Genomic DNA, 115343 nt, shown 5'->3' with positions numbered 1-115343 from the left:
GCGCCGCCCATGGATGCGGCGAATGCGGTCATCTATGAACAGCGCCAAGCGCGGCAGCACCATTCCATAAAACACCAGAACGTCAAACCGGTCTTCCACGATGCGGGCAAGCGGCCGCGTGATGCCAAGGTAATTGTGCAGCAAGGTGGCAACCCGAAACCGCAGGCCGGTGACATAGGTCTGACGCGCCGCCGTCCGGTAGCCGGCACGTCCGCCTGTCCGCGTTGCCTCGATGATCCTGTCCGCGCCGATCACAAGACGTTCGGCCAGATCGGCGGAAATCACCTGATTGCGATATTCATCAAGGACGGTATCGCGCTCATGCGCGGCAAGGGCCACAAGGCCCAGCGTGACGCGGTCCCTGTCCTGAAGCTGTTCCGTGGCGTCGGTCTTCGAGACGGCGTCATCGACACGCTCGGCAAACTGCTTGGCTTCGTCGCGCACAATCTCGCGCGTCAGGCCAAGATCGCGCGCGGTCTCGGCAACGCGCTCGCGCACACTCTGCAACGCCACGGCAATCACCTGATTGGAGAGCGCGACATCCAGCGGGCTCAGTTGGTCAAGCCGCAGCTTCCTGATGATCCAGCGCAGCGTCGTGCCCTGCACGATCAGGGTGAAAAGGGTAAAGCCGGTGGCAATCAGCCCGACCTGATGTTTGACATCGGGCGGCACGAACCGGTTCTCGGTCACCGCCAGCGCCAGCGCCAGGGTGACGGCACCACGCAGACCGCCCCACAGGATCGCCACGCTGTAGGGGCGCTCCATCTGCGGAGAAAGCCTGAAATGGGTGAGGACCGGCAATACGCCGAAGAGGATGAGCGCGCGGGCGGCAAGCGCCGCGACAACCACGATCCCGATCAGCAGAACGTCATAAAGAACGAATTCCGACAGCAGCTTCGGGATCAGGATGGCCGCCAGAATGAAGATCAGTGACCCGGCCCAGTGAGCAATCAGATCCCATGTGGCGCGCATCTGCAGGTTCAGCGCCGGTGTGAAACGGGCCGTCATATGCAGGTTGATGGTCAGGCCTGCCGCGACCACGGCAATCACGCCCGACGCAGACAGCTGCTCGGCCAGCAGGAAGGTGAGCGGCGGAACCGCCATTGATACAGACAGCTGCCCGCGCGGAAAATCCGGCATGCGGGCGATCACCTCAACCCCGATCCGGCCGAAGGCAATGCCGATCAGGCCGCCCACCCCGGCAATCCACGGAAAGGTCAGCAGTGTGGGGCCGATTTCAGGATTGGCGACATTGACGGTCACAAAGCCCAGAAACAGTGAAAACAGGGCGATGGCCGCCGCGTCATTGAGCAGGCTTTCGCCTTCGACAATCCGTGCCAGCCGCTGGGGCGACGGCGTCGCCTTGAAAATCGAGACGACGGCGGAGGGATCGGTGGTCGAAACGATCGCGCCGATCAGCAGGCAGCCGGCAAGCGGCAGGCCGGCCACCGGATAAAGTGCAAAGCCGACGGCGAGCATTGCCACAAACACCGCAAAGACGGCCAGCACCAGGATCGGCACCCAGTCATCGAGCATGCGCCTGATGTCGATATTGAGCGCCACCTGAAACACCAGCAGCGGCAGAAACACATTCAGAAAGAAACTCGCCCGGATCGGGAGGTTGAGGATGCCGAGCGCCAGCGGGTTGAGCGCATTGGTCAGGTTCGTCTGCCAGAAGAAGGTGGCGGCGACGCCGATGCCGATGCCCATACCGGCAAGGATCACCGAATAAGGCAGCCGCAGACGCGCGGCCAGCGGTTCGCTCAAACCAATGACCGCGAAGATGCCTGCTGCTATGGCGACAAGTATCGCGAGATCCACCCCGCACTCCCTTTCCCGAACGCACGACCCGACCGAAGTCACGGCCTTACCGAAGCCATGAACGATTTCAGCTTCTTCCTTAGCCGAAATCAGGCGTGCGAGTCAGCAATCGCCGCATGTTTTTGACATGCGGATTGAAGGAAGCTGCGGAAATTCAGAACAGGAAAGAAAACCCAATCGCCGGAAGAGCGATCAACAGGACGATAAAGACCGCGGCCCAGAATCCGTAGCGATTGGCCGGTCTGGTCGGCATTGTACAGGCTGTACAAAATGCCTGACCGAAACGAAGGTGGTGTCCGCAAAACTTGCAATGGAAAAGCCGCATTTCGCTGCGTCCTTCTGTAAGGCATCAACGTCAATGACCACAACGGCCAGACAAAAGGGCTTGGCTTCAGGCGCTTTTCGCTTCTTCTGGACGAGGTCGCGTCATGCATACTGACGCAATGCAGCATAAAAATGCCGATCAAATATTAGCATAAACTCATCTAAACAGAATTTATCGCATAATTTTGACATTTGACAAGACGGCGTTTTGCACTGCAGCGCAAACACCGCGGTATATTTGATCGAAAAAAGCCCGTCCTACCCAACGGGCCGCGGCCTATCCGTTGCGGATGGCGTGGTGATATTTGCGGTAGATTTCGTGCAGATCGACGCTCGGTTCGGGCGTTTCGATCCGCATATCGACAAGGGCCTGATGGATGATGTTGGCCGCAGCCAGATTGCGAAACCATTTCCGGTTTGCCGGCAGCACATACCAGGGGGCGTATTCGGTCGAGCACTTCGACAACATGTCTTCATAGGCGGCGATATATTCATCCCAGCGTTCGCGTTCGGAATAATCCGAACCGGAAATCTTCCACTGACGCTCCTTGTCTTCCAGACGCTTTTCGAAGCGGTCCAGCTGTTCGTCCCTGGAAATATAGAGGAAGAACTTGACGATACTCACGCCGTTTTCGCTGAGGAATTCCTCGAAATGATTGATCTGGCGATAGCGTTTCGACCAGTCATGTTCCGGCACAAGATTGTGGACGCGCGCCACCAGAACGTCTTCATAATGCGAGCGGTTGAAAACCCCGACCTGCCCCATGGCCGGCGTGCGCTGATGCACGCGCCACAGGAAATCATGTGCCTTTTCGATTTCCGTCGGCTGCTTGAAGCTTGCAACATAGGTGCCCTGCGGGTTCATCGCCCGGATCACATGCCAGCACACACCGTCCTTGCCGGCGGCATCAATGCCCTGCAGCACGATCAGAAGGGCATGTTTCTTCTCGGCGTAAAGCTTCTCCTGCAACGGCGTGATCTCATCAAGAACCTCAGCCAGCGCGTCCTTGCCGGCCGCCTTGTTCCTGATATCGCCGTGAAAGGACGGGTCGATATCCGCCAGCTTGACGGAACTTCCCGGTTTGATCATCAGCTTTTCGCCAAAATCCATCAGCACACCTCCCTTGCATTCCCTGTCAAGTCTAGCGGAACAACCGTTTATTGACCACGTCGATGGACATTGCCCGCCGGGCACTGCGGTTTTCGAGCACATGGTCAATGCCGATCCTGACGAGCCCGATAATGAACAGCCAGACAATCAGGTAAACCCACACGAGGCCGATAAGTTTCCAGGGAATTTGCGGAACGAGAATGCCGAAGCCGCACATCAGCACCGCCACAAGCTGGGTCGCAACAATGGCGATGACCAGCGGCTTTGCCGGATAGGGCCGCTTCATGAACCAGTTTTCCTTGCGGCTGACCAGCATCAGAAGGTGCCCGCCGGCCACCAGTTGCAGGAACATCATCGATTGCAGATGCGACTGGTCCGTCAGACCAAGCCCCAGCCAGCGGGCCGGTTCCGACAGCACCTCCATGCCCATCAGCAGCAGACCGAATGACTGGACGATGGACGCAAAGCCGAGAACCGCGGAAACGGTCAGCAGATGCGGCATGCGCCATCGGATCGGCTGATCGGACACGCTGGTGTTGTCATAGGCCACCGTCATGATCGGAATATCGTCCAGCAGCGACATCAGCACGATCATGATCGGCGTCAGCGGCTGAACGCCGAGGAAGATGGTCGAGAGCACCACGAGAAACATGATGTCCATGGTCAGCGCCACCCGATAGATCGTGTAGCTGGTGATCCGCCCGAAAATCCGCCGGGCCTCGTCGACGGCGTTCTGGATCACCGAAAGGCCGGGCGCCGTCAGGATCAGCGCCGCTGCACTGCGGGCGGCATCGGTCGCACCGGAAACCGCAATGCCGCAATCGGCCTGTTTCAGCGCCGGCGCATCATTGACGCCGTCACCGGTCATGGCCACCAGATGGCCGTTTTTCTGGAACGTCTTGACGATGGCATATTTATGCTCGGGAAACACGCGGGCAAAACCATCCGCCGTCAATATCCGGTTGGCGATAGAACCGGGCACATTGTCCGGGTCCATGTCTTTCGGAAACACTTCCGCTGCCGGCAATATATTGGTGCCGAGGCCGAGCTGACGCGCGGTTTCCTTTGCAATCGCGGTATCGTCGCCGGTGATCATCTTCACCTCGACGCCCTTGGCCCGGACATTCTCGATCGTCTGTTTCGAATCGTCGCGCGGCGGATCGAACATCGGCAGGATGCCGAGAAGTTTCCAGCTTGCACCGCCATCATCGGACCGGGCAACGGCCAGCGCACGATAGCCCTTCGCGCCCAGTTCAGCGACATGCGCATCGACCTCATCGGCCACCGCCTGCTCCGCCCCGGCCAGCAGGACGATGGCATGCGGCGCGCCCTTCGATGTCAGGAAGGCCGCGCCGTCCGGCCCCGTCACCGCCGCTTCGGTCCGTTTGGACACCGGATCGAACGGCGTGAACTTGCCGATCGCGTATTGATCAAGAACCGACCTGTCGGCAAGCGCACCGATTACCGCACCATCGATCGCATCGCCATCCTCGGCGCGCGACGCCAGAGCGCCTGCCAGCACGATGCCCGCCGCATCGGCACCGCCAACGGGGATCGGATCGCCAAGGGTCAGGATATTCTTTGTCAGCGTACCGGTCTTGTCGGAGCACAGGATGTCCGCACCCGCCATTTCGTCAATGGATGAGAGGCGCGAAACGATCGCCTTCTCCTTCGAAAGCGCCAGCGCGCCAAGCGCCATGGTGATGGAAAAAACCGCCGGCATCGCTACCGGAATGGAGGCAACCAGCAGCACCAGCACGAATTGCAGAATGCCGAGCGCATCGGAAAGCCCCCAGGCGTCGGTCTGGACGATATCGACATAGACCTGAACGGCAACCATGATCAGCGCCAGCACCACGGCGACCACGATCAGGAAATTGCCGATCTGGAACATCGCCTTTTGCGCCTGGCTGACGGCCCCTGCCCCGGCCACCAGCTTGGCGGTGCGGCCGAAGAAGGTTTCCGATCCGGTGGCGGTGACGACAGCGGCCATTTCGCCCTGTTTCACCACGCTGCCCGAATAGGCGATATCGCCGACCGTCTTGTTGACCGGCAGCGACTCACCCGTCAATGCAGCCTGATCGATCGAGGCGTATTCCCCCGATACCAGACGGACATCGGCCGGCACGATGCCGCCGAGCCTGATCTTGATGATATCACCCGGCACCAGGGTGGACGCATCGATGACCGAAAACTTGCCGTCCCGAAGCGCCGTTGCCTGCGGCGCGAGCGAGTTCTTCAGCGCTGCCAGCGCACTCGTCGCCTTGCTGTCCTGATAGAATTCGAGACCGGCATTGAAGACCAGCAGACCGAAAATGATGAAGAAATCGCCCCAATCTCCCAGGATCAGCGAAACCAAGGCGGCGGCTTCGATCATGAACGCGATCGGCCCGACGAAATGCCCGGCGATTTGTTTGAAAAGACTGACCTTTTCTTCCGGCAGCGCATTCGGGCCAAATTTCGCGAGCCGCTCTTTCGCCTCAGCCGCGGCAAGTCCCTTTTCCGGGTCGACGCCAAGCTTTTCGAGAACCGCGTCGACAGGCATGGTCTCCAGATCACTGGACGCTGCATTTTCCGCCATCATCATTCTCCAGCATAATGGCGTACCGCGTCAGGCATCCTGCCGCGATGCGCAAACTTGCCTCCAAAAGCCGCTCTTTCTCATCGAAAAATAACGGCCTGCCACCTAGAGTGGAAGCAGAATGAGGCGGTTTTGGCAATACCGGAGAATGGATTCCCCGCTGCGGGGACACTATAGCGCAGTTATGAAGACACGATCTTGACACCCGTCAGACGTCGCCGACGCAGGTCTGGAAAGCGGCAGCCCAAAACGGGCATGTCTTATCTCAGCGAACCTGATCGAGCAGGCGCTTGCATTCGAGAAGGTCGTAGAGCACCTCCTGCAGCAAGGCATCGTCGGAGCGGGTAATGCCGGAGGCGGGATCAACGTCGCCCTCTTCATCCTTCTTCCGGCGAAAGAACCCGGTACCGCCTGACTTTTTCGGGCGACCGACGACCTGATCGTCGTCGAAGATGGAAGGCTGATCCTCGTCCACCCTGCGTTCGGGCTGGGGGGCCAGGGCCTCGACAAGCTCGGCATCGCCATTGCCGATAGCGGTGACGAAACGGTTGCCGTTGCTTTTCAGAAGCTTCTGCACGCCCTTGATGGTGTAGCCGTGATCATAGAGGAGATGACGGATGCCCTTCAGAAGCTCGATGTCTTCCGGGCGATAATAGCGACGGCCGCCGCCCCGCTTCATCGGCTTGACCTGCGTGAAGCGCGTTTCCCAGAAGCGCAGCACGTGCTGCGGCAGTTCCAGTTCTTCCGCCACTTCCGAAATGGTGCGAAACGCCTCGGGAGACTTGTCCATGATGTTCAAACGTCCTCGCCAACCACAGTGATCGAATCAAGCGTATTTCAACCCGATCACCGTCGAAAGACAAGATGCCGCGTCAAACACCCCCAGAGCAGATGCTCAGGACGCAGTCTTCTGGGCCGCTTTTTCCGCGCGCTGCTTGCGATTGAGATGCGCCTTCAGAATTTTCTGCTTCAGCACATTCGAGGCCTTGAAGGTCATGACCCGGCGCGGGGAGATCGGAACCTCCTCACCGGTTTTCGGATTTCGACCGATGCGTTCATTCTTGTCGCGCACCTGAAATGTCGCGAACGAGGAGAGCTTGACCGTTTCCCCTTTCACGATTGCATCACAGATTTCATCGATCACAGTTTCGACCAGTTCCGCCGATTCCGTACGAGACAGTCCCACTTTACGGAACACCGACTCGGCCAGATCCGCACGCGTCACAGTTTTGCCAGGCATTACCGCATCCCAAGCTTGTCTAATTTCCCCTTGGCCAAGACACTATTGCCGTGTGGCAAAACGGTCAAGCGCATCAAGGAACTCAATTCCGTCCCAGACAGAGATTACCAACGCAAAAGCACAGCACCCCAGGTAAATCCGCCGCCCATGGCCTCGAGCATCACCATGTCGCCGCGCTGGATCCGACCATCGCCGGCTGCCGTCGCCAGTGCCAGCGGGATCGAGGCCGCCGATGTGTTGGCGTGCTGATCCACGGTCACAACCACCTTGTCCATCGGAATGCCGAGCTTTTTGGCCGAGCCTTCGATGATCCGGCGGTTGGCCTGATGCGGCACCAGCCAGTCCAGCTGATCGATATCGATCTTCGCTTCTGCGAAAGCCGCCTCGATCACATCGGTGATCATGCCCACGGCATGTTTGAAAACCTCGCGGCCCTCCATGCGCAGATGGCCGATATCGCCGGTGGTCGAAACCCCGCCATCGACATAAAGCTTCTTGCAATGGGCGCCATCGGAGCGAAGGCTGGCGGCGATAATCCCGCGTTCTCCGGCAGCGCTGTCTTCCTGCGCCTCGAGAATGACCGCGCCGGCGCCATCGCCGAACAGCACGCAGGTTGTCCGGTCAGTCCAGTCCAGAAGGCGCGAGAATGTTTCGGCGCCGATCACCAGCACACGCCGCGCCCGTCCGGCACGGATGTAATTGTCCGCCGTCGTCAATGCATAGACGAAGCCCGAGCACACCGCCTGCATGTCGAAGGCAAAACCGTGCTGCATGCCGAGACGGCTCTGGATATTCACCGCTGTTGCCGGAAAGGTGTTGTCGGGCGTCGAGGTCGCCACCACGATCAGGTCGATATCGTCCGGCGTCAGGCCGGCATTGTCGAGAGCCCTGCGCGCGGCCTGTTCGCCGAGCGAGGCCGTGGTTTCATCCGGACCTGCAATGTAGCGCTGGCGAATGCCGGTGCGCTGTTGAATCCAGCTGTCGGATGTATCCACCAGCTGCCGCAGTTCTTCATTGGTCACCACACGCTTTGGCAGCGCAGCCCCGAAACCGCAAACGACAGAACGGATCATATTGTTATTCCTTGTTGGCGGGCATAGCGGCGGAAAACCGTCTGCCCATCCGCGTCAAGCCGCTTCCGGCCCCATGGGTGATTCATTACGCGCATGATACTCACTCAGATCATGCTGGATCTTTGCCTGAAGCCCGTTATGCACCATGTCGTAAGCCACCTCGATGGCCGAGGCATAGCCTTCGGCATCGGTGCTGCCGTGACTCTTGATGACAATACCGTTGAGCCCGAGAAAGACGCCGCCATTGACCTTTCGCGGATCAAGCTTCTCACGCAGCATGTGAAACGCGCCGCGGGCAAAAAGATAGCCGATCCGTGACATCAATGTGCGCGACATGGCCGAACGTAGATATTGCGCGATCTGCCGGGCCGTGCCCTCCGCCGTCTTCAGGGCGATATTGCCGGTAAAGCCTTCGACCACGAACACGTCGACCGTGCCGCGGCCAAGATCGTCGCCTTCCACAAAGCCGGCATAATCGAGATTGTCGATATCGGCTTCACGCAGAAACTTTCCGGCTTCCTTGACCTGCTCGACGCCCTTCACCTCCTCGACACCGACATTCAGCAGGCCGATGGTCGGCTTTTTCAGTTCGAAAAGCGCGCGCGCCATCGCCCCGCCCATGAGCGCGAAATCGAGAAGCTGCTTGGCATCGGCGCCGATGGTGGCGCCGATATCGAGAACAATGCTTTCGCCCTTCAGCGTCGGCCAGATGCCGGCGATCGCCGGACGGTCGATATCCGGCATGGTTTTCAGACAGAACATCGCCATGGCCATCAGCGCACCGGTATTGCCGGCCGAAACCGCCACATCGGATTCCTTGTCCTTGACCGCCTCGATTGCCTTCCACATGCTGGAAACATTGCGGCCGCGCCGCAGCGCCTGGCTCGGTTTTTCGTCCATACCGACGGCGATCTCGCAGTCGACCACACGCGCCTGATCCCTGAGTTTGGGATAGGACGCAAGAAGCGGTTCAATAACGGACGACTTGCCATAAAGTATGTAGCTGATGTCGGGGTGCCGCGTCAGCGCCTGGGCAGCGCCAGCAACGGCAACTTCCGGACCGACATCTCCGCCCATGGCATCAATGGAAATTCTAATCAAACGTTCGAGATCCCTGTTTGCACGCATCCGGAGAAGCCGGGCCAAAATACCGTTTTTGCTGCGGGAGACAACTACCGCCGTGTAAAAACCGCAATTTACGTGCGTTTTGCCGAAAGCCCTATCCGCGACGCCGCAACGGGCGGTGCCGAAAGGACCATAACCCCCTCGCCTTTTACGGCTATTGCGATCCTCCGCCCTTCCAGTCCTTCAATGCCGCAAACGGCGATTCCCTGTCTGCAACCGCGTCTTCACCGTCATCTTCATCAATCACGTCGGACGGCAGTTCGGCATCCGGCTTGCGCGGATAGGGATCGATCGCAAGGCCAAGCATCTCGATCACCACGGCGGCAAGGTCGATATCGCTGCCGGTAAACGGTTCGGGATCATCCGGCCCTTCGGGATCGACGAGCAATTCGCCTTCCGCATTGATCTTGCGTTTGAACTGCCGCGAGTTTTCCGGAAGATAGGTCGCATCGACCGGCTCGGAGAAATCGGTCTCGATCGGCTCCAGCGTCACCACGCAGGACTGCACGACATGCGCCCGGACCTCGCCCCGAACCCTTACGCCTTCGCGCCGCCAAGGCGTGATCCTGAGATCGGCCGAAAGGCTGGTCACCGCATCGACATTCAGAAAACCGGCAAGCCGCTCCAGTTCGTCACCTTCCACATCGATACGCATTTCGAACGGCACGGCGGCCGCCCGCGCGACCGTGAAGGGGCGCGAAAACGGCAGCGTTATCTCGTTCGCATTCTTGTCAGACACGTCCTGTCTCCATGCTTTCGGGCACGAGGAAGCTTACCATCCCCGTTTCCACGACAATTTCATCGGTTTGCTCCAGATGATCGGCATTTTCCAGCATCCAGCGGGCAAGCTCGGCCATTTCGGTAGTCTCGCCGTCGTCGGAATGAATATTGTGAGCCAGCGCGATGGCAAGCTGTTCCAGATCACGGTCCTGAAGACAGCGCATATAACGCTCCAGGCGGCCGTAGAACATGCCGGCCAGCTTTTTCATTCGCTTGGGCACCGAATTATCGCCGACGCCCAGTTCACGGATTGAATAGTCGATATCCATGAAAAACGCATCCACAACCTCCTGGGCCATCTGCTTTCCGCTTTCCGATGATTTCGAGGTCCGTCCGAGAAACAGGATCATCACCACGGAAAGCATCTCGAAACGGCCCATCACGGTATCGGGCACGCCATAATCGGTGAAAAAGCAGGGCTGCCGCGCCGTCGCCGTGATCACGCCATATTGGCGCTGCACGATTTGTTTGTTGCTACGGTTCTTGCCGAAAATCCTGAGGATCATCCCACTCTCTTCAATCCGCTATAACGCCTGGCCGCAATCCGCCCGCCACAATTGCATCCGGGCAAAAGCTGGTTTATCCATTTGAGTTGGAAAACGCGAGGCTTCGAGGTATTCCGGCGACAGGCGGTCTGTGCTTCCAAAACGAACCATGGTCAATGGTAGTTTGCGCGCCGCCCGCCCGCAACCGGGAAATCGTTGTCCAGGCCGGCCTTCGCTGAAGGTGGCGTTTGCAAATTGAAACGAAGACAGCCGCAAGGTGTTTATCTGCGGCCCAGAAAAAGCTTTGCCAGGGAGTGTACGTTTGAAGACGCGCCGACAGTATTTTGATTTCAGACCGGTTCGACCGGCTGCCGCGGGTGCATTGTTTGCCGTCGCGCTTCTGACCGCAGGTTGCTCGACGAGCGACATTATCGGCTCCAAGGACGTGTTTTATCAGGGCTATGTCATCGACGAAGAGCGATTGCAGCTGGTCAAGGAAGGTTCCAGCCGCGAACAGGTCGTCCTGACGCTGGGCGAACCGTCGACAACGGCAACCTTCGATAACGAGGTGTTCTTCTACATTTCGCAGAGGAAGGAACGACGCTTCGAATTCCAGAAGCCGCGCCTCGTTGGTCAGGAAATCCTCGCCATCTATTTCAACAATAATGGCCGCGTGGACAGGATCGCCCGCTACACACTGCAGGATGGCCGCGTCGTCGACATGGTTTCCGATACCACGCCGACCGGCGGCAAGGACATCACCTTCATCCAGCAGATCCTGCAGGGTTCCGGCTCCAGCGCCGCCCGCGACTTCTTCGGTACCAATAATAACGGCGCCATTCAGTAAAGAGCGCACCGAAGAACCAAATGCAAAGACCCCGCTGTCGACAGCGGGGTCTTCTTTTTTGGAGGCTCCGGCGGAGAGGTCCCCGCCGGAAAAGGTCTTTCGATCAGGCCAGAACCGCCAGCAGCAGCAATGCCACGATATTGGTGATCTTGATTGCCGGGTTCACGGCAGGACCGGCCGTATCCTTGTAGGGATCGCCGACCGTATCGCCGGTGACGGAGGCCTTGTGGGCATCCGAGCCCTTTTCGTGGGTCGCGCCGTCAGCATCGACGAAACCGTCCTCGAAGCTCTTCTTGGCGTTGTCCCAGGCGCCGCCGCCGGAGGTCATCGAGATGGCGACGAACAGGCCGTTGACGATCACGCCGAGAAGCGAAGCGCCGAGTGCGGCAAAGGCCGAGGCTTTCGAGCCGGACATCAGCCAGACACCGAAGAACACGACCAGCGGGGCCAGAACCGGCAGCAGCGACGGGATGATCATCTCGCGGATCGCGGCCTTGGTCAGCATGTCGACCGCACGGCCGTAATCCGGCTTTTCCGTGCCGCCCATGATGCCGGGCTTTTCCTTGAACTGCCGGCGCACTTCGCTGACAACGGCGCTGGCCGCCCGGCCAACCGCCGTCATGGCGATGCCGCCGAACAGGTAGGGGATCAGCCCACCGAAGATCAGACCGGCCACCACGTAGGGGTTCGATAGCGAGAACGAGATATCGCCCATATTCGCATAGAAGGGATATTGATCGCCATTAGCCGCGAAATAGGAGAGGTCGTTCGAATAGGCCGCAAACAGCACCAGCGCACCGAGACCGGCCGAACCGATGGCATAGCCCTTGGTGACGGCCTTGGTGGTGTTGCCGACGGCATCCAGCGCGTCGGTGGATTTGCGCACGTCCGGATCAAGACCTGCCATTTCGGCAATGCCGCCGGCATTGTCGGTGACCGGACCGAAGGCATCGAGTGCTACGATCATACCGGCAAGGCCGAGCATGGCGGTAACCGCGATACCCGTGCCGAACAGGCCGGCAAGCTGGTAGGTGGAGATGATGCCGCCGCAGATCACGATTGCCGGAAGGGCCGTCGCCTCAAGCGAAACGGCAAGGCCCTGAATGACATTGGTGCCGTGGCCGGAGACCGATGCCTGGGCAATCGAAACCACCGGACGTTTGCCGGTTCCGGTATAATATTCGGTGATGACCACGATCAGCGCGGTGACGATCAGGCCGACAATGCCGCAGATGAACAGCGCCCAGCCGGTGATTTCGCGACCGGCAACCTCGCCGAGACTACCGAAGCCGACCGTCGCCCAGGTGGCGATGCCGAGGCCCACGATCGACAGAATACCGGTCACGATCAGACCGCGATAAAGCGCGCCCATGATCGAACCGTTGGTGCCGAGCTTGACGAAGAAGGTGCCGACGATCGAGGTCAGGATGCAGACCGCGCAAATGGCGAGCGGCAGCAGCATGACATCCGCAAGAATGGCGGTTCCACCGAAGAAGATGGCGCCGAGCACCATGGTGGCCACGACCGAAACCGCATAGGTCTCGAACAGGTCGGCCGCCATGCCGGCGCAGTCACCGACATTGTCGCCAACATTGTCTGCAATCGTTGCCGGGTTGCGCGGATCGTCTTCCGGGATCCCCGCTTCGACCTTGCCGACAAGGTCGCCACCGACGTCTGCCCCCTTGGTGAAGATGCCGCCTCCGAGACGCGCGAACACCGAAATCAGCGAAGCGCCGAAGCCGAGTGCGACCAGCGAGTCGATGACTTCGCGGTCGGCCGGAGCATGGCCCATCACAGCGGTGAGGACGTAGTAGTAGACCGAGACGCCGAGAAGCGCGAGACCAGCGACCAGCATGCCCGTGATCGCGCCGGATTTGAACGCGATATCAAGGCCCGCCGGCAGGCTGTAGGAGGCCGCCTGCGCGGTGCGGACATTGGCGCGCACCGAAACATGCATGCCGATGAAGCCCGCCGCCCCCGACAGCACCGCCCCGATGACGAAGCCGATTGCCGCACTCAGGGAGAGCAGCAGCCAGGCCAGAATGAAGACGACCACGCCCACGATCGCAATCGTTGTATACTGGCGCGTCAGATAGGCCTGCGCCCCTTCTCGAATGAAGCCCGCGATTTCCTTCATGCGCGGGGTTCCCTGATCGGCGACCATCACCGAGCGCGTCGCCCAAAGGGCGTACACAATCGACAACAGGCCGCAGACAATCACGGCAAGCAGTATCGTCATTTCTCGCTTTCCTTCCCTCTACGGCTGGAACCGGAGCAGTGTTCTTCGCACCCGTCCGGCTCAGCCGAAATTGCTCATCGGGGGCATTGCAAGCTGTCGGAAAACCATCTCATGACAGCAAAACAAACCGCACCGTTTCAAACCACCAAGCGCCTCATTCCCTCCACACGCTCCGCGGAAATCCGAGAGTGCTGTGGAGCGAACGAAGCGTCAAGGGCTTCGGGGACACATTAGAACGCTGCTAAGGAGAGAGACTTTGCGATAACGCAAAGAAAACGAAGAAATCAAACGATTTAAAAACCGCAGGAAATGGGCATTGTCCCGGCCTGAGCCGAATGCCCGCCGGGCAGGCAGTCGGCAGGAGGATCAGGCCTGTCCGGGCTGACCGCGCTCCCGCCGGGCGATACGATCAAGCACGGCATTGACCAGCTTGCCCTCGTCGCCCTCGAAGAAAGCCGTGGCGATCTCGACATATTCCGTCACGATGACGGCTGTCGGAACATCCGGTTTGCTCATGATCTCGAACACGCCGGCACGCAGAATGGCCCGCAGGGTGGAATCAAGACGCGACAGCGTCCAGCCTTCGGAGATCGAATCCGAGATCTTGGGATCGAGCGTCTTCTGATCGCGAACGACACCGGTGACAATCGAGCGGAACCAGGCGGGATCAGCCTTCAGATAGACGTCACCATCGATTTCCTTGCCGAGACGGTAGACCTCATACTCTGCAAGCACATCGGCAAGCGCCGTGCCTGCCAGATCCATCTGATAGAGCGCCTGAACGGCGGCAAGGCGCGCTGCACCCCGCTGGTTTGCGGTCTTTTCGGTCGTCATGGGTCTCCTCGCATTCCGAAAGGATGCGGTCATTTTCAAGGGCCGCGCAACATCGCCAGCCTGTCATTACGAGCGGCTTAACCACGCCTGCGGGTCAGTTGCAAGTGTTTTGCTGTTTCAGATCGGCTGCGACGGGCAGAATTGCACTGCGCTCAAAGCTCACCCGTCTCCGAATCACGCGCAAGTTTGGCCGAAAACTCGGCGATGATTTCCTCGAAATCTTCCGTTGTCGAGAAATCGCGATAGACCGAGGCAAAGCGCACGAAGGCGACATCGTCGAGGTTCTTCAGCGCCTCAAGCACCAGAAGCCCGATTTCTTCCGACTGGATTTCAGGCTCACCCGCACTTTCCAGCCGCCGGACAATGCCGGAGACGGCGCGTTCGATACGCTCGCGCTCGACCGGGCGTTTCCTGAGCGCGATCTCGAAGGACCGCACCAGCTTGTCGCGGTCGAAGGGCACCTTGCGGCCGTTCTTCTTGACCACGACGAGCTCGCGCAGCTGCACGCGCTCGAACGTGGTGAAGCGCCCGCCGCAATCGGGACAGACGCGCCTGCGGCGGATGGACGTATTGTCCTCCGCCGGGCGCGAATCCTTGACCTGGGTGTCAGGCGAATTGCAGAACGGGCAGCGCATCAGCCCATATAGCCATACATCGGGAAACGGTCGGTCAAAGCGACGACCTTTTCACGCACGGCCTTTTCAACCGCCGCATTGCCCTCGTCGGAATTGGATTCCTTGAGCCCATCCAGCACCTCGACGATCAGCTTGCCGATCTCGCCGAATTCGGCTTCGGTGAAGCCGCGGGTGGTGCCGGCCGGCGCGCCGAGACGAACGCCGGAGGTGACGAAGGGCTTTTCCGGATCGAAGGGAATGCCGTTCTTGTTGCAGGTGATATAGGCGCGGCCAAGGGCAGCCTCTGCACGCTTGCCGGTGGCATTCTTCGGCCTGAGATCGACCAGCATGGAGTGGTTGTCGGTGCCGCCGGAAACGACGTCGAGACCGCCTTCCATCAGCGAGCCGGCCAGCGCACGGGCATTCTTGACCACCTGTTCGGCATAGGCCTTGAATTCCGGCTGCAGCGCTTCGCCGAACGCCACGGCCTTGGCGGCGATCACATGCATCAGCGGACCGCCCTGAAGGCCGGGGAACACGGCGGAATTGATCTTCTTGGCGATGTCGGGATCGTTGGTCAGCACCATGCCGCCGCGCGGGCCGCGCAGTGACTTGTGGGTGGTCGTGGTCACGACATGGGCATGCGGGCACGGCGAAGGATGCGCGCCACCGGCGACGAGCCCGGCAATATGGGCCATATCGACCATCAGGTAGGCGCCGACCGAATCAGCAATCTCGCGGAAACGCTTCCAGTCCCACACGCGCGAATAGGCCGTGCCGCCGGCAATGATCAGCTTCGGACGGTGCTCTTCGGCCTTTTTGGCAACCTCGTCCATATTGATGAGGTTGTCCTCGCGGGAAACGCCGTAGGAAACGACATCAAACCATTTGCCCGACATGTTGACCGGCGAGCCATGGGTCAGGTGGCCACCCGAATTAAGGTCGAGACCCATGAAGGTATCGCCCGGCTGCAGAAGCGCGAGGAACACGGCCTGGTTCATCTGCGAGCCGGAATTCGGCTGCACATTGGCGAACTCGACGCCGAACAGCTTCTTGGCGCGCTCGATCGCCAGTTCCTCGGCGATGTCGACAAACTGGCAGCCGCCGTAATAGCGCTTGCCCGGATAGCCCTCGGCATATTTGTTGGTCATGATGGAGCCCTGCGCCTCAAGCACAGCGCGCGAGACGATATTTTCCGAAGCGATCAGCTCGATCTCGTGGCGCTGGCGGCCCAGCTCCTTGCCGATCGCGTCGAAGATCTCCGGATCGGTGTCGGCAAGCGTGCGGTTGAAGAAGTTTTCTGTAAACACAGTCTGGCTTGTCATCGCGGGTTCCTCAATTGTGGCGGGCGGAAGCGTTCTAGCGTCCGCTGCATGATCGTGCAATAGACGAAAACCGCCGGCGAACATGGTCCGCCGGCGGCATTTTCAATCATGATTACGAAGGCCTTGCCTATTCGATGCCACTGGTCGTCTGCAGGGCAAGCTCGGGTGCGCCGTCGAGATTGTAGATATCGTCGCGGAACTGCACCACGCCGTCCTTGGCAGACCATGCGGTGATGTAGACGAAATGGTTCGGCACCGGATCGGCAAGGTTGACCGGCGTCGAGATGCCGGCGCGAATTGTTTCCTCGATCTTCTGACGGTTCCAGCCGGGCGTGTTCTTCAGCAGCCAGACATCGAGATCGCGCACGTTTTCGATCCGCACACAGCCGGATGATTCGAAACGCACGATCTCATTGAAGAGCGACTGGCTCGGCGTGTCGTGCATATAGACGGCATACTTGTTGTGGAAGTTGATCTTGGTCGAGGCCATCGCGCTGTTGGGACCGGGATCCTGACGGAAGGTCAGGTTCGGCGCCTTTTCGGCGTTCCAGTCGATGGTCATCGGATCGACTTCATTGCCCTTGTTGTCGTAGAGCCGGATCTTGTTATCCACCAGATAGTTCGGATCCTCGCGCATCAGCGGCATGATATCCTTCTGGATGATCGAGCGCGGCACGGTCCACGGCGGATTGAAGATGATCTCGAAGATTTTCGAGTTCAGCAACGGCGTCTGGCGCGACGGCCGGCCGACAATGGCGACGTTGCGCAGCGCAACCGCATTGTTTTCCACCGCCTCGGCATAGGCTGCCGGAATATTGACCAGCACATAGCGCTCACCGAGATCCGAGCCGGTGTCTTCCACACGGGTCAGGTTGGTTTCAAGCTGCGCCAGCCGCACCCGGGCGCTGACATTGAGCGCCTTCAGCGTGTATTCATCGATATAGCCGGTTTCGGCCAGGCCGTGGCGCGCCTGGAAACGGCGAACCGCCCCCTGCACATAGGAATCATAGGAATCGGAAATGCCGGCCGAAGACGGCAGGTCGCCGGAGACGATCAGCCGCTGACGCAGTTGCTGTACGGAGGGATCGTAGACGCCGAACTGCAACGGCACATTCGGGTGCACCTGCGGCCAGCCGCCGCTGGTGACGATGCGCTGGTATTCGGCGATCGCCTGCATCAGGTTGGACGGCGCGTTCGGACCAAGGATCGGCTGGTTGGAGCTGACGCTGGCCTGGGCGCGCGATGTCACCGCGTCGAACTGGTCGTCCCAGGTGCCGCGTCCGGGCGTATTGATCAGCGCGTCGACCGCGGACTGGGCCGAGGCCAGATGCGGCATCGCCAGCACACCGGCGGCACCGGCGATAAAACGGCGGCGCGACACAGTTTTGGAATGCGCTTTCGGGTTCAGGTCTTTTGTCATCAAATCCAAATCTCGTTCAGTCCCTCGGGCGCTCAAAGCGCGCCCCGCTCTCCATCGAAGGCGTTTGCATATCAATATGGCTAATTATTGTCGGCTTTCAAACCCTCGGACAGCCAATGGTTATCCAACACCTAGCGCCGACGAATGAAGGTAAGGTAAACCCAGAAGGATACGTAGAGACCGATCAACAGAATGTGAAGCGCGGACACCCCCGCAGCCTCGCCGAATATGTGCGGATAGGTGCTGTGCGCGCCGATCTGCACGACGGCGCCAAGCACCCAGAGCACAAAGCCCCAGCCGACACCGAACCAGAGCCCGGCCGCGGCAACCGGATAAAGCACCGAAAGCATGGCCTCGACAACGCGGACATCGGCATGAACCAGGTCGAACCGCCCGGCGCCGCCTTCGGTGATGCCGATCAGCGCCGCCCAGCTCGAAAGCGCCAGCACGATCAGAAACACGGCAACGCACCGCTTGAAGACGAGAAAAGCGGTCTGCGAAAAACTGGGTCTGGGCGTAACGCTCGGCTCTGAAGACATGATCGCCTTATACGCGGCAATTGCCGGCTGACAACCCCCGGACGATATCGACGATGTGACAAATTGGATTGTTTTGCCGGTGCGGGCGCCATGCTACAAGCCTGACAAACAGCAAAGACGACAGAGAAAGCCGGAGGCACAGGATGAACGACGCCAGCGACAAAACCCACCTCGTTGACCGGATCACCGGCCACCGCCGCATGCGCCGCAACCGCAAGGCCGACTGGACCCGCAGGATGGTCCGCGAAAACAGCCTGACCGTCGATGACCTGATCTGGCCGGTTTTCGTCATTCCGGGCGAAAATGTCGAGGAACCGATCCCTGCCATGCCCGGTGTCTCTCGCATGAGCGTCGACCGGCTGGCGGAAGCCGCCAAAAAGGCCGCGGATCTCGGCATTCCGGCGATTGCCACCTTCCCCAATGTCGAGATGGAAAAACGCGACATGACCGGCTCGGAGATCCTGAAGCCGGACAATCTCCTCAATCAGGCAACCCGCGCCGTCAAGAAGGCAGCCCCCGGTATCGGCGTCATTACCGATGTCGCCCTCGATCCGTTCACCAGCCATGGTCATGACGGTATTCTCGTCGGCGACGAGATCGTCAACGACGAAACGGTCGATCACGTCTGCGAGGCGGCGGTGTGTCAGGCCGAAGCCGGGTCAGACATCATCGCGCCGTCTGAAATGATGGACGGCCGCATCGGCGCAATCCGCGAACGGCTCGACGCCGCGGGATTTCAGGACGTCGGCATCATGTCCTACGCGACCAAGTTCTCGTCGGGCTTTTACGGCCCCTACCGCGAGGCGATCTCGACCAAGGGACTGCTGAAGGGCGACAAGGCGACCTACTACATCGACACTGCCAACGGCACGGAAGCCCTGCGTGACGCCGCGCTCGACGTCGAGGAAGGCGCCGACATGCTGATGGTCAAACCCGGCCTGCCCTATCTCGATATCTGCTGGCGGATGAAGGAAGCCTTCGGCCTGCCGGTGTTCGCTTACCAGGTCTCCGGCGAATATGCGATGATCCGCATGGCCGCCGAACGCGGCGCCATCGACGGCGAGCGGGTGATGATGGAAACGCTGCTGTCGTTCAAACGTGCCGGCTGCGACGGCATTCTCACCTATTTCGCCATGGAAGTGGCGGAAAAGCTGGCAAAATCGTGATCGCGACATTGCGGTAACGTTGCAATCGACAGCCGCTGTCCCACATTGGGGTCTGGAGAGGCAGCGCAACGGCGCTGCCCGATGAAACGAGCGAGCCGAACCGATGAGCATTGAACGAGACATGCCTTATGCCGCGCCGAATGCCGGCAGCCCTGCCTATTCCGGTGTGCTGTCGCGCCGGGTTCTGGCGTTTCTGGTCGATTACCTCATCATCGCCATCCTGTGGGTGCCGGCAGCGGTTGTGCTGTTCTTCGTCGGCATTGCAACGCTGGGTCTCGCCTTCCTGCTCTATCCGGCGCTCTATTTCATCGTTGCCGTGTGCTATTTCGGCATGACCATGGGCGGCCCGGCCCAGGCCTCTCCCGGCATGCGGACAATGGGGCTGAAGGTGGTGCGCACCGATGGCCTGCGGATGGATTTTCTGACCGCCGCCGTGCATCTGGCGCTGTTCTGGCTGTTCAACTCCGTCCTGACGCCGCTGGTTCTGCTGGTCGGCATTTTTACCGACCGCAAGCGCCTGCTGCATGATTTCCTGATCGGCGCCGTTGTCGTGCGTGAAGAAACGATCTGAAACAGGAACAGTGTTGCAACAAGATCGCCGCCAGCACGGTTGACCTTTTGTTCGATTGCGCCATGCTAGGGACAGGAACCCGAAGCATGTTGTGCTGGCCATGAATACGCAAGCCACTCAGTCGCCACAGTTTTATCTGACCGCTCCGGCGCAGTGCCCCTATCTGGAGGCCGAGCGCGAGCGCAAGGTATTTACCCATCTCGTCGGCCCGCGCGCCAACGAGATGAACGACCTTCTGACGCAAGGCGGATTCCGGCGTTCTCAGAACATCGCCTACCGCCCGGCCTGTGAAAACTGCCGCGCCTGCGTCTCCGTCAGGATCGTGGCCGAGGAATTTGAAAAGCCGCGTTCCTTGCGACGCATCCTCACCCGCAACGGCGATCTCGTGTCGAGCGAGCGGCAGGCCATTGCCACAGCCGAACAATACGACCTGTTTCGCACCTATCTCGACAGCCGCCATCAGCGCGGCGGCATGGCCGACATGACCATCGACGATTATGCGGTGATGGTGGAGGAGACCCATGTGGAAACCCGGATTTTCGAATATCGGGCGTCGACCGGCCGTGCGGACGAGGAAGGCGAACTGGTTGCCGTCGCTCTGTCCGATGTTCTCTCCGACGGGCTTTCGATGGTCTATTCCTTCTTCAACCCGGCCTATGTGAAGCGCTCGCTCGGCAGTTACATGATCATCGACCATGTGACCCGGGCGCAAAGGTTTGGCCTTCCCTATGTCTATCTCGGCTACTGGGTCAAAGGCTCGCAGAAGATGGACTACAAGAAGCGCTTTCAGCCGCAGGAACACCTGACGGCCCGCGGGTGGGAACCCGCCGAGGCGGAAGAGCCTGTGGAATAGCGCGTCCGCCGGCGCCATTTTTACCATCAGCATCGTTTTTGCACCGTAGCGTCTGGAACCCATGGTCGCATTCGCCTAACGTCATCCCGTCAGCAATTGCGTTGAAACATCGCGCCAGCAGGAGAGACAGAGGGACCATGCTGAAGGAATTCAGGGATTTCATCGCCAGGGGCAATGTCGTGGACATGGCCGTCGGCATCATCGTGGGCGCGGCATTCACCGCCATCGTCCGTTCGCTGGTCGCCGATATCATCGACCCGATCATCGGCCTGATCGTCGGCGGCATCGATTTTTCGGACATGTATTTCGTGATGGAAGGCACGGTGCCTGCCGGCGCGAGCCTTGCCGACGCGCGCGATTCAAGCGCGGCGATTTTCGCCTATGGCGCGTTCATCACCTCCGTCATCAATTTCATGATCATCGCCTTCGTGGTCTTTATGCTGGTCAAGACCATCAACCGGGTGCGTGCAGCCGCTGAACGCAAGGCCAAGAAGCAGGAAGAGATCAAGGCGGCAGAAGCCCCGCCGCCCGGACCAAGCGAGCTGGATGTCCTCCTCGAAATCCGCGATGCGCTGAAGAAGCAGCAATAGCCGCGCAACCGCAAGAAAGCCGGGGCCCGCGCATCCTTCATCGCGGCCCCGCCCCGTCACCGAAACGCGGACGCCGTCAATACCGAAGACGCCGGACGTGCCTCACATTCTGCCTTGCAGGGCCGCAGGCGATGTCCGCCGTCCGCTTTCGATGAGCGCGCGGGTATAGTCGTGATCGGGGTTCAAAAACAGCTTCTCTGTTTCCCCCTGCTCGACAACCCTGCCCCGCTGCATCACAAGCGTCCTGTTGCAGACCTGCCGGATAACGGCGAGGTCATGGGAGATGAAGACATAGGTCAGGTCCAGTTCGTCGCGCAGCGACCGCAGGAATGCGAGCACCTGTGCCTGCACCGAAACATCGAGCGCCGATGTCGGCTCGTCGAGCACCAGCAGTTTCGGATTGAGCGCCACCGCCCGGGCAATACAGACACGCTGTTTCTGCCCGCCGGAAAGCTCATGCGGATAGCGGTATTTGAACAGTTTCGGCAATTGCACGATATCGAGAAGCGTTTCCACCAAATCGGCAGTCTATGCCCGAAATGACTTAAACCATTCCGACTGATCGTTGGAATTCACATCCGATACGGTTTCTAATTTCCACCATCCCCTTGCGATGTTCGCTGGAAGCAGAGACCGATCATGACATCTCCCTCAATATCAGCCCTCGTATCGATATCGGAAAAATCCGCCCCGGCCGTTTCCACCGACGGGTCGCTGATCGCCTTTCTCTCCAATGAAACCGGCATTGCCCAAATCTGGCTGATGCCGGTCGAAAACGGGCGCCCTACCGGACCGGCGCGGCGGGCGACCGACCTGGACGAGCGGGTCGTCTCGATGGCATTTTCGCCCAAGGGCCGGGACCTGCTTTTCGTGACCGATTGCGGCATGGACGAACGCTTTCGGCTGTTTCTGCTGAAAAATGCCGAAGGAGAGCCCATTCCATTGACCCATGCGCCGGGCCGCGTCCACGCATGGGGCTGCTGGTCGCCCGATGGCGCCTCGATTGCCTATGGCTGCAACGGGCGGGACGCGGCGAAAATGGATATCCACGTCATGGATATCGCCACCGGCAAAAGCCGCATCGTCATGGAAAACCACGGCTATGCGGAACCGGTTGCCTTCAACCCGGACGGCAAACGCCTGCTCGTCAACGATTCCCGCCGGTCGATGAGCGATCAGGATCTGGTCTGGGTCGATCTTGCAAACCTTTCCGTGACACCTGCCCTGCCGCATGCAGGTCGCGCCCGCTATCTCTATGTCAAATTCCTCGATGAGGACGCACAAAGGGCGGTGATCCTGACGGATCAGGACAATGACTTTCTCCGCCCCTGCATCGCCGATTTCCGGACGGCGGCATTATCTCCCATTTTCGCGCCGGACGGCGTTGATGTCGATGTTGCCGCACTTTCTTCTGACAAGACGAAATTGGCCTGCACCGTCAACCATGAGGGCATTGACAGCATCGAGGTCGTCGCTCTCGCAGATGGTTCAATACGCCACTTCGGCGCGCCCGGCATGGGACAGATCGGGGGCCTGAAATTCACCGAAAATGATACGGCGCTCCTGTTTTCGCTGGCAGGCCCCGCCTTCCCGTCGGATAACTGGCGTCTGGCGCTGGAAAACGGGCAGTTTACCCGGATAGCCGAACCGTACGGCGCACCCGGCGAGTATGATTTTACAGAACCGGTTGTCGAACGCCTTGCCAGTTTCGATGGGTTGTCAGTCCCCTATTTCCTCTACACGCCGGACCAGACGCCGCCGGCCAGCGGATGGCCGATTTTGTTCATGGTCCATGGCGGCCCGGAAAACCAGTGGAAGGCACAGTTCCGGGCGGACCTGCAATATTATCTGAAACAGGGGATCATGGTGATAGCGCCGAATGTGCGCGGTTCCACCGGCTATGGCCGCCGCTACCACCAGATGGACGACCGCGAAAAGCGTATGGACAGCGTGCGCGATCTTCTGGCGCTGCGCGATGCCATTGCCGCCCGCCCGGATGTGGATGCGTCGCGCATCGGCGTCATGGGCCAGAGCTATGGCGGCTTCATGGTGCTGGCCGCCATGACCGAAGCGCCGCAGGCCTGGCGCTGCGGGATCGATTTTTACGGCATCTCCAATTTCACCACCTTGATGATGACCACCGGTCCGTGGCGGATGCAGCTGCGCGCGGCGGAATATGGCGACCCGGTCGAGGATGCCGCCCTGCTGGCCGATATCTCTCCGATGACGCGGATTGAGCGGATCAACGCGCCTCTTTTGCTGGTCCACGCAAACTGCGATCCGCGCGTTCCGATCGAACAGAGCGAACAGGTCTATTCCGCGCTCAAGGGACACGACCGGCCGGTGGAATATCTACGCATCGACCACGAAGGCCACGGATTTTCCCGTACGGCCAACCGGATACAGGTTTTCTCCGCCGTTTCCGCCTTTCTTCAAAAACATCTCATCACCTGACCCGCAATCATGCTTCCAAAGGAGCGCTCCATGAAGTTCATGAAAACATCCCTTTTATGCCTGACGGCCCTGACCCTGCCCGCCGCGATGACGCCGGCGCTGGCGGCAACCCCGCAGGATGCACTGGTCATGGCCTACAACATCGATGCTATTTCAAGCTTCGATCCGGCCCAGATCGCGGAAGTCGTCACCGATGAGATCGTGATGAACACCTGTGACGCGCTGGTGAACTACGACCCCGAAGACGAGGCCAGCTTCGTTCCCGCACTTGCCGAAAGCTGGGATGTTTCCGACGATGGCCTGCAGATCACCTTTCACCTGAAGGACGATATCGTCTTTCCCGACGGAACGCCCGGAACGGCCGATGACCTGCTGTGGTCGATGAAACGCGTCGTCAATCTCGGTTTCGGAAACTCCGCATCCCTGACGGAATACGGTTTCACCAAGGAAACGATTGACGATCTCATCACCGCGCCGGACGAGAGCACGATCGTGATGAAGCTCGACAAGCCCTACCCGCTCAATCTGGTTCTTGCCTCCGTCGCGGCCAACCGCGTTTCCGTCATGCTCAACCGCGCCGAAGTCGAGGCCAACGAGAAGGATGGCGACCTCGGCAATGCCTATCTTCAGGACAGGACGGCCTGCGTCGGCCCCTATCATCTGGCGCGGTGGAACCCGGGCGAGGCCGTTATTCTGGAAGCAAACGAAAACTACAACGGACCGAAGCCCAATCTCAGCCGCGTCATGATCCGCCATGTTGTCGAAACCGGCACGCAGCGCCTGCTGCTGGAAAAGGGCGATATCGACATCGCCCGCAATCTGGCGCCCGAGGATCTTGCCGAACTGCCGGACGCCGACGGTGTCGAAGTTGTCCGCACGCTGATCCCCTCGATGTTCTATATGGGCATGAACACCCAGGAAGAGCCGTTTGACGATCCGAAGGTGCGTCTGGCCATGCGCTACCTGATCGACTATCAGGGCCTGTCGAAAACCGTCATTGACGGCGTTGGCGTCGCCCGCGCATCATTTGTGCCGCTCGGCTCCTTCGGCGCTCTCGACGAAGCGGCGGGCGAGCCCTTTTCGCTCGATATCGACAAGGCGAAGGCACTTCTGGCCGAAGCCGGTTATCCCGATGGTTTCGAGGTCACGCTTCTCGTCGGCTCGCATCCCTATGGCACGCCGATTGCCCAGCAGATTCAGCAGGCCGCCAGCCAGGCCGGCATCACCTTCAATATCGAGCGCATGTCCAATGCCCAGCTCTATTCCCGAAACCGTGGCCGGGACTTTCAGGCTGCCCTGCTCGGTTTCAAGACCAATGTTCCCGATGCCAACGGCATGGCATCGCGTTTCGTCTACAACCCCGACAACAGTTTTGATGCCAAGCTGACCCAGTATCCGGCATGGCGCTCCGGCTACTTCGACGAGGAGATGAACGCCCGCGTTCAGGCCGCCCTTTTCGAGAAAGACCCGCAAAAGCGCGCAGAGATGTATCACGCGCTTCAGGAAGACATCATGCAGCAGGGGCCGATGGCCTATGTCATGCAGACCATGAATAGCGCGGCCAAGCGCGAAACGCTGCATGACTGGACGTGGAACGGCTTCCGTATCTACTACGGCAAGGCCACGAAATAAGTGCTTCCCTCTCTTTCCCGGCGTTCAGGCGCCGGGAACTCCATGAAACAATTCAGAAAGGTAGACAAGGTGGGCAGCATCAATGCCAATCCCGCAGCGCATTGGGACCGTTATGAAACGCCGGCAACGGCGGGATGGAATGTGAAGGCCGTCGCAGCGCTCGAAGCCGTCATCGGCGGCCAGAACACCGATTGCGTGCTGATCGCCCAGGGCGGCCGGATCGCCTTCACCCATGGCGATATCGAACACAAATATCTGTGCCATTCAATGCGCAAGAGCTTTCTTGCGGCACTGATCGGAGAGGATGTCGAAGCCGGACGTATCGACCTGTCGGCAACGCTGGAACGGCTCGGCATCGACGATCTCGATCCCCTGAGCCCGGTTGAGCGCAACGCCACGGTCTATGACCTCCTGACAGCGCGTTCGGGCATTTACCATCCGGCCGGCTATGAAACCGAATGGATGAAGATGATCAAAGAAAAGCGCCATTCCCACGCGCCCGGCACGTTCTGGTGCTACAACAACTGGGACTTCAATGCCCTCGGCTCCATCTTCGTCCAGCAGACCGGCCTCAGCGTTGCCGAAGCCTTTGCGCAGCGCATCGCAGCGCCGCTGGGCATGGAGGACTTTTCGCTCGATGGCGACAGGCCGGACGCGTGGACGGAGGCGTTCGAGGTCTCGCGCCACGGGGCCTATCCGTTCCGCCTTTCCAGTCGCGACCTTGCGCGGTTCGGCCAGCTTTTCCTTCAGAACGGGTCATGGTCGGGGAAAATGGTTCTGCCCGATGGCTGGGCCGAGGAAAACGTCATGCCCTATTCCCACGCCGGCGCAAGAGGCGCTTACGGTTATTGCTGGTGGCTCGAGCGCGACGGCGTTTTCGCCCCCGGTGTCCGCACGCCTACAGGCTCTTACGCTGCTCAGGGTGCCGGCGGGCATTATTGCATGGTGGTGCCGGCGCTGGACATGGTCATCATTCACCGCGTCGATACCGACAGAAAGGGACGCGCGATTTCCAAGCATGAATTCGGCCGTTTTCTCAAGGCTGTGCTGGTGGCTGCAGCGGGCTGACCTTTTTGGCCCCCCAGAAAAACGATAAAATCCGGCGGCGGGAACCACCCTGCCGCCGGATTGCTGATAGGGGCAGCGGTTTCAGCTATTCCACAGCCCTGCCGTGCCAAGGATTGCCGCCAGCCCGGCCGTCAGGCCCCGGACCGAGTTTTCCGGCTCGACGTCGATCCATTCTTCGAGGGAATGTGCCCGGCCGCCATCGCCGCCGGTACCCACGCAGACGGCGGGAATGCCGAGGCTCATGGCGATATTGGCATCGGTCGAGCTGAATTCCGGTTCCGCCTTGAAGCCGAAGGCCTGAAGAGCGGCCGTTGTCGCCGTCACGATCCGGCTGTCTTCAGCCGTACGCCCGGCGGGGCGGTTGCCGATCAGCTCGGCTTTTGCCGCGATGACGCCCGACTCGGTATTGCCGCGTTGGTTTTCCGCTGCGACGGCTTCTGCGATCAGCCAGTGCAGGGTCGCATCAAGGTCTTCCAGCGCGCCGGCGTCTTCGGAGCGCAGGTCGACTTCAAGCCAGACTGCGTTGGGAATGGCGTTGATCGAGGTTCCTCCGCCGAGAACCGAAGCGCAATAGGTGGTGCGCGGATTTTCGGGAACCTCCGTCTGTGACAGGCCAGTCACCACATGCGCCAGCGCATGAGCCGGATTGACCGTGCCGAACGCCGCCAGCGAATGGCCGCCTGGCCCGGTGAAGCTGATATGATAGCGGCGGGAGCCGACAGCGCCGGTCACAAGACGATCGAGGCTGATGCCGTCCATGGTGAAAAACGCGGTGATCCGGTCGCGATAGGCGTTTTCCGTAAACAGGTGGCGGACACCGCGCAGGTCGCCCTTGCCTTCCTCGCCGACATCGCCGACGAACAGAAGATCGCTTTCCGTTTCGATGTTTGCGGCATCGAGCGCACGGATGAAGGCAAGCAGCACGGCCAGCCCGCGCGTGTCGTCGCCGACGCCCGGCGCAAACAGTTTCGTGCCCTCGCGCCGCACGGTGCAATCGGTGCCTTCCGGGAAAACCGTATCGAGATGTGCGGCCACGACCGTCAGTCCGCCATTGCCGCGCCCGCGCCTGAGGCCGGTGACATTGCCGATCCCGTCGCGGCCGACATCTTCCAGCCCAAGCGCATTGAACATCGCCTCGTAAGCTAAAGCACGCTTCTCCTCGCCAAAGGGCGGCGAAGGGATTTCCGTCAGCGTTATGATGTCGTCGACGAAACGGTCATGATCCGCCTTCAGCACGGCTGCAGCGGCCTTGAATTGTTGCGACGCGAGAATGGTTTCGATTTCTGTCATGGGTTTACGGTTCCTTTGCCCTGCAAAGGGCATTTCTGCTGGAATACAGGCATTCGGGCACCTGTCGTTGGAGGTGAGACAAGGACTTTGCGGCGGCATTCGCCGGCGAACGCCTCGAAAGATTGCGCAAAAAAAATGCAACGCAAAAAGTTGACGTAAAATTGATCAAAAACTTGACTCGCGCGGTCTTCGGCAGTCTGATCGAAAGCCGATATTCAACCGTCCTGGATGCCGGTCATGGAACTGAGACTTCTGGAAGATTTTGTCTGCCTGAGCGAAGTCAGCAATTTTTCGCGCGCCGCCGAGCTGCGCCATGTCACGCAATCGACCCTGTCGAAGCGGATCAGGATGCTGGAACACTGGGTCGGCGCGGCGCTGGTCGACCGGTCGAGCTATCCGGTTTCGCTGACCGCGGAAGGCCGGATCATGCTGCCGCAGGCGCGTGAACTGGTGCGGCAGATCAACGGGCTGCGGGCTGGAATTCGCAGTTCCGGCCTCGACCGGGATGAAAAGATTCGCGTCCTCGCCATGCATACGCTGCGTGTGACCTGTATTCCGATCTGGCACAAGGCGGTGGAAACGCGCATCGGTTCGTTTGAGGAATATCCCTGCCCGGCCAATACCGCCTACAGCGAAACCGTGCGCCAGTTTCGCAATGATGAAAGCGACTTTCTGCTGACCTATGTTCACCCTTCGGTCAGCATGGGCTTTGAGGCCTCCGAACTGGAGTCGATCACGCTCGGGCGTGAACGCATTCTGCCGGTCAGCGCGCCTGATTCCGACGGGAAACCGCTGCATTCGCTCGAAACCGACGGCATTATCCGCTATCTGAGCTACGGAACGCAGAGTTTCTTCGGTCAGGTTCTCGCCCCGGTCCTGCGCGAACATCCCCTGCCGCTCAATGTCGTCGCGGTCAATGCCATGAGCGTCGGTTTGCACTCGCTGGCGCTGGTGGGCACGGGCGTTGCCTGGATCCCGGAAAGCCTTGCGCATCGCGATCTCGAGGAAGGACGTCTGGTGGTTGCCGGAAAGGACAACTGGACGATCTTCGCCGATATTTCCCTCTACCGGAAAACGTCTGCGAAACACCGGCCTCTTGCCGAAAAGGTCTGGCAGGCGACGCAGGAAGAGGCGCGTTCCGTGGTGACGCCCTTCCCGCAGCGTTATGCCCAGTCCTACGCCTGAGCAGGACATCGCCTGTTTCCGACACGAAAGCATCATGCGGCTTCGGAGCGCCCCGGTTTCCGGGCGACGAGCTTTGCCAGCGGTTTCAGCGAGCCAAGCCCGTCGATATCGTCAAGCGTTGCCTGCATGGCGGCGTCGAACGGCAGCCCGGCGGCGGCGAAACAGTCGCGGAGCTTGAACCGGCGCGCATCTTCGGAAAGCGGGTCCATCAGCGTGCCGCGCGCATGCGCAAGCGAGGCTGTCAGCACCCGGCCATCCTTCAGCTGCACCCGCGCCTGATGCGGCGGCCGTGTGCTGCCCTGCTCCTGTTCCGGCGGCATGATGTCCATCGTGATCTTCGAAAAAAGCGCGCGCAGATGCGGCCGCATGACGGCGGCATCGGTAAAGTCGGCAAGCGATAATTCGTCCTCGAACAGCGCCAGCGCCACGCAATACTGCATCGAAAACCGCCCTTCCATCGCCGTCAACGGTTCGGGATAGGCGAGATTGCGGAAATTGGCGCGGCCGACGGTGAGCGTAATGCCGTCCACGTCGTCTGCGGCAAAGCCGTGCTCGCCGCGCAGGGCGACAATCATGTCGACCGAATTGTGGGTCGAACCGCAGCAGGGATGAATTTTCGGCATCAGCCCGTCGGTTTCGATCACATGGGGCGTCGTAGCTTCCGGCATTGTCCACGCGGCCGCTGCACCGCCGCCCATCAGCGCACCGAACCCCTGCGCGCGTTCGAGAATGTCGGCGCGACCGTAAAGGCCGCTGCGCGCCAGAAGTGCGGCCTCCACGGCATTGCGCGCGGCCATGCCGGCGTGAAACGGCTTGGCCGGCGTTCCGAACTGGCCTTTCATGCCGGCCGCCGAACTGACGGCAAGCGACATGGCCTGCACCACGCCGGCATGATCGAGCCCCAGCAGGGCGGCACATCCCGCCGCCGTGCCGATCGCGCCAACGGTCGATGTGGCGTGCCAACCCGCCGCATAATGTTCGGGGCGCACGCCGGAGCCGACCAGCGCCTGTGCCTCGAGGCCTGTCAGATAGGTGTCGATGAGGACGGCACCCGAAACATTCAGTAATTCGCCCAGCGCCAGAAGCGCGGGAACGAGCACAGCCGAGGCATGGCTCATGCCCGGCCCGAAATTGTCGTCGAAATCGAGCGCATGTGCGGCGATACCGTTGATCATCGCGGCCTGCGCCGGATCTGCAGAACCGCCGCCGACCAGCGTTGAAGCCCCGTCATGTCCGGCCCTCAGCAATGCGCTGCGGGCGGCAAGAACGGCCATGTCGCCCTGCCCGGCAACCATGCAGGCCAGCGTATCGGCTATGGCATTGCGCGCGGCGATACGGTTTTCGGTGGTGACGGCGACGCCGCCTGCCGCGCGGGCGGCAATCTGTTCAAGAATGGTTTCCATGCGTTTTTCCGGGGTTCAGCTGCGCGCGACGGCCGGCGCCGAGGCGGCAAGAAAGTTGCGGGTATAGGTCTCGCGGACATTGCCCGCGCGAAGCTGATCGGGCGTCAGTTGTTCGAGAATGCGGCCGCCCTGCATCATCGCGATGCGGTCGCACATGTGAGCGATGACGGCGATGTCGTGGCTGACCATCAGGTAGCTCAGTCCGCGCTCGCGGCGCAGTCGGTTCAAAAGGTTGAGGATTTCCGCCTGCACGGAGACATCGAGCGCAGACGTCGGCTCATCCAGCAGCAGCAGCTCCGGCTCGCAGATCAGCGCGCGCGCAATCGCCACGCGCTGGCGCTGCCCGCCGGATAATTCGTGCGGATAGCGGAACCGGAAGCTGGAATTGAGCCCGACGGACTGCAGGACCTCATCGATCCATTGCTGCGACTTGCCGAGCTTCATGATTTTGATCGGCTCCGCCAACACGCTCTGCACCATCTTGCGCGGATGCAGAGAGGCATAGGGGTCCTGGAACACCATCTGAACCCGGCGGAAAAAGTCGCCGCTGCGCTTGTTCTGCAACTCCTTGCCGTTCAGCAGGATCGAGCCTTCATAATCGCTGTTGAGGCCGGAAATCGCACGCAGCACGGTCGATTTTCCGCAACCTGACTCCCCGATCAGGCCAAAGGCGCTGCCGCGCGGGATTTCGAAGGAAATGTCGTCGGCCACGGTAATGGTCGCTGCGTCGTAACCGAAGCGGACCGTCAGGCCGAGCGTTTCGAGAATGTTTTCCGCCATCATGCCAGCTCCACTTCGGTGTCGTCCAGCCAGGCGGGGTCACGCACGGGCACGGCCAGTTCGGCGCGCGGACTGTCGAGCCGCGGCAGGCTGTCCAGCAAACCGCGCGTATAGGGATGTTGCGCCCGGCCGAGATCGCGGGCGGCAAGGTCTTCCATCACCCGCCCGCCATACATGACCAGAACCCGGTCGCAGAAATCCGCCACAAGATTGAGGTCGTGGGAGATGAAGATCAGGCTGGCGCCGGCGCGCTCCACAAGCTCCTGCAGCACCGACAGAACCTGCCGGCGCACGGTAACATCCAGCGCCGAGGTCGGTTCGTCGGCGATGATCAGTTTCGGCTCGGGGATCAGCATCATCGCGATCATGATGCGCTGGCCCATGCCGCCGGAAACTTCGTGCGGCAGCAGGTCGAAAACCCGCTCCGGATCGCGGATATGAACGCTTTCGAGCATTTCAAGCGCGCGGCGGCGGGCCTCGGTGCGGCTTGCCCGGTGATGGACGCGGTAGGCTTCCGAAATCTGTTTTCCCACCGTCATCAGCGGATTGAGCGAATATTTCGGATCCTGCAGGATCATCGCGATTTCGCGCCCGCGGATACGCCGCATGCGCCGTTCCGACAGGTCGAGTATATTTTCGCCGTTGAACACCATCCGGTCGGCCGTCACCTTGGCCGTGGGCGGCGACAGCCGCATGATCGAGCGGCCGGTCTGGCTCTTGCCGGAGCCGCTTTCCCCGACAATGCCGAGCTTTTCGACGCCGAGGTCGAAGGAGACGTTGCGGACGGCATGAGTGGTGCGGTTTTCGCCGTGGAAGTGGATGTTGAGCTTGCGGATGCTCAGGATCGGATCATCAGTCATGCCGCGCTCCTATTCATGCCTTGGGTCGAGGACATCGCGCAGACCGTCACCGACGAGATTGAACGCGATCGAGGTCACCAGAATGGCGATACCGGGAAAGGCCGCGACATGCGGGCTTGTCAGGATGAACTGCCGGGCCGCCGACAGCATCGCGCCCCATTCCGGCGATGGCGGCTGCGCGCCGAGACCGAGAAAGCCGAGCCCCGCCGCCGACAGGATGATCGAGGCCATGTTGAGGGTGATCCGGGCGATGACCGAGGGAATGCACATCGGCATGACATGGCTGACGATCAGCCTTGTGTTGGATGCGCCCTGCAGCCGGACGGCGGAAATATAGTCCGACCGGCGGATAACCATGGTTTCGGCCCGCGCCAGACGGGCAATCGGCGGCCAGGACGCCAGCGAAATGGCGATGATGGCATTGTTGATCCCCGGCCCGAGGGCTGCGACGAAGGCGAGCGCCAGCACCAGCGACGGAAAGGCGAGGAATATTTCGGTGATCCGCATCAGCACGATATCGACCCAGCCGCCGAAATAGCCGGAAACCGTGCCGACGATCAGGCCGACGGGGGCTGCGATCACCGCCGTAAGGCAAGCAATATAAAGGGTGATGCGAGCGCCGAACAGAAGCCGCGAATAGATATCGCGCCCGAGTTCGTCCGTGCCGAACCAGTGCTGAAGCGACGGCCCCTGCAGGCGGTTTGCAAGGTCCTGGGTGAAAATGTCCTGCGTGGCGAGAAGCGGCGCGAAAACGGCGGCGAAAACGATGATCGCCAGCAGGGCGAAACCAAGAAGGGCGGAGCCGTTGCGGCGCAGTTTGCGCCAGCCGAGCCACACCTGCTGGGCGCGGGCTTGCGCCGGAGAAACCGGGTTTTCGGCCGTCAGCCAGTCGCGGAAGGATGGTGTTTTCGCCGGATGGGTGGTGTCACTCATATCCTTCTCCTTCTCAGCGGGTTCTGGGGTCGATGACGCGATAGAGAAGATCGCAGACCAGGTTGAGGAGGACGAAAATGACGCCGATGACCAGCGTGCAGCCGACCACGGCATTCATGTCACCGGACAGCAGCGAATTGGTCATGAAACGGCCGAAACCGGGCCAGGCGAACACCGTTTCCGTCAGCACCGCCCCTTCCAGCAGATAGGCATAGGAGAGCGCGATAACGGTGATGACCTGCACGGCAACATTGCGAAACACATGGGTCCACACGATCCGCCACAGGCCGAGCCCCTTGGCGCGGGCGCTGATGACATATTCCTGCTCGAGCTGGTCGATCATGAACGAGCGCGTCATCCGGCTGATATAGGCGAGCGCGCTCAGCGCCAGGATCGAGGCCGGCAGGATGATGTGGCCGAACACGTTCTTGAAAAGCCCCCAGTTGTGCTGGAGCGCAGCGTCGACCAGAAAGAAACCGGTGACCTGATGAAGCTCGAATTCCCAGGTAAAATCGATCCGTCCCGGCCCGTTGACCCAGCCAAGCTGGGCGTAGAGCAGGACCAGACCCATCAGCCCCAGCCAGAAATTGGGTGCCGAATAGCCGAGCAGCGAAAGAATACGCGCGACATGATCGACGATCGAATTGCGATAGACGGCGGCAATCACGCCCAGCGGAACGCCGATCACCGTACCGATCAGCATTGCCAGCGTCGCCAGTTCCATGGTGGCCGGAAAAACCCGGGCAATCTCGTCTGAAACCGGCCGCCCCGAAATCAGCGAATTGCCGAAGTCGAACCGGGCAACGTCCCAGAGATAATGCGCAAACTGCACAAGAAGAGGCTGATCGAGACCCAGTTTCTGGTAAAGCGCATCATAGGCTTCCTGCGTGGCATTGTCGCCAAGGATCGCCAGAACCGGATCGATCGGCAGCAACCGCCCGATGATGAAGGTCAGGGCGGCAAGGCCGATCAGCGTTGCCGCAAACGACAGAAGAAATTTTGCGCCGCCGAAGATGCGCGGCAGGCGAAGGGACCTGCCGCGCGCGCCTGCGGACGCGCTTTTATCAAGCGTTCCGGCGTCAGCCATTATTTACTCGCCATGTCGTAGTAGACTTGGAAACCGTTCCAGGTCCAGTTCTTCAGCGTGTCGCGCGCAGCGGCCACGAAATAGGTCTGGAACATGATCGCCATCTCGCCGGTTTCCATCCAGCGCTTCTGGAGATCGGCATACATGGCCTTGCGCTTTTCCGGGTCCGTCTCGACGGCGGCCGCTTCCACGATCGCGTTATATTCCGGGTCCTGATAGGAGGCGCGCCATGCCGGATACTGCGTCAGCTGCGCCTCAAAGGAATTGTCCGGGTTCATGACCAGACGCGAGGCATTGCCGTGGGCATCGGGAACACCGGTCTGCCAGGCCTTGATCCCGGACTGGTATTCGCGGCCACGCACCCGTGCAAAGAACTGCGCATTGGCCATCTGCTCGATATTGAGTTCGACGCCGATCTGGGCGGCGTTCTGCTGAACATGCTGGCCAAGCGGCGCCGACCACGGCAGCGAACCGACAAGGATCGTCGCCTCGAAACCATCTGGATATCCGGCTTCGGTGATGAGCTCCTTCGCCTTGTCCAGATCGAGGTGGAACGGGCGGGCCTCGTCTTCCGGCAGGGCGCCGAACGCGCCGGACTGGGCGAAACTGTTCCACGGCTTGCCGAGATACTGCATCACCGTATCGCCGAGCGCGTCATAGTCGATGAGATATTTCATCGCCAGCCGCACCTTCTGATGGCTGAAAATCTCGTCGGCGGTGTTGAAGGTCCAGAAGATCAACTGCGGCTTCAGCGCCGAGGTGACATGGATGCCGTCCATCGCCTCCAGTTCGCGCAGGTCTTCCGGCGTCAGGTCGCGGGCGATATCGACATCGCCTTTTTCGACCATCAGGCGCTGCGTCCCGGTTTCGGCAACATGGCGGATCATCACGCGCGACAGACCCGGCTTTTCGCCATAATAGTTGTCATTGGCTTCCAGAAGCACGCCCTGCCCCTGATTCCAGCTGGCCAGATGATAGGGACCGGCGCAGGCGGTCTTGTCCTTCAGATAGGCGTTGCCGAAATCGCCATCCTGCTCGTTCTGCATGATCAGCTCTTTGTCGAGCGCGATCGATACGCGATTGGCGGCAATGGCCTGCATCAGCAGCGAAGACGGATAGACATCGCCGAATTTGAGCACCAGCGTATAATCGTCCGGCGCGGTGATGCGCTCATCCATGTTGTCGACGGAAAACCCGTAATCCGTCAGTGCCGCCGCATTGCCGTAGCCAAGCGAAATCGCCCGTTTCAGCGACCAGACGAAGTCCTCCGCCGTTACCGGGTTACCGGAGGGAAAGACGGCATCCTGATGCAGGTTGAAGGTGATGGTCTTGCCGTCCTCGGAAACCGTCCAGCTTTCGGCCAGCGCCGGAATGACCTCGGCTTCGGCTTCCGGTTTGAAACTGACCAGAGCATCGCATGTGTTCTGCAGCAATTCATTGGTGACGACCTCGCCGACCTGTGCCGGGTCGAATGTCGAAATGGCGTCGATATTCCATGCCATGACGAGCGCGTCGTCGGGCGTTGCCGCCAGTGCCGGCAGAGCGCTGCCGCCGGCGAGGAAAGCGGCTGTGAGAAGTCGCGGAATTCCGTTCATTTGGCTGATATCCTTACTGTTCCCGTTTTCAGTTTGCCGGACCGTGGCTTTTTGCCCTTTTGTCGGTCCGGATATTCTCCGCACCCCGACCCTCGAAAGGCCGGGTGTGACTGTCATTCGGCAGCGGCGGCAGGCCGCGGCTGAAGCGGCGGTTTCACATCTGCCGGAATCGGGCAGACATAAGGCTCGCGGGCGAGATTTTCGGCATGTGCCTTCTTCACCCGCGCCATGAGCGTTTCATCTTCCATCAGCATGCGGCCGGTTGCCGCCATCACCTTGCTGACATAGGTCATGGCCTTGTGGGCGGCCGGCGCCTTGCCCTGCGCGACGATCTGCCAGCTGTGCCCCGGCGTGCCGATGGCGTGGGTCGCCGCATGCGCCTGAACCGTGGGCACGGCCCAGGAAACGTCGGCAACATCGGTCGAGCCCATCATCTTCTCGCCTTCAAGCTCGAGCGGCAGAACGTAATCGCAAAGCGGCTCGCCTTCGCGTGGTTCAAGCCCGACGGAGCGATAGGACGCGGCGATATCGGCCGGCGTCAGTGTCTTCTGGATTTCGGCGGCAAATTTTCGGTCCGCCTCGTCGAAGGCGATGCCGCCGAGCGCCTCGAACGCCTTCTGCATCGCCTCGTCGAGCGGCTTGTTGCCCAGCATGTTGGAAACGGCGGACATGATCGAGATATCGACGCTCGTCTCGGTCATCATCGCAGCACCGCGGGCGATCTTCTCGACCCGCGCATTGAGGTCGAACATGCCCGAAAGCGTGGTCGAGCGAATGGCATAGCGGGTCTTCGCCTTGCCCTGAACCACGTTCGGCGCGGTGCCTCCGGCATTCAGATAGGCATAATGGATGCGGCTTTCCTGCGGGACATGCTCGCGCAGATATTGCACGCCGACGTTCATCAGCTCGGCGGCGTCAAGAGCGGAACGGCCCAGATGCGGCGCGGCGGCGGCGTGGCTGGAGCGGCCGGTAAATTCGAAATCCATGCGGGTATTGGCAAGGCTTTGCGCCTTGGCAACGCCGGTCATGGCGGCGGGGTGCCAGGTGATCGCGGCATCGACATCGTCAAACGCGCCGTCGCGCACCATGAAGGCCTTGGCTGCACCGCCTTCCTCTGCCGGGCAGCCGTAATAGCGCACGCGGCCCGGCGTGCCGGTTGCCGCCAGCCAGTCCTTCAGCGCACAGGCTGCCAGAAGCGCGGCGCTGCCCAGAAGGTTATGGCCGCAGCCATGGCCGGGACCATTGGCTTCGATGGGTTTCGGCTCGGCGATATTGGCTTCCTGGCTCAGGCCCGGGAGCGCATCATATTCGCCGAGAATGGCGATCACCGGACCGCCCTCACCCGCTTCGCCCATCACGGCGGTCGGAATGCCAGCGACCTCCTCCGTCACGGCAAAACCTTTTTCGCGCAGCATCGCCGTATGTTCGGCGCAGGAGCGGTATTCCGCATAAAGCGTTTCCGGCATGCCCCAGACCCGGTCGGCAAGACCGATCAGATCCGCGCTGTGTTCATCGACATAATCCCACACCGGCTCGGAATTCTGCATTTCATTCCCCTGAACGTTATTTTGTTTGCAACGATTATCGAGTTTCCGGCCAGGCCGTGGTTCTGTCCAATGACAATGCGCGCAGATTCCAGTCATCATAAGAATAGATGATCTTCCCCTTCGCCAACCGCGCCGCCGGCCGATGCGCTTCAGGAATAGTTTCTGGAAAACATGGAATTGGTCAGCCGCCGGCGCGGCTGCTAATCAGGATATGTGCAGGCCGTTTTCAGAAACCGGCTTTCCGTTCAGGGTTCACGTCAAATGTCTGGCGAACACCAACGTCTGACAGGTCAGCAGCTTTACGCCGTGCCCGCAGACACACAGGAAATGGGATATGACAGAACTGAACTGGGGTGATGCGGAGAAGGTGGCGGCAGCGCGCGTTGGTGCATGGCGGGAAACGGAGCCGGGTGGCGCCATTGTCGTCTTCGATGCGGGCGGTCCACGTATCGCTGTCGCCAGCGGCGTGGAAAATCTTTCGACGCTGAAGCCGTTTACCGCAGACACTGTCGTCCGCTACGCCTCCATCACCAAACACGCCTTTGCCTCACTGGTCACGGCGCATAACGATATCATCGGCCTCGATGATCCGCTCGGGCGTCACCTTCCCGAACTGCAACCGCCTCTGGCGGAGGTAACCGTGGGGCAGGCACTCGATATGACCGGCGGCCTGCCGGATGTGCGCGAATGCCTGACCCTGCTCGGCCTTTCGGTTTTCACCGAAACCGCCGCCCGCCCCCTGTTTGAATTTCTGACCCGCATGACCCGGCTGAATTTTCCGGCCGGCACGGAAATTTTTTATTCCAACACCGGCTACCGGCTGGTGGAAACCGCACTGGAGTGTAGGAATATATTCTTCCGCGACTACATCCGCAGACAGGGTGAAACGCTCGGCGTCACCTTCGATGCGCCGGATATGTGGAGCGAGCCGGTCCGCGATCTGGCTCCCGGATACTGGCGCGACGGCGAACATTGGCGGCTTTCGGCGGCGGGTCTGCATATTTCCGCATCCGGCAGCATGACCGGCAGCGCCGCCGCGCTTGCCGCATGGGTGCAGGCACTGATGACAGAAAGAGGCGAATATGCCGGCATTCTGGAGCGTCTTGCCGCCCGGCGTTATCTCGCCGATGGACGCCCGACGGATTACGGCCTCGGCATACGCCGCGTCCAGCTCGGCAACAGAACATTGTTCGGCCATGGCGGCTCGCATCCGGGCTACAAGAGCCATTTTCTCATCGACCGCGAAAGCATGACCGGCGCTGTTATTGTCGCAAACCGCGAAGATGTCGATGCCTACGCGATGGCAATGGATGTCATGGCGGCGCTCACGGGCGAAAACCTGCCGGAGCCTGCAACGCGCCTGCCGGATGGGCTTTACGTGACTGCAAACGGTCCATGGTGGATTGAGGTCAAGGGATCGTCTCTGACCTATCTGAACAATTCAGACACACTTTATGCGGACGATGACGGGACCGCGGCATCGCACTCGCCGACATCACCGGCCCGGCTGCGATGGGACGGAAACGCGATCACCGGCGAAATCGGCCATGCCGAACACCGTTTTCTGCCCGCCGATCCCGAGCCCGTTCCCGCCGGCCTTCAGGGCCGATGGCTTTCCCCGGAAGGGGCAATGATCGTGATAGACGGCACCGACGTGATTATCGGCACCGGCCCGGTAAAACGGCGCATGCCGCTCACATCGCTGGGCCGGGGTCGTTTTCTGTTCAGTCTCGTGGATGGTCCCTGGACCAAGCGGATATTGCTGCACAGGCTGACGGAAGACCGACTGGAACTGGTTCTGAGCCGCGCGCGGATGATCGAATATCAGCGTCTGGCATAAGGCCGGGCGCTCATTGCCAAAGCGTCGGCGTCACCCCGCCGCCTGACTGAAACATCACGCCCCTTGTGTCGCCTCCGCCGCCATTTCGCGCAGCAGGCGCACGGCGTGGGGATAGCCGCGGGCGCCGCAGCCGGCCATTACCGCCGTTGCCACGGGCGAGACCAGCGAGTTGTGGTACATCGGTTCGCGTTTGTGGACATTGGAGATATGGAACTCGATCAGCGGGCCGGGATACATCTTCAGCGCATCCATCATCGCCATCGAATAGAAGGTGAAGGCGGCGGGGTTGATCAGCAGCGCCGAGGAGGCATCGATGGCCTCGTGGATCCACTCGATCATCTCCTGCTCGGAATTGGTCTGGCGAAACACCAGCCCCTCCTCCCCTGCGGCTTCCATGCACATGGCTTCGACTTCGGCCAGGGTCGTATGGCCGTAGACTTCCGGCTCGCGCAGGCCGAGCCGGTTGAGGTTGGGTCCGTTCAGGACATAAACGGGTTTGGTCATGCGGTTTTACCCCTTGTAGCCGAACTGGCGCGGCAGCCAGAGCGAGAGATCCGGAAACAGCGTGATCACCAGCAGCGCGGCGATGAGCGCCAGCAGGAACGGCAGGATTTCGCGGATGATGGCATGCAGTGACTTGCCCGATATGTTCGACATCACGAAAAGCAGCAGCCCATAGGGCGGCGTAATCAGCCCCAGCATGATGTTGACCACGCAGACGACGCCGAAATGCACCAGATCGATGCCGAGCGCGTTGGCTGTCGGAATGAACACCGGCACGATCACCAGCAGAACGGTCGTGCCTTCAAGCAGGCAGCCCAGCGCCAGCAGGATGACGTTGACGATCAGCAGGAACATGATCGGCGAGAGATTAAAACCCGAAAGCCAGTTGCTCAGCGTTGTCGGCACATTCTCGATCGTCACCACATAATTGAAGACCAAGGCGCCTGCGATCAGCATACCGATGGAGGCGGTGGTCCGCGCGCTCGACAGCAGTGAATGATAGACCGCGCTTGCGCTGACGCTGTTGTAAAGCAATGCGGAAACGAGAAGGGCATAGAGCGCGGCAATCGCGGCCGCCTCGGTCGGCGTTGTGGCGCCGCCATAAATGCCGCCCAGAAGCACCACCGGCATCATCAGCACCGGGAAGGCCTTGACCACGATGCCCGGCATCTTGCGCATCGGCACCGGCTCTTCCACCGGAAACGACCGGCGACGCGCGCTCGTCAGAACGATGGTGGCCTGCACAATTCCCATCAAAAGTCCCGGAATCATGCCGGCAAGGAACAGGTAGCCGATGGAGGCATCCGAAACCAGCGCATAGATGACCATCGGGATCGATGGCGGAATGATCGGCCCGATCACTGCGGTGGAGGCCGTCAGCGCAGCCGCAAACGCCGGCGGATATTTGCCGTCCGCTGTCATCATCTTCTGCATCATCTTGCCGGTGCCCGCCGCATCGGCAAGCGCGGAACCCGACATGCCGGCGAAAATGATGCTTTGCGCCACATTCACCAGCGCCAGCCCGCCGCGGAAACGGCCGACGAAGGCGTTACAGAAGGCCAGAAGCCGCAGCGTCATGCTGCCGGAATTCATCAGTTCGGCGGCAAGGATGAACAACGGCACGGCCAGCAGGATGTAGCTGGAAAACAGGCCGTTGAGGATCTGCTCGGCGGCCGTGCCCATGTCGAGACCGGCCAGCATCAGATAAAGGATGGACGATGCGATCATCGCGTGACCGACCGGCAGCCCCAGAAGCGCCAGAAGGAGGATCGAGATGATGCAGATTGTGAAGGGATCCATCATTCTTCATGCCCCCCGAGCTCGGCATGCTCGACATACCGGTCCGTCAGCGCGCTCCATAGCAGCCACGCATAACGTATGAGCGTTGCGACGGCGAAGATGATGTAGATCGAATAGACATAGTCATAGGGAATATCGAGATAAGAGGTATCCTGGACCTTCATGAAGGTCACATAGTCCCATACGGCCGGCAGTGAATAGCCGTAGAGAAACAAGAGCGCCACGGCCGCCAGCACCGACATGACGCGCCGGACACGGTGGCCGGCAAGCGCCAGCACGAAGTCGAAGCGGATCTCGTCGGCTTCACGCAGAACGAAGGCCGCGCCCCAAAGCACGAGCCATAGCCACATCAGGATTGTCAGTTCGGACGCGCCGCCGATCGGCAGGTTCAGGAGATAGCGGAACGCTACCTGAACAATGAAGGCGATAAACATGATCGCCAGCATCAACGCAGCGATATTCTCGGCCCTTCTGTGCAGCCATGCACCTATTTGCGTTAGTTGTTGCAAGATATTCTGCCTCAAACGGATCGTACCCGTTTCCGGGTACGATCACTGACGGTTACTGGATAAGTTCAGAGCGCGTTGATGCGATCGAGCATGCCTTCCGGCCAGTCTTTCGACAGATCGGAATCGAGATACATCTGCTGCGCATAGGTGCGGAACGCATCGACATCGGGCGTGTAGATGTTGAGGCCCTGTTCTTCGAAGAATGAAGCCAGTTCGCCCTCACGCGCCAGATGCTGCTCGGTGCTCCAGGCGATCGCCTCGTCCGCGGCCGCCTCGAATGCCTGCCGCTGCTCATCGGTGAAGGAATCCCAGACCTCCTGCGAAATCACCAGAAGATCGTATCCCACCAGATGCGAGGTCATGACAATCTGGTCCATGACTTCGTAGAACTTCATGTTCTCGACGTTGGGCAGCGGATTGTCCTGGCCATCGATCGCCCCGGTCTGGAGACCGGTATAGACCTCGGCATAGGCCATCGGCGTCGGGTTGGCGCCAAGTGCGCGGCCAAGGAACTGCCAGGCATCGCCGCCGGGCATCCTGAGCTTCACGCCAGCCATGTCTTCCGGCGTGTTGATCTCCTTGTCGATCCGCAAACCGACCTGACGCGTGCCGAAATAGGTCGGCCCGAGAATGTGAATGCCAAGCTGATCTTCGGCCAAGGCCTTCATCTCGGCACCGGCATCGCTCTTGAAGAATTCATTCAGATGCGCGGCATCGCGGAACAGATAGGCCGATGTCAGGATGGAAAAGGCCGGCACCTGCGTCGCGATATCCTGCGGCGAGACGTTGCCCATTTCCAGATTGCCGCGCTGGATGGCGATAATCTCGGTGGTCTGCTTGAACAGATTGCCACCATAGTAAAGCTCCAGATCGGCAATATCAGCCACGTTTTCCTGAAGCCGCTTCATCATATCCGCACGGATATCCTGCTCGGAAAACACCGCCGAGAAGCGAAGCTGCGGCTTATCCTCCTGCGCCAGCGCAGGCGTGACAAGTCCAAGAGCCAGTCCAACGGACGCAACAGCGCCCAACAGGTTTCTACGATTGATCATTTCTCTCTCCTCCAGTTTGCACCCTGCGGGTTTCCCGCCGCAGGATGTCCTCATTGTCGCGCGATTATCGCACGCTCCCATGATTTTTCAGGCCCGCGGGCCTTATTCCTCAAAGATTGTTGATCTTTTCCAGCATGCCTTCCGGCCAGTCCTTCGACATGTCCGAATCGAGATACTGCTTCTGCGCGTAGGTACGGAACGCATCGACATCGGGCGTATAGACGTCGAGTCCCTGATCCTTAAAGAACGACACCAGTTCGTCTTCCTGCTCCAGATATTGCGCATTCGACCAGGTAAAGGCCTTGGTCGCGGCATCGCGCAGGGTCTGCTGCTGTTCCTCGCTCAGGCTGTCGAACTTCTTCGCGCTCATGATCAGCATGCCGAAGCCGACATTGTGGCTGGTCAGAACGATCTGGTCCGTCACCTCGTAGAATTTCATCGCCTTGTCGTTGGGAAGCGGATTGTCCTGCCCGTCGATCACGCCCGTCTGCAGGGCGGTGTAAACCTCCGGATAGGGAATCGGAACCGGATTGGCGCCGATCGCCTTGCCGAGGAACTGCCAGCTTTCACCGCCAGGCATGCGCAGCTTGATGCCCGACATATCCTCCGGCGTCATGATCTTCTCGTCACCGACGACATTGACCTGCCGGCGGCCGTAATAGGCGGGCGCCAGGATCTCGATGCCCATTTTATCGCGCGCGAGTTCGCGGAACGTATCGCCGATCTCGCTGTTGAAAATCCGCATCAGGTGATCGGCATCGCGCACGACATAGGCCGCGCCGAGAATATCGAATGCCGGGGCCTGCTCGGCAAAATCCGACGGCGGCAGGATGGCCAGATCCAGATTGCCGCGCTGGACGGCAACCAGTTCCGCGCCCTGCTTGACCAGCGTGCCATTGAAGTGGGCTTTCAGGTTGAAGTCATCGCTGATGTCGTCTGCAAAAATGCCGGTCATCGCCTGCGAGCGCGGCACATCGGCCGATGTGACATCGGAATAAAGCAGATCGATCTTGTCCTGCGCCTGTGCACCGGCCGCCATGGCAACCGTGACGGCAGCCATCAGAGCCAATCGTCGCATTCTTGTATGGATTGTCATTTTTTTCTTCCTCCTGAATATCCCTAGAAACAAAATCGCTGCTCGGCCAGCCCCTGACCGGCACCGGTTATCGCAAAAACGCTGCCTGCAAGCGGTTCCCTGGCAAGCTGCTCTTCGCTTAGAAACTTGAACGCCGTGGTCACGAACAGCGTCTTGTAATCCGGACCGCCAAAACACAGGCAAGTCGGGTTGGTCACCGGCAGGGAAATCCTGCGGTCGATGCGACCATCGGGCGTGTAGCGCACGACAGCGCCGCCAGCGAAGAACGCCTGCCAGAGGCAGCCGTCGGCATCCACGCATGCACCGTCCGGGCGTTCGCCACCGGCCGTATAATCGGCAAACACCGTGCGCGAGACCGGCCGTTCACCGGCATCATCCAGCGTGATCTTCCAGGTCAGATGCCGCCGCGTATCGGTGAAATACATATGCCGCCCGTCGGGATCGAAGGCGATGCCGTTCGAAACGATGACGTCGTCATAAAAGGCGGTAAACGAACCATCCGGGTCGACACGGTAAAGGCTTCCCAGGCCATCTTTCAGCCCGTTATCCATGGTGCCGATCCAGAGTCGGCCGTTGCGGTCGACGCGGCCGTCATTCAGCCGCGTGGCGGGAAAGTTTTCGTCCGGCACGCGGGCAAAGGGTTCGGATGCCCCCGTCTGCGGATCGAGCAGCACCAGATCCAGATCGCGGGCGACAAGGTGCTTGCCGGAGCGGGTGAGCGCCTGACTGCCCAGATAAGTGCAGGGCTGGGCGCGCGAAAACGCCTCGCCGGTCGACGGATCGAGCTGCCAGAACTGCGGATCTTCGATGTCGATCCACACAAGCCGCCGGGTCTGCTCGCACCACAGCGGCGTTTCGCCAAGCCGGGCCTTTACCGTCTGGATACAGTCCACTTCAGGTGTCATCATCCGTGCCCCCGTCATTGCCGTGGCACCGATGCAGGCCGCATCAGCCTGCGCTGGGCTGCGGTGCGGAACGGCGCGTTGACCGCGCCATACCCCGAATACGCACCCTGCCGCTGAACGATCTCGAAGAAAATGCCATCGCCAAACGGCCGGCTGTAAAGCTGGAAATAGGCGCCGTTCTTGTCTTCGTCGTAAAGGATATTGTGGCGTTTGAGACGCTCGACCGTCTCCGGCTCCACCGCCAGCCGCGCCACGAGGTCGTCGTAGTAATTGTCCGGCATCGGCAGGAATGCAAAACCGTTTGCCGCAAGCGCCTCGGCCGTCGCAAAGATGTCATCGGTCTCGAAGGCGACATGCTGCACCGACGAACCGAAACTGTCGGCCACGAACCGGCCGGCAAAGGTCCTGTGGGTTTCGGCGCCGTTCAGGGTCACGCGCAGCGCGCCATCGGGCGACTGAATGGCCTGGCTGCGGACCAGACCGCCGGGATCGACGACGTCGACGGTCGGCGTTTTTTCGGTCTCGAACAGCGACAGGTAGAACAGCGACCATGTCAGCATTTCTTCGTAATTCATCGTCTGGGCAATATGGTCGATCCGCTTCAGCCCCGCGTCACGCGTCGGCGTATCGTCGGAGACCGGGCGGAACTCCTTGTCCCAGACCCCGGCAAGGCCGCTGCTGTCATCGATGAAATGCATCAGCCCGGCGCCGACGCCGCGAATCGCCGGAATGTCCAGTTCTCCGGTTCCCACCGGCTGATGGAACGGCGTGATGCCGAGCGCCTCGGCCCGCGTGACGGTATCGGCGGCGCTTTCCACCTGCAGCCCGATATCGCAGATATTGAGGCCGTGCACGATATGCGCGCTGTGGGCAAAACCTTCACGTTCGGTATTGATGACCACACGGATGTCGCCCTGCTGCCAGAGTTCCACCTGTTTGGAGATGTGCCGCCCTGCCCGCCGGAAACCGAGCGCCGACAGAATGCCGGCCAGTTCCGCGGCTTCCGTCTCGTCGGCGGCAAATTCCACGAAGGAAACGCCGCGCGTCGAAATCCGCGGCGGCATGTCGGGCAGGTTGAAGGCGTTGTCCGGCTCCTGACGGCGAACCTGATCCATGAGGTAGACGAGCGAACGGTGTCCGTCGCGCGCAATCGCACCGGGACTGCCGCCACGGAACTGGTCGTTGAAGACTTCCAGACTCAGCGGCCCGGCATATCCCGTCGCCGCAACCGCGCGCATGAAGGACACGACATCGAGATCGCCCTCGCCCGGCATATTGCGGAAGTGGCGGGACCAGTAGAGCAGGTCCATCTCGATGATCGGCGCATCGGCAAGCTGAACGAAAAAGATGCGGTCGCCGGGAATGCGGCGGATGGTATCGGGATCGATGCCGCGGCCGAGCGTGTGAAAACTGTCGAGAATGAGCCCGATATTCGGATGATCGGCGCGACGCACGACCTCCCAGGCATCGCGATGGTCCCAGACATGCTTGCCCCATGCCAGCGCCTCGAAACCGACGCGCAAGTTCCGCTTTGCCGCCCGTTCGCCGAGTGCTGCGAAGTCATTCGCCATGCGGTCGATCCCGCCGAGCGCTTCCGGGTGGGTCGACGAGCAGACCAGCACCAGATCGGTGCCCAGTTCCTGCATCAGATCGAACTTGCGCTCCATGCGGTCGAAGGCCCGCGCCCGCAGCGGCTCCGGCAGCCCCTCGAAATCGCGGAACGGCTGGAACAGCGTGATCTCCAGCCCGTGATCGCGCACCATGCGCCCGACCTCGCGCGGCGAGGCATCGAAGGCGATGAAATCCTGCTCGAAAATCTCGATGCCATCGAAACCGGCGGCTGCAATGGCCGCCAGCTTTTCAGGCAGATCGCCGGCAATGCAGACGGTGGCGATTGAGGTCTTCATCCCGTCACGCTCCCTTTTCCGGTGTCGCTTTCGCAAGCAGAACCGGCTTCATTTCGGCAATATCGGGTTCCTTGCCGGTAAACAGTTCAAAGGCGCGGACAGCCTGCCAGAGCGCCATGCCGGTGCCCGGCAAAACCGCGCATCCCTTTTCGGTCGCAGCCTTGATCAGTTCCGTCTCCGGCGGGAAATAGACGATATCGGCCACCCAGTGACGCGGCGCGATCAGATGTTTTGGAAGCGGACAGCCCGGCAGTTTTTCCATGCCCACGGGCGAGGCATTGACGATGCCGTCGACATCGGCGGCAATCTCCGTATTTTCAGCGGCCTGAACCCGGTCGGCGCTGAAATGCTGGGCCAGAACGGCGACCAGCGCGTCAGCCTTTTTCCGGTCGGGATCGAAAACGAACAGCCGGCCAATGCCTTCGTCGAGAAGCGCATGTGCAACCGCCCCGCCGGCGCCACCGGCGCCCAGCAGCAATGCCCTCTCGCGCGCGGCATCTTCGGCCAGTCCGCGGCGCAGGCTCTGGGCAAAGCCCCAGCAATCTGTGTTGTGGCCGATGCGCCGGCCATCCTCGAAAACGACCGTATTCACCGCGCCGACCATTTGCGCGTCCTGCGACAATTCATCGAGATGCGGCATCACCGCCTGTTTGAAAGGATAGGTCACGTTTAGGCCGCGATAGCCTTCGGCTTGCAGCAGATCGAGGATCGCGCCGACATCGGAAGGCAGGTCGCGTTCCAGCACGTCGATAAAGTCGTACTGGTAGTCGAGGCCCAGCGCCTTCGCGGCGGCCATATGCATGCCCGGCGTCCGCGAACCACCGATTCCCTGCCCCAGGAGACCGGCCCTGAAGACCTGACCCGAGCCGGCCCGCGCCGAACGTGCCTGTGTGACGACCATGCAGAAACAACCTCCCAAATAATCTCCTGTTCTTGATTTTGTTCAATTCGGTTAATTATGTCAAGGGAATGTTCGGCACGGTTAGTTTTGTTTTGTGGGTCGTGAAATTGCTGTTTATTATGTAGTAGACGCGCATGGGACACGTTCGGGAGGAGAGAACTTGGCGAAGGGCGAAATCAGGGACGAGGCGGATGTGACCGCACGGCGAAGCTGGAAGCAGGATCCGGAGGCCGTACGCGAAAATATCCTGCAGACGGCCCGCGCCGTGTTTGTCGCCCACGGGCTTTCCGGCGCCAAGATGGACGAAATCGCCGCGCGCACCCGCACCTCGAAGCGCATGATCTATTACTATTTCGGCGACAAGGAGGGCCTTTACCGCGCCGTTCTGGAAGATGCCTATGCCCGCATGCGCCGCGCGGAGGACGATCTCGAACTCGAAAGCCTTCATCCGGTGGAGGCCCTGCGGCAGCTGACGGAGTTCACCTTCGACCACCACAGCCGGGAACGCGATTTCGTGCGGCTGGTGATGGTCGAGAACATCCACCAGGGCCGCCACATGTCGAAATCCGAGATGATTGCGGGACAGAACAGCTCCGCCATCCGGCTTCTGGAGGAGATCTACAGGCGCGGCTGCGACGAGGGCCTGTTCCGTTCCGGCCTGACGGCGCTGGAGCTGCATTGGCACATCTCCGCGCTTGCCATCTTCAACGTTTCCAACCGCGCCACCTTCTCGAACATTTTCGGCACAGAACTGTTCGAACCCAAGGGGCAGGACATGCTGCGCCGGCACACCGGCGACATGGTGCTGCGCTTCGTGATGAAGCCGGGGCTTTCGCCCGAGGATGTCGAGCAGCGCCCGCAGACGAAACCGCGCAAGATCGACCCCGGAATCTACCGCTTTATCGAGGTTCTGGAGGCGCAACAGGCCAGCCTTCCCGCCGGCACGACGCTCGAGGCGCGGCGCGTGCTCTACAATTCGATTGCCCGCAATCTGCGGCTGCCCACACCGCCCAATATCGAGACCGATACCGAACACTGGATCGACAGTGACGGCGGCCCCGTGCGCGTGCGCATTTTCCGGCACATGAGCAGCGGCCCGCAACCGGCCCTGATCTATCTGCATGGCGGCGGTTTCTGGCGCGGCAGCCCCGAATCGCACTGGGACACCACGGCCCGCCTTGCCTCCTGGACCCGGCAGACGGTGATTTCCGTGGATTACGCGCTGGCGCCCGAGCATCCTTGTCCGACGGCCTTGGAACAGACGCTTTCGGTCATTGCCTGGGCGCGCGAACAGGCAGATACGCTCGGCATCGATGCGAACCGAATCGCCATCGGCGGCGATGGCGCGGGCGGCAACCTCGCCGCCGTCACGGCGATGACCTGCCGGGACAGGAACATACCGCTTTGCGCCCAGCTGCTGATCTATCCGATCTGCGATTTCGACCTGACCCGGACGTCCTGCAGGCAGAATGCCGAGGGCCCCTTGCTGCGCCCGGATGACGTGGCCGACATGGGCGCCCGCTACTGTCCGGACAAAAAACGGCTGATCTCCGACCCGATGATCACGCCGCTCTCGGCGCCGACGCATGCGGACCTGCCGCCCGCCTTCATCGCGCTTGCCGCCAACGACCCGATGCACGACAGCGGCGCGGCCTACGCCTCGGCGCTGAAGAAGGCGGGCGTTGCGGTGAGCATCGACGAGGGCGAGGGCCTCGCTCACGATTATCTGCGAACCCTGAGCCATTGCCCGCTTGCAGAAGACAGGCTCAGGATCATGAGTGACTGGCTTCATGAGGTCTTCCGGTTTGCCGGTGACGGTGCCTGACACGGTTTCAGTCCGACCCCATCCTCTCGACCTTTCCGCAAAGATCGATGGCGGCACCAAGCCCGCGGCCGGTGGCCAGCGCCATCTGCGGCAGGATCATCCATTCCAGCGACCAGGCCGCGCCCGAGCGCTCCTGTTCATGGACCAGCGCCTGATGCAGGCCGGAAAGCTGGGTGGCGTTGAAGCGGGCAAGGGTGACCAGAAGTTCGGCCAGAACCGGATTGCTCTTGTGCGGCATGGCCGATGACCCGCCGCCGCCAGACAGCGCGATTTCATCGACGCCCTGCTGCGCCATCAGCGCGATATCCTGCCCCATCTTGCCCAGCGTGCCGGAAATCAGCGACAGCACCGCCGCATATTCGCCGATCCCGTCGCGCATGGCATGCCAGGCCTTTTGTGTCGGCTGAAGACCCAGCCTTTCGGCGACATCGGCAACAACGACATCCGCCTTGTCGCCCAATGCGGAACGGTTTCCCGCCGCCCCGCCGATCTGCACCTTTTCGACGCGCGGGCGCAATGCCTTGAGACGCGCGACATGATCGTCAAGCGGCAGCCGCCATGACAGCAGCCGGTTGCCGACCGTGATCGGCACGGCGGCCTGCATGCGCGTTCGCCCGGTCAGCCGGTTCTCGCCGAAACGCCGTTCCAGCGCGGTCATCGCTGCCATCAGCGCATCGAGACGGGCGAGGAAAAGCGCGGTCGTCTCGCGCAGGGTCATCGCCAGCGCCGTATCGATCACGTCCTGCGATGTCGCGCCCTTGTGCACGGCCTCGGCAGGTGCGATCCGGCGGAGCATTTCGACAAGCGCCGGAACCGGTACGCCGTCAGACCCCGTGCCTGCCGCAAGCGCTGACGGCGGCACGTCCGCCTGCTCTATGGCGCTGGCCGCGTTTTCAGCCTGTGCCGCGTCGAAAACCCCGCAGGCGCCCAGCGCCCGGCTCCACGCCGCCTCGAAGGCCAGCATGTGCTGCAACTGGCTTTCAGGCGACCAGATCGCCGCCGTTTCCGTATCGCCGAAAAGGCCGCCAAGCCAGGGATGATCGAAGACTGATGTGTTCACGCATTATGCTCCAAGAGCGCCGGCACAGTATTCCCATGCCGGCGCGACTGATCAGATGTCGAGGAAAACCGTTTCGCCCTCGCCCTGCAAGCGGATATCGAAACGATATTGCCCCTCGCCCGTCTTTTTCGCGATCAGCGTCGGCACCCGGTGCTTCAGTTCAACGGCACTCAGCAGCCGGTCGCCGCTATTGTCCTCGTCATCGAAATAGATGCGGGTGTTGAGGCCGATATTGATGCCGCGCGCCACGATCCAGATCGAGATATGCGGCGCATTATGCGATCCGCCGCGCCCCCTGAAAGCGCCCGGCTTGACGGTGCGGAGCACGAACTCGCCGCTATCGGCATCGGCTGCAAAGCGGCAATGGCCCGAAACAGCGGGATCGGCACCCGGCTGGCCGGGGAAGATACCGGCGGCATCGGTCTGCCAGCTTTCAAGCATCGCATCGCGGATGGCATAACCGGTTCCATCGAGAACGCAGCCGCGAATTTCGATGATCTCGCCTTTCGCGCCATCGGCAATCGCGTGTTCGCCGATCTCCTCGTCGTAGCTTCCGGGATTGCCGGCATAGGTCGGCATGCAGCCGATATGAACGTAGGGGCCGGCAGTCTGCGACGGCGTTTCGGCCAGAATTTCGGGTCTCTTGATCATCTCACAACCCCTCCAGTCTGTTTTCGAACATGGTCTGACGGCGGCCGCGCAGGACGATATCGAACCGGTAGGCCAGGAAATCGAGCGGGCGGGCCATCGACATGTCCAGCGGCGCGACCAGCCGGTCGAGATTGCTGCGTTCCTTGATGGTGTTGGCGATGGGACAGAGATCGATCAGCGGATCGCCTTCGAAATAGAGCTGGGTGATCAGCCGCTGGCCGAAGCTGTGACCATAGATCGAAACATGGATGTGCATCGGCCGCCAGTCATTGCCGCGATTGGGCCAGGGATAGGCGCCGGGGCGAATGGTCAGAAATTCGTAATAGCCGTTCTCATCGGTGAGCGTGCGCCCGCAGCCGCCGAAATTGGGGTCGAGCGGCGCCAGATAGCTATCCTTCTTGTGGCGATAGCGGCCACCGGCATTGGCCTGCCAGATTTCCACCAGCGTTTCGGGAACCGGCTTGCCGCGCTCATCCAGCACATGGCCGAATACGAGGATGCGCTCGCCGATGGCAGGTGCCGCGCCCTTGGTCCAGTTCAGGATCAGGTTGTTGTCGAGCGCACCGAACATGCCGTGGCCGAACATCGGCCCGGTCTCCTCCGACGGGCCGCTTTCAAGCGAGAGCAGCGGCAGCGTCGGCGAACGCGCGACCGACGTCTTGTAGTCCGGCGCATAGGCCGGTGGATGAACCGTGCGGTTTCGCGGGATCAAAGGCCCGAGATCAGTCATCGTCATTCTCCTCCATTTCGGCGTAGGTTGCCTTCGCCAGCTTCAGGGCATGATTGGCGCGCGGCACGCCCGCATAGATCGCCACATGCTGGAATGCCTCGATGACATCCTGCCTGCTGGCGCCGGTGCGTCTGGTGGCGCGGATATGCATGGGTATTTCCTCAAAATTGCCGGTTGCCGCCAGAAGCGCCAGCGTCAGCATAGACCGTTCGCGCCTGGAAATGGCATCGGAGGCCCAGACCGTGCCCCAGGCGCTTTCGGTAATCAGCGTCTGAAAGGCTTCGTCCAGCCCGGTCTTTGCCGCTTCGGCCCGGTCGACATGGGCATCGCCGAGCACGGCGCGGCGGGTTTTCATGCCTTCTGCATAACGCTCAGTCATGGCGGGTCTTCTCCAGAAAGTCGGTGATCAATGCGGCGACGGCCTCCGGCTTTTCGACACAGGGCAGATGCCCGGCATCCTCAACGATATGGAATGTCGCATGGCAGAGCTTTGCGGTTTCGGCCACCAGTTCGGGCGGCGTCGAGCCATCGAGCGCACCGGCAATCGCCATTGCCGGACAGGTAATCTGCGTGCAGCCTTCGGTAAGGTCAGCCGCTGCCAGAGCGTGGCAGCAGGCGATATAGCCTTCAAGCGTCGTGCGCTCGAGCATGTTGCGCCACTGCGATGCCTCGGGACTGCCAAGAAACGCAGGCGAAAACCAGCGCGGCAGAATGCCATCGGAAATCGCTGCAATGCCGCCTTCGCTGAGAGCGGCGATGCGCTCACCCCAGCTTTCCGCCGTGCCGATCTTCGCCGCCGTATCCATCAGCACCAGCGCCTGCGTCAGATCGGGCCGCTTGATTGCGAAGGACTGGGCAATCAACCCGCCGATGGACAGGCCGACAAAGGTCACGTTGCGAAGACCGAGCGTTTCACAGATGGCGATTGTATCGTCGCTCAACATATCGATCGTGTAGGGCCCGGGCGTGAGGTCGGAAAGGCCGTGGCCGCGCTTGTCGTAGCGCACGATCCGCAGATCCGGCGGCAGTTGTGCAACAAGCGCATCGAAAACCCGAAGATCGGTGCCAAGCGAGTTGGCGAACAGAACCACCGGGCCGTCACGCGGCCCCTCGTCACGCACATGAAGTGCAGCATCACCCGAACGGATCATCATGCTCGTTCCTCCTGATTTCTTTTTGCCATAGCCAACCGGCATTAAAAATTATATTTTCCGGAAAAATTCATAACCCCAGGGTTATACATATGTTCGATCCCCGTATTCGCATGCGGCACCTGCACTGCTTTGTCGAAACCGCGCGCCTCGGCTCGCTGAGTGCGGCTGCCCAAACGCTGAATGTCAGCCAGCCCGCCGCTTCGAAGACGATCCGGGAGCTTGAGGATATTCTCGAGGTCGCGCTTTTCGACCGGTCGGGCCGCAGGCTGGCGCTGACCCAGGCGGGCAAGACCTTTCAGCGCTATGTCGGTTCCGCCCTTGTCGAACTCGGCCGCGCGCAGGCGCTGGTCCGCGAACGGCCGGCACGGCGCTCACGCATCGCCGTCGGCGCGCTGCCGACGGCATCCACTGTGCTTTTGCCGCAGGCCGCCCTTTCACTTCGGCAAACAGCACCTGAATGCCTGCTGAGGGTGACGACCGGGCCGAACTGGCTGCTTTTGTCGCAATTGCGCGAAGGCACGCTCGACATGGTGGTCGGGCGCATGGCCGCAGCCCAGTTGATGGAGGGGCTCTCCTTTCGCCAGCTTTATTCCGAGCCGATCATGGCGGTCGTGCGCTCCGGCCACCCTCTCGATGGCAAGGAGGCGGATGGCGTCACACTTGGCCGCTTTCCGCTGATGCTGCCGCCGCCGGGCGCGGTCATCGCCCCGCTGGTGCAGGCCTATCTGCACGGGATCGGGCTTTTCGATCCGCAGCCCGCCTTCGAGAATGTCGGCCTCGCCTTCGGCCGCAAGGTGGTTCTGTCATCCGACACGATCTGGTTTATCTCCGCCGGCGTGGTTCACGACGAGCTTGAAACCGGCCAGCTTTCCGGCATTCGCCTGAACGACGACCTGCTGGGCGGCCCGGTCGGCGTCGCCATGCGCAATAACGCGGTGATGACCGACGAACAACGCTCCCTGCTCTTAGCACTCGTCGAAGCCGCAGGCCGGCAATAACCGAAACTACAACGCTTCCAGCGCGATTGCGATGCCCTGACCGACGCCGATGCACATGGCCGAAAGCGATTTCTCGCCGGACTTCAGCTCGCGCATGGCCGTGCCGGTAATCCGCGCGCCGGACATGCCAAGCGGATGGCCAAGCGCAATCGCACCGCCATTGGGATTGACCCGAGGGTCGTCGTCGGCGATGCCGAGATGGCGAAGCGTGGCGAGCGCCTGCGATGCGAAGGCCTCGTTGAACTCGATCACGGCGAAGTCATCCGTCCGCAGCCCGAGACGCTCCATCAGCCTTGCCGATGCCGGCGCGGGACCGAACCCCATGATGCGCGGCGGCACGCCGGCGCTTGCGCCGCCCAGAACCCTGGCAATCGGCGTCAGGCCATGTTTGCGGGCCGCATCCATGGTTGCCAGCACCAGTGCCGCAGCACCGTCATTGACGCCGGATGCGTTGCCGGCGGTAACCGTGCCATCCGCCTTGACGAAGGTTTTCAGCCGCTGCAAGCCGGCAAGATCGGTCGACGGGCGTGGATGTTCATCGGTGTCGACGATGACCGGATCGCCCTTGCGTTGCGGCACCGCGACAGGAACAATCTCCTGCGCAAGACGTCCGCTGTTCATGGCCTGCGCCGTTTTCTGCTGCGAGCGAAGGGCGAATGCGTCCTGATCGTCACGGGAGACGGAAAACTCCTCCGCCACGTTTTCAGCGGTTTCAGGCATGGAATCGACGCCGTACTGCGCCTTCATCAACGGATTGATCAGTCGCCAGCCGATGGTGGTGTCTTCTATCGAGTTTGCCCGGGAAAAGGCCGTCTCTGCCTTCGGCATAACGAAGGGCGCACGCGACATGCTTTCCACACCGCCGGCGATAACAAGCTCGGCCTCGCCGGCCCTGATCGCGCGGGCCGCGGTGATGACCGCATCCATGCCGGAGCCGCAGAGGCGGTTTACCGTCGAGCCCGGCACGCTTTCCGGAAAACCCGCAAGCAGAAGCGACATCCGCCCCACATTGCGGTTGTCTTCGCCGGCCTGATTGGCACAGCCGAGGATCACCTCATCGATTGCGGCAAGGTCCATGCCCGGATTGCGCGCCACCAGTTCGCGAAGCGGGATGGCAGCGAGATCATCGGGTCGAACGGCCGACAACGCGCCGCCATAGCGGCCAATCGGCGTGCGGATATAGTCGCAGATATAGACCTCAGCCATCAGATATCCTCCGGTACGGCAAGCTCGGCGACATCGCCGTCAAGGTGGATCGGCGCGCCGGTGACGGACTGGAGCGCGTCCATGGAGATGGCGGCCAGTTTTTCGCGCAGCACGAAATGGCCGTCCACGATGTCGATTACCGCAAGCGATGTGTAAACCCGGTCGACGCAGCCAACGCCGGTCAGCGGGAAGGTGCAGGCCTTGACCAGTTTGGGTGAACCATCCTTGGCGACGTGGTCGGTAATCACCGCAACGCGCCCGGCACCATGCACGAGGTCCATCGCGCCGCCGACGGCGGGAACGCCCTTCGAGCCGACCCGCCAGTTCGCAAGGTCGCCATTTTCGGCCACCTGATAGGCACCGAGCACGGCAAGGTCGAGATGACCGCCACGCACCATGGCGAAGCTGTCGGCATGATGAAAGAAGGATGCGCCGGGCTTGAGCGTGATCGCCTTTTTGCCGGCATTGATCAGGTCCCAGTCCTCCTCACCGGGCTTCGGCGCCCGGCCGAAGCCCAGCACGCCGTTTTCGGTGTGATAGGTCACCTCACGCCCCTCGGGCTGGAAGGTCGCGATCATCTCCGGAAACCCGATGCCGAGGTTCACATAGGAACCGTCCTCGATATCCTGCGCGACGCGCCATGCGATCTGCGCATTGGAAAGCTTGACGTCATTGATGTTGAAATCACTCATCAGTAGACCTCTCCCGCGCGCACCAGCGCTTCTTCCTGTTGCGGCTCGGGCACCGCGACGACGACATCGACAAAGATACCGGGCGTGATCACCTGTTCGGGATCGATCGAACCGGGCGCGCCGAGTTCCGAGACCTGCGCGATCGTCTTGTCCGCGGCCATGGCCATCAGCGGCGCGAAATTGCGCGCCGCCAGCCGATAGGTGAGATTGCCGGCATGGTCGCCCTTCTGGCCCTTGATGAGGGCGAAATCGGCCTTCAGCCAGCGCTCGCGCACATACATCTTGCCGTCGAATTCCTCGACCGGCTTGCCTTCCGCCAACTCCGTGCCGTAACCGGACGGCGTGAAGAAGGCCGGAATGCCCGCACCGGCCGCGCGGATGCGCTCGGCAAGCGTGCCCTGGGGAACGAGTTCCAGCGCGATCTCGCCGGCGCCGTATTTCGCGTTGAAGGCCTCCGCATTGGAGGAGCGCGGAAATGAACAGATCATCTTCGCTACCATGCCGGCCCTGATCATCGCGGCGATACCGACCGCGCCATTGCCGGCATTGTTGTTGATGATGGTCAGATTTGTCGGGCTGCCGGTGGCGCGAAACCGGTCGACAAGCGCATGGACCAGCTCGATCGGTGCGCCGGAACCGCCGAACCCGCCGATCATCACGCAAGCGCCGTCATGGATGTCGGCAACCGCCTCGGCGACCGATGACATGACCTTTTTCATGATGTTCTCCTCATTCTCATGAGAGACAAATAAGGCGTCGATCGCTTGCATGACCAGTCTATTTGTTCATATATTGAGATTTGTTCAATTAATGAATAATGGCGTGCGCATGCTGAACAAACCGACGGACTACATCGCCTCGCTCGCGAAAGGCCTCAGAGTGATTGAGGCGTTCGGCACGGACACACCCCGGCTTTCGATCGCCGAAGCGGCATCGGCAACCGGTCTCGACCGCGCCACGGCACGGCGCGCGCTGCTGACACTGACGCGTGAGGGCTATGCCGACTATGACGGGAAATTCTTCACGCTGACACCGCGCGTCCTGCGTCTGGGCGTATCGGCACTGGCCTCCCTGCCGTTGCCGCAGCTTGTCCAGCCATGGCTGGATCAGCTTTCCGAGCAGATCGGCGAGAGCTGTTCCGTCGCGCTTCTGGATGAAACGGAAATCGTCTATGTGGCCCGCGCCGCGCAAAAGCGCGTGATGTCCATCGGCCTGATGCCCGGCTCGCGCCTGCCGGCCTTTTGCACATCGATGGGCCGTATCCTGCTGGCATCGCTGCCGCGCGAACAGGCCATAGCCCTGATCGAAAAATCCGATCTCACGCCCCGCACGCCCTTTTCCGTGACCGATCCGGCAGAGATCATCAGACGCGTCGATCAGGCCCGCGAAGACGGCTTCGCCGTCATCGACCAGGAGGTCGAAATTGGCCTCCGCTCCATCGCCATCCCCCTTTTCGACAAGCACGGCAGAACCGTCGCCGCCCTCAATATCGGCCTGTCCGCAACCTCTGCAGATGCGGATACGCTTGCCGAACGCTTCCTGCCAAAACTGCTCAGCGTCCAGTCAGGCCTTCGCCGCGTGCTGTGATCCGGAGACAAAAAGGCGTGAGGGCGGGGCGCCGAGCAGACATGGCTCAGAAGCCAGGGGATATGCCCGCTTACCCCCTGAGCCGAACAGTCTGACCTCGCCCTTTATTACGAGTCGAGACCCGATATCATTCCCACTCGATCGTGCCCGGCGGCTTCGACGTCACGTCGTAGACGACGCGGTTGATGCCGCGGACTTCGTTGATGATGCGGGTCGCGGCCTTGCCGAGGAAGTTCATGTCGAACTGGTAGAAATCGGCGGTCATGCCGTCGACCGAGGTGACGGCGCGCAGCGCGCAGACGAATTCATAGGTGCGGCCGTCGCCCATCACGCCGACGGTCTGGACCGGCAGCAGCACGGCGAAGGCCTGCCAGATGACGTCGTAAAGGCCGTTCTTGCGGATCTCGTCGAGATAGATGGCATCGGCCTCGCGAAGAATGTCGAGCTTTTCGCGGGTCACGCCGCCGGGGCAGCGGATCGCAAGGCCCGGTCCCGGGAAGGGATGGCGGCCGATGAAGCTGTCGGGCAGGCCGAGTTCCTTGCCGAGCACGCGAACCTCGTCCTTGAACAATTCGCGCAAGGGTTCGACCAACTGCATGTTCATCCGCTCGGGCAGGCCGCCGACATTGTGGTGCGACTTGATCGTGACCGAGGGGCCACCGGAGAAGGAAACGCTTTCGATAACGTCCGGGTAAAGCGTCCCCTGCCCCAGGAAATCGGCGCCACCGAGCTTCTTCGCCTCGTCCTCGAAGGTTTCGATGAACAGCCGGCCGATGATCTTGCGCTTGGTTTCCGGATCAGCGACGCCTTCCAGTTCGCCGACGAACCGGTCCACGGCATCCACGTGAATGAGATGCAGATTGTAGTGCTCGCGGAACATGGCGACGACTTCGGCCGCCTCGTTCTTGCGCATCAGCCCGTGATCAACGAGGATGCAGGTCAGCTGGTCGCCGACGGCTTCATGAATAAGCAGGGCCGCAACGGAGCTGTCGACCCCGCCGGAGAGCGCGCATATCACGCGTTTGTCGCCGACCTGATCGCGGATCTTCTGCACCATTTCGGCGCGGTAGGCGGCCATCGACCAGTCGGATTTCAGCCCGACGATCTTGTGCACGAAGTTGGAAAGCAGCTTGCCGCCATCGGGCGTGTGCACCACCTCCGGGTGGAACATGGTGGTGTAATAGCGCTTTTCCTCGTTGACGCAGATGGCAAACGGGGCGTGCGGCGAAGTGCCGATGACTTCAAAACCCTCCGGCGCGTGGGTCACACGGTCGCCATGGCTCATCCACACCGGATATTTCTGTCCGACGTCCCAGATGCCTTCGAACAGCGGCGAAGGTTTCAGGATTTCCACATCCGCACGGCCGAACTCGGCCGCATGGCCGCCCTCGACCTCGCCGCCAAGCTGCAGCGCCAGCGTCTGCTGGCCGTAACAGATCGCAAGGATCGGCACACCGCTGTCAAACACCGCCTGCGGGGCGCGGGGCGAGCCTTCACGGGTGACCGAATCCGGTCCGCCGGAAAAGATCACGCCCTTCGGCTTCAGCCTTTCGAACCCTTCCTCAGCTTTCTGAAACGGCACGATTTCGCAGAACACGCCGGTTTCGCGCACGCGGCGCGCAATCAGCTGCGTCACCTGGCTGCCGAAATCAATGATGAGAACGGAATCGGGATGCGTAATCTCTGTCATGGCTGGGGCCTTCTTGCCGACGAAAGGAAGGGCTAAGCGCTGCCTTTAGAGCGGAATCGCGCCGGTTTCAATGGCGCTTTCGAGTTGATCAACGGCATGGCTGAGTTTTTCATCGATGATATGCAGATATTGGGTCCAGTCGGTGACGTGTTTGAGTTCGTCCCTGCCATCGGAAATACCGCGCAGCCCGATCAACGGCACGCCAAACAGCTGGCAGGCCCGCAGAAGCGCGAAGGTTTCCATATCGACCATATCCGCATCGATTGATTGATAGGCCGCACCGGAGACGATGTTGGCACCGCTCGACAGCCGTGCCGTCGGCAGGCCGGGTATTGAAAACGGCAGGATGACTTCGGCCGGAAGGTCCAGAAACGGCGTCCGTCCCTTTTCGAAGCCGAGCGGCGAAGCATCCATGTCGCGATAGGAAACAGAGGCGGCCTGATAGATTTCGGTCTGTTCCAGCGTGGCGGAACCGGCCGAACCGAGCGACACGACCAGCGCCGGCGGCCTGTTGGCGGCGGTTGCAACGGTGAGCGCCTTCGTCAGCGCGATTGCCGCTTCCACCGGCCCGACACCCGTCATCAGCGGATCGATGCGGGCGCGCAGCTTCTCCCCATATTCGGCATCAGCCGCCATCACGAAAAGAACCGTCTTTCCCGCAATCGTCTCGATCCGCATCTAGCCCTGAAACCCTTCCCGGTCGCGCACGACCATGCATGTGCCGGTCATCGAGGCGATCAGCTTGGCCGGGCCATCCCCCATTGCATAACCGCGCCCGTCGGTGACGATGATGTTGCTTCCGGGCTTGGTGACCTCGCCGCGAAACAGAAACCGCCCGGCCCGCCCCGGCGACAGCAGATTGACCTTGAATTCGATGGTCAGCAGCGAGGCATCGGTATCGATCAGCGTGTAGGACGCATAGGTGCAGGCAGTCTCCAGCCCCGTCGCAATCACACCGGCATGGAGAATGCCGTGCTGCTGGGTCAGCTTCGGGTCGAACGGCAGTTCGATCTCGACCACGCCATGGCTGATACGGGTAAGCTCGGCCCCGAGCATCTCCATCGCGCCCTGACTTGCAAAACTGTTCATGATCCGGGCGTGAAAATCGCCGCGCTCGAAATTTGTCATGCGTTACCTCGTCGCAGGCGCGAGAGTGGCACGGCCGGGTTGTCCCAGCAAGCCGGAAACATCAATTGAGGTAAACGATCGCGCCATTGAGCAGTGTTGCGAAGGCAACCCAGGCTGCATAGGGCAGAAACAGAGCGGCTGAAAGCCGGTCCTTGTTCCAGGTGCGGGCGATGAACAGCAGGATACCGGCCAGAAGCGCCACCACCACGACAAGAGCCGCCGCCGGCATTTCCATGCCGAAGAACAGCGGCGACCAGGCAAGGTTGAGCACCAGAAGCGCGGTCCACAGCGTCATCGCGCCCGATGTTTCGCGCCGGGCGATAAAAAGCCGGGCGCCGGCCCAGCCGATCAGCACGTAAAGCAGGCTCCAGGCGGGCGCGAACACCCAGTTCGGCGGGTTGAAAGGCGGCTTGGCCAGCGACTGGTACCATTCGCCCGGGATATTGACGATGCCGACGATGAAGCCGGCGACAACGACGCCGACAATGAAAGCAGCATGGATAAGAATGTTTTTCATGGCGAAACTGATCTAGCGCCCTTCAGGAGGTTGTCCAGTCAGCCGCTGAATATGCTGGTCGAAAGCGACGTCATGATGGTGGCCCTTGAACGATCCGGCATAGGTGCCGACGGCAAAGCCGTGAAGCGCCGGCGCAATGCCCGCCGCATCGGTAAGCGTGCGCGATGACAGCAGTTTGCCGGAGGCCTCATCAAGCGTTACCACCATGCCCGCGCCTTTCGGCGATGACAGGCCGATCAGCCCGTCACGCGGATTATAGGCAATGGCGCCGACATAATTGCCAAGGCCGACCGTCACATCTTCCGGCAATGCGGCAAAGGAAAGCGCCTCGCCCGGCGCGAAACGGCCGGCAAGCGGCGGCAGCGCATTGCGCGGGCCCTCATACTGGCAGGCAAACCAGACGCGCCCGGCCTCTCCCACCGCCAGATGCCGCGTCGACAGCTGGCTGAGACCGACCGGCAGGTCATGCCTTTCGACAAGCGCGCCCGAGGCCGCGTCGATCAGCGCCAGCGACGGCTCCATATGGTCGAGATTGAGTTTCGTGCGGCCAAAATCCGGATGCGTCTCGATGCCGCCATTGGCCGCGACCAGAAAACGCCCGTCCGGCGAGACCGCCAGATCATGCGGGCCGATGCCGTAGGTCGGATATTCCCCGATCCGCATGAAGCCGTTGCGGCCATCATAGATGCCGATCACGCCACGGCGGGTCTCGAAATCGTTTTCACTGGCGTAGAGAAACCGTCCATCCGGCGAAAAAGTGCCGTGACCGTAAAAATGCCGGTCGTCGGCCGCGGGGATGATGGCCCGGCTGCCGCGGCCGTCGGGCGAAAACACCAGAATGAACGTGCCGGGGCGGCGCGCAAAAGCCGCCACCTGCCCCGTTACCGGCGAGGCTGCAAGGCCGTGAATGCGGTCCGGCAGTTCGATTTCGGCGATGAAGTCGCCGCCCTCGCTCATCAGCGCAAGCGCAAAGCTGCGGTCGGGTTTGCGAATGCCGGTGGCATAAACCGCATCGGCGCGCGACAGCGCAAAGGCGGCCGATGGGGCAAGTCCCGCCAGGAAAGCCGCGCCGGCGGCCTTCACGAAGCTGCGACGATCCACGAGCCCCGAACGCATGGCGTCAGTCCCCGTCGGAAAAGGAAAAGCCCGCGCCAAGGCCGATTGCGCCGCCATAGCGGTCGTTGAGCCTGAGGATCAGGTCCTTGGTGTTGATCAGCAGGTAGTCGAGCTTGGCAATCTGGTCGGGATCGGAAAGCACGACCTCGATATCCGGGTTCATATCGCCAACCACGCCTTCGACCGAGGCAAACAGGAAGTTGATGGAGGAGACGATGGAACGCACGTCTTCATCCAGCAGGTCGACCATGTCCGACTCGTTGAGCAGGTTCTGAAGCCCTTCAAGATTGGCCAGAATCGAGGGCCAGGTGTTTTCCGAGCGCCAGTAGATCGCGCGGGTGGGAATATTCGGCCCGTCCTCGCCGCGATAGAAATATTCAATGCGGTAGTCGCGCACGGTCTCCATGCCGTGCACCAGCACGCCGAGCAGCGCCGTCAACGCCTCGTCATCGGTGCGAAACAGCGGATTGTCCGGGCCGGGGTTCTTCCAGTGGGCGGCAACGCCGTCGGGCGCGTCCCATTCTGCGGCCAGTTCGCCGGCAATCGTGTCGATATTCTCTGCAATCGCCGCGCCGTAGCGGCAGCGATAGGTTTCCGGCCCATCGAACATGGTCTCGTATTGCGTGCCGAACAGCACGAATTCGAGCGCCAGCAGCCCCTGCATGGCAACGCTTTTTTCCGGCAGGTAACCGGGGTCGGTGGCGGTTTCATCCTTCTCGATAATCGCCGCCTGCACCTGTTTCAGACCGATGCTCTTGCGGTCGGGATAAAACAGGATGCGCTCGAAGCGATGATCGTCGATCACCGGGCCTGTGCGCACGATCTCGATATGCGACCATGCGCCGACCAGTGCGTCAAAGCTTGCCGTCGCCTCGCCATAGGTCGCCTCAGCGGGCGCGGCGCAGAAGGCGTTCATGGCCGAGGCCATGGCGCCGGTGGCCTGTTCGAAGGCGTGGTAGCCGGGGCGGATGAAGCCGTCGACGGCCTTTTCCAGCACCATCGGCACGGCGTCTTCGTTCATGGCCCGGGCGGAGCCTGCGCCCAAAGGCAGCGCGACAAGGACGGCGAAGGCGGTTCCGGCAAGATGTCTCACAGCGACCTCATGTCTCACAGCGATTCCAGGAATTTGATCAGTGCATCTCTATCCTCTTTCGAGGCATTGGCGAAATTGTCGCGTGCGTCTTCCGCTTCGCCGCCATGCCAGAGGATTGCCTCGGTGCGGTTGCGCGCCCGGCCATCATGCAGGAAGAAGGAATGGCCGCTGACAACCTCCGTCAGCCCCGTGCCCCAGAGCGGCGCGGTGCGCCATTCATAGCCGTCGGCAACGCCCACCTGCTGATGATCGGCAAGTCCTTCGCCCATATCATGCAGCAGGAAATCGGAATAGGGCCAGATCAGCTGGAAGCGGTGGGCCGCGTTTTCCGCATCGCGGCTGGTGACGTATTTCGGCGTATGGCAGGACGTGCAGCCGGCCTCGTAAAATACCTGTTTGCCGCGCAGCACCTCGGGATCGTCAACATCGCGACGCGCGGGAACCGCCAGATTTTCGGAATAAAACGTCACCAGTTCCATCACCGGATCGGGCGCTTCCGTTTCGCCGAGACGGGGCTGGGCGCCATGCGGCATCGCCAGACAATCGGCCTCGGTTTCGGAACAATCGCCCCAGTGATTGGGCGCATCGGGCGAGGAAATGCCGATATCGCCGGAAAAGGCGCCGGAAGACTGGTCGCGAACGGATGCGTTCTGCGCCTTCCAGCCGAACCGGCCGAGCTTGACGTCGCCGGTGCGATGATCGCTGACGATCGCCGGACGGCCGGAAATACCGTCGCCATCTGCGTCATCGGGATCGGCCCTGGCCAGAATATCGGCGGGATGGATCGCCTGGATCAGCCCCATGCCGATCATCTGGTTGGCGATGCGCGGCGAAAGCGTCGTATCCTCGCCCATGGGGCCATAGGCAAGATCGGTCACGCTGTAGGTCGGCTCGCGCAGGGAAACGACCGTGCCATCGCCCAGTGTGAACGGCTTTTCCGCATAATCGATCTTCATATGACCTTCGGCGGCAAGGCCGGGCACGGCAAAGTCCTGAAACTGGCCGCCATAGACCGCGTCGGGAAAATTGATGGTCTCGTAGCTGTCGATGCGCGCCTGCTCTTCCGGCGTGCGGGCGGGCCGCGCCAGTCGCAGGAACATCGAGGTCGCGTCGCTGTCGCCTTCCGGCGGATGACCGCGCCCGTCCTTCAGGTGACAGCTTTGACAGGAGCGCGCGTTGAAAAGCGGGCCAAGCCCGTCGGAAGCCTGCGTGGATGACGGCGAGGACACCCAGAACTTGCGAAACAGGGCATTGCCGAGCTTGAAGGTTTCTTCTTCGGCAAAGGTGATGTTTTCCGATGACTGCGAGAACACATCGCGGTTGACGGTGGCCTTTGTCGTTGCCGCCCCGCCCTGCATGGTCTCGAACCGTTCGGGCTTGGAAAAATCCGTCGTCGGCCGGGTAACGCTTTCCACCCGCTTCACGTCCTTGGGTGTCAGATCGGTGCGTTCGGTGGGTGGCGTCCAGTCGTCTGCAAACGCCACCACGGGACAAAGAGCGGTGGCGAGAACCACCAGAAGATACCGTTTCATTTCTGCCATACCATTCCGGCTGTTCCCCCTGCTCATCATTGCCAGACAGGTTTGCGCCGCCTGTGCCTAGCCGATCCTGCGAGACGCATGACAGGCCAAATCGCCTCTCCGGCGTCATCCTCGGGTCAAGCCGGAGGATGACGCTGAGGTCGGGGCAGGCCTCCGGGCAAACATCAACAGATGCTCGAAAAGGCCAGCCCCGGCTCCAAGTCTTACTGGAAGACAGCGTCCGGATTGTCCAGGCTGTCGGAGCCTTCCAGCTCGATCTGGCCAAGCTCCAGCGCTGCAATCGCCCGCTCGATCGACGGGGTCTGGGCAATCAGGCCGTCGATTGCGGCCTGAACGGTGGCGTTGCCCTCGTCATTGCCTTCGCCGATCATCTGGTCATAGGCTTCGACCGTCTGGGCACGCGTCGCCATGGCTTCCATTGCGTCGACCGTGTCGACCAGCTTTGCCTTGATTTCCTCGTCCAGCGCCGGGTCATTGGCGGCAACGAGATCGGAAACCGAAGCGCCGCTCATTTCCGTGCCGTCAACACGCACATAATCGCCGGTATAGGCCTGCAGGATGCCGATGGCATCGTTCAGATGCGAGGCATGGGTGTTGTCGGAAAAGCAATCATGCTCTTCTTCCGGATCGTGCAGCAAAAGGCCGAGCTTCATGCGCTCGCCGGCAAGCTCACCATAGGAAAGCGAGCCCATACCCGTCAGGATCGCGGAAACGCCGACGGTCGGGTCTTCGGTGACATAGGCATAAGCCTCGCCGCCCTGTTCCCAGGCCGCCACGATGTCTTCCAGATCGGAGATCAGCAGTTCGGATGCAGCCAAAAGATAGGCGGCGCGGCGGTCGCAATTGCCGTTGGTGCAATCATCGCCCGTCAGGTAATCCGAGTAGGAGCGCTGGCCCGCACCTTCATCCGTGCCATTCAGGTCCTGGCCCCACAGCAGGAATTCGATGGCGTGATAACCGGTCGCGACATTGGCTTCGATCCCACCGGCCTCATGCAGCGTGTTGGCCAGCAGATCCGGCGTGATCTCGGTCGCATCGACGGCCTCGCCATTGATCTCGATTTCCGGATTGGCGATGACATTGGCGGTGTAAAGCGTGTTCTCGTCGCTCTCCATGCCGTAGGAGGCGTCGACATAATCGATCAGGCCTTCATCCAGCGGCCAGGCATTGACCTTGCCTTCCCAGTCGTCGACGGCCGGGTTGCCGAAACGGTAAACCTCGGTCTGCTGATAAGGAACGCGGGCGGCAAGCCAGGCATCCTTGGCAGCGGCCTGCGTTTCTTCGCTCGGGTTTTCGATGAAGGCCTGGATTGCCGTATCGAGTTCCTTCGCCGTTGTCAGCGAATCCTGATATTTGGCATGCGCCACGTCGGCATAATGCTTGACGACGTCCTCCGGGGTCACATCTGCCGAAAGCGCCGGCATGGCCACAAATGCGGTGGAAGCCGCAAATGCGGACAGCGCAAGGCGCAGTTGGGTCGTGCGTTTCATGAAATCCCTCTCCTTCAATGAGTTCACACTTGATAGATCGGGTCTACATGAAGGAAAACCAAACTTGTGTCAAACAATCCAGTTATCGACACAAATAGAGAATACCCGGCGTCAGTTTAACCTGATTATTATCGCAGATGAATAATGTAATTTAAGCCTTACGATCCAGTATTGCGCAAAAGAAACCATCGGTTCCGGTTGCAGCCGGCGTCAATGTGACAGCGCCGCGGACAGGAAAATACGGTCTGGCCTCAATGCCGGGAAAGGTCGTGGACCACATCGTTTCCATATCGACAGGTTCGAATGCACTGCCGGCATCGCTGGCCAGAAAACCGGCGATCCGGCCCTGGTTTTCCTCCGGCAGAAGCGAGCATGTCACATAGACGAGCTGCCCGCCCGGTTTGACGAACCGCGACGCTTCCGCCAGCACCTCGGCCTGCTGGGCCATGCGCTCTTCCAGGTTCTTTTCCGAAAGCCGCCATTTGATATCCGGCCGCCGCCGCCATGTGCCGGTTCCCGTGCACGGCGCATCGACCAGAACGCGGTCGAAACGCTCTTCAAGCCCGGAAAGCCCCTCAAGCGCATCATGCACCTGAACATTGCGCGTGCCCGCCCGTTTCAGCCGCTCGATGATCGGCGCAAGCCGCGTGCGGTCGGCATCATAGGCGTGGACCTGACCGGCATTGTCCATCGCGGCTGCAAGCGCCAGCGTCTTGCCGCCGCCGCCGGCACAGAAATCGAGCACCTGATCGCCGGCCTTCGCCCCGACCATTTTGGAAACGATCTGCGATCCCTGATCCTGCACCTCGAACCAGCCCTTCTGAAAGGACAGTTCGGCGGTGACATTGGGCAACCGGTCCGGTCCGCTTCCCGGCGGAATGCGGATGGCCTCCGGCGCGATCGCTCCAGCCGCCGCCCCTGAACGGCTGAGCGCCTTCAGCACCTTCTCCCGCGTGGCCTTCAGCGTGTTGACGCGCAGATCCAGCGGCGGACGCAGGTTCAGGGCTTCGGCCTCTCCAAGCCAGTCTTCGGCAAAATTTTCCCGAAACGAGGGCAGTATCCATTCCGGAAGATCACCGCGAACCGCGTCCGGCGCGTCGGCAAGATCACGGCTGGCAAAGGCCGCAAGAGTGGCTTCGGGCAAAGGCTCCGGCGCGAACTTGTCGCCGTCCAGCCGTTCGGCAAGCGCTTCCGGCGCAATCCCCCACTGGCGAAACAGCACCGCATGAGCAAGTGCGGCCGGGCTGTCGTCATCCATCATAAAGGCATGGGAAAGCTTCAGCCGCAGCGCGTCATAGACAATGTTGCCGATTGCCGCGCGGTCGCCGGAACCGGCAAACCGATGCGCCGTGCCCCAATCCTTCAGCGCACTGGCAATCGGCCGCCGCCGCTCTTCAACGTCTGCCAGAATTTCAATTGCGCCTGCAAGGCGCCCGCCGATGCGCATCAGCTTTGCTCCATGGAATAAGGGGGAAAATGCCACCGACAGCAAAGGTCAGTATTGGCTGCACGCGACAGGTTCGAAGCGGTCTCCCACTCGTTCCCACTTGCGTCATTCTCGGGCTTGACCCGAGAATCTATCCACGACAGCCACAATGACGGAGTGGGTTTGTTCGCATTCTGCCGTTCAACCAGCATCTCTGCGCACGTTGCAACGTGATTGGATCCTCGGGTCAAGCCCGAGGATGACGCCTGAAAGAGAGGAGAACGGCGATGGCAATGCACCTCTCTCAGCGAAATTACGGTCATTGCGCCCTACCCCAGCCACTTGAACGACGCCACGCCAGCCAGATAGATCATCACCAGCGCAATCAGCCACAGCGCGACCCGGCCCGAACGCGTATGCCGCGCCTCCGCCTTGCCGATCGCCTCGGCGGTGCTTTCGTCGAAACGCAGGCCCTTCTCGCTCATGGCGATGACCTCGTTGTGGAATTTCTCCGTCTTGTCGGCGATTTCCGGTATGGCTTCGGCCAGTTTCAGCGCCGCGTGAAAACCGTCGCGCATATCCGAGAGCACGCGCTTCGGCCCGAGATTGTCCTCGATCCACTTGCCGACCACCGGTTCAGAGGCCTTCCACATGTTGAAATGCGGATCGAGCATGCGTGACACGCCCTCCACCACCACCATGGTTTTCTGCAGGTTGATCAGCTGGGTCTGGGTCGACATGTCGAAGATTTCGGTGATCTCGAACAGCAGCGTCAGAAGCTTGCCCATCGAAATGGTTTCCGCTGACTGGCCGTGGATCGGCTCGCCGATGGCGCGCACAGCCTGCGCGAACGAGGCCTTGTTATGATGGGCCGGCACATAGCCTGCCTCGAAATGCGCTTCGGCAACGCGAATATAATCGCGGGTGATGAAGCCGTAGAGGATTTCGGCAAGCACCCGCTTTTCCTTCTTTCCGAGCCGGCCGACAATGCCCATGTCGACGGCGACAATCATGCCTTCATTGTCAACGAACAGATTGCCGGGGTGCATGTCGGCATGAAAGAAGCCGTCGCGCAGCGTATGGCGCAGGAAGGACTGGATCAGGGTGACGGCCAGTTCCTCGAGATTGTGGCCTGCCGCCTTCAGCCCCTCAAGGTCCGACATCTTGACGCCGTCGATCCATTCCATGGTCACGACGTCGCGGCCGGTACGCTCCCAGTCCACTTTCGGCAGACGGAAACCCGGATCGTCAGCGGTGTTTTCCGTCATCTCGGAAATGGCTGCGGCCTCGAGGCGCAAATCCATCTCGATCCTGGTGGTCTGTTCCAGCGTGCGGGTGATATCGACCGGGCGCAGCCGGCGGCTAGAGCGGATGAAACGCTCCTGCATGCGTGAGACCAGATACATCGCGCCGAGGTCTTCCTGAAACCGCTGGCGGATGCCGGGGCGGATCACCTTGACGGCCACCTTCTGCCGGCGGCCTTCGCGGTCGGTCACTTCGGCGGGATGCACCTGCGCAATCGAGGCGGCGGCAATCGGATCGCCGAAGGCGGTGTAAAGGTCATCCACCGGGCGGCCGAGGGAATTGCGGATGGTGGCTTTCGATGCCTCGACCGAGAAGAACGGCATCCGGTCCTGAAGCTGCGCCAGATCATTGGCAAAGCCATCGCCGACCACATCGGGCCGGGTTGCCAGAAACTGGCCCATCTTCACATAGGAGGGACCAAGCCGCGAAATCGCCTTGCCGAGCCGGTCCGAGCGGTCCTTCTTGCGCGCGCTCGGCCGGGCAAAGGGCACGAGCAGCGCCTTGACCAGCCGCACATAAGCCGGCAGTCCGTCCGACGGAAGCGCATTGATCACGCCTTCGCGGGCGAGCACCCAGCCCACGCCGAGGAGATTGAAATAGGATCGAAACGCGCTCATGAGCCGTGCCTAAAGCTTCCAGCCTGAATGAAGTGCGGCAATGCCGCCCGAATAATTGGTGAATTTGACGCGCGAGAAACCGGCGCGCTCGATCATGGAAGCAAAATCCTGCTGGCTCGGGAATTTGCGGATCGATTCGACCAGATAGCGATAAGGCTCGCCGTCGCCCGCAGCCACCTTGCCGACCATCGGAATGGCATGGAAGGACCAGAGATCGTAGACCTTGTCGAGGATCGGGGCCTCGACCTCGGAAAATTCCAGCACCAGAAGCCGCCCGCCCCGCTTCAGGACGCGGTAGGCCTCCGACAGCGCCTTGTCGATATGCGGCACATTGCGAATGCCGAAAGCGATCGTATAGGCGTCAAAGCTCTTGTCGTCGAAGGGCAGGTCCTCGGCATTGGCTTCAACAAAGGTGAGATTGTCGGAAATCCCCTTCTTCTTCGCCCGCTCCTCACCGACGGTGAGCATCGAGCCGTTGATATCGAGCACGGTCGCTTTCGCCATGCCGCGCGATGCCTTGACGATGCGGAAGGCGATATCGCCGGTGCCGCCGGCAACGTCGAGCACGCGATAATCCGGGTCCGGCGGCGGATTGAGCGCGCTCACCACGCCGTCTTTCCAGGCGCGATGCAGGCCCATCGACATCAGGTCGTTCATGACGTCGTAGCGCTTGGCGACCTTGTGAAACACGTCGTTGACGAGCGGCTGCTTTTCACCGTCGGCGACATCCTTGAAGCCGAAGGAGGTTTCCATACCGCCGTTCGAACCGGTCCGGCTTTGCGCCATGTTCGCACCTATCTGTTACCCGATTGAAATTTCAGGCGACCATAGCGAAACCTGAAACCTTGCGCTATTGCTGCCGCCTGCCGACAGTGCGGCTATAAACCGAAACGGAAAAAAGCGAAACGCCAAAGGCTTAAAATAACATGCCGGAACTGCCCGAAGTCGAAACCGTCCGCCGCGGACTGGCGCCTGCCATGGAGGGCCGCCGGATCGAAAAGCTTGTGCTGAACCGCGCAGACCTGCGCTTTCCCTTCCCCGAAAACCTTGTCGAGACTGTGGAAAACAGGACGATCATCGCCCTTGGACGGCGCGCGAAATATCTGCTGATCGACCTCGACAACGACATGACGATCATTGCCCATCTCGGCATGTCGGGTTCCTACCGGGTCGAAGACCATGACGCGGAACACGTGCCGGGCCGGTTTCACACGCCCCGCAATGTCAACACGCTGCATGATCATGTGGTGTTCCAGCTGGGTGGACTACCGGCACGGCGCATCATCTATAATGACCCGCGCCGCTTCGGTTTCATCAAACTGGCCCCCAAAACCATGCTCGAAGCCGATCCGAGCTTTGCCGGCCTCGGGCCGGAACCGACCGGCAACAGTCTCGATGCAGATTTCCTCGCCCGCCGTTTTGCCGGCAAATCCCAGGCGATCAAATCCGCCCTGCTCGACCAGCGCAATATTGCCGGTCTCGGCAATATCTATGTCTGCGAGGCGCTTTGGCGAGCCCGGCTTTCGCCGTTTCGCGCCGCCAGCCATCTCGTCACGCCGTCGGGCAAACCGCGCGAAGGGCTGAAACGGCTTGTACCCGCCATCCGCGACGTGATCGCCGAGGCAATCGAGGCCGGAGGCTCGACATTGCGCGACCACCGCAAGACCGACGGAACACTGGGCTATTTCCAGCATTCCTTCTCCGTCTACGACCGCACCGGCACGCCCTGCCCGCATGAAGACTGCAACGGCACGATTGCGCGTGCCGTCCAGTCCGGCCGCTCGACCTTCTATTGCCCGGCCTGCCAGAAAGGCTAGCGACGCTCAGCGCCGCTCGATCGGATGGAGCGCCGTGCCCTTCTCCTCAAAAGCGGTGATATTGGCGATGGTGGTGTGGGCGATATTATAAAGGGCCTCCTCGGTGAAGAACCCCTGGTGACCGGTGATCAGCACATTGGGAAATGTCAGCAGCCGGGCAAAAATATCGTCGCGGATCACGGTCGAGGACAGGTCCCGGAAAAACAGGTCTTCCTCTTCTTCATAGACATCCAGCGCCAGCGCGCCGATTTTTCCCGATTTCAGCCCGTCGATGACGGCAAGCGTATCGACGACCCCGCCGCGGCTGGTGTTGACCAGCATACGGCAGCGCTGCATGGCGCTGATCGCCGCCTCGTCGATGAAGTGCCGCGTTTCCGGTGTCAGCGGGCAGTGCAGCGTGATGATCTCGGAGCGTTCGAGGAGCTCGTCCTTGTCCACATACCGCGCTCCGAGCGCCACGGCCTCCTCGTTGGGATAGGGATCGAAGGCAAGAATCTCGCAGCCGAATCCGCTGAAAGCGCGCATCACATTGCGGCCTATCCCCCCGGTACCGACAACCCCGACCGTCTTGCCATGCAGATCGAAACCGAGAAGCCCGTTCAAGGCGAAATTGCCCTCGCGCACCCGGTTATAGGCGCGGTGGATCTTGCGGTTCAGTGTCATCACCAGCGCCAACGTATGTTCGGCAATGGCATAGGGCGAATAAGACGGCACACGGGCGGTTGCCATATGAAGATGATCCGCCGCCGTCAGGTCGAGCCGGTTGAAGCCGGCACATCGAAGCGCCACGAGTTTCACTCCGGCCTTTTTCAGCTCCGACAGTGTCGAAGCGCCGAGATCGTCGTTGACAAAGGCGCAGACCGCCTTGGTGCCGGCCGCGATCTTCGCCGTCGGTGCATGCAGCGCCGCCTCGGTGAAGATCAGATCGTGGCGCCCCTCATTGGCGGCCTTCAGGAATTCCTCGTCATAGGGTTTTGCCGAAAAGACTGTGACACGCATATTCATTACCTGTTGTGCTGGCGCCGGCCGGAACAGGCGCCGGATGACATTATCTCCGACTTGAATTCTAGAACGCGCCGGCATAATGACAATGGCGCGACACGTCGCAATGCGCCGTGTAACACGGGTATACGCGGTTTTCGGCGGGACTTTTCAACAATTGTACATTGACGGACAGTCCGTTTGCCTTTATATGCCCGCCCACAGAGTTGAAAGCTGATGACAGCTTCATCAATTGCTTCCGGCAAAAAAGCGATCTGAGCCTTACGGCGCGCCGCCGATGTCGGAGCTTGCGACCAAATTCGAAGAGAGACTTTAAATGGCCAATACAACTTCGGCGAAAAAGGCGACGCGCAAAATGGCCCGCCGTACCGCCATCAACAAGTCCCGCCGCTCGCGTGTTCGCGGCTTCGTCCGCAAGGTTGAAGAGGCGCTCGCAGCCGGTGATGCCACGCAGGCGCAGGAAGCCCTGAAGGCAGCCGAGCCGGAAATCGCACGCGCCGCCAGCAAGGGTGTCCTGCACCGGAATACGGCCTCGCGGAAAGTTTCGCGTCTGGCACAGCGCGTGAAGACGCTGTCCGCATAACAGCGAAACAGCATCATCTAATATTAGAACCCGGCCATGTGCCGGGTTTTTTGTTTTTCTTCATAGGCTTGCCCTTCGTGACAATTGCGTTTCAGACAGATGTCAAAAAAATGACCGCTTTTTTCATGTGATATCAATCGGTTGCAGAAGGTACGCCACATTTCAACCATTTTCAGCCGGAAATCGCGACGCCAAAACGCGTCAAGTCAATTTATTTTTTCGGGCCAGAATCAGCCTCGAAAAATGAGCCATTTCTGAATCTAATTGATTCAACAGCGATTCTTTTTGAGCCTTGGCGCGTGAGTCAAAATCGCCACTACGAGTCAATGCTGGCAACGCCGATTCGGTGAAAAATCCCTGTTGAAATTACCCGGCGTTCTTGCCTAAATGCGTCTCACATCAGCGGACGGATTGAGCTCCCGAGCCTATCGGGAGGGGCACGCTCTCAATGGGCGTGTTGTCTTCCCGAAGCTGGAAGCGTAGTCGTTTCGACTTCGTCTTTCCGACAATTTCAGGTTGTGTCCTGGTTTTCTTCACGAAATCCGGGCTGGATATTCTATGTCTTTTTTCTGAAGGCAGTAAAGCGCACGAGGGTACACGGGGGCAAATACAATCGACTGACCGGACACTTTACCGCCGGCATCATCTTTTACGAGGAGGTGACGCTGTTGGTGAGGGCTGTCCCAAACCCGGCAATGACCGGGAATTCAACGAAAGGCCTTTTTTAAAAAAAAGGCCCCAGGGAAAAAGGCTGCAAGCGCATTTTTCGCTTGCGCCAGGGTGATGAGTTTGAAAGGCGGCAAGGAATGAGAACGAGAACGGGAGCTCCGGGCAATGGGCACGATGCGGGCATTTCGGAGGTCTATAACGGGGAGCATGATGAAACACCGGACGCGGACTTGAACACCGACAATCAGTTTTTCGAGCGCTTCTGCACAGCGCTCAAGGCCCATGTGGGTGCCGATGTCTATGCAAGCTGGTTCGGCCGGCTGAAGCTGCAATCGTCCTCCAAGAGCGTCATTCGTTTTTCGGTTCCGACCGCGTTTCTGAAATCGTGGATCAACAACCATTATATCGACCTGCTCGGCGAGCTGGTCCGCAACGAGCGTCCGCAGGTACTCAAGGTCGAGGTCCTTGTGCGTTCGGCAACGCGCCCGCAGCGGCCGCAGCCTTCGCAGGAAAAGCCGAAATCCGCGCCGGTACAGCAGGCAGCGGTCACCCGGCCGATCCCGCGTGCGATGAACGACCAGCCGCTGATGCCCGAGCCCGACAACACCCCGGCCCGCGGCGTAAACAGTGGCGCCAAGACCGTCTTCGGTTCTCCGCTCGACCCTTTCTTCACCTTTGACAGCTTCGTCGAAGGGTCGTCCAACCGCGTTGCCTTTGCAGCCGCCAAGACGATTGCGGAATCGGGCATGGCAGCCGTGCGCTTCAACCCGCTGTTCATCCATTCCTCTGTCGGACTGGGCAAGACCCATCTGCTGCAGGCCATCGCCAATGCCGCACTGGCCTCGCCGGACAAGCAGCGCGTGGTCTATCTGACAGCCGAATATTTCATGTGGAAATTTGCCACGGCCATTCGCGACAACGACGCGCTGACGCTGAAGGACTCACTGCGCAATATCGACCTTCTGGTGATCGATGACATGCAGTTCCTGCAGGGCAAGATGATCCAGCACGAATTCTGCCATCTCCTCAACACGCTGCTCGACAGTGCCAAGCAGGTCGTCGTTGCCGCCGACCGCGCGCCCTGGGAGCTGGAATCGCTCGATCCGCGTGTTCGCTCCCGCCTGACCGGCGGCGTCTCGCTTGAAATCGAAGCGCCCGACTATGCCATGCGGCTCGAAATGCTGAAGCGCCGGCTGTTTCTGGCCCAGCAGGAAGATCCGTCCATCGACATTCCCACAAGCGTGCTCGAGCATGTTGCCGGCAAGGTGACGGCAAGCGGCCGCGAACTGGAAGGCGCCTTCAACCAGCTGCTTTTCCGCCGGTCCTTCGAACCCGACCTTTCGATCGAGCGCGTTGACGAACTGCTGGTCCATCTGGTCGGCACGGGCGAGCCCCGCCGGGTTCGGATCGAGGATATCCAGCGCGTTGTCGCCCGTCATTACTGCGTGACGCGACAGGAGCTCGTTTCCAACCGTCGCACGCGGGTTATCGTGAAGCCGCGCCAGATCGCGATGTTCCTTGCCAAGACCATGACCCCGCGCTCCTTCCCCGAAATCGGAAGACGGTTCGGCGGCCGCGATCACACCACGGTTCTGCATGCCGTGCGCAAGATCGAGGATCTTCTGGAACAGGATCAGAAGCTTTCGCAGGAAGTCGAGCTTTTGAAGCGGCTGATCAACGAGTAAACACGGCAAACGCTCTCACCCGGTGATCGCCAAAACCAAAGGCGGTCACCGGTGAAAGACGTGGGCAGATCGGTTAGACTGGCGCCATGAGCAATCTGTTTGACACCGAATCAGCCGGCAATCTGACCGAGTTCACCGTTTCGGAGCTTTCCGGCTCCATCAAGCGCACGGTCGAAGACCGTTTCGACCGGATACGCCTGCGTGGCGAAATCTCGGGCTTTCGCGGACAGCATTCGTCCGGCCATGCCTATTTCTCGCTGAAGGATGAGCGGGCGCGCATTGACGCCGTCATCTGGCGGGGCGTTTTTTCGGGACTGAAGATCAAGCCGGAAGAAGGCATGGAGGTGATTGCCACCGGCAAGGTCACCACCTTCCCCGGCGCCTCGAAATACCAGATCGTGGTGGAATCGCTGGAGCCTGCGGGCGCCGGCGCGCTGATGGCGCTTCTGGAAGAGCGGCGCAAGAAGCTTGCCGCCGAAGGGCTTTTTGACGCCGAAGCCAAGAAGCCGATCCCGTTCATGCCCCGGGTCGTCGGTGTCGTGACGTCGCCGACCGGCGCGGTCATCCGCGATATTCTGCACCGCATCACCGATCGCTTCCCCGTTCATGTCGTGGTCTGGCCGGTCAAGGTTCAGGGCGAAGGTTCCGGCGATGCCGTGGCGGCGGCCATACGCGGCTTCAATGCCTGCGCGCCCGATGGGCCGGTCAAGCGGCCGGATGTGCTGATCGTCGCGCGCGGCGGCGGTTCGCTGGAAGACCTCTGGGGTTTCAACGACGAGGCCGTGGTGCGGGCGGCTTATGAGAGCGATATCCCGCTGATTTCCGCTGTCGGGCACGAGACCGACTGGACCCTGATTGACCACGCCGCCGATTATCGCGCACCGACGCCGACGGGGGCCGCCGAACGTGCCGTTCCCGTCAAGGCGGAGCTTGTCGCAGATCAGGCGCGCACATCCGCAAGGCTTGCCTCGGCAATGACCCGGCTGATGGATTTCCGCCGCCAGACCCTGACCGGTCTTGCGCGCGGCCTGCCATCGCTCGACCAGTTGCTGGCGCTGCCGCGCCGCCGTTTTGACGAGGCCGGTCTGCGGCTGGGCCGGGCGCTGGAACTCAACACCATCAACAAGCGGCGGACGTTCGAGCGCAGCGTTTCCGGGCTTTCGGGCATGCCGCAGCGGCTTTCCATGATGGTGGCGCGAGACCGCGAGCAGATCCAGGTTCTCACCGCACGTGCCGACACGGCGATCGCGGCCAACATGAAAACCCACCGTGCCGCCCTGGCCAGCCAGCACCGGGTCTTGAACTCACTGTCCTACAAGAATGTGCTGGCCCGCGGCTTTGCCGTGATCCGCGATGGGGAAAACCGGCCCGTCTCCCGGGCCGAAGGCCTTGGCCCTGCCACCGGTATCGAAATCGAGTTTGCCGATGGCCGTATCAGCGCTGTCACAGGCGACAGTACGCCCGGCCCGTCGCCGGCAGAGCCCAATACAGCAAAGCCAAAGGCGGCAAAGCCGAAACCGGCCCGCAAGAAGCCTGTATCGAAGGCAAAACCGCCCGAACAGGGCAGCCTGTTTTAGCCAGCCTTGCCTTTTGCGGCCGGCACCAATGCCTCCCGCCCCGGTTCCGGGACGGAATAATTTTCTATTGCAAAACAGTGTTTCAATCGGCCCATTCGCCGCCACGCATCACCGGCGTGGCATTGCCGTTCGCATCGATGCCGTCGATATCGATCTTGTCCGATCCGATCATCCAGTCGATATGGATCAGCGAGGAATTGCCGCCCTTGGCCGCAATTTCATCGGAGGAAAGCTTGTCGCCGTCGATGAAGCATTTCGAATAGCACTGCCCGAGCGCGATATGGCAGGAGGCGTTTTCATCAAACAGGGTGTTGTAGAACAGGATGCCGCTTGCCGAAATCGGTGAGGAATGCGGCACCAGCGCCACCTCGCCGAGACGGCTCGCCCCCTCGTCGGTATCCAGAACCTTGTTGAGCACATCGCCGCCCTTTGCGGCGGCGGCATGCACGATCCGGCCGTTTTCGAACTGGACGCGGATATCGTCGATCAGCGTTCCCTGATGGGAGAGCGGCTTGGTCGAGGAGACATGACCTTCAACCCACAGCCGGTGCGGCGTGGTGAACACTTCCTCTGTCGGAATATTGGGATTGCAGACAATGCCGTTCTTGGCCATCGAGGCACCGCCGCTCCATTCATGGTCATCGGCAAGTCCGATGGTCAGATCGGTCCCCGGCCCGGTGTAGTGCAGTGCCGAAAAGCGCTTGCCGTTCAGCCATGCAGAGCGGCTGTGAAGCTGATCGTTGTGTTCGCGCCAGGCCGCGATCGGGTCAGGCTGGTTGACCCGCGAGGCGGCGAAGATCGCCCTTGCCAGCTTGGCAACAGCCATGGCGTCGGGATCGTCGGGAAACACGGTCTTGGCCCAGGCAAGCGAAGGGTAGGAGACGATATTCCAGTTGATGTCGAAACCGGCGATCTTTTCCAGCGCGGGTTTATAGGCCGTCGAGTTCGCCCGGTTGGCGCGCGAAACCTTTTCCGGGTCCTGCGCGGCCAGCAGCATCGGGTCGTCGCCAGCAATCGCAAGCCGGGCGGCACCGCGCTCGTAAGCCAGTCCCATGCCCTCGTAAAGCCAGTCGGCGGCCTTGTCGAAGCTGGCATCATGGGCATTTTCGAAACGCTCGAGTGTCGCCTGCGGATCGGAAAAGACCGTCGTCACCACGCCCGCACCGGCCTTGTAGGCATGGCGGGTGATCAGCCGGGTCAGCGGCTGCGCCTCGATCGGCGCCGTCATCACCAGATCCTGCCCCTCGGCCAGGTTGAGGCCGACATGCACGGCCACTTCCGCCAGTTTTTCCAGCGCTTTCAGATCTACGGGATGGGGAAGCTTTGTTTCGCCGGTCATGATTGCCTCACGCTGATGGTTTCTGTTGAGACCTATCTAAAGCGTTTCAGACTGAAATGGAATCGTTCTGCGGCAAGGATTTTGTGCCAGAACCAAGCAATTTGGCGCAGGGCATAGCCGAAGCTATGTCCAAGACGAAGACTGCCGGATCGGTCTGGCGTTATGCGATGATGCCCACGGTTGCCGCGCCCAGAGCCTTCACCGCATCTGCCGGGGCAAGCTTCACCTGAAGGCCGCGCTGACCGCCATTCATGATGACGTAAGGATGGTCAAGGGCAGCGATTTCGAAGACCACAGGCACGCGCTTTCGCTGACCGAAGGGCGAGATACCGCCGACATGATAGCCGGACAGGCGCTCGGCCGCAGGCACTTCCAGCATATGGGCATGCTTGCCCGAAAAGGCGGCAGCAAGCTTTTTCATTGACGCTTCGGCATTCGACGGCAAAACAGCGCAGACCGGCTTGCCATCGACTTCCGCCATCAGCGTCTTCAGCACACGCTCGGCCGGCTCTCCGATGGCTTCGGCGGCCTGCAGCCCGACCTTGAAGGCATTGGGATCATAATCATATTGCTGGATGGTGTAGGAAACACCGGCCTTGTCGAGAAACCGGGTTGCCTGGGTGGTCTTCGCCATCGTTCACGCCTTGTCGAAAAAGTCCGCATAGGTTTCCGGCTTGAAGCCGACGATCAGCCGGTCGCCGTCCTCCAGCACCGGACGCTTGATCATGGAAGGATTGGAGAGCATCAGGCCGATGGCCTTGTCCCGGTCGATATCCTGTTTTTCCGCGTCGGCAAGCTTGCGGAAGGTCATGCCGGCGCGGTTCAGTACCTTTTCCCACCCGGCTTCATCGCACCAGCGCTCCAGATGCGCGCGGTCGATGCCGGCCTTCTTGTAATCGTGAAGTTCGTAGCCGACCCCGTGATTATCCAGCCAGGTCCACGCCTTCTTCATGGTGTCGCAGTTTCGAATTCCGTAAAGCGTTACCGCCATGGCGTAATCCTTTCACAAGATCGTTCTGGCCGACAAAAACAGTCCTCATCAAGGACCGTCAGACTGCTGACAAAGCTCGCCCCGCTCTCCTTCGTCACCCTCGGGCTTGTCCCGAGGGTCTAAGCACGCATGAACGCGACAAGCGTATCGGGCAAAAAAATAAATTTAAAACAATCTATTACGGACCGCCAACGCCGCTCGCGCTGAGCGGTGGTTAGATCCTCGGGACAAGCCCGAGGATGACGTCCGTAAAAAGGATAGGTTTGTCAGTAAACTGACGGTCCTCATCAAGGACCGTTTTCAAAGTTGAGATTTTGGACAAAACTCCTTTAAAAAAGTTCAGTCACACGGTTTCCCAGCCGCCGTCGAGCTTGCCGGCACGATAGATCGCATCGATCACCCGCTGGTTCTTCACCGAATTTTCGAGCGTGAACACCTCGGCCTTGCCGCCGCTCGCTGCTTCGGAAAACGCCTCGACCTCACGAACATACTGGCGGCTGTCCTGAAAGCGGAAGGACTGGGTCTCGCTATGGTTCTGGTTGGAAAGCAGCAAGGCTTCCTCACCCCAGCGCTCGCCATTGAAGGGGGAGAGCACCTCGATCATGCCCTCGGTACCATGGAAGGTCATCGACTGCCGGTGGGCAAGCTGCGTGGAAATGTAAAAGCTTGCCTCGAAGCCCGGAAACTCCGCCCGTACAGACGCAAAGATATCCGTGCCGAATTCGCTGTCATAGCGCACCGTTGCCTGAAGCCGCGTGGGTTCCGCGCCGGTGGCAAACCGCGTGGTCACGGTCGGATAGACGCCGATATCGGGCAGACCGCCGCCGCCGAGCGCGGGAATGTTGCGCATATTGGTGGCATCGCGCAGAAAATAGGTAAAGGAGCCCTGAACCTGCTGCAGCGTGCCAATCGCGCCATCGGCAAGAAGCGCGCGTATCTTGTGCCAGACCGGCGCGTACGTAACCATGAAGGCTTCGCTGATCAGCACATTGTTGCGATCACGCGCAGCGATAACCGGTTCGATATCCTCCGCCTTCAGTGCCAGCGGCTTTTCGACCAGAACATGCTTTCCGGCATCCGCGGCCTTGATGGCCCATTCCACATGCTGTGAGGTCGGTAGCGGAATATAAACCGCGTCGATCACATCGCTGGCCAGCATTTCCTCGTAAGACGCGAAAGCATGCGGCGCGCCGAAACGGGTCGCCATGGCCTGGGCCCGCTCGAGATCGCGGCTGGCGACAGCCGACAGCACGGCATTCTCCGCATCGACGATTGCCGGCACGACGGCTTCACGACCGATTTTGGCGGTCGAAACAATTCCAAAACGCAACATGGGATTTCCTCACCTGTTATTCCGCGGCCAGCATAGAAATCGGCCGGCACGTGTGCAACCGGCAAATCGGGCGTTTTGTCGCTTTCGCTTCGACGTCGGTTCCATTGCCATGCGGCCGCCGGCAACCTACGTTAAGGATGGAAAAAGGGTCAGCACCCGGGAGGAAACAATGCACAGACGAAGGCTTGGCAGAACGGATATAGAAATATCGCCCGTTGTCTTCGGCGGCAATGTGTTCGGCTGGACAGCGGATGAGCAGACGTCCTTTGCGCTGCTCGATCGCTTTGTCGGCGGCGGCTTCAACGCAATCGATACGGCGGATGTCTATTCCGCCTGGGTTGATGGAAACGCCGGCGGCGAATCGGAAACGATCATCGGCAACTGGCTGAAGCGCGGGGGCGTTGCGCGCGAGGACGTCGTCATCATCACCAAGGTCGGTTCGGAAATGGGGCCCGGCAGGAAAGGTCTCAAGGAAGACTGGATCATGCGCGCGGTGGAGGATTCGCTCAAGCGTCTGCAGACCGATTATCTCGATGTCTATCTGGCCCACTGGCCGGACCCCGATACCGACTATGATGAGACGATCGGCGCTTTCACAAGACTGCGCGAACAGGGAAAGGTCAGGGCGATCGGCGCATCCAATCTCGATGCCCGGCAGCTTGAGGAGGCACTGACGGTTGCCGAGCACACCGGCCGGGCGCGTTACGATGTGTTGCAGCCGCTGTACAATCTTTACGACCGCTCCGGCTTTGAGGGGGCGCTGGCCGAACTCTGTGTCGAACATGATATCGGCGTCATCACCTATTTCAGCCTTGCTGCAGGCTTCCTGACCGGCAAATACAGGTCTTTCGACGACGCCGCGGCGACGGCGCGTGCAAGACATGTCGAGAAATATTTCGACGACCGGGGAAGACGCATTCTCGCCGCACTCGAAACAGTCGCATCGCAGACCGGTGAACATCCTGCGGCAATAGCGCTTGCGTGGCTGATGACGCGGCGCGGCGTGACGGCGCCTATTGCCAGCGCTTCACGCCCTGAACAGATGGACACGCTGCTGCGTGCGCCCGACATCGACCTCACCCAGGAAGCCCTGCAAATGCTTCAGGAAGCCGGAGAATGAACGACATCAGCATTCGTACAGCAAGAGCCGAAGACAAGGCCGCATGGCTTACACTCTGGCAGGGGTATCTGACCTTTTATGGCTCCGCCATCGCCCCGGATGTGACGGAAATGACATGGTCGCGGATCATTGATCCGATTACCCCCGTCTTCACGCGTCTTGCGGTTGTCGATGACAGGCCGGTGGGTTTTGCGACCTGCATTCTCCACCCGCGCACCTGGGCGGTCGAACCCGCGTGTTATCTGGAGGATTTGTTCGTGGACGAAAACCAGCGCGGGCGCGGCATCGGCAAACGGCTGATTGACGACCTGATCGCGATGGGCCGGCGCGATGGCTGGACGAATCTCTACTGGCACACCAACAAAGATAACGAAACCGCGCGCCGGCTCTATGATCGGTACGACAAGGCCGATAATTTCGTGCGTTACCGGCTGCCGTTGACACCGTGACGGTGGCTTACTTGGTGCCGTACATCCGGTCGCCGGCATCGCCCAGCCCCGGAACGATATAGCCCTTCTCGTTCAGATGGCTGTCGATGGCGGCCGTGTAGATCGGCACGTCGGGATGGCTTTTGTGAAAGTGCTCGATGCCCTCGGGCGCAGCCAGCAGGCACAGGAACCGCAGATTGGTCACGCCGCGTTCCTTCAGCCGGTCGACGGCGGCGATCGATGAATTGCCGGTCGCCAGCATCGGATCGACGACAATCACCAGCCGTTGGCCGATATCTTCCGGCGCCTTGAAGAAATATTCGATCGCCTCAAGCGTTTCATGATCGCGGTAAACCCCGATATGAGAGACGCGGGCAGACGGCACCAGATCGAGCATGCCTTCCAGAAGACCGTTGCCGGCGCGCAGGATCGAGGCAAACACCAGTTTCTTGCCCTCGAGAACCGGCGCTTCCATCGTCGTCAGCGGCGTCTCGATCGTCTCCATGGTCAGTTCGAGATCGCGCGTGACCTCGTAACAGAGCAGGGTCGAGATTTCCCTGAGCAGCCTGCGAAAACCGGCCGTCGACGTATCTTTCTGACGCATCTTCGTCAGCTTGTGTTGAACCAGAGGATGGTCGATGACCGTTGCGCCGTTCATGGAGGTCTTCCCGTCTTTTTGTGCACTGGCCCCGTTATGGCGCAAAAGACGGCAATGCAGCAAGCATCACGCAGGCTTTGCACACATATCCCGGCATTTTCCACCGTTTCAGCCGTCAAGCCGGGCGTAAAGTCGCGCGCGCGTCGGCTCATCCACGAATGCCGCCGCAATCGCCTGGCGCGTCATGGCGGCAATCGCCGCGGCAGAAAGGCCCATTTCGCTTTGTGCCACCGCATATTCACGCGCAAGCGAGGTGTCGAAGAACGGCGGATCGTCGGAATTGAGCGTGACCCGGACACCGGCATCAAACAGCTGGCGCAGCGGATGGGAGCGGAAATCGGGATAGACCGACAGCGCGATATTGGAACCCGGGCAGACCTCGAGCACCACGCCCTCATCGGCAAGCCGGCGGACAAGACCGGGGTCTTCAACCGCCCGCACACCGTGGCCGATCCGGTCCGGGCGCACCAGATCCAGCGCATCGCGCACCGAGCCCGGTCCGCAGACTTCACCGGCATGGATAGTCAGTTTCAGCCCGCCATCGCGGGCGATGTCAAAGGCGCGGGCATAATCCGCCACGCGGCCCACACGTTCATCACCGGCCATGTTAAAGCCCGTCAGCAGCGGAAAACCGCAGGAAACGGCATAGCGCGCAGCACCCTCGACCTGCTCCGGCCCCATATGCCGCTCGCCGATCATCACCATCCGGCACTCGATGCCGGTCCTGTTTCTGGCCGCCTCGATGCCCGCCGAAATCGCCCGCATATAGCCGTCGCGGGAAAGACCCGCAGCAAGCCCCTGTTCGGGAGAGACAAACAGCTCCGAATAGATCGCGCCCGCTGCGGCAAGCTCATCGAGATAGGCTTCCGCCAAAGCCGCAAAATCCTCCTCCGAGCGAAAGACGCTCGCGATTGCCGCATAACAGGCAATGAAGCTTGAAAAATCGTGCCAGACATAACGGCCTTCATGCAGCCAAGACGAAAGGTCGATCCCGTATTTATCGGCAAGCCGGGCGGCAAGAGCGGGCGGGGTCGCCCCTTCTATATGGCAATGAAGCTCGGCTTTCGGTGTCGTCACAGGAAAGATGCTCCGTGTTTGCCGGGGGCAAGGCCGAGATGGCGGGCAATGCTTTCGCCAATATCGGCATAGGTCTCGCGAACGCCAAGCGAGCCCGGCTGAAGCCCCGGCCCGAACACCAGAACCGGCACGCGCTCGCGGGTGTGGTCGGATCCACGCCATGTCGGATCGCAGCCATGATCAGCGGTCAGCACGGCAATATCGCCGGGCTTCATCCGCTCCGCGATATCGCCGACGCGGGCATCGAACGCTTCAAGCGCTGCTGCATAGCCCGGCACATCGCGGCGGTGGCCGTAGACCATGTCGAAATCGACCAGATTGGTAAACATCAGGTCGCCCTCGCCCGCTGCATCCATCGCCTCCAGGCTGGCATCCACCAGCGCGTCATTACCGTCGGCCTTGAACACGCGCGACACGCCCTTGCCCGCGAAAATGTCGGAAATCTTGCCGACGGCCAGCACGGTCCCCCCGGCTGCCGTCACCCGGTCGAGCAGCGTCTCTTCCGGCGGCGCAATCGAGAAATCACGACGATTGCCGGTGCGCTTGAAGGTTTCGGCCGTCTCCCCGATGAAGGGACGGGCAATCACCCGGCCGATATTCAGATCATAGGTCAGCTCCCGCACAACCGCGCAGAGCTTCATCAGCCGGTCGAGACCGAAATGATATTCGTGGGCGGCAATCTGGAACACGCTGTCGGCCGAGGCGTAGAAGATCGGGCGGCGGGTCCAGACATGTTCCTGACCGAAGCGCTTGATGATTTCCGTGCCCGAGGCGTGGCAATTGCCGAGGCTGCCGGGAATATCCGCCTCGCGATAGATCGCCTCCAGAAGATCGGCCGGAAAACAGTCTTGCTGATCGGGGAAATAGCCCCAGTCGAACATTACCGGCGTTGCCGCAATTTCCCAGTGGCCCGATGGGGTGTCCTTGCCGCGCGAAACCTCGCTTGCCGCGCCATAGCGCCCGAAAAGGCGGTCTGCCCCTTCCATGCCTGCGGGATAGTGCCGGGTGGCAAGCTTGGCGGCTTCCAGAAGACCAAGCGCTGAAAGGTTGGGCAGTTTCAGCGGACCGGAGCGAAGCCCCTCACGGTCGCCAAGCCCTGCGGCGCAGAATTCGGCGATATGGCCGAGCGTATCGGCGCCGAGGTCGCCATAGGCGCGGGCATCCGGTGCGCCTCCGATGCCGAAGGAATCAAGAACATAAAGAAAGGCACGGGCCATCGGCGCTCAATCCTGAAACACAAATCATGTCTTTCTTCTATCTTCTGCCCGCCCGCAAGGCAAACAGCGCCAGCGACACCGGAACCGATGCGGCAACTCGTGCATTTAGAACATGATAACCATGTTTCTTAACGCCGCAGGAAGGCAGGCAGGTCATGCTGACAGTCACGGACACCATCAAGGCGATTACTGTCATGCCCGAAAGAAGCAGCCGAAAAGACCAGGCCGGAAACCAGGCAAGCGAACTGGCGCTGATCGCCGGCGTTCTTCTGGCGGCAACAGCACTGGTGATCTTCGCCGCTTTCCGGCTTTACGCTGTCAGTTGAGGCGGTTCACGCCGTAAGCCGCAACAACGCGGCCAGCATCAATTCCGCACCCTTTTCAATATCCGACCATTCGGAATATTCCTCCGGCGCGTGTGATATCCCGTTGCGACTGGGCACGAAAATCATCGCCGAGGGGCAGAGCGTCATCATCGTCTGCGCATCATGGCCGGCCCCCGAGATCATCCGTTTGGCCGGAAGGCCCAGCCCCTCTGCCGTTTCAGACAGAAGATCGACAAGACCGGCATCGAAGGCGACAGGCGGGATAAAACTCTTTTCCTCGATTTCATGGGTGAGGCCGTGCTTTGCCGCGACCGCCGCCGTCGCGCGATAAAACAGTCTCTGAAGACCACGCATGACGGCCTCCGACGCATCCCGGATGATGACCGAGAAGACCGATTCGCCGGGCACGGTATGCGGATGATTGGGCAAGAGTTCCACTTTTCCGATGGTAATCCGCGCGATATCGGACGGCGCGCTTTCGATCATCCCCGGGATTTGCGTGGCGATTTCCGCAAGGCCGGCAAAAGCATCGGCGCGCATGTCCATCGGCGTGGTGCCGGAATGATTGGCCGTGCCCTTGAGCGTGACCTGCAAATTGACGATCCCGGTCGCCCCCTCCGGCAGGCCGATGGCTATGCCCTCGCGCTCCAGCACCGGCCCCTGCTCGATGTGCAACTCCAGAAAAGCCCGGACCGAGCCTTTCGGGCGGGCAGCGCCCGGAACGGCCTCCGGATCAAGGCCCTGCGCGCGCATGGCATCGGCCAGCAGCACACCGTCGGCATCCGTGGCATTCGCCAGCCATTCCGGCGTCACCAGCCCGGCCATGGCCTGAGACCCGAGCATGCCGCCAAACCGGCCCTCCTCCTCCGAGGTTGCCGCGACCTCGACCGGCACGGCAGGCTGAATGCCCGCCTCCTTCATTGCCCGCACGCATTCAAGCGCGACGGCAACGCCGAGTGAACCGTCGAATGCACCGCCATCGACAACGGTGTCGAGATGCGATCCGACCATCACCGACGGTGCGTCGGCATCGCCGCAACGCCCGAAAACCGAGTTGGCGCCATCGCGGGTCACCGCTAAGCCGTCCTTTTCCATCTCGCCTGCAAACCAGTCTCGGACCGCCATATCGGCACCGGAAAAACCGGGCCGGTTGTAGCCTTCGCCCGGCCCGCCCGCACCGGAAAAACCGGGCCGGTTGTAGCCTTCGCCCGGCCCGCCCGCACCGAAGCGGTTGATGCCGTCAAGGAGTGCCCTGAGCCGGTCGGAATTGATTTTCGGTTTGCAGCTCATGGCAGTCGGCCTCCCTTTTACGCCGCATGACGGCTTCCTCTTTCGGGAATTTATTATGATAATTTCCGGTCAGCCGCAAACAGAGTGCTGAAAAACAGATGCCCGCCCCGCCGTCCATGCGTTGGTTGTCACGGTTCCTCTTCCGGTGACATGCAGGCGGCAGGGCGGACACGGCTCCGCTCCCAGAAGTCGTCAATACTGATATCAGGGACCTGCGATCAGGCCCCATATGATACGCACGGGTCTTCGGTATCAGGTCGCCATGCTGTTGCGCACGGCCTGCAGCATGACAAGGTGCGATTCAATGAAGGGCACGAGAATGGTCGCAATCGTCGTATCCATTCCGGTCTTGCCTTCCTTGACGCGCTGTTTTTGAATTTTCAACAGGGCTTCATGGCCGTCGATTTCGCTTTTGACATACAGCAGGTCGAACTTGGTTCCGGGATCCATCTTCTTCAGTTCGGCCAGTGTATGGGCAAACTCTTTCGGGCGCTCGGGCTTGGCGGCGCCAGCGCCCAGCAGCAGGCCGCCGACAGCAGTGGCCTCTCCTTCCTCCAGCCTGGCGAACTGCTGCACCATCGGGTGAACGGCCTTTTTGCTCGCCAGTGTGGAAATGTCCCCGGAGAACAGGCCGATCGTCAGCGTTTTGTCGGCATAGTCGGATGTCACAATATTGGCATTGGCGATCACCGGCGCGAGCCCGGTAAAGGCCGCGGCCATGGCGCCGCCGATCAATACCCGGCGACGGTTGAGATCTGTCGTGGTCATGTTCATCTGCCTTCCGTTTCTCAAAATAACCCCATGCTCGCAATTGCGGGCACGACGTTATGACGGACGGTAGAAAATCCTGATTATGGACAATTTTAAGGCGAACAATTCGCCGCTTCTCTGCTCTCATCAAAATCGGCTTGGTTGCCTCACACCCCGTAAGCAACTGATCTGAAATATCTATTTCTAGAAACCGGTTGTGCGGGTTGCAATTTATTATGATCAATCCTTGTCAATTACAAAATCTTCATGATTAATTAACCAAATAACAACAGAGGAGAACCGACAGATGAAACGCCTTCTCGCCGCGGCCCTTGCCGTCGCATCGCTGGCTTTCGCGGCCCCGGTCGTTGCCCAAACGCCGCCCAATGTTCTGATCGTCGGCCAGATCGCCGAGCCCAAATCGCTCGATCCCGCCGTCGATACCGCCGTCAATGATTTCCGCATTCTGGTGAACATGTATGACGGTCTGGTGCGCTACAAGGACGGCACGCTTGAGGTCGAACCGGCGCTTGCCACAAGCTGGGACATTTCCGAAGACGGCAAGACCTATACGTTCAAGCTGCGCGAGGGCGTCACCTTTCACGACGGCTCGCCCTTCAATGCCGAAGCGGTGAAGTTCAACTTCGAGCGCATGCTGGACGAAAACCACCCCTATTACGACACCGGCCCGTTTCCGCTGTCCTTCAATTTCTCCGCAGTGGACAGTATCGAAGTCGTCGATGACCTGACGGTGAAATTCACGCTGTCTGAACCCTATGCACCGTTCCTGTCCAACCTCGCCTACCCGATCGGCCTGATCGTTTCACCGGAAGCGGTGAAGGAATACGGCGCCGATTTCGGCCGCCATCCCTCCGGCACAGGCGCCTTCAAGTTCGAGGAGTGGGATCCGAACGCCAAGGTCGTTGTCTCCAAAAACGCCGATTACTGGGATGGCGCGCCGCCGCTTGAAGCCGTGGTCTTCCGTCCCGTCACCGATGCCAACACCCGCGTCGCCGAAATGATGTCCGGCGGCCTTGATGTGATGGTGGAGGTTCCCCCGGATTCGCTCTCGCAGTTTACCGGCAATGACAATTACACGGTCTACGAACAGGCCGGTCCGCATCTCTGGTTCCTGATCCTCAACCTGAAGGACGGCGTCTTCACCGACAAGAAGGTTCGCCAGGCCGTCAATTACGCGATCAACAAGGAAGCGATCGTCAACGACATCCTGCAGGGCACGGCCGAAGTCGCCGCAGGCCCGACGCCGCCGGCTTTCGCCTGGGCCTATGATGACAGCCTTTCGCCCTACCCTTACGACCCGGAAAAGGCCAAATCGCTTCTCGAGGAAGCCGGTTATGACGGTTCGGAGCTGACCTTCTATGTCACCGAAGGCGGTTCGGGCATGCTGGAGCCGCAGGCCATGGCCACCCAGATCCAGGCCGATCTCGAAGCTGTGGGCATGCCGGTCAAGATCGAAACCTATGAGTGGAACACCTTCCTCGGCAAGGTGAACCCCGGTCTTGCGGGCGAAGCCGACATGGCGGAAATGGCATGGATGACCAACGACCCGGACACCCTGCCCTTCCTGGCACTGCGCTCCGAAGCCTTCCCCGACAAGGGCGGTTTCAACTCCGGTTACTATTCCAACCCGGAGGTCGACAAGCTTCTTGAACAGGCCCGCACCTCCACGGACCAGGACGAGCGCGCCGAACTCTACAAACAGATGCAGGGCATCGTCCATGACGACGCTCCCTGGGTGTTCGTCGCCAACTGGAAGCAGAACGCGGTGACCAAGGCAAGCGTCGAAAACTTCAAGCTGCAGCCGTCATTCTTCCTGCTGCTGCAGAAGGTGGCGAAGCCGAATTGAACGATGCCGGGGTGGTCGTTTGGGCATCTGTGCATGCTTCCTTTTTCGACCGCCCCGCATCATTCTGCGTCATCCTCGGGCTTGACCCGAGGATCTAATCCCCTTTCCACGCGAGCGGAGTCCGTGGTCAGTCAGCAAGACAGTTCTTTCTGACCCTTTCTGCCCCGAAACGCCGGTCGTGCTGGTACGTGCATAGACCCTCGGGACAAGCCCGAGGGTGACGACAGAGAGCGGGATCCCCGGTGGCGGGGCCGCACTGCTTGCTCCCCATATTCTCTCCCGCTGGCGGGAGAGATGCCCCGAAAGGGGCAGTGAGGGTGGCGCAGCATATCAAAACGTGAGGACGTTCGAGGGGATAGACTCCCCCCTCACTGTCGCTGTCGCGACATCTCTCCCCTCCGGGGCGAGAAGGTTGGGGGGGCTTTGCGGCAATCGCCGTTTGCCCTTGATCACATGGCCACCACGGAGAACACGTCATGGCACAATACATCCTCAGGCGGCTTCTGACCGTCATTCCGGTCCTTCTGGGTCTGACCGTGATTGTCTTCGCCATCATGGCGATGATCCCCGGCGATCCGGCGACCGCGATCCTGGGGTCTTACGCCACGCCGGAAAATGTCGAACGCATCAACAAGGCGCTCGGCCTCGACAAGCCTCTGGTGCAGCAATATTTCATCTGGCTCGGCAATATTCTCCACGGCGATTTCGGTCGGTCCTATACCCAGAACCGGCCGGTCATCGACATCATTACCGAGCGTTTCGGCAACACGCTGATCCTTGCCGGCACCTCGCTGGTGCTCTGTTCCATCCTCGGCCTTCTGCCCGGCATCGTTTCGGCGGTGCGTCAGTATGGCGCCACCGACAAGCTGGTGACTTTTTTCGTGCTGATCGGCATTTCGGTGCCTTCTTTCTGGCTTGGCCTGCTGCTGATCCTGCTGTTTGCCGTCAAGCTGCAATGTCTGCCGGCCAGCGGCATGTATGCGATCTATGGCGGCGGCGGTCCGCTTGACCTGTTCAAGCATCTGATCCTGCCGGCCTTCACCCTTTCCGTGGTCGCCACCGGCGTGGTCGCGCGGCTGACACGCACCTCGATGCTGGAAGTGCTGCGGCAGGATTACATCCGCACCGCGCGCGCCAAGGGTCTGAAGGAGCGCCGCGTGATCATGCGCCATGCTTTCAAGGCCGCACTCGTCTCCGTCATTCCCGTGCTCGGCATTCAGGCCGGCTTTGTGCTCGGCGGCGCGGTCTATATCGAAACCGTGTTCCAGTGGCCGGGCATCGGCTCGATGCTGGTGACCGCCATTTCCACCCGCGACCTGCTGACAGTCCAGGGCGGGGTTCTGATCGTCGCAGCCGCCTATGTGCTGTTCAATCTGGTCGCCGATGTCGTCCAGAGCATGCTTGACCCGAGGTTGCGCTGATGACCGATGCCACCGCAAGCACCGCCCAGGCCAGGCCGGCAAAGAAAAGCGGCCGTCCGAGCGCGCTCAAGCTTCTGTTCAACAACACGCTGGCGACCGGCGGGCTGATCATTCTTGCCATCATCATCGTCATCGCGCTGGCGGCCCCCACCCTGCCGCTGCAGCCGCCGAATGTGACGGACCCGTCCGTGCGCCTGTCGCCGCCGCTCACCGAAGGCCATCTGCTCGGCACGGATTCACTTGGCCGCGACCTGCTGTCACGCCTGATCTGGGGCACCCGCGTCAGCCTCGCCGTCGGCGTTTCGGCGACGTTGATCGCCGCCTTTTTCGGCTCGCTGATCGGGCTGGTGGCGGGTTATGCGGGCGGGCGCACCGACAACATCCTGATGCGCGGCATCGATATGGTGATGGCCTTTCCCTATATCCTGCTGGCGCTTGCCATTGTCGCCGTGCTTGGCCCCGGCCTCTTGAACGCGCTCTATGCCATCGCCATCGTCAACATTCCCTTCTTCGCGCGGAATATTCGCGGCATGACGCTCGGGCTTTCACGCCGTGAGTTTGTCGATGCCGCACGGCTTTCCGGCAAATCGCATTTCGCCATTCTGTTCGGCGAGGTGCTGCCGAATGTACTGCCGGTGATCATCATCACCATGTCGACCACGATCGGCTGGATGATCCTGGAAACGGCCGGCCTTTCCTTCCTCGGTCTCGGCGCCCAGCCGCCGCAGGCCGATCTCGGCTCGATGCTCGGCGATGGCCGCAAGGTGCTGTTCACCGATGCCTATGTGTCGATGGTGCCGGGCCTGATGATCTTTGCCCTCGTCATGAGCATCAATCTTCTCGGCGACGGTATTCGCGATGTGCTCGACCCCCGGCTGAAATCCGGCGCGCTGGCACGTCCCGGCGCACGCACGGCGGTGAAGCGCGAAAGCGTCCCGGACCGGGGCCAGAGGCCGGAAACGGTGCTGGACATTCAGGCCATGCGCACCGAATTCCATGTCGGCGGGAGCATCTACAGGGCGGTCGGCGGGGTCGATCTGCACATGCGCCAGGGCGAATGCGTCGGCTTGGTCGGCGAATCCGGCTCCGGCAAGTCGGTCACCGCCATGTCGCTGATGGGGCTGGTACCGACCCCGCCCGGGCGCATTGCCGGCGGTGCGGCATGGCTCGACAATGAGGACCTGTTTGCCGCAAGCGATGAACGCATCCGGCAATTGCGCGGCGGCGATGTCTCCCACGTGTTTCAGGACCCGCTGTCCACCCTGCACCCGCTGTTTACCGTCGGCGATCAGCTGATCGAGGCCATTCAGTCCCACCAGCCGCTCTCGAAACAGAAGGCGCGCGAAAAGGCGGCGGACCTTCTGGAATCGGTGCGCATTCCCAATGCGGCGGAGCGACTGAAAGCCTTTCCGCACGAGCTTTCCGGCGGCATGCGTCAGCGCATCTCGATTGCCATGGCGCTTGCCAATGATGCCAAGGTGATCATCGCCGACGAGCCGACAACCGCGCTTGACGTGACCGTGCAGGCGCAGATCCTCGAACTGATGAACGGACTGCGCAAGGAGCGCAACACCGCAATCCTGTTCATCACCCATGATTTCGGCGTGGTGTCCGCCATCTGCGACCGGGTGGCGGTGATGTATGCCGGACGAATCGTCGAAACCGGCACAACCGAGGAAATTCTGGAACGCCCCGCCCACCCCTATACGGCCAAGCTGATCGAGTGCGTGCCCGTGCTCGGCGAACCGGACCGCCGCCTTGACGCCATCGAGGGCCGGCCGCCCGTGGTCAACAATCTGCCGGAAGGCTGCGCCTTTGCCGACCGCTGTCCCTTCGTTCAGGACGACTGTCGCAGCGGCGACATCGCCATGACCGAACTTGGCGAGGAACGCGGTGTGCGCTGCCTGCATCCGCTGAACAGGGAGAACGCCGATGGCTGAGGATGTATTGATCGCCGTCGATCGCGCCGAACGGACATTTGGCGGCGGCAAGACGCTGTTCGGCAGGCCGCTTCCCGCCGTCCATGCGGTGCAGGACGTCACCATCGATGTGAAGAAGGGCGAAACGCTCGGCATTGTCGGCGAATCGGGCTGCGGCAAGTCGACGCTCGCCCGCATCCTCTCCGGCCTCGATGTGCCGACGGGCGGCACAATCACATTCGAGGGCAAGGACCTTGCGAAAGAAGCCCGCAAGAACCCGCGGCAACTGGCCCGCCAGGTGCAATATGTGTTTCAGGACCCGGTCTCCTCGCTCAATCCCAGGAAAAAAATCCGCACCATTCTGGAAGCGCCACTCATCCACCTGTTGAAGCTGAACAAGGCCGAGCGGGCAAAACGGCTTGAAGAGCTGATGAACGCGGTCAATCTGGCGCCGGAGTTCCTCGACCGCTACCCGCACGAATTTTCCGGCGGTCAGGCCCAGCGCATCGGCATTGCCCGCGCGCTGGCCGCAAACCCGGAAGTGATCGTGCTGGACGAGCCGGTTTCCGCACTCGATGTCTCGGTGCAGGCGCAGGTGCTGAATATTCTCGACGACCTCAAGGCCCGTTTCGGCCTCACCTATCTGTTCATCTCCCACGATCTTTCGGTGGTCGAGTCGATTTCCGACCGGGTGGCGGTGATGTATTTCGGGCGCATTGTCGAGCTCGGCACACGCGATCAGGTGTTCTCCGGCGCGCTCCATCCCTATACGCACCTGTTGTTGAATTCCGCCCCCGCCCCCGGCAGAAAGGCCGTTTCCGGCGGGGATCGCGAAGCCGAACTGCCTGATCCCTATAATCCGCCGCCGGGCTGTGCGTTTTTCGCCCGATGTCAGAACGGAACGGAGCAATGTCAGCGCTCCGTTCCGCCGATTGACGAGGCGATGGGGAAAGCGGGCCACAAAGCCGCCTGTTTTCACCCGATGACGAAAAGGACGGCATGAGTAACACAAGTCTTGAAAGCCGGCAGGCCTTCGGCCCGCCCTTTGCGGAAAAGAAGCGCAAACGCCCCGACATGATCGCCGACATGCTGCGCGAACGCATGATCGATGCGGACCTGAAACCCGGCGATCGCATGCCCGCCGAATGGCTCGGGCAAGATGCCTTGCGCGCTTCCCGCGGCACGGTGCGCGAGGCCTTGAAAATTCTCGAATTCCAGGGACTGATCGCCTCCAAGACCGGCCCGGGCGGCGGCATTTTCATCCGCGCCGTGCAACCGGCGGAAGCGATCCAGACCGTGACCAGCCTGTTTCTGCAGGCGCCGCCCTCGATTGCCGATATCTATGCTCTGCGCAAGACGCTGGAACCGCAGCTTGCCGCCGATGCGGCGCGTCATTTTCCCGCCGCTGCCATCAAGACCCTACAGGACAAGATCAGGCTTTATGAAGGACAGGCCGAGACGGCCGAGGAAGAATATGTCCAGCGGCTCGCCGAGCTGGACTTTCACGCCGAACTGGCCCGCCACGCCCAAAACCCGGTTCTGGGCTTTACCTGCGGCCTGCTTCTAAATCTCCTGCGCGATCTGCCCGCCTGCCGCGCGATCTATGAGGAGCCCAATCCGGGTTTGCGCGAAACCGGCATTTTCTATCAGATCGAGCTGATCAAGGCGATCCGTGCGAAAGACAGCGAAGCGGCCCGTAGCATCATGGCGGAACATATGGTGGAGGCCGAGGCTTACATGCTCGAGCGCGCACGCCTCAATGCGGTGCGCTCCGGTATCGAGCAATAAACCGTCCCGAAAGGGGAACAAGCATGAAATGCGCACATACGATCCATGACCACCAGGGCCATCTCGGCTGGGACCGGTCGATCGCGCCTGTTCTCGTCGCCTGCTCCGGCGAAACCATCGCGTTTTCCTGCCGGGATGCCGGCAACGGACACTATGGTCCTGCCAGCACGGCAGCCGACATCCTGACGGCCGAGCCCGGCAAGGCCAATCCGCTGACGGGACCGCTTTATGTGGAAGGCGCAAAGCCCGGCGATGCGCTGAAGGTCACCATTAACGAATTCGCCCCCTCCGGTTTCGGCTGGACAGCGATCATTCCCGGCTTTGGCCTGCTTGCCGACCAGTTTTCCGAGCCGAAGCTGAAGCTCTGGGATTACGAGACCGACATTGCCACACCCGCCGTTTTCAGCCCGCTGGCGCGCATTCCGCTGCGCCCCTTCATCGGAACCATTGGCGTCGCCATGGCCGACCCCGGCCATCATTCGGTCATCCCGCCGCGCCGGGTCGGCGGCAATATGGATATCCGCGACATTGCCGCAGGCACCACGCTCTATCTTCCGGTCGAGGTCGAGGGCGCGCTGCTGTCCATCGGCGACACCCACGCGGCCCAGGGCGACGGCGAGGTCTGCGGCACAGCGATCGAAAGCGCCATGGATGTCTCCGTCACGGTCGAGGTGGTGCGTGAGGCCGCGCCGAAGACGCCCTATTTCACCACGCCCGGCCCGATCGCGCGCCACCTCGACGGCGCGGGCTACGAGGTGACCACCGGCATCGGCCCTGACCTGATGGAAGCCGCGCGCGCTGCCGTATCCAACATGATCGAGCTCCTGGCAAAAACCCGCAACCTCGATCCCGCCGACGCCTACATGCTCTGCTCGGTCTGCGGCGACCTGAAGATCAGCGAGATCGTCGACGCTCCCAACTGGGTGGTTTCCTTCTATTTTCCGCGGATTGTTTTTGAATAGCGCGGAAAGCCACGAGGCACCTTTCCGGCTCTCCTGTTATCGGCGCCCGTAAAGGGGGCGACGCTGACAGTCCCTTCAATTTTCACCAATCAGCCAACAACAATTGTTGACTTTGTCATGCAACCATGAGAGGTCAGCATTAACAGCGATAGTACGTACTTACTTTTAATACAAATATTTCAGCAACTTAACCGACATTTTTCAGCGCAATACCCGCGATGAAAGCAACCTTAAAGAGTGTTATGTTTCATTTTGTTGCCAGATATGGCATTATATAGCCATGCCTGAATCACCCTAGGCAGAGCCGGCCCCAAGCATCCGAAAAACGCTTTCGCACTAAAGCCCGTTGCGCAGCCGCTTCTTCAGCCGATGCTCAACAATGCGGATATGCAGTTCGACTTCATCGCGATCTCCCAGATCACAATTTTCAGCCAAAAATCCATAACCTCTGAATATTTCCTCCAACACAATCCTGGTGCTGGAATCGATCTCGTGCTCGACGAGCCCAAGCAGGCGCATACTCAACAAGACAAACGTTTCTTCATCTATAAGCCACTGAACTGGCTTGTTTATTTTAGAAACTCTCTTATCACCTTCATGCTCAAATTTCTGCCCTTTGCCGCGTAAAAGCCACTCGACAGAAACGCCGGTCAGATCCGATATCGCAATACATGCGCTCACCTTCGGCTCCGTCTCTCCGCTGACCCAACCGCCGACTGTCCGGCGGGAAACGCCGATTTCAGCTGAGAGACGGTTCAGCCCACCAATCTCGTCAGCAGCTTCTTTTAGACGCTTGTGAAAGCTTCGCGTATACATTGGGCGAAAATCACTACCTTGTTGAAATATACATCTTTACATTTGGAATTTTTTTGCTATGGTTCGAGCAACAAAATGCGAAACACAATCAGAGGTGTCATTCTCCAAAAAGTCGGCCGAAAGGAACAGTATCAGGCCAGAACACAATCTGCCCTAACCGCGACTTTCCCTCGATCAGGGCTCACATTTGGCGATCCGGTCACGTTATTGTCAAAACGACTGGGTGCCGGTGTTTATATGTATTGGCGCTCTCCTGGTGCTCAACGCACTGGTTTTGAGCGTGGTGTTTATCGCATACAGAGTCACTCTGCTCACAGCGATAACCACAGTTATTCTGATCAACAGATCAGTACATCCATGGTATCCGGAGCGATTTTCTCCTGTTTGCCTTAAGTAAATGATGGTTCCAGCTTACCAGAATTTGGACAATATCAATTATCTCTACCCGGACTTCAAAGGTAGAAAATATAGATGATTTCGGGAGAAAATCTTCTATGAAGAACGCTTTGCGAAATATCGTTCTGGATTTTGCCCTACCCCTCACGGCAGCACACCGATCGATGAAATTACTTGTATTTTCCTCAGATAGGGCCCTCCTGAACTCCACGGCAGGCTGTAAGCAATCGTCTCCGTCACGACATAGCCGATGAGGGTGAAAAATGGAAACTGTTTTGGACCCCCTACCCGCCCCGGCCAATCTGCTTTCTGCCATGGGCAATCCGAAAAGACTGCAAATCCTGTGCCTTCTGGCAGAGCATGAAATGCCTGTCGGACTACTCGTCCGCAAGATCGGATTGAGCCAGTCCGCTATTTCACAGCATCTTTCAAGGCTCCGTCAAGAAAAGATCGTGAACACAAGGCGTGAAGCACAGACTATCTACTACAGCATACGATCTGATCTGGTAAATCAGATACTACAGACGCTTGACGATTTTTACGGCGAGCCCTGGCGCGCCGGTATCCGCCACAACTGGCACGATACGCCCCCGTCCAGGCTTTAGAAATTACTGCCCCTCGGGGAAACAAAATGCTTTTCCCAGGAAACTTCACTGGATAAGAAACATCCGGTCTGATTATTGACAAACCCGACAAGCAATCATGATTTTGCCTTCTTCCCCGCCGTCATTCCGGCCTTGAGCCCGAATCAAGCAAGGGCCAAGTCCTTGCACGCAAGGACTCTTTCTGACAGCGCATAACAAGCGGCCCTCGATACCGGCTCAAGGCCGGTATGACGAAAGAATGCGAGACGAACTTTGTCAGCAGTCTGACCGGATAGGAAATATCCGGTATCTTTTGCCGATACAAAAAAAGTGGCGACAACTCAAAAGTCATCGCCACCGGCAGTCTTCTGATCAATTACAGGCGAGAACCTCAGGCAGCCTTGGCTTCGCCCTTGAGGCTTTCCAGGATGTTCTGCGGCGCGGAAACACCGTAGGGGTCCGTTTCGCAAAGATCGGAGAAGCCTTCTTCCTCGAACCACTTTTCGACAACGCCATCGTTGATGATGGCGGCATAGCGCCAGGAGCGCATGCCGAAGCCGAGATTGTCCTTGTTGACCAGCATGCCCATCTTGCGGGTGAATTCACCCGAGCCGTCCGGGATGACCTTGACGTGCTGCAGGTTCTGGCCCTTGGCCCACGCGTTCATGACAAACGCATCATTGACCGACATGCAGTAAATGTCGTCAATGCCCTGAGCCTGAAACTCGGGGAACAGTTTTTCAAAATCGGGAAGCTGATAGGTCGAGCAGGTCGGCGTGAAAGCGCCCGGCAGCGAGAACAGAACAACGCGCTTGCCCTTGAAATAATCATCGCTGGTCTTGTCTTCCCAACGGAAGGGGTTCGGGCCTTCAATGCTTTCATCGCGAACACGCGTGTGAAAGGTAACGTTCGGAACTGTGCGACCGTTCATCTCTACATCTCCTTGGTTCAAATCCGGGAGGATTTCTTTAAAAAAACTGTTGGCGAATTCTAACAATTTTCAATCAGGAATAAAGTAAAAACACTAGAATAATTCTAATGTAATAGCTCTTATGCGCTCAGTGCATAGCTCACCCTATCTCCCGTTCGAGCTGCATGTCGCGATTGTGAATAATGATTTCAAGGGAGAGGTCTGCGGCAAACGAGCGCACCAAAGGCAATAGACGGCACAACGGAATGAATATGTTTAGCCAACAGACACAGGCGCGCTCAAAATGGCCAGCCGATAGTCGCCCACCAGCGCAAATCCCAGCGCCCGATAGGCACGCGCGGCATGAAAGGTGCCCGTGAACAGGATAGACCTGCGCATGCCCTCTTCAAAAGCCCGTTCAAGCATCCTTCCGAGAAGATAGCGGGCATACCCGCGTCGGCGGCCCTCCGGCGGCGTCCACACCGGCCCGACCTGGACCATATCCTCATAGCGCGCATTGAACCCGGCCAGACAGACGGGAACGCCGTCCAGAAGAAGAACGAACCGGTCGAAGTCGTGGGCGTTGGCGAGATCGTCCGAAACGGCGGCTTCCACCGCCTCTGTCTGGTCCTCTCCGAGCGCTTCCTTGCGATAGGCCAGCAGCCACGACCGCAGGATTTCGGCGTCGGCATCGGCCCAATGTACCATTGTCAGATGCGGGTCGGAGGGGCCGGCAGGCAGATAGGTTTCGCGTGACAGAGAAAACAGGTTTTCGGCAACATTGAGCGTATATTCCGCCGCCTCGAGCCGAAACGCCTCAAGCAGCGCCAGAACCTGTTCGTCAGGCCCGAGAACGCCGGCAACCGGTCGCTTGATATTCATGCGCAGGTGGCTAACGAGACGCTGACGATAATCGGCTTGCGGCGCCTGCACCATAATATTGCCGTTCCAATAATGGGCAGCGACACCGGCGATTTTCTCCCCGTCATCAAATGCAGCCCAGTATTCACCGCCATAGGGTACATCCGGATTACCGATACCGGCACGCGCCATGTTGGAAAGCAGAAACATGCTGCTTTCGGCATAGTCGGAAAGGAAGGAAACGAGCGCGGGCGCATCCTCCGCCCGCAAGGCTCTCACTGTCATGACCGTCGCCCCAGCTATCAAAACCAGGCGCCATAGTGGCCAAGGCCCACCAAAAGGTGAAGCCGGAAAAGCCTTCCGATTCATGAAAGCTTGTTATCCCGACTTCACCGGAATTTGTGGTCAGAACAGGAAATACCGCTGCGCCATCGGCAACACCTCTGCCGGTTCGCAGGTCAGTACCTCGCCATCGGCGCGCACTTCATAGGTTTCCGGATCGACAGAGATTTCCGGCGTGGCGCTGTTGTGCACCATCGACGCCTTGGAAATGCCGCCGCGCGTGTTCTTCACCGGCAGAAGCTGCTTGGCAACGCCAAGCTTGTGGGCAATGCCGGTATCCAGCGAGGCTTCGGAGACGAAGGTGACGGAGGAATTGGTGCGCGATTTGCCAAATGAGCCGAACATCGGACGGTAATGCATCGGCTGCGGGGTCGGGATAGAGGCGTTCGGGTCGCCCATCTGGGCCGCCGCAATGGTGCCGCCCATGATGATCATTTCCGGTTTGACGCCGAAAAGTGCGGGATCCCACATCACCAGATCGGCGCGCTTGCCGACCTCGACCGAGCCGATCTCATGGCTGAGACCGTGAGCAATGGCCGGGTTGATCGTGTATTTGGCGATATAGCGCTTCACCCGGTAATTGTCGTTTTCGCCGCTTTCCTCCGGCAGGCGGCCGCGCTGGCGCTTCATCTTGTCGGCGGTCTGCCATGTGCGGATGATCACTTCGCCGACGCGGCCCATGGCCTGGCTGTCCGAGGAAATGATCGAGAACGCGCCGATGTCATGCAGAATGTCTTCCGCAGCAATCGTCTCCTTGCGGATGCGGCTTTCGGCAAAGGCGATATCCTCGGGAATGGACGGCGACAGGTGATGGCAGACCATCAGCATGTCGAGATGTTCGGCAATGGTGTTGACGGTATAGGGCCGGGTCGGGTTCGTTGACGAGGGAATGACGTTCGACTGGCCGCAGATCTTGATGATATCCGGCGCATGGCCGCCGCCTGCCCCTTCGGTGTGGAAGGCATGGATGGTGCGGCCCTTGAAGGCGGCGACCGTATCTTCCACGAAGCCGCTTTCGTTCAGCGTGTCGGTGTGGATCATCACCTGAACGTCGTATTTATCGGCAACCGACAGGCAGTTGTCGATGGCAGCCGGCGTCGTGCCCCAGTCCTCATGCAGTTTCAGCGCGCAAGCGCCGCCGAGCACCTGTTCTTCCAGCGCGCCGGGCAGCGAGGCATTGCCCTTGCCGGCAAAGGCCAGGTTCATCGGGAAGGCATCGGCGGCCTCGATCATCCGGCCGATATGCCAGGGGCCGGGCGTGCAGGTGGTGGCAAAGGTGCCATAGGCCGGCCCCGTACCGCCGCCAAGCATGCAGGTCAGCCCCGCCATCAGCGCTTCCTCGATCTGCTGCGGGCAGATGAAGTGGATATGGGCGTCCATGCCGCCGGCGGTGACGATCTTGCCTTCGGCGGAAATCGACTCGGTTCCGGGACCGACGATGATATCGACGCCTGCCTGCGTGTCCGGGTTACCCGCCTTGCCGATGCCGGCGATGCGCCCGTCCTTCAGCCCGATATCGGCCTTGACGATGCCCCAGTGGTCGATGATCAGCGCATTGGTGATCACCGTGTCGACCGCACCTTCGGCGCGCGTTGCCTGGCTCTGGCCCATGCCGTCGCGGATCACCTTGCCGCCGCCGAACTTGATCTCGTCACCGTAATGGGTGAAGTCCTTTTCCACCTCGACAAACAGTTCGGTATCGGCAAGACGCATCTTGTCGCCGGTGGTCGGGCCGAACATCGAGGCATAGGACTGGCGGGACATTTTAAAGGGCATGGATCACTCCCCATGAACACAATTTGACTTGATCCGCGCCGAAAGCCGCGCGGGACCGGCAATTTCAGGCTCTAGAGCTTGCCCATGACTTCCTGGCGGAAACCGTAGACATTGCGGTTGCCAGCAAAGGGCACCAGCGTGACATCGCGGGTCTGGCCGGGCTCGAAACGCACCGCCGTTCCGGCGGGAATATCGAGCCGCATGCCGCGCGCCTTTTCACGCTCGAAGGACAGGCCGGGATTGGTCTCGAAGAAATGGTAGTGGCTGCCCACCTGAACCGGACGGTCGCCGGTGTTGGAAACGGTCAGCGTCACGGTCTCAAGACCGGCATTGATTTCGATTTCGCCTTCGGCGGGGATCATTTCACCGGGTATCATTCCAAGTCCCTCAATTTACTTCAGACCTAAGTCTGCAAAATAATCATCCCATCCCATAATGGGTTTAAATTCATCGTCGAAACTCTTCGAGTATCGACCTGGTGTTCTATCATAAACCCTGCGTAGGCTTCGATTTATATTAATAAGACTACGCAAAACATCGTCCGGCAATGCACGCTTTGGCTCCCAAATTGCCTGAACTGATTCCACTTGCTGCCTCGCAAGTTCAGCCAATTCTGGATCAAAAGCGCCAATATAGTGAGAGGCAGAATAGTTTTGCGAAATAAGTTTCGCCTGCTCTCGCAAACCTTTCCTTTTGAATAAGCCGAACATCTATATCTGCGAGAATTTAAGCCTCCTCACCTGATCGGCTCGTGTACGGTCACCAGTTTGGTGCCGTCGGGGAAGGTTGCTTCCACCTGCACGTCGTGGATCATTTCCGGCACGCCTTCCATCACCTGATCGCGGGTCAGCACATGGGCGCCGGCTTCCATCAGTTCGGCCACGGGGCGGCCGTCGCGGGCGCCTTCCACCACATAATCGGTAATCAGCGCGATAGCTTCCGGCCAGTTGAGCTTGACGCCCCGCTCCAGCCTGCGGCGCGCCACCATGGCGGCCATGGAAACCATGAGTTTGTCCTTTTCACGCGGCGTCAGGTTCATGCGTCACTCTCGTTTCTGCTTATCGCTCGGTATTTCAAAGATGCCAGACTTTCGGCAGATTTTGGCCGTCCCGCAAGACCTTTAGTGCCGGAATCAGGCTTTTTCGCAAATGATAGCCGTCGGGCGCAACGATCCGGGCGACCAGCTTGCCGCTCCACTCGCTGGCCCCGCCCGCCGCTTCGCCAAGCGCTGCCCGCACCTTCGGCATCAGCGCTTCTGCGCGCGGGCCACAGTAAAGCAGGGTCGCAAATGCAACATCGCCACCGAGCACCGCCGTCTGCGCCACAAGGTTTTCGATATCACCGGTCATGCGCACATCTTCGGCATGGATCAGCTGGCCTTCCCGGCGCACCCGCCAGCGGTCGCGGAACTGACCGTATTGCACCGCCTCACCCATCGCCTTGCGTCCCAGAAGCACCGCCTCGATGGCCAGAAATTCGGCATTTTCCGCCAGATCGACATCCAGCCTGCGATTGAGCGAGGCATTATCGAACAGGATGGTTTCCTGCGGCAACCAGTCGAGCCGGGCATTGTCGCCAACCCGCAATTCGGTATCTATCATCGCCGGACCTTCATCCGACTTGTAGATTTTCTCGCAGGCCTGCGTGGTCACTGTCAGCGCCGTTCCGGCCTCGGCATCCATCACCCATTGCAGCCGGTCGCCGCCGGTCAGCCCGCCGGATGTGTTGATCAGAACGGCTTCCATCGCGCCGTCGAAGCTCTCGGGAATGCGGATCTTGGCCGCGCCCTCCTGATAGAACTCATCGAGACGGGTCCGGCCGGCCAGTGCCTTGGCTGTCACCTGTCCCCGTCCGAATGTACGCTGTGGCCGCGCGGTTCTGCCTGGCATTAACAGCACCACTCCGCCCTCGCTCCGGCTTTGACCCTGCCGTCTTTTTCTGCGCCGCTCATGGCGTTCCCTTTTTCTTTAATCATTCTGTCAAAAGGGTCAAAGCAAGTTTCATGCCGCACGGACAATGCCGGTTCGTTTTAATGCCCGTTCAGCGACACCGAAAGGCGAGACGGCAGTCAGAAGAATGTCAGGCGAAAACGCCAGCGCTGCCCGACGCACAAAAACTTCGCAGTCTGCGTGTGGAAGCATCACACCGTCAGATGCCGGCGAGCGTCCTCGGTATCGAGCGTTTCGGCCGGACCTTCATGAACGATGACGCCACGGTCCATGATATAGACCTTGTCGGCCAGTTCGCGGCAGAAATCGAGATACTGCTCAACCAGAAGAATGGCCATGCCGGTGGAATCGCGCAAGTAACGGATGGCGCGGCCGATATCCTTGATAATCGACGGCTGGATGCCTTCGGTCGGTTCGTCAAGAACGAGAATTTGCGGGCGCGTCACCATGGCCCGGCCGATGGCCAGTTGCTGCTGCTGGCCACCGGACAAGTCGCCGCCACGGCGCGACAGCATAGTCTGCAACACCGGAAACAGGCTGAAAATATCGTCGGGAATGCTGCGGTCGCCGGCCTTCAGCGGCGCAAAACCGGTTTCCAGATTTTCCTTCACCGTCAAAAGCGGAAAGATTTCGCGCCCCTGCGGCACATAGCCAACCCCTCGTTTTGCCCGGGCATAGGGCGCAAGCCCGTCGAGTTTTTCGCCCTGAAAGGCAATGGTGCCACCGGAAGTCGGATGTTGCCCCGTCACCGCCCTGAGCAGCGACGACTTGCCGACGCCATTGCGCCCCAGCACACAGGTGATCTTGCCCATTTCAGCCTCAAGCGAGACATCACGCAACGCCTGCGCCGCGCCATAATGCAGATTGACATTTTCAATGGTCAGCATGGTCGTGGACCTCTGTTTCAAAGGCAGAAATGGTCAGTGTCGCAAATTGGCTTTCTGTCTGTAGCCTGGATCCTCGGGTCAAGCCCGAGGATGACGCATTAAGAGAGGGCGACGGGAAAAACTGGCCGGCAAACACGAAATGTGTGCTCGTTTGCCCTGAGCCGTCTTTTGCTTTCCGTGCCTTCGCATTTGTGTCATCCTCGGGCTTGACCCGAGGATCCATACAGACCGGCAAAACGCGATGACCGGCTATGTCTATATCGTCACCAACAAGCCACATGGAACGCTTTACATCGGCGTCACGTCTGACCTCGAGCGACGCATCTTCGAGCATCGCGAAGGACTGACGAAAGGCTTCACCAGCCGCTACGGCTGCAGCCGGCTTGTCTGGTACGAGGAACATTTCGAAATCGGTAGTGCGATCACCCGGGAAAAGGCTCTCAAACACTGGAACCGCGCGTGGAAGATCGCGCTGATCGAACGCGTCAATCCCGGCTGGGACGATCTCTACGAGACGTTTCTCTGAGCAATCCGGCGTGGATCCTCGGGTCAAGCCCGAGGATGACCCGAGGGGGGAGGTCTGCACTTTATTAGCGAAGGCTTTCTCCGGGGAAAGCTCTGAGAAGAATTCCTGCGACTTTTCAGCATGCCCTGAGGTCGCACGCTGCACCCAGCCTTCCCCATTTGCGTCATCCTCGGGTTTGACCCGAGGATCCATCCAGCATCTCAACTCGCTCGCGGCCATCCCCTCACCGCCCCAGATAATTCTCGATGACCTTGGGGTCATTCGACACAAAATCGATCGATCCTTCGGCGAGCACGGAGCCTTCGGCGAGGCAGGTGACCTTGACGCCGAGGTCGCGGACGAAGCCCATGTCGTGCTCGACGACGACGACGGCGCGGGTTTTGGCGATTTCGCGCAAAAGACGCGCGGTCTCGACGGTTTCGGCGTCGGTCATGCCGGCAACCGGTTCGTCGACCAGAAGCAGTTTCGGTTCCTGCGCCAGCAGCATGCCGATTTCCAGCCACTGTTTCTGGCCATGCGACAGGTTGGCGGCAAGCTCGTCCCTGCGGGCGGTCATGCGGATGGTTTCGAGGATTTCCTCGATGCGGGTCCGGTCTTCACCGGTCAGGTGATAAAACAGCGTCGAAAACACCCCGCGCCTGCGGTTCAGCGCCAGTTCCAGATTGTCCCAGACCGTATGGCTTTCGAACACGGTCGGCTTCTGGAATTTGCGGCCAATGCCGAGCTGGGCAATATCGGCCTCGTCGCGGCGGGTGAGATCGATCGTGTCGGAGAAGAACACCTCGCCCTCATCCGGCCGGGTCTTGCCGGTGATGATGTCCATCATCGTTGTCTTGCCCGCCCCGTTCGGGCCGATGACGGCGCGCAGCTCTCCCGGTTCGATGACGAAGGACAGGCTGTTGAGCGCCTTGAACCCGTCAAACGATACCGAGACATTGTCGAGATAGAGCAGGCTCTTGGCGCGTTTTTCCTGCGGGCTCATCGTGCCGCCTCCCCTTCTGCTGCCGCCGTATCGATACCGGCTTCAGCCTCCTCAGCGCGTTCATTGCGCGACAGCGCGTCATCGCCGCCGGATGTGTTTTTCCGCGAGAACCGTCCGGCCAGCGTTCCGACAATGCCCTTCGGCAGGAACAGGGTGACGGCGACGAACAGGCCGCCGAGCGCGAACAGCCAGAAGGCAGGGAAAAGCCCGGTGAAAATCGTCTTGCCGCCGTTCACAAGAATGGCGCCGATGATCGGGCCGACCAGCGTCGCGCGACCGCCGACCGCCGTCCAGATGACGACTTCGATGGAGTTTGCCGGCGCGAATTCGCCCGGATTGATGATCCCGACCTGCGGCACGTAAAGCGCACCGGCCACGCCCGCCATCATGGCGGAAACGACGAAGGTGAAAAGCTTGTAGTTTTCCACCCGGTAGCCGAGAAAGCGCACCCGGCTTTCGGCATCGCGCACGCCGACCAGCACCTTGCCGGCCTTGGAGCGGACAATGGCCGAGGCGATGAAAAGTCCGAGCGCGAGAAACAGTGCGGAGGCTGCAAACAGGGCGGCGCGTGTTGACCCCGCTTGCACGGAAAAGCCGAGAATATCCTTGAAATCGGTCAGGCCATTATTGCCGCCGAAGCCCATATCGTTGCGGAAGAAGGCGAGCAGCAGCGCATAGGTCATCGCCTGGGTGATGATCGAAAGATAGACGCCGTTGACGCGCGAGCGGAAGGCAAACCAGCCGAAGACGAAGGCCAGCAGGCCCGGCACGACAAGCACCATCAGCATGGCGAACCAGAACATGTCGAAGCCATGCCAGAACCACGGCAGATGCTGATAGTTCAGGAACACCATGAAGTCCGGCAGAACCGGGTCGCCATAGACGCCGCGTGAACCGATCTGGCGCATCAGATACATGCCCATCGCATAGCCACCGAGCGCGAAGAACGCGCCGTGACCGAGCGAAAGAATGCCGCAAAAGCCCCAGACGAGATCGAGCGAAAGTGCCAGCAGCGCATAGCAAAGGTACTTGCCGAACAGCGAGACCATATAGGTCGGCAGGTGAAACGGGCTTTCTGCCGGCACAAAGAGATTGAGGAAGGGCACCAGAAGCGCTGCGGCGAACAGCACGGCGATGGCGATGAGAACCTTGCGGTCGAGAGAGCGCAGGAGATAGGCCGTAATCATGATTCAACCGCCCTTCCCTTGAGTGCGAACAGACCGCGCGGCCGTTTCTGGATGAACAGGATGATGAAGACGAGCACCAGGATCTTGCCGAGAACGGCGCCGGCATAGGGCTCGAGAAACTTGTTGAGGATGCCGAGGGAAAATGCGCCGACGAAGGTGCCCCAGAGATTGCCGACGCCACCGAAGACCACGACCATGAAACTGTCGATGATGTAGGACTGGCCGAGATTGGGCGAGACATTGTCGATCTGCGAGAGCGCAACGCCTGCCAGACCGGCAACGCCCGAACCGAGTGCAAAGGTGAAGGCATCAACCCATGGCGTGCGGATGCCCATGGACGCGGCCATGCGCCGGTTCTGCGTGACGGCGCGCATCTGCAGGCCGAAGGCGGAACGCTTCATCAGCACGAGAAGCCCGGCGAAAACCGCAAGCGCAAAGACGATGATCCACAGACGCGACCATGTGATCACCAGCCCGCCGAGGTCGAACGACCCCGACATCCACGCCGGATTGCCGACCTCGCGGTTGGTGGGGCCGAAAATGGTGCGGATCGTCTGCTGAAGGATCAGCGACACGCCCCAGGTGGCCAGCAGCGTTTCCAGCGGACGGCCATAGAGAAAGCGGATGACGCCGCGTTCGATGACAAGACCGACGGCACCGGTGACGACAAAGGCGACCGGAAGGGCGATGGCCAGCGACCAGCCGAAGAGATCCGGATAGGAATTACGGATCACCTCCTGCACCATGAAGGTGCAGTAAGCGCCGATCATCACCATTTCGCCATGGGCCATGTTGATGACCCCCATCACCCCGAAGGTGATGGCAAGGCCGATGGCGGCAAGCAGCAGCACAGAGCCGAGCGACAGGCCATACCAGACATTCTGGCCGGCATCCCAGAAGGCAAGCCGCTTTTCGATTTTTGCCTGCGCGGCGTCGATATCGGCCTGAAGTTCGGGCTCCAGACTGCCGCGCGCGGAAAGCAGAATGGAAATCGCCTCGCGCCCGCCGATTGCGGCGATATCGTCAATCGCCTCGGTTTTCGCCTCTATCCCGGCATTGGAATTGAGAATGGAGACGGCACGCGCCTGCGAAAGCGCCGATTTGACCTCGCCGTCCTCTTCCCGCTCCAGCGCCTGCTCGATGAGAGCAAGATTGTCCTCGCTCGGGGCGCTCATGAGTTCATGTGCGGCTGAAAGCCGGACATTGCGGTCGGGGCTTCCAAGCGTCAGGCCGGCAAGGGCGGCATCGATTGCGCGGCGGAGATTATTGTTGACCCCGACCTTTTCCAGATCGCGCTTGGAGGCTTCACCCACCTGTTCACCGGTCAACGGGTCGATCAGCAGAAGATTGCGCCGCGAACTGGCATCGGCCGTCATGAAGACCTTGCCATCATCCTCGCGGTAATAGAGATCGCCGGCGGCAAGCGATTTCAGCGCCGGCACCACGGCGGTGTCGCCGGTGGCTGCGAGTTTGTTGACCTGCTCTTCCGTTTCGGAAAAATTCCGCGCCGTTGCAAAGCCGTCAATCATGCCCTGCAGGTCGTCGGCGGCCTTCAGGGAAAGCGGCGCACATGTCAGAAAAACAATAAGTGAAAGAATAAAGGCTCTTAAATAGCGCATGCGAGAAAGAGATGACATGTGCGCCCCCGATTTTGGTGGCCCGTAACGGCCACCCCCCTGTTCATCAGGCGCGGCAGAACCGCGCCTGACAATGACGTCGTCGGATTACTCGGCAGCCATGCCGCCGCACTGACCGGTCTCGGTGTTGAAGTTGCCGCACGACATCGGAGCGCGCCAGTCGGCAATCAGGTTCTTGGAGTCGGGCAGGTAATCGGACCACGCATCGCCTGCGACCAGGCCGGGCGTTTCGTAGACGATGTCGAACTGACCATCATCCTGGATTTCACCGATCAGAACCGGCTTGGTGATGTGGTGGTTCGGCATCATCGCGGAGTAGCCGCCCGAAAGGTTCGGAACCGAAATGCCAACCATGGCGTCAATCACGGCATCCGGATCGGTGGTGCCGGCCTTTTCAACGGCCTTAACCCACATGTTGAAGCCGATGTAATGAGCCTCCATCGGGTCGTTGGTCACGCGGGCATCGTCGCCGGTATAGGCATGCCATGCGTCGATGAAGTCATAGTTCGCATCGGTATCGACCGATTCGAAGTAGTTCCAGGCCGCCAGATGGCCGACAAGCGGACCGGTATCGAGACCGGCAAGCTCTTCTTCGCCAACGGAGAAGGCAACGACCGGAATATCAGAAGCCGAAATGCCCTGGTTGGCCAGCTCCTTGTAGAACGGCACGTTGGCGTCACCGTTGATGGTGGAGACCACGGCGGTCTTCTTGCCTTCGGAACCGAAGTTCTTGACGTCGGAGACGATCGTCTGCCAGTCGGAGAAGCCGAACGGCGTATAGTTGATCATGATGTCTTCATCGGCAACGCCGTGATCCTTCAGATAGGCTTCGAGGATCTTGTTGGTCGTGCGCGGATAGACATAGTCGGTACCGGCCAGAACCCAGCGCTCGACGCCTTCGTTCTCCATCAGGTAATCGACGGCGGGAATGGCCTGTTGGTTCGGTGCAGCACCGGTGTAGAACACGTTGCGCTGGCTTTCCTCGCCCTCATACTGGACGGGATAGAACAGGATGTTGTCGAGTTCCTCGAACACCGGCAGAACCGATTTGCGCGAAACGGAGGTCCAGCAGCCGAAGACAGCCGAAACGCCGTCGCCTTCGATCAGCTCACGCGCCTTTTCGGCAAAAAGCGGCCAGTCGGAGGCCGGGTCGACGACGACAGGCTCAAGCTGCTTGCCGAGAAGTCCGCCCTTTTCGTTCTGCTCTTCGATGAGCATCAGCATGGCGTCTTTCAGCGTCGTCTCCGAAATCGCCATCGTGCCGGACAGCGAATGCAGGATGCCGACCTTGATCGTGTCTTCCTGCGCGAGCGCAGCGGTTGCGGTCGATACCGTCAGCGCCGCCATAAGCGCCGCGCCGGTCAGTCCCTTTTTGAATTTCATCTTATTTCCCCTCAACGGATTATCGCCTGAATGGCGTCTGGAAATCGCGGCGCCCGAAAACGAACGCCTGCGCCAACTATCGTTGAGGGAGAGAAAACCCCACATACGTCATTTGACGTATGTGGGGTGGAAGACCGTCTGTCAGAAGCGCATTACGGCCGGTTTCGAAGCGCCTCGGCCTCGGCATAAAACTTCTTTTCCCAGTCCTTGTGGTTGTCGAGGCCTTCGCGGATGAACGGCGTGAAGATCGCCATATGCATCAGCAGCCAGTTGACGCATTTCGCCGGAAAACGCGTCGGTTTGACGAAATCGACGAACAGCACCACGCGGGTCTTGTCGGTGTGGTTCCAGGCCTCGTGCTCGTAGGCGTCATCGAAAATCAGCACCTTGCCTTCTTCCCAGTGGCAGATCTGGTCCTTGACGCGGATCGCCAGTTCGTCCGGCTCGGCCTCCGGCACGATCATGCCGAGATGAAGGCGCAGCACGCCGTTATAAGGGCCGCGATGGGCCGGCAGGTGCTTGCCGGGCTCGAAGATGGAAAACATCACCGTCGTCAGCCCCGGTATCTTCTGCATGGCCTTCCAGGTTTCCCGGCAGGCGGCGATATTCTGTTCCGATTTCAGCCCGTAGCCGAGCAGGAAGAAGGTCTTCCAGTGGTTGTCGTCGGAAATCGTCTTCACATCGGTCGAGATATCCTGGAAGCTCGGCAGCTCGCTCTGGCGCAGAAGGACCTTGTCCAGCTCGGCGCGAATGGCGGGCGCTGCCGCCTCGATTTCCTTCGACCACGGAAAAGTCGCATTGTCATAAACCGGCGGATTGCCGTGAATGGCATGTTTCAGATTGAGCTTTTCCGCCCAGTTGACGATGCCCATGAAAAAGCGGGTCGCAGCCGAGGGTCGTTCCATCGGCGCAATACCATCGGTTCCGAAAGTCTGCCCTTCATCGGTGCTTTCTGTCTGCGCTTTTGCCATCGTCCACTCCTGTCTGCATGGCCGCCGGATAGCGGCCTGTTCCCATCCGATTACCATAACATCGTCGAAAACAAGGAAAAAGTGCGGCAGGCATGTGGGTTTCACCACGGTTTTCACTTGCCAAGGGCCGTCCTTGTCGAAACATTCAGGCAAACACCGACTTTTCCGATGCAAAGCCAGAGTTCATGACGCCACGCCAACGCATTATCCCCGTCCGGCGCGAATATAACCGCTGGGTCGCCAACCAGACGCTGGAAGACTACGCGCTGCGCTTTACCGCCAAGAGCGCGCGCCGTTTTTCCTCCAGCCGGATTTCGCAGACGGCCATCGGCGCGATTTCGTTTCTGGCGCTGGAGGCGATCGGCGGCACGATCACGCTTTCCTACGGCACGACCAATGCCTTTTTCGCAGCCATCGTCGCGGCAGCCGTGATGCTGCTGGCTGGTCTGCCGATCGCGAAATATGCGATCCGCCACGGCGTCGACATCGACCTTCTGACCCGCGGCGCATCCTTCGGCTATATCGGCTCGACCGTCACATCGCTGATCTATGCAAGCTTCACCTTCATCCTGTTTGCCATCGAAGCCTCGATCATGTCGGCCGCACTGGAACTGGCCTTCGGCATTCCGCTGTGGATCAGCTATGTCATCTCGGCGGTGCTGGTCATACCGCTGGTGACCTATGGCGTGCAGATGATTTCACGGTTCCAGCTTCTCACCCAGCCATTCTGGATCATTCTCAACATCCTGCCCTTCATCTTCATCGCCTTCATGGATTTCGAGAAATTCGAACTCTGGCGGGCCTTTGGCGGGCTCAATGCGGCCTCTGCGGAGCCGGGAACGGCGGCGGCCTTTACGCTGACCGGCTTTGCGGCAGCAGCCGGTGTCATCTTCGCGCTGATGCCGCAGATCGGCGAACAGGTGGACTTTCTGCGGTTTCTGCCTGCAACGGGCAAACGCAGTTTCCGCCACCGGCTGGCCGTGTTTCTGGCAGGTCCCGGCTGGGTGGTCGTCGGCGTGCCCAAGCTGATGGCCGGATCGTTCCTGGCCGTTCTGGCGCTCTCCTCCGGCGTGCCGGCCGAAAGCGCCGCCGACCCGTCGCACATGTATCTGACGGCCTTCGGCTACATGCTGCCCAACCAGACCGCCGCCCTTTTGCTGATGGCCGCTTTCGTCGTCATTTCGCAGCTCAAGATCAATGTGATGAACGCCTATGCGGGTTCGCTCGCATGGTCGAATTTCTTTTCGCGGCTGACCCACAGCCATCCCGGCCGCGTCGTCTGGCTGGTGTTCAACGTGGCCATCGCCCTGCTTTTGATGCAGCTCGGCATCTACCGGCTGCTGGAAGCCTCGCTCAGCGTTTTCGCCATCATCGCCATGTCCTGGCTTTCGACGATTTCCGCCGATCTGTTCATCAACAAGCCGCTGAAGCTTTCGCCGCCCGGCATCGAGTTCAAACGCGCCCATCTCTACGACATCAACCCGGTGGGTCCGGGCGCCATGTTCCTTGCCGCCGCCATCGCGCTTGCCGCGCATTTCGGCGCGTTCGGTGCGCTCGCGGTCTCTTTCGCGCCCTTCATTGCCTGTTTCGTGGCGCTCATCGCCTCACCGCTGATCGCCTGGAGCACGGGCGGGCGCTATTACCTGGCGCGCAAGCCGAGGAAGGGCTGGCAGTCGCTCACCACCATCACCTGTTCGATCTGCGAGCACCCGTTCGAGCCGGAGGACATGGCGTGGTGTCCGGCCTATGCAGGGCCGATCTGTTCGCTCTGCTGCTCGCTCGACAGCCGTTGCCACGACCTGTGCAAACCGAAAGCGCGGCTCAACACACAGGTCGCGACGGTGGCCGGAAAACTGCTTCCCGCCCGCATTGTCGCCCAGCTTGCCACCCGCCTCGGACGCTACAGCATTGCCTTCGTGCTGTCGGCGGCCGCAATCGGCGCCATCCTGTTCATGATTTCGCACCAGATGGCCGAGGCCGCCCCGGAAACGGCATCGGTGGTTTATGACACGGCGCTGATCGTCTTCTTCGTCTTCGCCCTGATTGCCGGCGTTGTCGCATGGTTCTTCGTGCTCGCCCATGACAGCCGCATGGTGGCGGAGGAGGAATCCTCACGCCAGACGACCCTGCTCTTGAAGGAAATCGCTGCCCACGAGAAAACCGATGCCGCCCTTCAGGCCGCCAAGGAGACGGCGGAGGCGGCCAACCGCGCCAAGAGCCGTTATGTCGTCGGCCTTTCGCACGAGCTGCGCACGCCGCTCAACGCCGTTTCCGGCTATGCACAACTGCTGGAACGCGACGTGACCATTCCCGAAGCCCGCAGACCGGCCATCAAATCCATCCGCCGATCGGCCGATTATCTCTCGGGCCTGATCGACGGCCTGCTCGACATTTCCCGCATTGAATCCGGCCGCCTGCAGGTGTTCTCCAACGAAATCGACCTGACGGAATTTCTCGACCAGATCACCGATATGTTCGAAACCCAGGCGCGCGCCAAGGGCCTTGTCTTCCGCCACGAACGCGACCGGACCATGCCGGCCTATGTGCGCACCGACGAAAAGCGGCTGCGGCAGATTCTCGTCAATCTGCTCTCCAATGCGGTGAAATTCACCGACAGTGGCGCGGTTAACTTCAAGGCGCATTATCGCAATCAGGTCGCCACCTTCATTGTCGCGGATACCGGCAGCGGCATTGCCGAAACGGATCTCGAACGCATCTATGAACCGTTCGAGCGCGGCGACGGCAAGGCGGAAAAGCCGGGCCTTGGCCTCGGTCTCACCATTACCCGGCTTCTGGTCAACACGCTTGGCGGCGCCATTGACGTCGAAAGTGCGGAGGGCAAAGGCACCACCTTCACCGTCAGGCTGATGCTTGCCTCCATCGAACGCCCGGCCCCGCCACGCGGCAGCACGGACCGGACCGGCGGCAGCTATGACGGCCCGCGCCGTATGATCATGGTCGTTGACGACAACGCCGACCACCGCGCGATGATGCGTGATATTCTCGAACCCCTCGGCTTCACCGTGATGCTGGCGGAAGACGGGGAAACCTGCCTGAAACAGATTGCCGACAAGCGCCCCGATATATTCCTGCTCGACATCCGCATGCCGGGCATGAACGGCTGGCAGCTTGCCACCCGTCTGCGCGATGCCGGCGTTACCGCGCCGATTGTCATGCTCTCGGCCAATGTCGGCGACGATGCGATTATCGGCCGGGGCGATGACAGCCACAATGATACGCTCGCCAAACCGGTCAGCCTGAACCGGCTGAAGGATGTTCTGGCCATCCAGCTCGGCCTGAACTGGCATGACAAACCGGAAGCCGCACCGGCGCCTGCGACAAAAACACCGGAAAAACTGCTCTTTCCGCCCGAAACCGTGCGCGATGAATTGATGCGCCTTGCCGAAATCGGCTATCTACGCGGTATCAGGGACATGCTCGGCGAACTTTCGGCCAGTGAGGCTTACCGACCCTTTGTGCAAAAGGCCGAGCCGTTCATCGCCGGTTTCGACGTGGACGGTTTTGTCCGCTTCCTGAAAACGGCTGAAACCGGCAATACCGGAGAGGAACTGAAATCCGATGGCTGAGGAAATCGTACTTCTGGTCGATGACAGTCCGGAGACGCTGAGCTTCCTCACCGAAGCGCTGGAGGAGACCGGCTATTCCGTGCTGATTGCGACCTCCGGCGAGAGCGCCCTGAAGATTGTCGAGCGGGTTTTGCCCGACCTCGTGCTGATGGATGCGGTGATGCCGAAAATGGACGGTTTCGAAGCCTGCCGGCGGCTGAAGAGCGGACCGGCGGCGGAAACCCCCGTCATCTTCATGACCGGGCTATCGGAAACCGAGCATATCGTCCATGCGCTGGAATCGGGCGGCGTCGACTACCTGACCAAGCCGATCAATATCGACGAGCTGCGCGCGCGCATCCGCGTTCATCTGGCAAATGCCCGCTCCACCCAGAGCGCCCGCGTCGCGCTTGACGCCACCGGCCGTCACCTTCTGGCAACCGGCCCGGACGGGTCGTTTCGATGGATGACCCCGCAGGCAAGCCGGCTGATCGGCGCGGCAACCGGCGGCGAACCCGACCTGAACCTGATTGCCAGTGAAACCGGCAGATGGCTGCAATCGGGCGGGGCTTCAGGTGCCTCACCGGATCAGCCCATGCTCCCGATCACGCTCAACGGCCGGCTTCTCTATCAGCTGGCTTTTCTGGAAAAGACGGGCGCCGACGAATACCTCTTCCGCGTGACCGGTGCCAATCCGGTAAGCGATGACGCGGCGCTGCGGAAAAACTTCCCGCTGACGGTGCGCGAATCCGAAGTATTGCTGTGGATCGCCAAAGGCAAGACCAACCGCGACATCGGCGATATTCTCGGCCTTTCCACCCGCACGGTGAACAAGCATCTGGAACAGATCTACGTCAAGCTCGGCGTCGAAAACCGCGCCTCTGCGGCGGTAAAGGCAGCCTATGTGCTGCATGATATGTAGCAGAGACACGGGGCGGAGACGCCCCACGCCAATTGGTTGAGAACCGCTTCCCCACTCTGGGGTCACCCTCGGGCTTGTGTGGACGAGATGTGGTTTACTTGATCTCACTGGCCGGGATGCGCATCCCGGCCAGTGCAGGCAGGTGGCCGTTTTCTCGGACTGGTTAGAATAGCCGCGATCAAGCAAGGCCCTGCCTGCTCCCTTTGACCCCGTACGGTTGCTCGGGCTTTCGCCCGCACCACAAGCCTGGGAGCAAGGTAATGTTACAGCAGATCTCCTTTGTTGGCATTGATGTCGCCAAGGACCGGTTCGATCTTTTCATTCTTCCCAGCGGTGAGCGCATGAGCGTGAATTCCGGCGAGGCCGGCATAGCGCGCCTTGTGTCTCGCCTTTTGAAGCTGGGACCGATCAAGATTGCGGTCGAAGCATCGGGCGGCTATGAACGCAGGCTAGCCCTTAACCTGCATGAAGCCGGTCTGGTCGTCTATATCGTGCCGCCGGCAAGAGTGCGCAGCTTCGCCCGCTCCCTTGCCCAGCATGCCAAGACCGACGCCATCGATGCTCAAATGATCGCACGCCATCTTGAAACGGCTCATGAGCGCCTTGAACCTTTCCGTC

104 protein-coding genes and 1 pseudogene (1 of these 105 running past the window's edge) are annotated in these 115343 nt (G+C 60.5%); 31 read left to right on the top strand and 74 right to left on the bottom strand.

All coding sequences use genetic code 11. The features are described from left to right. The 9 genes from ABID12_RS11895 to ABID12_RS11855 all read right to left on the bottom strand — a co-directional run. Positions 1-1821, bottom strand: partial view of a cation:proton antiporter gene (locus tag ABID12_RS11895; RefSeq protein WP_354434374.1) — the 5' portion only. It extends 768 nt beyond the left edge of the window; only the first 1821 of its 2589 coding nucleotides appear in the window; the start codon lies at positions 1819-1821; the stop codon falls past the left edge of the window. Positions 1822-2422: 601 nt separating this feature from the next. Beyond that, on the bottom strand, positions 2423-3256 hold the full coding sequence (locus ABID12_RS11890) for a polyphosphate kinase 2 family protein (protein WP_354434373.1): 834 nt from the start codon (positions 3254-3256) through the stop codon (positions 2423-2425). A gap of 31 nt (positions 3257-3287) precedes the next feature. Beyond that, on the bottom strand, positions 3288-5837 hold the full coding sequence (locus tag ABID12_RS11885) for a plasma-membrane proton-efflux P-type ATPase (protein WP_354434372.1): 2550 nt from the start codon (positions 5835-5837) through the stop codon (positions 3288-3290). Positions 5838-6102: 265 nt separating this feature from the next. Next, a complete protein-coding gene (locus tag ABID12_RS11880; protein ID WP_354434371.1) occupies positions 6103-6627 on the bottom strand; it encodes a MerR family transcriptional regulator in 525 nt (174 codons plus the stop codon). Positions 6628-6732: 105 nt separating this feature from the next. After that, complete coding sequence (locus tag ABID12_RS11875; RefSeq protein WP_106310646.1) at positions 6733-7077, bottom strand: integration host factor subunit alpha; 345 nt, start codon at positions 7075-7077, stop codon at positions 6733-6735. Positions 7078-7181: 104 nt separating this feature from the next. Continuing rightward, a complete protein-coding gene (locus ABID12_RS11870) occupies positions 7182-8150 on the bottom strand; it encodes a beta-ketoacyl-ACP synthase III (RefSeq protein ID WP_319517464.1) in 969 nt (322 codons plus the stop codon). Positions 8151-8204: 54 nt separating this feature from the next. After that, positions 8205-9251, bottom strand: a complete 1047-nt coding sequence (plsX, locus tag ABID12_RS11865; protein ID WP_354434370.1) for a phosphate acyltransferase PlsX — start codon at positions 9249-9251, stop codon at positions 8205-8207. A 178-nt stretch (positions 9252-9429) separates the two neighbouring features. Beyond that, positions 9430-10014 carry a YceD family protein gene (locus tag ABID12_RS11860; RefSeq protein WP_354434369.1) on the bottom strand — a complete coding sequence of 195 codons (585 nt, stop codon included), beginning with the start codon at positions 10012-10014 and terminating at the stop codon, positions 9430-9432. Further along, on the bottom strand, positions 10007-10561 hold the full coding sequence (locus tag ABID12_RS11855) for a ubiquinol-cytochrome C chaperone family protein (protein ID WP_354434368.1): 555 nt from the start codon (positions 10559-10561) through the stop codon (positions 10007-10009). Before ABID12_RS11855 ends, ABID12_RS11860 begins: the two co-directional genes overlap by 8 nt. Before the next feature lie 301 nt (positions 10562-10862). Between ABID12_RS11855 and ABID12_RS11850 the strand changes: the two genes are divergently transcribed. After that, positions 10863-11387, top strand: coding sequence for an outer membrane protein assembly factor BamE (locus ABID12_RS11850; protein WP_435528222.1), 525 nt, complete (start codon positions 10863-10865; stop codon positions 11385-11387). Positions 11388-11490: 103 nt separating this feature from the next. On the opposite strand, the gene ABID12_RS11845 is transcribed toward ABID12_RS11850, so the two are convergent. The 6 genes from ABID12_RS11845 to ABID12_RS11820 all read right to left on the bottom strand — a co-directional run bounded on the left by ABID12_RS11845 (position 11491) and on the right by ABID12_RS11820 (position 18358). Then, positions 11491-13626 carry a sodium-translocating pyrophosphatase gene (locus ABID12_RS11845; protein WP_354434367.1) on the bottom strand — a complete coding sequence of 712 codons (2136 nt, stop codon included), beginning with the start codon at positions 13624-13626 and terminating at the stop codon, positions 11491-11493. Positions 13627-13992: 366 nt separating this feature from the next. Continuing rightward, positions 13993-14460, bottom strand: coding sequence for a transcription antitermination factor NusB (nusB, locus tag ABID12_RS11840; protein ID WP_354434366.1), 468 nt, complete (start codon positions 14458-14460; stop codon positions 13993-13995). Between the two features lie 152 nt (positions 14461-14612). Then, positions 14613-15095, bottom strand: coding sequence for a transcriptional regulator NrdR (gene nrdR / locus ABID12_RS11835; RefSeq protein WP_106310632.1), 483 nt, complete (start codon positions 15093-15095; stop codon positions 14613-14615). Continuing rightward, positions 15095-16399 carry a serine hydroxymethyltransferase gene (gene glyA / locus ABID12_RS11830; protein WP_354434365.1) on the bottom strand — a complete coding sequence of 435 codons (1305 nt, stop codon included), beginning with the start codon at positions 16397-16399 and terminating at the stop codon, positions 15095-15097. Before glyA ends, nrdR begins: the two co-directional genes overlap by 1 nt. 127 nt (positions 16400-16526) lie before the next feature. After that, positions 16527-17807, bottom strand: a complete 1281-nt coding sequence (locus ABID12_RS11825) for a L,D-transpeptidase family protein (protein ID WP_106310688.1) — start codon at positions 17805-17807, stop codon at positions 16527-16529. A gap of 143 nt (positions 17808-17950) precedes the next feature. After that, entirely contained in the window at positions 17951-18358 is a 408-nt protein-coding gene (locus ABID12_RS11820; protein ID WP_146132358.1) for a DUF6163 family protein, read from the bottom strand. Positions 18359-18501: 143 nt separating this feature from the next. Here ABID12_RS11820 and hemB point away from each other — a divergent pair, with 143 nt between their 5' ends. The 4 genes from hemB to mscL all read left to right on the top strand — a co-directional run bounded on the left by hemB (position 18502) and on the right by mscL (position 21538). Beyond that, positions 18502-19524, top strand: a complete 1023-nt coding sequence (gene hemB, locus ABID12_RS11815) for a porphobilinogen synthase (RefSeq protein ID WP_354434364.1) — start codon at positions 18502-18504, stop codon at positions 19522-19524. A gap of 103 nt (positions 19525-19627) precedes the next feature. Further along, entirely contained in the window at positions 19628-20095 is a 468-nt protein-coding gene (locus ABID12_RS11810; RefSeq protein ID WP_106310626.1) for an RDD family protein, read from the top strand. Positions 20096-20195: 100 nt separating this feature from the next. Beyond that, positions 20196-20948: an arginyltransferase gene (locus tag ABID12_RS11805; RefSeq protein WP_354434363.1), complete on the top strand. Its 753-nt coding sequence runs from the start codon at positions 20196-20198 to the stop codon at positions 20946-20948. A 137-nt stretch (positions 20949-21085) separates the two neighbouring features. Then, positions 21086-21538: a large conductance mechanosensitive channel protein MscL gene (mscL, locus tag ABID12_RS11800; RefSeq protein ID WP_354434362.1), complete on the top strand. Its 453-nt coding sequence runs from the start codon at positions 21086-21088 to the stop codon at positions 21536-21538. Between the two features lie 102 nt (positions 21539-21640). On the opposite strand, the gene ABID12_RS11795 is transcribed toward mscL, so the two are convergent. After that, the gene (locus tag ABID12_RS11795; protein WP_354434437.1) at positions 21641-22054 is read right to left on the bottom strand and encodes an ATP-binding cassette domain-containing protein; all 414 of its coding nucleotides are present in this window, start codon (positions 22052-22054) and stop codon (positions 21641-21643) included. Between the two features lie 123 nt (positions 22055-22177). Here ABID12_RS11795 and ABID12_RS11790 point away from each other — a divergent pair, with 123 nt between their 5' ends. From ABID12_RS11790 to ABID12_RS11780, 3 genes are read left to right on the top strand one after another with little or no spacing between them, the layout of a single operon-like run. Continuing rightward, positions 22178-23992, top strand: a complete 1815-nt coding sequence (locus ABID12_RS11790) for a S9 family peptidase (protein ID WP_354434361.1) — start codon at positions 22178-22180, stop codon at positions 23990-23992. 30 nt (positions 23993-24022) lie between these two features. Beyond that, complete coding sequence (locus ABID12_RS11785) at positions 24023-25624, top strand: ABC transporter substrate-binding protein (protein WP_354434360.1); 1602 nt, start codon at positions 24023-24025, stop codon at positions 25622-25624. A gap of 42 nt (positions 25625-25666) precedes the next feature. Then, positions 25667-26692: a serine hydrolase domain-containing protein gene (locus tag ABID12_RS11780; protein ID WP_354434359.1), complete on the top strand. Its 1026-nt coding sequence runs from the start codon at positions 25667-25669 to the stop codon at positions 26690-26692. An 81-nt stretch (positions 26693-26773) separates the two neighbouring features. On the opposite strand, the gene ABID12_RS11775 is transcribed toward ABID12_RS11780, so the two are convergent. Continuing rightward, positions 26774-27982 carry a M20/M25/M40 family metallo-hydrolase gene (locus tag ABID12_RS11775; RefSeq protein ID WP_354434358.1) on the bottom strand — a complete coding sequence of 403 codons (1209 nt, stop codon included), beginning with the start codon at positions 27980-27982 and terminating at the stop codon, positions 26774-26776. A 237-nt stretch (positions 27983-28219) separates the two neighbouring features. Between ABID12_RS11775 and ABID12_RS11770 the strand changes: the two genes are divergently transcribed. Continuing rightward, positions 28220-29167, top strand: coding sequence for a LysR family transcriptional regulator (locus ABID12_RS11770; RefSeq protein WP_106310587.1), 948 nt, complete (start codon positions 28220-28222; stop codon positions 29165-29167). 32 nt (positions 29168-29199) lie between these two features. Here the strand turns inward: ABID12_RS11770 and ABID12_RS11765 are convergent, their stop codons facing one another. The 7 genes from ABID12_RS11765 to ABID12_RS11735 form a co-directional block, all read right to left on the bottom strand. Beyond that, entirely contained in the window at positions 29200-30570 is a 1371-nt protein-coding gene (locus ABID12_RS11765; protein WP_354434357.1) for an MmgE/PrpD family protein, read from the bottom strand. Between the two features lie 15 nt (positions 30571-30585). After that, positions 30586-31350, bottom strand: coding sequence for an ABC transporter ATP-binding protein (locus ABID12_RS11760; protein ID WP_354434356.1), 765 nt, complete (start codon positions 31348-31350; stop codon positions 30586-30588). Further along, positions 31350-32210, bottom strand: a complete 861-nt coding sequence (locus tag ABID12_RS11755; protein WP_354434355.1) for an ABC transporter ATP-binding protein — start codon at positions 32208-32210, stop codon at positions 31350-31352. The genes ABID12_RS11760 and ABID12_RS11755 overlap by 1 nt, the downstream gene beginning before the upstream one ends. A 9-nt stretch (positions 32211-32219) precedes the next feature. Then, a complete protein-coding gene (locus ABID12_RS11750) occupies positions 32220-33143 on the bottom strand; it encodes an ABC transporter permease (RefSeq protein WP_354434354.1) in 924 nt (307 codons plus the stop codon). Positions 33144-33156: 13 nt separating this feature from the next. Further along, the gene (locus ABID12_RS11745; protein WP_354434353.1) at positions 33157-34230 is read right to left on the bottom strand and encodes an ABC transporter permease; all 1074 of its coding nucleotides are present in this window, start codon (positions 34228-34230) and stop codon (positions 33157-33159) included. Further along, positions 34230-35825, bottom strand: a complete 1596-nt coding sequence (locus ABID12_RS11740; RefSeq protein ID WP_354434352.1) for an ABC transporter substrate-binding protein — start codon at positions 35823-35825, stop codon at positions 34230-34232. Before ABID12_RS11740 ends, ABID12_RS11745 begins: the two co-directional genes overlap by 1 nt. Before the next feature lie 113 nt (positions 35826-35938). Continuing rightward, entirely contained in the window at positions 35939-37372 is a 1434-nt protein-coding gene (locus tag ABID12_RS11735; RefSeq protein WP_354434351.1) for a M20 family metallopeptidase, read from the bottom strand. 334 nt (positions 37373-37706) lie between these two features. Here ABID12_RS11735 and ABID12_RS11730 point away from each other — a divergent pair, with 334 nt between their 5' ends. Beyond that, a complete protein-coding gene (locus ABID12_RS11730; RefSeq protein ID WP_354434350.1) occupies positions 37707-39212 on the top strand; it encodes a serine hydrolase domain-containing protein in 1506 nt (501 codons plus the stop codon). Positions 39213-39266: 54 nt separating this feature from the next. Here ABID12_RS11730 and ABID12_RS11725 read toward each other — a convergent pair whose 3' ends face one another. The 8 genes from ABID12_RS11725 to ABID12_RS11690 all read right to left on the bottom strand — a co-directional run bounded on the left by ABID12_RS11725 (position 39267) and on the right by ABID12_RS11690 (position 47385). Next, the gene (locus tag ABID12_RS11725; RefSeq protein WP_354434349.1) at positions 39267-39716 is read right to left on the bottom strand and encodes a type II 3-dehydroquinate dehydratase; all 450 of its coding nucleotides are present in this window, start codon (positions 39714-39716) and stop codon (positions 39267-39269) included. A gap of 6 nt (positions 39717-39722) precedes the next feature. Next, on the bottom strand, positions 39723-41015 hold the full coding sequence (locus tag ABID12_RS11720; protein WP_354434436.1) for a TRAP transporter large permease: 1293 nt from the start codon (positions 41013-41015) through the stop codon (positions 39723-39725). Then, positions 41015-41524 carry a TRAP transporter small permease gene (locus tag ABID12_RS11715; RefSeq protein ID WP_354434348.1) on the bottom strand — a complete coding sequence of 170 codons (510 nt, stop codon included), beginning with the start codon at positions 41522-41524 and terminating at the stop codon, positions 41015-41017. The genes ABID12_RS11720 and ABID12_RS11715 overlap by 1 nt, the downstream gene beginning before the upstream one ends. A gap of 65 nt (positions 41525-41589) precedes the next feature. Next, positions 41590-42576 carry a TRAP transporter substrate-binding protein DctP gene (gene dctP, locus ABID12_RS11710; protein ID WP_354434347.1) on the bottom strand — a complete coding sequence of 329 codons (987 nt, stop codon included), beginning with the start codon at positions 42574-42576 and terminating at the stop codon, positions 41590-41592. A 109-nt stretch (positions 42577-42685) separates the two neighbouring features. Then, positions 42686-43672 carry a sialic acid TRAP transporter substrate-binding protein SiaP gene (locus ABID12_RS11705; protein ID WP_354434346.1) on the bottom strand — a complete coding sequence of 329 codons (987 nt, stop codon included), beginning with the start codon at positions 43670-43672 and terminating at the stop codon, positions 42686-42688. A 23-nt stretch (positions 43673-43695) separates the two neighbouring features. After that, positions 43696-44580, bottom strand: a complete 885-nt coding sequence (locus tag ABID12_RS11700; protein WP_354434345.1) for an SMP-30/gluconolactonase/LRE family protein — start codon at positions 44578-44580, stop codon at positions 43696-43698. Positions 44581-44591: 11 nt separating this feature from the next. Continuing rightward, positions 44592-46484, bottom strand: a complete 1893-nt coding sequence (locus ABID12_RS11695) for a bifunctional sugar phosphate isomerase/epimerase/4-hydroxyphenylpyruvate dioxygenase family protein (protein WP_354434344.1) — start codon at positions 46482-46484, stop codon at positions 44592-44594. A gap of 4 nt (positions 46485-46488) precedes the next feature. Next, entirely contained in the window at positions 46489-47385 is an 897-nt protein-coding gene (locus ABID12_RS11690) for a shikimate dehydrogenase (RefSeq protein ID WP_354434343.1), read from the bottom strand. A gap of 160 nt (positions 47386-47545) precedes the next feature. Between ABID12_RS11690 and ABID12_RS11685 the strand changes: the two genes are divergently transcribed. After that, complete coding sequence (locus ABID12_RS11685; RefSeq protein WP_354434342.1) at positions 47546-49210, top strand: alpha/beta hydrolase fold domain-containing protein; 1665 nt, start codon at positions 47546-47548, stop codon at positions 49208-49210. A gap of 7 nt (positions 49211-49217) precedes the next feature. Here ABID12_RS11685 and ABID12_RS11680 read toward each other — a convergent pair whose 3' ends face one another. Genes ABID12_RS11680 through pcaD form a run of 5 tightly spaced genes read right to left on the bottom strand, consistent with a single transcriptional unit; the run spans position 49218 to position 52805 of the window. Beyond that, entirely contained in the window at positions 49218-50270 is a 1053-nt protein-coding gene (locus ABID12_RS11680) for a 3-carboxy-cis,cis-muconate cycloisomerase (RefSeq protein WP_354434341.1), read from the bottom strand. A gap of 51 nt (positions 50271-50321) precedes the next feature. Further along, positions 50322-50921 carry a protocatechuate 3,4-dioxygenase subunit alpha gene (pcaG, locus tag ABID12_RS11675; protein WP_354434340.1) on the bottom strand — a complete coding sequence of 200 codons (600 nt, stop codon included), beginning with the start codon at positions 50919-50921 and terminating at the stop codon, positions 50322-50324. 1 nt (position 50922) lies between these two features. After that, positions 50923-51657, bottom strand: a complete 735-nt coding sequence (gene pcaH, locus ABID12_RS11670; RefSeq protein ID WP_435528221.1) for a protocatechuate 3,4-dioxygenase subunit beta — start codon at positions 51655-51657, stop codon at positions 50923-50925. Further along, the gene (pcaC, locus tag ABID12_RS11665; protein WP_106310527.1) at positions 51644-52030 is read right to left on the bottom strand and encodes a 4-carboxymuconolactone decarboxylase; all 387 of its coding nucleotides are present in this window, start codon (positions 52028-52030) and stop codon (positions 51644-51646) included. The genes pcaH and pcaC overlap by 14 nt, the downstream gene beginning before the upstream one ends. Next, a complete protein-coding gene (pcaD, locus tag ABID12_RS11660; protein WP_354434338.1) occupies positions 52023-52805 on the bottom strand; it encodes a 3-oxoadipate enol-lactonase in 783 nt (260 codons plus the stop codon). The genes pcaC and pcaD overlap by 8 nt, the downstream gene beginning before the upstream one ends. A gap of 89 nt (positions 52806-52894) precedes the next feature. Here pcaD and ABID12_RS11655 point away from each other — a divergent pair, with 89 nt between their 5' ends. Continuing rightward, positions 52895-53803: a LysR substrate-binding domain-containing protein gene (locus ABID12_RS11655; RefSeq protein WP_354434337.1), complete on the top strand. Its 909-nt coding sequence runs from the start codon at positions 52895-52897 to the stop codon at positions 53801-53803. Between the two features lie 6 nt (positions 53804-53809). Here ABID12_RS11655 and pcaF read toward each other — a convergent pair whose 3' ends face one another. Genes pcaF through ABID12_RS11640 form a run of 3 tightly spaced genes read right to left on the bottom strand, consistent with a single transcriptional unit; the run spans position 53810 to position 56420 of the window. Further along, positions 53810-55009 (bottom strand): 3-oxoadipyl-CoA thiolase, encoded by a 1200-nt coding sequence (gene pcaF / locus ABID12_RS11650; protein ID WP_354434336.1) that lies wholly within the window; start codon positions 55007-55009, stop codon positions 53810-53812. Next, positions 55009-55701: a 3-oxoacid CoA-transferase subunit B gene (locus tag ABID12_RS11645; protein ID WP_319517503.1), complete on the bottom strand. Its 693-nt coding sequence runs from the start codon at positions 55699-55701 to the stop codon at positions 55009-55011. Before ABID12_RS11645 ends, pcaF begins: the two co-directional genes overlap by 1 nt. Then, positions 55701-56420: a 3-oxoacid CoA-transferase subunit A gene (locus ABID12_RS11640; RefSeq protein WP_354434335.1), complete on the bottom strand. Its 720-nt coding sequence runs from the start codon at positions 56418-56420 to the stop codon at positions 55701-55703. The genes ABID12_RS11645 and ABID12_RS11640 overlap by 1 nt, the downstream gene beginning before the upstream one ends. Positions 56421-56529: 109 nt before the next feature. Between ABID12_RS11640 and ABID12_RS11635 the strand changes: the two genes are divergently transcribed. After that, the gene (locus ABID12_RS11635) at positions 56530-57288 is read left to right on the top strand and encodes an IclR family transcriptional regulator domain-containing protein (protein WP_354434334.1); all 759 of its coding nucleotides are present in this window, start codon (positions 56530-56532) and stop codon (positions 57286-57288) included. A 127-nt stretch (positions 57289-57415) separates the two neighbouring features. On the opposite strand, the gene guaA is transcribed toward ABID12_RS11635, so the two are convergent. The 11 genes from guaA to ubiE all read right to left on the bottom strand — a co-directional run bounded on the left by guaA (position 57416) and on the right by ubiE (position 69997). After that, positions 57416-58978 carry a glutamine-hydrolyzing GMP synthase gene (gene guaA / locus ABID12_RS11630; RefSeq protein WP_106310509.1) on the bottom strand — a complete coding sequence of 521 codons (1563 nt, stop codon included), beginning with the start codon at positions 58976-58978 and terminating at the stop codon, positions 57416-57418. A 45-nt stretch (positions 58979-59023) separates the two neighbouring features. Then, complete coding sequence (locus ABID12_RS11625; RefSeq protein ID WP_106310506.1) at positions 59024-59656, bottom strand: 5'-methylthioadenosine/S-adenosylhomocysteine nucleosidase; 633 nt, start codon at positions 59654-59656, stop codon at positions 59024-59026. Then, a complete protein-coding gene (locus tag ABID12_RS11620; RefSeq protein WP_106310503.1) occupies positions 59657-60106 on the bottom strand; it encodes a PaaI family thioesterase in 450 nt (149 codons plus the stop codon). Between the two features lie 61 nt (positions 60107-60167). Next, positions 60168-60623, bottom strand: coding sequence for a TspO/MBR family protein (locus ABID12_RS11615; RefSeq protein ID WP_354434333.1), 456 nt, complete (start codon positions 60621-60623; stop codon positions 60168-60170). 12 nt (positions 60624-60635) lie between these two features. Continuing rightward, on the bottom strand, positions 60636-61739 hold the full coding sequence (locus ABID12_RS11610; protein WP_354434332.1) for a DUF1513 domain-containing protein: 1104 nt from the start codon (positions 61737-61739) through the stop codon (positions 60636-60638). A 4-nt stretch (positions 61740-61743) separates the two neighbouring features. Next, positions 61744-62832 carry an imelysin family protein gene (locus ABID12_RS11605; protein ID WP_354434331.1) on the bottom strand — a complete coding sequence of 363 codons (1089 nt, stop codon included), beginning with the start codon at positions 62830-62832 and terminating at the stop codon, positions 61744-61746. 14 nt (positions 62833-62846) lie between these two features. Continuing rightward, positions 62847-64373 (bottom strand): di-heme oxidoreductase family protein, encoded by a 1527-nt coding sequence (locus ABID12_RS11600; protein ID WP_354434330.1) that lies wholly within the window; start codon positions 64371-64373, stop codon positions 62847-62849. A gap of 203 nt (positions 64374-64576) precedes the next feature. After that, positions 64577-65863, bottom strand: a complete 1287-nt coding sequence (locus ABID12_RS11595) for an imelysin family protein (RefSeq protein WP_354434329.1) — start codon at positions 65861-65863, stop codon at positions 64577-64579. Between the two features lie 151 nt (positions 65864-66014). Continuing rightward, positions 66015-67310, bottom strand: a complete 1296-nt coding sequence (locus tag ABID12_RS11590) for an RsmB/NOP family class I SAM-dependent RNA methyltransferase (RefSeq protein WP_354434328.1) — start codon at positions 67308-67310, stop codon at positions 66015-66017. Positions 67311-67618: 308 nt separating this feature from the next. Then, entirely contained in the window at positions 67619-69211 is a 1593-nt protein-coding gene (gene ubiB, locus ABID12_RS11585; RefSeq protein WP_354434327.1) for a 2-polyprenylphenol 6-hydroxylase, read from the bottom strand. Between the two features lie 9 nt (positions 69212-69220). Further along, positions 69221-69997, bottom strand: a complete 777-nt coding sequence (ubiE, locus tag ABID12_RS11580) for a bifunctional demethylmenaquinone methyltransferase/2-methoxy-6-polyprenyl-1,4-benzoquinol methylase UbiE (RefSeq protein ID WP_354434326.1) — start codon at positions 69995-69997, stop codon at positions 69221-69223. 140 nt (positions 69998-70137) lie between these two features. Here ubiE and mutM point away from each other — a divergent pair, with 140 nt between their 5' ends. Further along, the gene (mutM, locus tag ABID12_RS11575; RefSeq protein ID WP_354434325.1) at positions 70138-71028 is read left to right on the top strand and encodes a bifunctional DNA-formamidopyrimidine glycosylase/DNA-(apurinic or apyrimidinic site) lyase; all 891 of its coding nucleotides are present in this window, start codon (positions 70138-70140) and stop codon (positions 71026-71028) included. Between the two features lie 6 nt (positions 71029-71034). Here the strand turns inward: mutM and ABID12_RS11570 are convergent, their stop codons facing one another. Next, positions 71035-72027 carry a 2-hydroxyacid dehydrogenase gene (locus ABID12_RS11570; protein WP_106310674.1) on the bottom strand — a complete coding sequence of 331 codons (993 nt, stop codon included), beginning with the start codon at positions 72025-72027 and terminating at the stop codon, positions 71035-71037. A 319-nt stretch (positions 72028-72346) separates the two neighbouring features. Between ABID12_RS11570 and rpsT the strand changes: the two genes are divergently transcribed. The 3 genes from rpsT (at position 72347) to xseA (ending at position 76544) form a co-directional block, all read left to right on the top strand. Then, positions 72347-72613 carry a 30S ribosomal protein S20 gene (rpsT, locus tag ABID12_RS11565; RefSeq protein WP_354434324.1) on the top strand — a complete coding sequence of 89 codons (267 nt, stop codon included), beginning with the start codon at positions 72347-72349 and terminating at the stop codon, positions 72611-72613. Positions 72614-73512: 899 nt separating this feature from the next. Next, complete coding sequence (gene dnaA / locus ABID12_RS11560) at positions 73513-74967, top strand: chromosomal replication initiator protein DnaA (protein WP_394706090.1); 1455 nt, start codon at positions 73513-73515, stop codon at positions 74965-74967. Positions 74968-75053: 86 nt separating this feature from the next. Then, complete coding sequence (gene xseA / locus ABID12_RS11555) at positions 75054-76544, top strand: exodeoxyribonuclease VII large subunit (RefSeq protein ID WP_354434323.1); 1491 nt, start codon at positions 75054-75056, stop codon at positions 76542-76544. Between the two features lie 82 nt (positions 76545-76626). On the opposite strand, the gene ABID12_RS11550 is transcribed toward xseA, so the two are convergent. The 4 genes from ABID12_RS11550 to ABID12_RS11535 all read right to left on the bottom strand — a co-directional run bounded on the left by ABID12_RS11550 (position 76627) and on the right by ABID12_RS11535 (position 80207). Then, entirely contained in the window at positions 76627-77883 is a 1257-nt protein-coding gene (locus tag ABID12_RS11550) for an aminopeptidase (RefSeq protein ID WP_354434322.1), read from the bottom strand. A 160-nt stretch (positions 77884-78043) separates the two neighbouring features. Beyond that, complete coding sequence (gene ybaK, locus ABID12_RS11545) at positions 78044-78517, bottom strand: Cys-tRNA(Pro) deacylase (protein WP_354434321.1); 474 nt, start codon at positions 78515-78517, stop codon at positions 78044-78046. A gap of 3 nt (positions 78518-78520) precedes the next feature. Continuing rightward, positions 78521-78874 carry an ArsC family reductase gene (locus ABID12_RS11540; RefSeq protein WP_354434320.1) on the bottom strand — a complete coding sequence of 118 codons (354 nt, stop codon included), beginning with the start codon at positions 78872-78874 and terminating at the stop codon, positions 78521-78523. Between the two features lie 343 nt (positions 78875-79217). Next, positions 79218-80207: a Gfo/Idh/MocA family protein gene (locus ABID12_RS11535; RefSeq protein ID WP_354434319.1), complete on the bottom strand. Its 990-nt coding sequence runs from the start codon at positions 80205-80207 to the stop codon at positions 79218-79220. 169 nt (positions 80208-80376) lie between these two features. On the opposite strand from ABID12_RS11535, the gene ABID12_RS11530 reads away from it, so the two are divergent. Beyond that, entirely contained in the window at positions 80377-81327 is a 951-nt protein-coding gene (locus ABID12_RS11530) for an aldo/keto reductase (protein WP_354434318.1), read from the top strand. Continuing rightward, entirely contained in the window at positions 81324-81776 is a 453-nt protein-coding gene (locus ABID12_RS11525; RefSeq protein WP_354434317.1) for a GNAT family N-acetyltransferase, read from the top strand. The genes ABID12_RS11530 and ABID12_RS11525 overlap by 4 nt, the downstream gene beginning before the upstream one ends. A gap of 7 nt (positions 81777-81783) precedes the next feature. Here the strand turns inward: ABID12_RS11525 and upp are convergent, their stop codons facing one another. From upp to ABID12_RS11510, 3 genes are all read right to left on the bottom strand, one after another. Further along, complete coding sequence (gene upp / locus ABID12_RS11520) at positions 81784-82413, bottom strand: uracil phosphoribosyltransferase (RefSeq protein ID WP_354434316.1); 630 nt, start codon at positions 82411-82413, stop codon at positions 81784-81786. A gap of 108 nt (positions 82414-82521) precedes the next feature. Next, a complete protein-coding gene (locus ABID12_RS11515) occupies positions 82522-83490 on the bottom strand; it encodes an adenosine deaminase (RefSeq protein ID WP_354434315.1) in 969 nt (322 codons plus the stop codon). Further along, entirely contained in the window at positions 83487-84707 is a 1221-nt protein-coding gene (locus tag ABID12_RS11510) for a phosphopentomutase (RefSeq protein WP_354434314.1), read from the bottom strand. Before ABID12_RS11510 ends, ABID12_RS11515 begins: the two co-directional genes overlap by 4 nt. A gap of 155 nt (positions 84708-84862) precedes the next feature. Between ABID12_RS11510 and ABID12_RS11505 the strand changes: the two genes are divergently transcribed. After that, on the top strand, positions 84863-85033 hold the full coding sequence (locus ABID12_RS11505) for a hypothetical protein (RefSeq protein ID WP_181190841.1): 171 nt from the start codon (positions 84863-84865) through the stop codon (positions 85031-85033). Between the two features lie 6 nt (positions 85034-85039). Here the strand turns inward: ABID12_RS11505 and ABID12_RS11500 are convergent, their stop codons facing one another. After that, positions 85040-86323 carry a Zn-dependent hydrolase gene (locus tag ABID12_RS11500; RefSeq protein ID WP_354434313.1) on the bottom strand — a complete coding sequence of 428 codons (1284 nt, stop codon included), beginning with the start codon at positions 86321-86323 and terminating at the stop codon, positions 85040-85042. 252 nt (positions 86324-86575) lie between these two features. After that, the gene (locus tag ABID12_RS11495; RefSeq protein ID WP_354434312.1) at positions 86576-87091 is read right to left on the bottom strand and encodes a DUF4142 domain-containing protein; all 516 of its coding nucleotides are present in this window, start codon (positions 87089-87091) and stop codon (positions 86576-86578) included. A 289-nt stretch (positions 87092-87380) separates the two neighbouring features. Between ABID12_RS11495 and ABID12_RS11490 the strand changes: the two genes are divergently transcribed. The 6 genes from ABID12_RS11490 (at position 87381) to ABID12_RS11465 (ending at position 95030) form a co-directional block, all read left to right on the top strand. Continuing rightward, on the top strand, positions 87381-88940 hold the full coding sequence (locus ABID12_RS11490) for an ABC transporter substrate-binding protein (RefSeq protein WP_354434311.1): 1560 nt from the start codon (positions 87381-87383) through the stop codon (positions 88938-88940). Positions 88941-89416: 476 nt separating this feature from the next. Continuing rightward, entirely contained in the window at positions 89417-90361 is a 945-nt protein-coding gene (locus ABID12_RS11485) for an ABC transporter permease (protein ID WP_354434310.1), read from the top strand. Next, a complete protein-coding gene (locus tag ABID12_RS11480; RefSeq protein ID WP_354434309.1) occupies positions 90361-92301 on the top strand; it encodes a dipeptide/oligopeptide/nickel ABC transporter permease/ATP-binding protein in 1941 nt (646 codons plus the stop codon). Before ABID12_RS11485 ends, ABID12_RS11480 begins: the two co-directional genes overlap by 1 nt. Beyond that, entirely contained in the window at positions 92294-93283 is a 990-nt protein-coding gene (locus ABID12_RS11475; protein WP_354434308.1) for an ABC transporter ATP-binding protein, read from the top strand. The genes ABID12_RS11480 and ABID12_RS11475 overlap by 8 nt, the downstream gene beginning before the upstream one ends. Further along, positions 93280-94068 (top strand): FadR/GntR family transcriptional regulator, encoded by a 789-nt coding sequence (locus tag ABID12_RS11470; RefSeq protein ID WP_354434307.1) that lies wholly within the window; start codon positions 93280-93282, stop codon positions 94066-94068. The genes ABID12_RS11475 and ABID12_RS11470 overlap by 4 nt, the downstream gene beginning before the upstream one ends. A 23-nt stretch (positions 94069-94091) precedes the next feature. Further along, the gene (locus tag ABID12_RS11465; protein ID WP_354434306.1) at positions 94092-95030 is read left to right on the top strand and encodes an acetamidase/formamidase family protein; all 939 of its coding nucleotides are present in this window, start codon (positions 94092-94094) and stop codon (positions 95028-95030) included. Positions 95031-95366: 336 nt separating this feature from the next. Here ABID12_RS11465 and ABID12_RS11460 read toward each other — a convergent pair whose 3' ends face one another. Continuing rightward, positions 95367-95846 (bottom strand): helix-turn-helix domain-containing protein, encoded by a 480-nt coding sequence (locus ABID12_RS11460; RefSeq protein ID WP_354434305.1) that lies wholly within the window; start codon positions 95844-95846, stop codon positions 95367-95369. 659 nt (positions 95847-96505) lie between these two features. Between ABID12_RS11460 and ABID12_RS11455 the strand changes: the two genes are divergently transcribed. Continuing rightward, positions 96506-96847, top strand: coding sequence for an ArsR/SmtB family transcription factor (locus ABID12_RS11455; RefSeq protein WP_354434304.1), 342 nt, complete (start codon positions 96506-96508; stop codon positions 96845-96847). Positions 96848-97217: 370 nt separating this feature from the next. On the opposite strand, the gene ABID12_RS11450 is transcribed toward ABID12_RS11455, so the two are convergent. The 7 genes from ABID12_RS11450 to urtE all read right to left on the bottom strand — a co-directional run bounded on the left by ABID12_RS11450 (position 97218) and on the right by urtE (position 103551). Beyond that, complete coding sequence (locus tag ABID12_RS11450) at positions 97218-97757, bottom strand: peroxiredoxin (protein WP_106310412.1); 540 nt, start codon at positions 97755-97757, stop codon at positions 97218-97220. Positions 97758-98012: 255 nt separating this feature from the next. After that, entirely contained in the window at positions 98013-98882 is an 870-nt protein-coding gene (locus ABID12_RS11445; RefSeq protein WP_354434303.1) for a GNAT family N-acetyltransferase, read from the bottom strand. 120 nt (positions 98883-99002) lie between these two features. After that, complete coding sequence (ureC, locus tag ABID12_RS11440) at positions 99003-100715, bottom strand: urease subunit alpha (protein WP_354434302.1); 1713 nt, start codon at positions 100713-100715, stop codon at positions 99003-99005. Positions 100716-100786: 71 nt separating this feature from the next. Next, complete coding sequence (locus ABID12_RS11435) at positions 100787-101092, bottom strand: urease subunit beta (protein WP_106310403.1); 306 nt, start codon at positions 101090-101092, stop codon at positions 100787-100789. Between the two features lie 359 nt (positions 101093-101451). Continuing rightward, on the bottom strand, positions 101452-101754 hold the full coding sequence (locus tag ABID12_RS11430) for an urease subunit gamma (RefSeq protein ID WP_106310400.1): 303 nt from the start codon (positions 101752-101754) through the stop codon (positions 101452-101454). Between the two features lie 34 nt (positions 101755-101788). Continuing rightward, complete coding sequence (locus ABID12_RS11425) at positions 101789-102610, bottom strand: urease accessory protein UreD (protein ID WP_435528225.1); 822 nt, start codon at positions 102608-102610, stop codon at positions 101789-101791. A 245-nt stretch (positions 102611-102855) separates the two neighbouring features. Next, on the bottom strand, positions 102856-103551 hold the full coding sequence (gene urtE, locus ABID12_RS11420; RefSeq protein WP_354434300.1) for an urea ABC transporter ATP-binding subunit UrtE: 696 nt from the start codon (positions 103549-103551) through the stop codon (positions 102856-102858). Positions 103552-103792: 241 nt separating this feature from the next. Between urtE and ABID12_RS11415 the strand changes: the two genes are divergently transcribed. Then, a complete protein-coding gene (locus tag ABID12_RS11415) occupies positions 103793-104077 on the top strand; it encodes a GIY-YIG nuclease family protein (RefSeq protein ID WP_354434299.1) in 285 nt (94 codons plus the stop codon). Between the two features lie 223 nt (positions 104078-104300). Here the strand turns inward: ABID12_RS11415 and urtD are convergent, their stop codons facing one another. From urtD to olsC, 5 genes and pseudogenes are all read right to left on the bottom strand, one after another. Continuing rightward, positions 104301-105059 (bottom strand): urea ABC transporter ATP-binding protein UrtD, encoded by a 759-nt coding sequence (gene urtD, locus ABID12_RS11410; protein WP_319517540.1) that lies wholly within the window; start codon positions 105057-105059, stop codon positions 104301-104303. A 116-nt stretch (positions 105060-105175) separates the two neighbouring features. Next, positions 105176-106246, bottom strand: a pseudogene (gene urtC / locus ABID12_RS11405) (urea ABC transporter permease subunit UrtC); the annotation flags it as partial. Next, a complete protein-coding gene (gene urtB, locus ABID12_RS11400; RefSeq protein WP_435528220.1) occupies positions 106243-107883 on the bottom strand; it encodes an urea ABC transporter permease subunit UrtB in 1641 nt (546 codons plus the stop codon). The pseudogene urtC and the gene urtB, both read right to left, overlap by 4 nt. Before the next feature lie 87 nt (positions 107884-107970). Next, complete coding sequence (gene urtA, locus ABID12_RS11395; RefSeq protein ID WP_319517541.1) at positions 107971-109266, bottom strand: urea ABC transporter substrate-binding protein; 1296 nt, start codon at positions 109264-109266, stop codon at positions 107971-107973. A 152-nt stretch (positions 109267-109418) separates the two neighbouring features. Then, positions 109419-110237: an ornithine lipid ester-linked acyl 2-hydroxylase OlsC gene (gene olsC / locus ABID12_RS11390; protein WP_354434298.1), complete on the bottom strand. Its 819-nt coding sequence runs from the start codon at positions 110235-110237 to the stop codon at positions 109419-109421. A 185-nt stretch (positions 110238-110422) separates the two neighbouring features. Here olsC and ABID12_RS11385 point away from each other — a divergent pair, with 185 nt between their 5' ends. From ABID12_RS11385 to ABID12_RS11375, 3 genes are all read left to right on the top strand, one after another. Continuing rightward, positions 110423-113824, top strand: a complete 3402-nt coding sequence (locus ABID12_RS11385) for a hybrid sensor histidine kinase/response regulator (protein WP_354434297.1) — start codon at positions 110423-110425, stop codon at positions 113822-113824. Beyond that, positions 113817-114725 carry a response regulator gene (locus ABID12_RS11380; protein WP_354434296.1) on the top strand — a complete coding sequence of 303 codons (909 nt, stop codon included), beginning with the start codon at positions 113817-113819 and terminating at the stop codon, positions 114723-114725. Before ABID12_RS11385 ends, ABID12_RS11380 begins: the two co-directional genes overlap by 8 nt. Positions 114726-114985: 260 nt before the next feature. Then, positions 114986-115343: IS110 family transposase (locus ABID12_RS11375; RefSeq protein ID WP_354434295.1), on the top strand; the 358-nt coding region annotated here is incomplete at its 3' end.

The sequence above is a fragment of the Martelella mangrovi genome (assembly GCF_040545495.1).
GTDB lineage: Bacteria > Pseudomonadota > Alphaproteobacteria > Rhizobiales > Rhizobiaceae > Martelella > Martelella mangrovi.
This window is presented reverse-complemented; position numbering and strand designations above follow the sequence as displayed.

What these genes read in the sequence shown, in the direction of transcription:
- ABID12_RS11890 (WP_354434373.1), bottom strand. Translation starts at nt 3,256, where the DNA reads ATGGATTTTGGCGAAAAGCTGATGATCAAACCGGGAAGTTCCGTCAAG.
- ABID12_RS11885 (WP_354434372.1), bottom strand. Translation starts at nt 5,837, where the DNA reads ATGGCGGAAAATGCAGCGTCCAGTGATCTGGAGACCATGCCTGTCGAC.
- ABID12_RS11880 (WP_354434371.1), bottom strand. Translation starts at nt 6,627, where the DNA reads ATGGACAAGTCTCCCGAGGCGTTTCGCACCATTTCGGAAGTGGCGGAA.
- ABID12_RS11875 (WP_106310646.1), bottom strand. Translation starts at nt 7,077, where the DNA reads ATGCCTGGCAAAACTGTGACGCGTGCGGATCTGGCCGAGTCGGTGTTC.
- ABID12_RS11870 (WP_319517464.1), bottom strand. Translation starts at nt 8,150, where the DNA reads ATGATCCGTTCTGTCGTTTGCGGTTTCGGGGCTGCGCTGCCAAAGCGT.
- ABID12_RS11855 (WP_354434368.1), bottom strand. Translation starts at nt 10,561, where the DNA reads ATGATCCTCAGGATTTTCGGCAAGAACCGTAGCAACAAACAAATCGTG.
- ABID12_RS11845 (WP_354434367.1), bottom strand. Translation starts at nt 13,626, where the DNA reads ATGACGATACTGCTTGCCGTGATTGTCTGCGGCCTGTTGTCGATTGTG.
- nusB (WP_354434366.1), bottom strand. Translation starts at nt 14,460, where the DNA reads ATGACGACCGAAAAGACCGCAAACCAGCGGGGTGCAGCGCGCCTTGCC.
- nrdR (WP_106310632.1), bottom strand. Translation starts at nt 15,095, where the DNA reads ATGCGCTGCCCGTTCTGCAATTCGCCTGACACCCAGGTCAAGGATTCG.
- glyA (WP_354434365.1), bottom strand. Translation starts at nt 16,399, where the DNA reads ATGACAAGCCAGACTGTGTTTACAGAAAACTTCTTCAACCGCACGCTT.
- ABID12_RS11820 (WP_146132358.1), bottom strand. Translation starts at nt 18,358, where the DNA reads ATGTCTTCAGAGCCGAGCGTTACGCCCAGACCCAGTTTTTCGCAGACC.
- hemB (WP_354434364.1), top strand. Translation starts at nt 18,502, where the DNA reads ATGAACGACGCCAGCGACAAAACCCACCTCGTTGACCGGATCACCGGC.
- ABID12_RS11810 (WP_106310626.1), top strand. Translation starts at nt 19,628, where the DNA reads ATGAGCATTGAACGAGACATGCCTTATGCCGCGCCGAATGCCGGCAGC.
- ABID12_RS11805 (WP_354434363.1), top strand. Translation starts at nt 20,196, where the DNA reads ATGAATACGCAAGCCACTCAGTCGCCACAGTTTTATCTGACCGCTCCG.
- mscL (WP_354434362.1), top strand. Translation starts at nt 21,086, where the DNA reads ATGCTGAAGGAATTCAGGGATTTCATCGCCAGGGGCAATGTCGTGGAC.
- ABID12_RS11790 (WP_354434361.1), top strand. Translation starts at nt 22,178, where the DNA reads ATGACATCTCCCTCAATATCAGCCCTCGTATCGATATCGGAAAAATCC.
- ABID12_RS11785 (WP_354434360.1), top strand. Translation starts at nt 24,023, where the DNA reads ATGAAGTTCATGAAAACATCCCTTTTATGCCTGACGGCCCTGACCCTG.
- ABID12_RS11780 (WP_354434359.1), top strand. Translation starts at nt 25,667, where the DNA reads ATGAAACAATTCAGAAAGGTAGACAAGGTGGGCAGCATCAATGCCAAT.
- ABID12_RS11775 (WP_354434358.1), bottom strand. Translation starts at nt 27,982, where the DNA reads ATGACAGAAATCGAAACCATTCTCGCGTCGCAACAATTCAAGGCCGCT.
- ABID12_RS11770 (WP_106310587.1), top strand. Translation starts at nt 28,220, where the DNA reads ATGGAACTGAGACTTCTGGAAGATTTTGTCTGCCTGAGCGAAGTCAGC.
- ABID12_RS11765 (WP_354434357.1), bottom strand. Translation starts at nt 30,570, where the DNA reads ATGGAAACCATTCTTGAACAGATTGCCGCCCGCGCGGCAGGCGGCGTC.
- ABID12_RS11760 (WP_354434356.1), bottom strand. Translation starts at nt 31,350, where the DNA reads ATGGCGGAAAACATTCTCGAAACGCTCGGCCTGACGGTCCGCTTCGGT.
- ABID12_RS11755 (WP_354434355.1), bottom strand. Translation starts at nt 32,210, where the DNA reads ATGACTGATGATCCGATCCTGAGCATCCGCAAGCTCAACATCCACTTC.
- ABID12_RS11750 (WP_354434354.1), bottom strand. Translation starts at nt 33,143, where the DNA reads ATGAGTGACACCACCCATCCGGCGAAAACACCATCCTTCCGCGACTGG.
- ABID12_RS11745 (WP_354434353.1), bottom strand. Translation starts at nt 34,230, where the DNA reads ATGGCTGACGCCGGAACGCTTGATAAAAGCGCGTCCGCAGGCGCGCGC.
- ABID12_RS11740 (WP_354434352.1), bottom strand. Translation starts at nt 35,825, where the DNA reads ATGAACGGAATTCCGCGACTTCTCACAGCCGCTTTCCTCGCCGGCGGC.
- ABID12_RS11735 (WP_354434351.1), bottom strand. Translation starts at nt 37,372, where the DNA reads ATGCAGAATTCCGAGCCGGTGTGGGATTATGTCGATGAACACAGCGCG.
- ABID12_RS11730 (WP_354434350.1), top strand. Translation starts at nt 37,707, where the DNA reads ATGACAGAACTGAACTGGGGTGATGCGGAGAAGGTGGCGGCAGCGCGC.
- ABID12_RS11725 (WP_354434349.1), bottom strand. Translation starts at nt 39,716, where the DNA reads ATGACCAAACCCGTTTATGTCCTGAACGGACCCAACCTCAACCGGCTC.
- ABID12_RS11720 (WP_354434436.1), bottom strand. Translation starts at nt 41,015, where the DNA reads ATGGATCCCTTCACAATCTGCATCATCTCGATCCTCCTTCTGGCGCTT.
- dctP (WP_354434347.1), bottom strand. Translation starts at nt 42,576, where the DNA reads ATGATCAATCGTAGAAACCTGTTGGGCGCTGTTGCGTCCGTTGGACTG.
- ABID12_RS11705 (WP_354434346.1), bottom strand. Translation starts at nt 43,672, where the DNA reads ATGACAATCCATACAAGAATGCGACGATTGGCTCTGATGGCTGCCGTC.
- ABID12_RS11700 (WP_354434345.1), bottom strand. Translation starts at nt 44,580, where the DNA reads ATGATGACACCTGAAGTGGACTGTATCCAGACGGTAAAGGCCCGGCTT.
- ABID12_RS11695 (WP_354434344.1), bottom strand. Translation starts at nt 46,484, where the DNA reads ATGAAGACCTCAATCGCCACCGTCTGCATTGCCGGCGATCTGCCTGAA.
- ABID12_RS11690 (WP_354434343.1), bottom strand. Translation starts at nt 47,385, where the DNA reads ATGGTCGTCACACAGGCACGTTCGGCGCGGGCCGGCTCGGGTCAGGTC.
- pcaG (WP_354434340.1), bottom strand. Translation starts at nt 50,921, where the DNA reads ATGATCAAGAGACCCGAAATTCTGGCCGAAACGCCGTCGCAGACTGCC.
- pcaH (WP_435528221.1), bottom strand. Translation starts at nt 51,657, where the DNA reads ATGACGATGACTGATCTCGGGCCTTTGATCCCGCGAAACCGCACGGTT.
- pcaC (WP_106310527.1), bottom strand. Translation starts at nt 52,030, where the DNA reads ATGACTGAGCGTTATGCAGAAGGCATGAAAACCCGCCGCGCCGTGCTC.
- pcaD (WP_354434338.1), bottom strand. Translation starts at nt 52,805, where the DNA reads ATGATGATCCGTTCGGGTGATGCTGCACTTCATGTGCGTGACGAGGGG.
- ABID12_RS11655 (WP_354434337.1), top strand. Translation starts at nt 52,895, where the DNA reads ATGTTCGATCCCCGTATTCGCATGCGGCACCTGCACTGCTTTGTCGAA.
- pcaF (WP_354434336.1), bottom strand. Translation starts at nt 55,009, where the DNA reads ATGGCTGAGGTCTATATCTGCGACTATATCCGCACGCCGATTGGCCGC.
- ABID12_RS11645 (WP_319517503.1), bottom strand. Translation starts at nt 55,701, where the DNA reads ATGAGTGATTTCAACATCAATGACGTCAAGCTTTCCAATGCGCAGATC.
- ABID12_RS11640 (WP_354434335.1), bottom strand. Translation starts at nt 56,420, where the DNA reads ATGAAAAAGGTCATGTCATCGGTCGCCGAGGCGGTTGCCGACATCCAT.
- ABID12_RS11635 (WP_354434334.1), top strand. Translation starts at nt 56,530, where the DNA reads ATGCTGAACAAACCGACGGACTACATCGCCTCGCTCGCGAAAGGCCTC.
- guaA (WP_106310509.1), bottom strand. Translation starts at nt 58,978, where the DNA reads ATGACAGAGATTACGCATCCCGATTCCGTTCTCATCATTGATTTCGGC.
- ABID12_RS11625 (WP_106310506.1), bottom strand. Translation starts at nt 59,656, where the DNA reads ATGCGGATCGAGACGATTGCGGGAAAGACGGTTCTTTTCGTGATGGCG.
- ABID12_RS11620 (WP_106310503.1), bottom strand. Translation starts at nt 60,106, where the DNA reads ATGACAAATTTCGAGCGCGGCGATTTTCACGCCCGGATCATGAACAGT.
- ABID12_RS11615 (WP_354434333.1), bottom strand. Translation starts at nt 60,623, where the DNA reads ATGAAAAACATTCTTATCCATGCTGCTTTCATTGTCGGCGTCGTTGTC.
- ABID12_RS11610 (WP_354434332.1), bottom strand. Translation starts at nt 61,739, where the DNA reads ATGCGTTCGGGGCTCGTGGATCGTCGCAGCTTCGTGAAGGCCGCCGGC.
- ABID12_RS11600 (WP_354434330.1), bottom strand. Translation starts at nt 64,373, where the DNA reads ATGGCAGAAATGAAACGGTATCTTCTGGTGGTTCTCGCCACCGCTCTT.
- ABID12_RS11595 (WP_354434329.1), bottom strand. Translation starts at nt 65,863, where the DNA reads ATGAAACGCACGACCCAACTGCGCCTTGCGCTGTCCGCATTTGCGGCT.
- ABID12_RS11590 (WP_354434328.1), bottom strand. Translation starts at nt 67,310, where the DNA reads ATGCGCATCGGCGGGCGCCTTGCAGGCGCAATTGAAATTCTGGCAGAC.
- ubiB (WP_354434327.1), bottom strand. Translation starts at nt 69,211, where the DNA reads ATGAGCGCGTTTCGATCCTATTTCAATCTCCTCGGCGTGGGCTGGGTG.
- ubiE (WP_354434326.1), bottom strand. Translation starts at nt 69,997, where the DNA reads ATGGCGCAAAGCCGGACCGGTTCGAACGGCGGTATGGAAACCTCCTTC.
- mutM (WP_354434325.1), top strand. Translation starts at nt 70,138, where the DNA reads ATGCCGGAACTGCCCGAAGTCGAAACCGTCCGCCGCGGACTGGCGCCT.
- ABID12_RS11570 (WP_106310674.1), bottom strand. Translation starts at nt 72,027, where the DNA reads ATGCGTGTCACAGTCTTTTCGGCAAAACCCTATGACGAGGAATTCCTG.
- rpsT (WP_354434324.1), top strand. Translation starts at nt 72,347, where the DNA reads ATGGCCAATACAACTTCGGCGAAAAAGGCGACGCGCAAAATGGCCCGC.
- xseA (WP_354434323.1), top strand. Translation starts at nt 75,054, where the DNA reads ATGAGCAATCTGTTTGACACCGAATCAGCCGGCAATCTGACCGAGTTC.
- ABID12_RS11550 (WP_354434322.1), bottom strand. Translation starts at nt 77,883, where the DNA reads ATGACCGGCGAAACAAAGCTTCCCCATCCCGTAGATCTGAAAGCGCTG.
- ybaK (WP_354434321.1), bottom strand. Translation starts at nt 78,517, where the DNA reads ATGGCGAAGACCACCCAGGCAACCCGGTTTCTCGACAAGGCCGGTGTT.
- ABID12_RS11540 (WP_354434320.1), bottom strand. Translation starts at nt 78,874, where the DNA reads ATGGCGGTAACGCTTTACGGAATTCGAAACTGCGACACCATGAAGAAG.
- ABID12_RS11535 (WP_354434319.1), bottom strand. Translation starts at nt 80,207, where the DNA reads ATGTTGCGTTTTGGAATTGTTTCGACCGCCAAAATCGGTCGTGAAGCC.
- ABID12_RS11530 (WP_354434318.1), top strand. Translation starts at nt 80,377, where the DNA reads ATGCACAGACGAAGGCTTGGCAGAACGGATATAGAAATATCGCCCGTT.
- ABID12_RS11525 (WP_354434317.1), top strand. Translation starts at nt 81,324, where the DNA reads ATGAACGACATCAGCATTCGTACAGCAAGAGCCGAAGACAAGGCCGCA.
- upp (WP_354434316.1), bottom strand. Translation starts at nt 82,413, where the DNA reads ATGAACGGCGCAACGGTCATCGACCATCCTCTGGTTCAACACAAGCTG.
- ABID12_RS11510 (WP_354434314.1), bottom strand. Translation starts at nt 84,707, where the DNA reads ATGGCCCGTGCCTTTCTTTATGTTCTTGATTCCTTCGGCATCGGAGGC.
- ABID12_RS11505 (WP_181190841.1), top strand. Translation starts at nt 84,863, where the DNA reads ATGCTGACAGTCACGGACACCATCAAGGCGATTACTGTCATGCCCGAA.
- ABID12_RS11500 (WP_354434313.1), bottom strand. Translation starts at nt 86,323, where the DNA reads ATGAGCTGCAAACCGAAAATCAATTCCGACCGGCTCAGGGCACTCCTT.
- ABID12_RS11495 (WP_354434312.1), bottom strand. Translation starts at nt 87,091, where the DNA reads ATGACCACGACAGATCTCAACCGTCGCCGGGTATTGATCGGCGGCGCC.
- ABID12_RS11490 (WP_354434311.1), top strand. Translation starts at nt 87,381, where the DNA reads ATGAAACGCCTTCTCGCCGCGGCCCTTGCCGTCGCATCGCTGGCTTTC.
- ABID12_RS11485 (WP_354434310.1), top strand. Translation starts at nt 89,417, where the DNA reads ATGGCACAATACATCCTCAGGCGGCTTCTGACCGTCATTCCGGTCCTT.
- ABID12_RS11480 (WP_354434309.1), top strand. Translation starts at nt 90,361, where the DNA reads ATGACCGATGCCACCGCAAGCACCGCCCAGGCCAGGCCGGCAAAGAAA.
- ABID12_RS11475 (WP_354434308.1), top strand. Translation starts at nt 92,294, where the DNA reads ATGGCTGAGGATGTATTGATCGCCGTCGATCGCGCCGAACGGACATTT.
- ABID12_RS11470 (WP_354434307.1), top strand. Translation starts at nt 93,280, where the DNA reads ATGAGTAACACAAGTCTTGAAAGCCGGCAGGCCTTCGGCCCGCCCTTT.
- ABID12_RS11465 (WP_354434306.1), top strand. Translation starts at nt 94,092, where the DNA reads ATGAAATGCGCACATACGATCCATGACCACCAGGGCCATCTCGGCTGG.
- ABID12_RS11460 (WP_354434305.1), bottom strand. Translation starts at nt 95,846, where the DNA reads ATGTATACGCGAAGCTTTCACAAGCGTCTAAAAGAAGCTGCTGACGAG.
- ABID12_RS11455 (WP_354434304.1), top strand. Translation starts at nt 96,506, where the DNA reads ATGGAAACTGTTTTGGACCCCCTACCCGCCCCGGCCAATCTGCTTTCT.
- ABID12_RS11450 (WP_106310412.1), bottom strand. Translation starts at nt 97,757, where the DNA reads ATGAACGGTCGCACAGTTCCGAACGTTACCTTTCACACGCGTGTTCGC.
- ABID12_RS11445 (WP_354434303.1), bottom strand. Translation starts at nt 98,882, where the DNA reads ATGACAGTGAGAGCCTTGCGGGCGGAGGATGCGCCCGCGCTCGTTTCC.
- ureC (WP_354434302.1), bottom strand. Translation starts at nt 100,715, where the DNA reads ATGCCCTTTAAAATGTCCCGCCAGTCCTATGCCTCGATGTTCGGCCCG.
- ABID12_RS11435 (WP_106310403.1), bottom strand. Translation starts at nt 101,092, where the DNA reads ATGATACCCGGTGAAATGATCCCCGCCGAAGGCGAAATCGAAATCAAT.
- ABID12_RS11430 (WP_106310400.1), bottom strand. Translation starts at nt 101,754, where the DNA reads ATGAACCTGACGCCGCGTGAAAAGGACAAACTCATGGTTTCCATGGCC.
- urtE (WP_354434300.1), bottom strand. Translation starts at nt 103,551, where the DNA reads ATGCTGACCATTGAAAATGTCAATCTGCATTATGGCGCGGCGCAGGCG.
- ABID12_RS11415 (WP_354434299.1), top strand. Translation starts at nt 103,793, where the DNA reads ATGACCGGCTATGTCTATATCGTCACCAACAAGCCACATGGAACGCTT.
- urtD (WP_319517540.1), bottom strand. Translation starts at nt 105,059, where the DNA reads ATGAGCCCGCAGGAAAAACGCGCCAAGAGCCTGCTCTATCTCGACAAT.
- urtB (WP_435528220.1), bottom strand. Translation starts at nt 107,883, where the DNA reads ATGTCATCTCTTTCTCGCATGCGCTATTTAAGAGCCTTTATTCTTTCA.
- urtA (WP_319517541.1), bottom strand. Translation starts at nt 109,266, where the DNA reads ATGAAATTCAAAAAGGGACTGACCGGCGCGGCGCTTATGGCGGCGCTG.
- olsC (WP_354434298.1), bottom strand. Translation starts at nt 110,237, where the DNA reads ATGGCAAAAGCGCAGACAGAAAGCACCGATGAAGGGCAGACTTTCGGA.
- ABID12_RS11385 (WP_354434297.1), top strand. Translation starts at nt 110,423, where the DNA reads ATGACGCCACGCCAACGCATTATCCCCGTCCGGCGCGAATATAACCGC.
- ABID12_RS11380 (WP_354434296.1), top strand. Translation starts at nt 113,817, where the DNA reads ATGGCTGAGGAAATCGTACTTCTGGTCGATGACAGTCCGGAGACGCTG.